Raw genomic sequence first — 109495 nt, forward strand, 5'->3', positions numbered from 1 at the left:
AGCGGGCGTGCGCGCGAGCGCCGATATCGGCCGGCCAGAGCTTCTTGTCGGGAAACAGGTCGGCAAGATATTCAAGGATGGCAAGGGTTTCCCAGACGATCCGGATCTCGCCATTCGGCAGCCGATGGTTCAGCACCGGCACCTGGCCGGTCGGCGATATCCTGGCCAGATTGGCGGCGGTCTCGGGCGTGCGCAGGCGCACAAAACCTTCCTCGAACGGTATCTCCAGATGCTTCATCGCCAGCCATGGCCTCAGTGACCAGGACGAGAAGCATTTGTTGCCGATGAAGAGCGTGAATTCAGCCAAGATGGTCTCTCCGTGTCGAGCCCAGCGGCTCAGTTTGCTTGTGCCGCGGCCAATTGTGCCCCCGGCGTGACGCCGGCGCGAGCGCGGATGGCGGCGACCGCCTTGGTGATATCCGTATTGACCAGCAGCGCCTCGCGACCGGCCGCGATGGTGAGGTCGACCTGATCGACCGGCAATTTCAGCCGCGTCGGGACAGCGTTCAGCTTGGCCTGTGTCGCCTGGTCGAGGTCGGCAAAGGACAGATATTGGACCACGAGTTCAACATCGCGGCAATCCCAGCCGGCAGTCGAGCCGCGATAGGCAGCCACGGTCGAGGTCGGCAAAGCACAGCGGTAGCGGACCAATTCACCGCGCCATTGCGAGACGGCCAGCTTCAGTGCGTCGGCTTCGTCGCGCACCGCGGCCGCCATGGTGGTGCTCGTCACGGCGTCGAGCAACTCGCTAAGCCGCGGTCCGTGGATAGACTTGGCCCAGCTCACGTCGTTGTCGGCGCCGGCGTCGGCAACGATGAAAAGCAGCGTCCTCAACCGGACAGCGGCGGCCGGCGACAGCGGACCATAGGGGGTGCCGGCGGCGGAGCGCTCCAGGGTAAAGCCGGTGACGCCGAGATTATCGGTCAGACCACCGTCCAGCAATTTCACATAGTCGAGGGGATCGGCGTTTTGATAGGAATCGAGCGCGCTGGCATAGGCCTTGAGCCTGATCGAGGCATTGTGATCGGCCAGTGCCCGGCTCAACCATTGCGGCCTGCGGTAGCCGCAATCCGGGCTGGTGGCGGAAACCACGATCGGCGCGAAGACCACCGGCACGGCAGCGGAAGCCGCGACCGCATCAGCCAACCGCATCTTGTCGAGATCGCTACAAAGCGCCGCGAAAGTGTCGTAGCTGAACAGAAATGGCGTGCGGTTATAGATATCGGACGCGTTGATCCAGATGATGGGCCGGTCCGGCTTGGCGAACGCCTCGAATGTCGCATCGTCGAAGAGATTGTCGTTCAGCCATTTGGCAAAACCGCTGCGGTCATTGACGCCGCCATAGTAGGCGCGGACAAGGTTGAACGGCGACAACCTTGTTCGAAGGTCGGCCTCAGCATTCTGGATCAGGAACCGTTCGCGAAAGTCGCGGTAGCCGTCCTCGCCCTTGTAGGCGAAATAGGCGGCAGTCACCGCGCCGCCTGATGCACCGGAAATCATCCTGATGTCATCGACCAGCGTGCGCCGCCGCGGCTGCTCGTCGATGACGATGTCGTCCAGCGCCCGCAGAACGCCGTAGGAGAAGGCCGCGGCCCGGGTGCCGCCACCGGAGAAGGCGAGGCCGAGCACAGTCGAGCCGTCGTCGCCCGGATCTGGAATGAAAGCCGGCGACGGCCTGCCGGCTTCGGGCGTAAAGACGTTGATCGGCCCGACATCATCGGCGACGCAGCCTGCCAAAAGCATGGACGTCGCAACGGCACAGGCAAGGCGAAAACGCATCGAAATCCCCCCGGGGCAGAGCCTAGCCGCATTACCGCGCCGGGTGCAACCGGTTGTCCGGCGATGCATGGAACCGAAGCGGTGCCTGACCGTTTGCCTCGCAAATAAAACTCCCGAACTCCAGGAGATGCGCGATGGTGAACAAGGATCAGGTGGCAGGCGTTGCCAAGCAAGCCAAGGGCTCGGTCAAGCAGGCCGCCGGCAAGGCCACCGGCAACAGGCGCACCGAGGCCGAAGGCGACGTCGACAAGGCGACCGGCAAGATGCAGAAGGCTTACGGCGACGTGAAGGACAAGGTGAAGAAGGCGCTTTGACACTGGCCCCCTTCGCGAACCAGGAAAAAGGTGGCTCGGCCGCCTTTTTTGCGCCCTCTCTTACCGTAAGAAAGTCAGGCTTTTGCTGTATGCATTGGTGAAGGTGACCTCGCCATGATTTCCGGCGGCTTCGCCCAGCACCACATCCATGCTGTTTCCGGTCACCCGCGCCAAGGCAAAGCCGCCCATGAAGGCGGCCTTCGGTTTGAACAAGTCGAGCCCGTCACGGCGGTAGATCATCGGCGTTGCGTGCTGGTGGCCATGGAAGATGCCGACGACATTGTAGCCTTTCAGCACGGCCAGCAGCGCCTGCCTGTCGACTTCGCTCCACCAATGCGGCGGACCCGTGCCGCTGTCGTCGAAGGTTCTCTCGGCGGCGTCCCATCTTTCGATCGAAAAAGTATCCCAGCCATAATGCTGGAACAGGATGACCGGGCGGCCGTCGCCGGCATAGGTCGCCAGATCCTGCTTCAGCCATGGCAGGCTGTTGGCGGCGCCGTGGCCGGTATCGCCGGCAAAACGGTGCGTCTGGACAAGATGCAGACCGCCCCAATCCCATGAATAGCAGTCGGTCTCGACGTCGTAGTCGGTCGCCGGCGCAGGCGGCTTGAAGAACACGCCGGGGCGGTGGTTGACCTCGACATAGTCGCGCATTTCGCGGCGGTACCAGTCGACATGCGAGCGCGGGCCGTTCTGGTCGAGGTCGTGGTTGCCGAGGCCGACATAGACGGGCATGTGCACACGGTCGGGGCCGACGCCCTGCTGGTAGCGCTGGCTGAACTGAAGCAGCTGCGTGCCCTCGCTGGGCTGGGTGATCTGGCCGCCGCCGTCATCGGTGATGTCGCCGCCGACGACGAGGCCGAGCGGCGTGCCGATGTTGCCCGTCGAGCGCAGGCCGGTGGCAACGCCTTCGATTTCAGCCGGCCATTGTCTGTCACCGACGCCGTTGAGTGCGGCGACGTTGCGCAGCAAGGCAGCGTCGGTCTTGCCCTCCTGCTCGCAATGCGGGCTCAATCCGTTCGCCATTCGGCAGGCATGGACATCAGCGATAAACAGGAAGGTGGCGTCGATCGGCGGGATGCGCTGCCCGGTCTGGCCGAAGGCCGGGCGCGAAACGGCGCCGGCCGCGGCAACGGCCGCTGCCTGCATCAGGAAGCTGCGCCGAGAAACCGGTAGGGCGGGAATGCGATGCATCATGCGCTAAAATTCAGCACGACGCGGATCGGCAGTCCAGTTGCTCGCAAAGTATGTCGACACGTTCTCCCAGGTCTGGCATTGCTTTCGGCATTCAACTTGCGCGGGCAGAGGAGGACGGCATGAAAACTGCATCCATCGGCATGACAATGGCCATTCTGGCGGTGACGAGCGCAGCGCATGGCGCCGAGTGCATCGACGTCAAATCGGCCAAGGCCGGCTTCATTCTCGAAAGGCCTGGCATCCACAGCGAATTTCGACCGGCAGCGGGCGGAATGGTGGCCGTTGCCAACAAATACCAGTCGCAATCGCCGCAGTCGCAGTACCTGTTCGGCGGACTGATCGAGGTGTTTCGCGACAGCAGCACGGGGCAGCTGGCGATGATCCCGTTTTCCGATCTCAGGAAGGTGTTCCCGCTGAAGGCGGGGGCTAAGAACAAGATCGTGTTTGCCCGCCTCGCACCGAACAAGCCGCCGAAGGGCACCGAGACGCTGGAGATCAACGTCAAGGGCAAGGAGACGTTCAGCCTGGGTGAATGCAAATACTCCGTGCTCGCGGTCAAGCAGACGATCAGGAGCGAGGCCGGCGAGACGCGGGACGAGTTTACCGCGCTTTACGCACCCGACTTGCAGGCAGTTGTGGCCAGGCGCTATGACGAGGGCACCAGCGCCGAAAGCGTGGTCGGCTACGAGCTGATCAAGCCGCTGCCGAATTAAGAGCTCGGCCTCCCCACCTCGGTCATAGTGAGCGACGGCGGCGCCTCTGTCCTGCCGGCGTCAAGGGGCTTTGTGGAGTATCCTGCGACGTCGCCTCGTGACTCCCTGTTCCAAGGCCATCAGGCAGTCGCGCAGCACTCTTGTGTCCTGTGCGGTCTTGGCCATCGACATGGCGCCGGAATAGGTGGCGACGGCGAGCGCTGCGAAGCGCTGCGGATCGGTGCCCTGCTCCCGGCCCGCCTGCTGGTCGGCCCTGATCTTGTCGGCAATCGCCTGACGCCAGGCCGAAAAAATGTCGGCAAGGGCAATGCGGAAATCCGGATCGGCAAGCGACAGTTCGTGCGCCAGATTGTTGAGCGGGCAGCCGCGCACGAATCCCTGCTGCTCCAGCTCCGCCGCGACGGCCGCGAACACGGCGCGCACGCCCTCCCGCGCCGAGCCGGCCCTCCGCACTGGCGCGATCCAGGTCTCCTCGACGGCGGCGGCGACCCGCTCTTCGATGACTGCTAGCGCCAGCGCCTTCTTGGTCGCGAAATGGTGGTGCAGCGCGCCGCCGGTGACGCCCGCCGTCGCCATCAAGTCGCCCATGCTGGAGGCGTGATAGCCGCGTGCCTGAAACGCCTCTTCGGCGACATCGAGCACCTTTTTGCGCATGCCTTCGGGGTCATTGGTGCGTTTTTTAGCCCGCGCCTTTGGGCGGGCTGTGGTCTCTGCTGACATTTCCACACGATAGCAGATTGACAAAACAGGACAACCGGTCTGTTTTATAAAACAGGATGACTATCCTGTTTTTGAGATCGAGCGATGAACCTGCCTTTGAATGCCGCGCCTAAATCCGATCTGCTCGCCTCGCCCGTCGTCGAACTTCGGCAATACACGCTGAAACCTGGCCGACGCGAGACGCTGATCGGCATCTTCGACAATCATTTGATCGAGGGCCAGGAAACCGCGGGGATGACCATCATCGGCCAGTTCCGCGACCTCGACCGGCCAGATATGTTCGTCTGGTTGCGCGGCTTCGACGGCATGATCGCGCGGAAGCATGCGCTGGCCGCCTTCTATGACGGGCCGGTCTGGGCGGCCTGGCGCAACGCCGCCAACGCCACGATGATCGATTCCGACGACGTGCTGCTGCTGAAACCGGCTTGGCCGGGCGCCGGCTTCGACCTCTCGGGATCGCAACGAGTACCCCAGACGGATCTCGAAGAACCAAGCACAAGCAGTGCTTTGCAGGCAATTGTTGTCATCAGGATTCATCATTTGCGACCGGGCCTCGAAGCCGGCTTCGCCAGGGATTTCCAGACCGGGGCTCTTCCGGTTCTTGCCGCACTTGGCGGACAACCGCTCGCCGCCTTCGTCACCGAGCATGCCGAAAACAGCTTTCCGCGGCTGCCGGTGCGGGCCAGCGAAAACGTCTTCATCAGCGTCACGGGTTTCGACAGCGCCGAGGCGCATACCCGCCACGAGGCGGCCTTGGCCGCCTCCCCAGACTGGCAGGCGCTTCAGCAGACCGTACAACGGGAATTCGCCAGGCCCGCGGAGGTTTTGCGTCTGTTACCGACGGCGCGATCGCTGCTCGGGCAGCACCCAATTTCGGTATGAACCAACATCGTCGACGCCTCCTACGTCGCCGGAGCCTCCTGGTTCATGCCTGAAAGTGTCTGGCATGGATCGCCTGGTAACGCGCCGTCCATGCGGTTGCCTGCTCCAGGTCAAGGGAAACGCGCAGCAGACGGTGATCCTCGTTCTTGCGGCCAATGAGCTGGATGCCAATCGGCAGGCCGCCTTTCGACTGGAACAGCGGCAGGCTGGCGGCCGGTTGGCCGGTGACGTTGAAGATTTCCGTGAAAGGCGCAAAGCCGTAAGCCCGGCTCGCCCAAGCCTCGTAATCAAAGAGAGCACCATCGCCATGGATGGCGCCAAGCCGGGGCGGCAGGCCGGCCGTGGTCGGCGTCATGATCAGGTCGAACGCATCGAACGCCCTCGCCATCGCCAGCGAAGCGCTGTGCACATGGTCCTGCGCCCTGAGATAGTCGGCGGCCGAGGACCGTCGAAAACAGTCGAGCGCGTGACGACTGAGGCTTTCGATTTCGCCGGCCCCCGGCATCCGCCCGATCTCGTCGGCGCGCTCGTCAACCAGCCGCGCGACCTCCGACATCCAGAAGATGCTCCAGTCCGCTTCGGCGCTGCCTTCCCGCGGGAAACGCGCCTGTGTGACCTCGTGCCCCATATCCTCGAGGAGGACCATGGCTTGACGTAATTTTTCCTCGATCTCGGGCGCGACCGGCGCGCCATCCGGCCGGTGCGCCAGGCACGCGACGCGCAGATGCTCGCCGGGCGAAGACAGCCAGTCCAGGTAGGACGGCACCGATTTTGACACGGAGTAAGGCGCTCCTTGTTCTGGACCGGCAGTTATGTCCAGCATGGCGGCGCTGTCGCGAACGGTGCGGGACAGGACGTTGTCGGCGTAGAGCCCGGCGCCGACCTGACCTCGACAGGGGCCGACAGGCGTGAGTCCGCGCGACGGCTTCATGCCGAACACGCCGCAACAGGCAGCCGGCACCCGGATCGAGCCGCCGATATCGGAACCGTGGGCGACCGCCACCATGCCGCTTGCCACCGCGGCAGCAGCTCCACCGCTTGAGCCGCCCGCCGTCAGCGAAAGATCCCAAGGGTTCAAGGTGGGGCCGCGAAAGCTGGGTTCGGTGACGAAGTCATTGGCGAATTCAGGCGTGTTTGTCTTGCCCAGCAAGATCAGACCGGCGGCCCGCCATCGCCGGACGATCTCGCTGTCGGGTTTCGGCGCGGCATCCTTGAAGTAGAGCGACGAGTGCGTCGTCGGCCACTCCCGCACATTCACGCCGGTGTCCTTGACCAGGAAAGGAATGCCGGCGAGTGCGGCGTGCCGGTTGCAGCTTGCCGCCGCGGAAAGCGCCCGGTCCGCATCGATCAGTGTCACGGCATTGATGGCGGGATTGATGCTTTGGATTGCTTCGATAGCCGCCTCGACGACCTCGACAACGGACAGTTCGCCCGAACGAACGTGCCCGGCCAGGGCGACGGCATCCAACGCCACATATTCGGAAAGGTTCATGACTGCTCTCAGCCCGGACTGCCGGTCGCGTCGGCCGTCGACTGGGATCCAGCTTTACTCCGGACCTTGAAATATCGGGCGATGGCTGCCGCGACCAATGCCGGATCCTCCCAGTGCGGGTTATGCCCGCACCGCGCCGCGCCCACGAACTCCGCGGCAGGGATTTCTTCGAGGAGCCGCTGTTGGTGCGTTTCGTCGAAGAGCAGGTCGCGCCCGCCAGCAATGACAAGCGCCGGCAGGCGCAGCGTACGCGCCTTGTCGGTAAGATCGACGCGCCGAACCTGCTCCAGGATTGCTCGCCAAAGTGCCGCCGGCATGGCTGACGCCTCCTTTGCAACCATGGTCAGGAAGTCCGCTGGAACCTCGGCCTCGCAGGCATGCCAATAGTCATAGAACGGATCGGCCGGCGATATCGGGTCTCGAAGTGCCCGCACACCAATGGTCATCGGGTGATCCTCACCGATCTGCGGCCGCACCGTTCCGGCCATCAGCACCAGGCCGCCAATCATCTCGGGATAGCGCGCTGCTGCCTCGATCGCCACCATACTGCCCAAGGAATGCCCGACCAGAACCGGCCGCTCGAGGCGCAACCGCTCGATCAAACTCACCACATCTTCCGCGAAATCCGCTGACGCGAAGCCGCGTGTCCCGGCCGGCGAGGCGCCATGCCCGCGCAGGTCTGGGATGATAAGCCGGCGCCCGGCGAGATGCGGCGCCAGCAAGGAGAAGCTGCGGCTCGTGTCGGAGAAGCCGTGCACCAGCACCAGCGCGGGCTCCTGCCCGGCGATTTCGACGCAGGCCGTTTCAGTGCAGCCGGCACCGACCTTGCGCTTGCGGCCGTTCCAGCCAGCCTGATCGACCGATATCAAAGGCCGAGCTGCTGCTTGACCGCGTCGAGCGCGGGCTTGCCATCGAATGTGGTGACACCGGCAAGCCAAGCGCCGAGCCTATCCGGATTCCCTTTGATGGCCTTCAGGCCGGCTTCCTCAGGCTTCAGGCCGTCATTGATGAGATAGCCCATGCCGAGATTTTCGAAATCGATGTCGAAGGCGAGGTTCTTCAGCAACTGCCCGACATTCGGGCATTGCTGCAGATAGCCCTTGCGCACCTGCGTCGTCACCGTCGCGGCGCCGAAGTTCGGGCCATAGAACTTGTCGCCGCCGCTCAGATATTTGAAGTCGTACATCGTGTTCATTGGATGCGGCGCCCAACCCTGGAAGACGATGAAGCGCTTTTCCTTGATCTCGTAGCCGACCTCGGAAAGCATGCCGGCTTCACTCGATTCGACGACCTGCCAGCCATCGAGGCCCAGCGACTTATCGGCGATGGCGTCCATCATCAGCTGGTTCGAGCCCGGCTCGATGCCATACATCTTCCTGCCGAACTTGTCGGCGAACTTTTGCAGGTCGGCAAAATCCTTGACGCCGGCCTCCCAGACGTAAGTCGGCACGGCAAAGGTGTATTTGGCGCCGACGAGATTGACGCGCACATCGTCTACCGAGCCGTCCTTCTTATAGGGCTCGTAATAGGTGATCATCGCCGGATCCCAATAGCCAAGGAACACGTCCAAATCATTGTTCTTCAAGGATTCATAGATGACGTTGATGCCCAGAAGCGAGCTTGCTGGTTTGTAGCCGAGCGCATCGAGCAAGACGCTGGTGACGCCGGTGGTGAAGGCAAGGTCGTTCCATCCAGGCTCGGCCATGCGCACGACCTTGCATTGTTCAGGTTCAGCCGCAAAGACCGGCTGGGTCGCCAGCAGGACCCAGAGCGAGGCGCCTATTCCAAGGCTACGAAGCATTTCGGTTCTCCTCATTTCACCAACGGTGTTGACCATTCGGTCCTTATATTGTCCCACCGGTCAATTCTTGATCTCGGCGGACGAAAATGTCAACGTCGGTTTTCGATGCATGGATCCGGCCCGTGAAACTCAAGCGCCTCAGCGACATACGCCGCAAAGAGCTGCGGCAAGCCGCCTTTGCCGTGCTTCAGCGCGAAGGCATAGCTGGCGCCACCATAGAAAAAGTGGCGGCACAGGCCGGCGCGTCGAAGGGCATCGTGCTGCATTATTTCAACAGCAAGCGGGAACTGTTCGAGCACGCCATGCGCGAGTCGAACCTGGTGCTGCGTCATGCAGTGGTCGAGCGGCTGAAGCAGGCGCGCACCCCAATGCAACGGATAGATGCCATCATCGAAGGCAATTTCGAGCCGCATCTTTTCCAGCCGTCCCTCTGCCATGCCTGGCTTTCGCTTTGCGCGGAGGTGCCGCGCGACGAAAAGCTGGCCCGCATCCAGAAGGTGATCCATGCGCGCATGCGCTCCAACCTGCTGTCCGGCCTGCGCGGTCTGATGCCGGCGCCCGATGCTGACGAGATCGCCTTCGGCGTCACCGCCCTGATCGACGGGCTATGGTTGCGGCTTGGCCTGCAGCCCGGCAGCGTCACGCGTGAACAGGCCATTCATCACGTCAAGGAGTTTGTCGCTACCCGCCTGGCTGTTCGGCGCGATGCAGCCGCTGCCGAATAGACCATCGTGCCCGACAGCCGAAGTTCATACTGTAGGATAGGCTGGCGGCTTGACCACAGTTGCCAACGGCGCTGCTCTCCTTGTCAGACAAGACGGCATTGCGCGGGAGTGTTGGATGAGACTGGGCGGCAAACGGGCACTGGTCACCGGCGGCTCGGACGGGATCGGGCTGGCAATCGCCGAGGCGTTTTTGCGCGAAGGCGCGGACGTGCTGATCGTCGGCCGCGACGGCAAAAAACTCGACGCCGCCCGCAAGCAGCTCGGGGACGGCGTCGAAACGCTGTCGGCAGACCTGTCGGCCAGCGCCGGCATCGACGCCGTGGTCGAGCATGCCAGGTGCGGCCCACCTCTCGACATCCTCGTCAACAATGCCGGCGTGGCGTTCCTGGCGCCGTTCGAGACCGTCAGCGAGGACCAGTTCCAGCAGTCGTTCGCGCTCAACGTCACGGCTGTATTCTTCCTCACCCAGCGACTGTTGCCGCATCTCGCGCCGGGCGGGGCATCGGTCATCAACATCTCATCCTATTTTGCGCACAAGATGATCCCGAAGCGGCCGTCCAGCCTCTATTCGCTGTCGAAGGGCGCGCTCAATTCGCTGACCAAGTCGCTCGCCTTCGAGCTCGGGCCGCGCGGCATAAGGGTCAATGCCATCGCGCCCGGCACGGTCGACACCGCAATGCGGCGCAGGTCGATCGAAAACCTGCCGGAAGCCGCGCAGGCCGAGCTCAAGGCCTATGTCGAGCGCAGCTACCCGCTCGGCCGCATCGGCCGAACCAGCGATCTTGCCGGCATCGCGGTCTATCTCGCCAGCGACGAAGCGGCGTGGACCAGCGGCGGCATCTTTGCAGTGGATGGAGGGTACACGGCGGGGTGAGGAGCGCGCGCTCTCCCTTCTCCCCTTGCGAGAAGGAAAAGGCGCTGCTTCAACCGATTTGCATCCCCATCGTCCGCAATCTCCGCTTGAAGGCATTTGTGCAACGCGATACGCCGTTTGCAAATTTGCAACCCGGAGAGACTTCGTGAGCGCGCCAGAGACCAGAACCGAAACCGACACGTTCGGTCCCATCGAGGTCGCCGCCGACCGTTACTGGGGCGCGCAGGCGCAGCGTTCACTTGCCAATTTCAAGATCGGCTGGGAGAAACAGCCGGCGTCGATCGTGCGGGCGCTGGGCATCGTCAAGCGGGCCGCCGCCGAAGCCAATATGGAGCTGAAGCGACTCGATCCGGCGATCGGCAAGGCCATCATCGAAGCCTCCCAGGAGGTCATCGACGGCAAGCTCAACGAGCATTTCCCGCTGGTCGTCTGGCAGACCGGCTCGGGCACCCAGTCCAACATGAACGCCAATGAGGTGATCTCCAACCGGGCGATCGAGCTTTTGGGCGGCATCATGGGCTCGAAGAAGCCGGTGCACCCAAACGACCACGTCAATATGAGCCAGTCGTCGAACGACACCTATCCGACGGCCATGCACATCGCCTGCGCCGAGCGCATCATCCACGACCTGCTGCCGGCGCTGAGACATTTGCATGCGGCACTCGAGGCCAAGACCAGGGCTTTCGCCCACATCGTCAAGATCGGCCGCACCCACACCCAGGACGCGACGCCGCTGACGCTCGGCCAGGAGTTCTCCGGCTATGCGGCGCAGGTCGCCTCGTCGATCAAGCGCATCGAAATGACCCTGCCCGGCCTGCAGGAATTGGCGCAAGGCGGCACCGCGGTCGGCACCGGTCTCAACGCGCCGGTCGGTTTTGCCGAAAAGGTGGCGGCGCGCATCGCCGCGATCACCGGCATCGATTTCGTCACTGCGCCGAACAAGTTCGAGGCGCTGGCCGCCCATGATTCCATGGTGTTCTCGCACGGCGCCATCAATGCCTGCGCGGCGGCGCTGTTCAAGATCGCCAACGACATCCGCCTGCTCGGCTCCGGCCCGCGTTCGGGCCTCGGCGAATTGTCGCTGCCGGAAAACGAACCGGGCTCGTCGATCATGCCTGGCAAGGTCAATCCGACCCAATGCGAGGCGATGACACAGGTTTGCGTGCAGGTGTTCGGCAACAATGCGGCGATCAGCTTCGCCGGCAGTCAGGGCCATTTCGAGCTCAACGTCTACAATCCGCTGATGGCCTATTGTTTCCTGCAATCGGTACAACTGCTGGCCGACGCTTCGGTGTCCTTCACCGACAATTGCGTCGTCGGCATCGAGGCCCGCGAAGACAACATCAAGGCGGCGCTCGACCGTTCGCTGATGCTGGTGACGGCGCTTGCGCCGACGATCGGCTACGACAACGCCGCCAAGATCGCCAAAGCGGCGCATAAGAACGGCACCACGCTGCGCGAGGAAGCGCTGGCCACCGGGCTGGTCAGCGAAGCCGACTATGAGCGGCTGGTGCGGCCGGAGGACATGACGCATCCAGGGTAAGGTGATCGCGAAAACGTTACCTCGGTGAACAATCCGTAACCAATCTGACGTCTTTGGTGAACAGTCGGCATGCGCTAACTGGACGTCTATCCCAAGTCGTTTGGCCAAACCCTTCTGGAGAGTTACGCATGTCCACCAACACGTCCACCAACACTTCGTTTGCCGGTTCCGGCAGCACCTCCAGCGCCTCGGGCACGATCCTGCTCGGCCGCATCCTGCTTTCTGTCATCTTCCTGCTTTCCGGTTTCGGTAAGCTGACGGCGATTGCCGGCACCGCCGGCTATTTCGGCAGCCTAGGCCTGCCGCTGCCGATGGTGACCGCCATTGTCGTCGGCCTGATCGAACTGCTTGGCGGCCTCGCCATCCTCGTCGGCTTCCAGACCCGGATCATCGGCTGGGTGATGGCGATCTTCACCGTCGCCACCGCATTGGTCGCCCACACCGGCTGGGCCGATCAGATGCAGATGATCAATTTCATGAAGAACCTCGGTATTGCCGGCGGCTTCCTCGTGCTCGCCTCCGCGGGTCCAGGCGCCTATTCGATCGACGCCAAGCGGGGCTGAACCAGATCCGGCATTTCCTGAACAAAGGGGCACGGAATTTTCCGCGCCCCTTTTTCGTTGTCGGTTTATATCTGCTGGCTGGAACTCTGCTAGGATCGGCCGCCGATATCGGAGGAGACCATGCCTCGCAATGCGCTGCTCTTGCTTTCCCGGCTGCTGCTCGCCGCGCTGTTCGTGCCATCCGGCTTCCACGCGCTTGCCGACATCGCCGGCACATCAGGCTATTTCGCCGGCCTCGGCCTGCCGCTGCCGACGCTCGCTGCCTGGGGCACGGGGCTGTTCGAGCTGATCGGCGGGCTGCTCATCCTCGTCGGCTTCAAGACGCCGATCGTGGCGCTGCTGCTTGCCGCCTTCTGCATCGCGACCGCCTTCATCGGTCATTACGGCCAAGGCGGCGGCGATCCGACGCTGACCTTCATGCATTCGCAGATGCTGATGAAGGACATCGCGATATCAGGCGGTTTTCTGGCGCTGGCGATGGCTGGCGCGGGTGCATGGTCGGCCGACGGCCGGATGGCTGCAGGGACTGGCTAAGGTGCCGCCCGGCTCGGCTCATTTGCTGTCGAGAAAGACGAACTCCGCAAGCCTGGTTATGTTTATGGGCTGAGAGAGAAAGGCGCCATGCCCCATTCGACCGACGCTGATGGTCAGGCAAACCTGTCTGCTTTCCACCGCGATCGGCAGCCATTCATATCCATATTGATCTGCGCCCTTGGGGGAGTAGCTCCGAAGATTGCTGTCAATCGCGACATACAGGTAGTTGCGCAATTGGATCAGGCTTGCCCTCTTAACGTATGGCAACAGGTCGGTTCGGCCCACGATAGGCTCAAGAAAGTTGCCGAGGGGCTGATGAACGGACACGGTTCGATCGACAGCGGTAGGACAGAGATTAACGTCCGCATAAAACGTGTTCATCGAAATCGATCTTTGAAATTTGATCATTTCGTCGGTTATTCTAAATACAAAATAATTTATCTTTTGCCCATTTTTAGGTTCTAAAAAACCTTTGAGCAAATTGAACGGTGTTTTTCCGTCTGCGGCTTTTGGATAACTCTTCTCAAACTCAAACGCGCCTTTTGCAGCAACGGAAACCTTGGAAACCGTCTGAGCTCTGGCCGCGTCGAAAATCAACAATGGCAGGATGGAAAGCAGCAGCAGCAGGATTTGACTGGATTTCACGATCTTCTCCCAAGCGTGGAGCTCGCAGCGAATTGCCACATGCAATTGGCGTCGTGCCTGAAACTACTTCACTGAAATACTGGAGCCGCCCTCGACCCCCAGCACCAGCCGACGATTGGTGACCCTTGCCAGCTGTGCCAGCCGGCCGGCCGGCCGCTCGCCGTAAAGATCGGCCAGCGCTGCCGGCAGCACCAGCGCCAGCACGCCATTGCCGCGGTTTTCCCATTTCAGTCGCGGCATGACGCCGGGCATTGCCGCGCTCAGCAAATAGACGACGCGCAGCAGCGCCGCCAATACCCTGGCGCGTTCGAGATAGCGCGGTGTCGCCAGCCCGCGGATTTCCGGAGCGGCTTCATTGAACACGCCCTCGTGGCGAAACAGGCTGACAAGCGCCAGGAAGGCGCGGCCGGGATGGTCGACGCCGATGAACGAGGCGTGGGCGATGATGTTGAGCGATTGCTTGCCGCGATATTCGGGATGGGCGCGCCAGCCGATATCGGCAAGCAGGCAGGCGGCGTGGCGGTAGCGCGCCTCATCCCTGGTTTCGTCGATGCCGAAGGCAGCGAAGGCCTTACCGGTCCATTCGACAAGCTCATGCGCGTGGTCGACCGATCGCGAGCGCAGGCGGGCAAGCTCTTCCGCCGCCGAGATCAGCGGATCGGCTTTCTGTTCGGCCTTGTCGAGCAGCGAATAGAGAAAGCCCTCGCGCACGCCCAGCGCCGACACGATGATCTTCGACGGCTGCATCGCCGCCATGATCTCCTGCAGCACGATGGCGCCGTAGGGCAGCAGCGAGCGGCGGTTCTTGGAGACGCCCTCGATGCCCTTGACCTTATCGATCTCGGCTTTGGCGACCTGCCGGAGGAAGCTCGCGGCGCTTTCGATGCCGATCTCGTAATGGTGCATGACGCCGAGCGGGTAGTTGGTCATTTCCATGTGCAGACGGGCGAGGTTTCGCCAGGTGCCGCCGACCGTGTAGAAGGCCCTGCCCTGTCCGCCCTTCAGCAATTTCGCCCGCGCCAGTTGCTCGCGCGTGATCTTTGCCGCCTGGGTCAGCGAGTTCTTCGCCATGTCCTGCAGGCGCAAGCCGCCCAACGGCAGGGTGATGCCGTCACCGATCGCCTCGCCGTCGATATCGATCAGTTCGAGGCTGCCGCCGCCAAGATCGCCGGCGATGCCGTTGGCCGGGTGGAAACCGGAGATGACGCCGAGCGCCGAATAATGGGCTTCCTCGCGGCCGCTCAGCACCTGGATCTCGGTCTTGAGTACATCCTCGGCGCGGTGGATGAAGTCGGGGCCGTTGACCGCCTCACGGGCGGCGGCGGTCGCCAACACATACATGCGCTCGGCGCCGGCCTGGTCGGAGAGCGCGCGGAAACGGCGGAACTCTTCCATCGAGCGCGTCACCGCCTCGGGATCGAGCTTTCCGGTCGAAACGATGCCGCGGCCGAGGCCGGCGAGCATCTTTTCGTTGAACAGCAAGGTCGGCGAGCGCGCCAGCCCTTCATAGATGACAAGACGGATCGAGTTCGACCCGATATCGATGATGGACAGCGGTCGGCGGTCCTGAAGCCGGCCCTGGGACGCTGAAATCATCAGCCCGTCGCTGCGTTCTGTTTCTTGCGGCGCTTAAACTGCGCGATGCGCTTGGGCGCATGCGACTTCAACGCATCGCCCCGTCCGGACAGGCTCGGATTGGTCATGAAATATTCCTGCGCGTTGAACGGTTCCTCGCCCTCCTCCAGCACAACGCGCCGGGAGGTTCCGTCAGCCAATACGTCGAAACTTTGCTGGTTGTCCATGATGTTGCCGAGCATGATCTGGCCGAGCACCTGTTCATGCACAGTTGGATTGGTGATCGGCACCATGGTCTCGACGCGGCGGTCGAGATTGCGCGGCATCAAATCGGCCGAGGAGATGTAGACGATCGCCCCGTCCGAGGGCAGGCCGTGGCCGTTGCCGAAGCAGTAGATGCGGCTGTGCTCGAGGAAGCGGCCGACGATCGACTTCACCCTTATGTTCTCCGACAGGCCCGGCACCTGCGGTCTCAGGCAGCAGATGCCGCGCACGACGAGATCGATCTCGACGCCGGCGCGGCTGGCATCGTAGAGCGCATCGATGATGATCGGATCGACCAGCGCATTCATCTTCATCCAGATGCGAGCCGGCCTGCCATCCAGCGCGTGGCCGATCTCGTCCGAAATATGCTTGAGGATGCGGTTGCGCAGCGTGAACGGCGATATGGCCAGCCGCATCTGCTCGGCCGGCTCGGCATAGCCGGTGATGAAATTGAACAATTGCGCGACATCGCGCGCGATCGTCGGATCGGTGGTGAAGAAGGACAGGTCGGTGTAGATGCGCGCGGTGACCGGGTGGTAATTGCCGGTGCCGAGATGCACGTAATTGCGTAGCCTGCCATCCTCGCGCCGCACCACCAGCGACATTTTCGCGTGGGTCTTCAGCTCGAGAAAGCCGAAGACGACCTGGACTCCGGCGCGCTCGAGGTCGCGCGCCCAGCGGATGTTGGCCTCCTCGTCGAAGCGCGCCTTGAGCTCGACCAGCGCCGTCACCGACTTGCCGGCCTCGGCGGCGTCGACCAAAGCCCGCACGATCGGGCTGTCGTTGGAGGTGCGGTAGAGCGTCTGCTTGATCGCCACCACTTCCTGATCGGCCATCGCCTGGCGCAGGAACTGCACCACCACGTCGAAGGATTCGTAGGGGTGGTGGACGATGATGTCCTTCTCGCGGATGGCGGCAAAGCAATCGCCACCATGCTCGCGGATGCGCTCCGGGAAGCGCGGATTGTAGGGCGTGAACTTCAGATCGTCGCGAGCGACGGCGACGATCTCCGAGATCTGGCTAAGCGCCAGCGGCCCGGTAAGCACGCTGATGCGGCTGGCCGAGACGCCAAGCTCGCCGGCGACGAAGTCGCGCAATTCGGACGGCATCAGCCTGTCGAACTCGATCCGGATGACCGAGCCGCGGCGGCGACGCTTCAGCGCCGTCTCGAACAGCCGCACCAGATCTTCGGATTCTTCCTCGACCTCGATATCGCTGTCGCGGATGATGCGGAACGTGCCGGAGCCCTTGACCTCATAGCCGGGGAACAGCTTGCCGATGTAGAGACTGACCGCCTCTTCGAGCGGAACGAAGCGGACGTGATGCTTGCGATCCGGCAAGCGGATGAAGCGCCTCAGCGCTACCGGCAGGCGCAAAAGCGCGCTCATTTCCTCGCCGTTCTTGCGGTGGCGCAATTGCAGCGCCATCGAGAAACCGAGATTGGGAATGAACGGAAACGGATGCGCTGGGTCGATCGACAGCGGCGTCAGGACCGGAAACACCTGCTCCTGGAAATGGTCCTCGAGCCAGGTCTTCTCGTCCTTGGTCAGCGCATCGCGGGTGATGCTCTCGATGCCTTCCTTGTTGAGCTGCAGCATCAGCGCCGAAAGGCTGTTCTGCTGGTCCTCCTGCAGGCGCTCGACCTCGCGCAGCAATTGTTCGAGCTGCTGCTCGGGGGTGCGCCCGTCCGGGCTCTTCAGCACGATGCCCTCGCGCACCTGGCCGGCAAGACCGGCGACGCGGACCATGAAGAACTCGTCGAGATTGGCCGCCGATATCGACAGGAAGCGAACGCGCTCGAGCAGCGGATGATTGGCGTTCAGCGATTCCTCGAGCACGCGCCGATTGAATTGCAGCCAGGAAAACTCGCGGTTGACGAAGCGGTCAGGATTGCCGCCTTCGCGGCTCGCAGCCTCGATGGTGATGAATTCGTTCTGGACCGGCTTCAGTTCGTTCATAGTTCCTGCTCTTCTCACACCCGTCCGCGGATTACGGTGTTAACCGGCTTAACTTATCCTCTGACAGGCTTTTGCGACAGTTTCATTTCATCGATCTTGCAAAGAGACGGGTTATGATCCAGATGCAATCGACAAGATCAGGAGACGACGATGGCAGGCGGTTCCATTCCCCATTTCCAGAACGATGCGGGCTATCCGGCAATCGACATCGGCGTCAAGGAATTCATGTGCACCGGCGCCAATCCGCCTTTCGACCATCCGCATGTATTTCTCGACATGGGCGACGACAATGAAAAGGTCTGCCCCTACTGCTCGACGCTCTATCGCTATTCGCCGAAGCTGAAGGCATTGGAAACGGTGCCGCCGGGCTGCCTTTATATCGACCAGGCCGCCTGATTCTCCTGCGACAAGCCTGATGCAGGAAACGCAGTCCCGGCAGGTCGTCATCGCCGGGGCGGGCGTTGCCGGGCTGACCGTGGCACTGGCCTTCGCCGAGCGCGGCTATCGGATAAAACTGTTCGAACAGGCGCAGCACCTCGAGGCTGCCGGCGCCGGCATCCAGTTGTCGCCCAACGCGACACGCATTCTTCGACAACTCGGCGTACTCGATCGGCTGCTGCCGACGGCGGTGCGGCCGGAGGCGGTTGTGCTCAAGGATGCCGCCACGCTGGGCGAGCTGGCGCGCGTACCGCTTGGCCCGGCCGCCGAAACGCGCTGGGGGGCACCCTATCTCGTCGCCCACCGCGCCGATCTGCAGTCAGCGCTGATGCAGCGGGTTTCGGAGCAGCCCGGGATCGAACTGGTCGCTGGCGCGCGGGTGACCGACATCGCAGCCGGACCGAAAGCTGTTGCCGTCACTGCATCGGCTGATGGCGAAACGGTCGAGGCTGGCTGTCTGCTGATCGGCGCGGATGGCGTCTGGTCGTCGGTGCGAGAACAACTGGCCCGCAAAGCGGCCGAATTCGGTAGTAGCCGGTTTTCAGGTGAGCTGGCGTGGCGCGCCACCGTCGGTGCCGACAGCCCTGCTGGCCAAGCCTTTGCAGCGATCGGTGCGCCCGATTGCGTTACCGCATTCCTCTATCCCGGCTTCCATATGGTCGCCTATCCGGTCAGCCGTGGCACTGCCTTCAACCTCGCCGCCTTCACCAGGGGCGAGCGCATCGCCGAGGGCTGGTCGGGGCATGCCAACCCCGCCATCCTCGTCAGCGCCATGCGCGGTACCGCGCCGGCGCTGGTCCGTCTGGCGAGCGAGGCGGCGCCGTGGACGGCATGGCCGATCCACACCGTCGAGCAGCGGCGGTGGACGACACCGGAAGGCGTCGCGCTGATCGGCGATGCGGCGCATGCGATGACGCCCTTTGCCGCACAGGGCGCGGCGATGGCGATCGAGGACGCGGCGACGCTTGCCGGCTTCGTTGCCACCTCGCCTGCCGATCTCAGCGGCGCGCTTGCCGCTTGGGAACAGGCGCGGCGGCCGCGCGTCGCCCAGGTCGCCCGCCGCGGCGCGGTCAACCGCCTCGCCTGGCACGCGGCCGGGCCGGTGGCGATGGCCCGCAACCTGTTCCTGGCGATGCGCTCACCCGAAAAGCTCGCCGCCGATCTTGATTGGCTTTATGGCTAGCGGGCGCGCGAGTCTGGGGATCGGCGATAAAAGCTCGATAGGCCGGCGGGACAGCGCCCCCCTCTGTCCTGCCGGACATCTCCCCCACAAGGAGGGAGATTGGCAGTTTCGGCGCCTTGCTAGGTCCTGCAACGTTAGAGATTGGCGAAAGGAGGGCTCGAAGGATCGCGGCGTTGATCAGCCGGAACCCTCTTCAATTGTGAAGCCGCATCGACAGGCCGAGCGAGGCTGGCAGCGGGTTCCACCAGCCGGTGCGCAGCCCGGCCGTGCGCAGTGCCGCCGCCGTCCAGGTGTTGCAGCCGATCAGCGCGTTGAAATGGCCATTGGCTTCGAAGAAACGATCGAAGCGGGAATAGGCCGCATTCTCGATCGGAATGGCCCCGTTCGGCCCCCGCTGGAAGCTTGCCGCAATGTAATCGAGCAGCGCCGCAAAGCGTTCGTCGCCGATGTCGAAGCCGGCGACGTCGGGATGCGGCTCGGCGATGTCGCCGGAAATGTCGACATGCATCACCGAGGCATCGACGGTCAGCGCCTTCATCACCGGCATCGGCTTCAGCTCCGACCAGGTCGGCGTCTCCAGATAGAAGGCGCGGCCGCCCCAGCCGAAGACGATGTAGCGGACCTCCGCCATGTCGGCAGGAATGCCGGCATCGACCAGGAAATGGAAGCGCCGGCGCATATCGTCGTCGACCGGGATGGCGATGTCGGTGTGGATCGGATTTTGCAGCACCAAGATGCGGTGGCTTGCGCCGATCGGATCGGCAACTGCCGCCGGCCAGAGCGGGCGCGGCAGCAGCGTGCCCAGCGCTGCGGCAAGCACTGTTGCAACGACCAGCAGGCCAAGAAAACGGGCAAGCTTCTTCATGGGAAAGGCTTAGAGCAAGCCATGCTCAAGGTGAAGCGTCTCTGGAGTTGCACGGCTGACAAAGCGCTTGACGCGTATCCTCCCCGGGAGGATATGCTCAAGCATGTCAGATCACCTCCACGCCTCGCATCCTTCCATCATAAAGCGCCTGAAGCGCGCGCAAGGTCACCTTGCGGCTGTGCTGGCCATGATCGAGGCGCATCGCCCTTGCGTTGATCTGGCGCAGCAGCTTCATGCCGTCGAAAGGGCCATCAGCAGCGCCAAGCGCGAGCTGATCAACGATCACATCGAGCATTGCCTCACGGACAGCGTGGAAACCGGCGGCAACTCGCTGGCGGAACTCAAGCAGCTGGCGAAGTATCTATGAATGCCATCGTAGCCCGCATTCTGGACTGGCTCGGGTTCGGCTCGCACGCCGCACATCATCACGGCGATCACGGTTCGCACGGTCACACCCACGGCGTCATCGATGCGACAATTGCTACCACCGACCGGGGCATCTGGGCAATCAAATGGTCGTTCGTAATCCTGGCCATCACCGCGGCGTTGCAGATGGTCGTGGTTGTGCTGTCGGGGAGCGTGGCATTGCTGGCCGACACGATCCATAACATCGGCGATGCGACAACGGCGATCCCGCTATGGATTGCGTTCGTGCTGGCGCGGCGCAAGCCGTCGCGGACCTTTACCTATGGCTTGGGCCGGGTCGAGGATCTGGCCGGCATCATCATCGTGCTCATCATCCTGTTCAGCGCTGTTGTCGCCGCCTACCAAGCCATCGACAGGCTGATCAATCCACAAGTAGTGACACACCTCGGCTGGCTGACGGCGGCGGGCATTGTCGGCTTCCTCGGCAACGAGGCGGTTGCCGTGTTCCGTATCCGCGTCGGCCGCGAAATCAACAGCGCGGCACTCATTGCCGACGGCTACCACGCCCGCACCGACGGACTTACCAGCCTTGCCGTGGTCATCGGAGCCATCGGCGTCTGGCTCGGCTTTTCCTTGGCCGACCCGATCGTCGGCCTGCTGATCACGATTGCGATCTTCGGTATCGTGTGGCAATCGGCCCGTTCGGTGCTGACCCGCATGCTGGACGGAATCGAACCCGGTGTGATGGATGAAATCCGACATGCCGCCGAGCATGTTGCGGGCGCGCATATTGTCGATGCTAAGGCGCGCTGGGTCGGTCATAGATTGCACGCCGACATCGCAATTGCCGCGGACGAAACCTTACCGCTGTCGGCGGCGAACAAGATCGCGGCAGCGCTGAAAGACGAACTGTCCCAGCATATGCCAGCCCTGGCTGAGGCGAATGTCCGGTTTTCAACGGAACGTGGAGAGAACGACCATCCGCACCCTCACGAGCACACGCATGACCACGGCCACATGCACTGACGCTCGCCGATTTTCTGCTAGTCTCGTCCGATGTTCCAGACGCTCGTCGAATTTCAGCGCACGATCTATCTGACGCTCGGCGAGCAGATCAAGCTGCTTGCGGCCGGAGGCAATTGGCTGGCATTCATGGCCTTCCTGCCGATGGGCGTCGTGTTCGGGGCTGCCCATGCGCTGACGCCGGGTCATAGCAAGGCGGTCCTGGCGACCTATCTTGCCGGTTCGGATGCGAAGGTCTCGCGCGGCCTGCTCGTGTCTATCACGCTATCGTTCACGCATGTGACGATTGCCGTTCTGATTGCGGCTCTCTCGCTGCCACTGGTCTCCATAGCATTGGGCAGCGTTGGCCGCGCTCCGCTCCTGGAGCATATCAGTCGTGGGCTGCTCGGCCTCATTGGCGTCTGGATGCTCTGGCGCGCTTTGAGCCACAGCCATAACCACAGGCACGAAGGCGAGGCTGTCGGCGTGATGGCAGGCCTGATCCCCTGCCCGCTGACGCTTTTCGCGATGACTTTCGCGATCTCCAGGGGTGTTCCGGCAGCCGGCGTCCTGTTTGCCATCACCATGATGGTCGGCGTGGCGCTGACGCTGTCCTGCGTCGCGGTATTGTCGATCGTGTTTCGGGAACGGCTTGTACAGTTTTTCGCGCGCCAGCCACGGCTGTTCGAAACCATCTCCCGGGCCATCGAGGGCGCTGCCGGTCTCGCCCTTGCCGGCGTCGCTGTCTGGCAGATCACATCAGCTTAAGAGAAAACATGGTTTCAGCCACTGCATGGCGTCCGGGCCGGTGCAGCAGTTGGAACGAGCCAAGCCGACGCCGGTCATGTCACATCGATCACGACCATCAGCCCGCCGCCGCCCTTCTCCTCGACATTGTTGTTCGTGGTGTGATGCGGGATGTGGCAATGGATCAGCCATTTGCCCGGACGCTGCGCCTTCCAGATCACGTCGTAGCGCTGACCCGGCCCGACATTGACCGTATCGGCAAGGAAACGACCCGAGGCAGGGATCGTCTCGCCGTCGCGGGCAACGACCTCGAACGGTCCGCCATGGATATGCATCGGATGGATGAAGCCGTTGTTGGTGCCGATGAACCGCACCTTGAGCGTCTCGCCGACCTTCATCGGAATCGTCTCGGTCGAGGGATAGGCCTTGCCGTTGATGGTGAAGAAATTCGGCATGCCGCCGTCCATCGGCATCGACGGGTAGGTCAGCCCTTCCCGCACCAGCCATTCGTGAAGCTCGATGACGTAATCATGGTCGGCCGCGACCTCATCGGCGGGATTGGCGGGATCGATGATCAGCGCACCGTAGAGGCCGAGCGCTTGGGTCCGGTCCGGCTTGGCATGGGGGTGGTAGAAATAGGTTCCGTGCTGGGTTGCGGTGAATTCGTATGAATAGGATTGGCCGGGCTCGATCGGCGCCTGCGTGATTTCGGCCGGCCCATCCATCTGGTTCGGCAGGATCAGGCCATGCCAATGCACCGTCGTTTCTTCAGGCAGGCCGTTGGTGACGTTGATCCTGACCCGATCGGCCTGGCGAATGTGAATTCGCGGGCCGGGAATCTGGCCATTATAGGCATAGGCGTCTACCGCAACGTCCGGCAGGATCTGCCAGCGGACCACCGAAGGCCTGAGCTCGAACACTTTGACGCCGTTCTCCATTCGAAACGGCAGGTCCTGGTCGCCCTTTGCCGGCAGACCATAAGAGGCGGTCACGAGGCGCGGATCGGTGGCGGCCATGTCGCGCATTGCGTCGGCGGGCGTGTCGCGATCCATGATCATGCCTTGCGGCATGATCACCCCGCCGACATCGCGCGCCGACAAGGTTAGGTTCAGCCAGTTCGCCGGCGCGATCATGCCGATGGCGAGGGCCAGCAGGGAGACCATGCTGAGGGCGGCGACTTGCGGGGTCGTGGCATCCGTCTCCATGTGATGACCGGCGCCGCCTTTGCCTTTGTGGGAAGCCATATCGTGGTGCTGCCCGTGATGGCCGCTGGCGTCGGCCTGCTGCATTTGCATCTGCGCGTGTTGCCCTTGGTGGGGCCGCTCTCGACCGTCGGTGCCGGCCGCCTGTTGGCGCTGTGTCATCAGCCCATGTTTCAAGCCGCGGGCGACCAGCCAGACATTGGCCGGGTAGGCAAGCGCAAAGCCGGCGATGACGCCGATCGACATCACGCCCCAGAACAAAAGCTCCGTCGGTTCCATCGCGCGCATGTCGCGGCCCATCATCAGAAAACTCATGACCGGCGCCATGCCGGCCATCATGAAGTTCATGGAGATGAACTCGGGCAGAAAGCTCTTGCGCACGTTCTCCCAATAGGTGCCGCCCATCATCGATTTCATGAACAGCGACTGGAAGATGAACAGGCCGAAGGCAAAGCCGGCGAGATATTCGACGATCAGGTCGATCCACATCGGCAGGCCGAGCGCCGCCGTGACGGCGGCGGCAAGAATGATGCCGGTGGCATCGCCGGCGACGCAGTGGATGGTGGAGCCGACGCCCTGCTTCCAGAGCGGCCGGGTGAAGAGTTCATGCTCGCCCGGCCGGGGCTCCTTGTCGGCGAGCACGTAGAGCAGCAAGCCGAGCGGCCCCATATAGAGGGTGACCAGGATGAAGCCCCATTTCATCACCACCGGCTCGGGATTGTTGCGGTATTGGTCGAAGCCGACATAAAGCGTCGAAGCCAGCGCCAGCGCGAACCAGACGACGAGAAAATAATCGATCGGTTGGATGAGCATCAGGATGAGCCCTTGACCTGCCGCCGCACGCGCCCACTCGGCTTGTTATACAACTCCTAATGGCAATGAACGCAGCCGGCGCGCTTATGATCCGTGCCGGCCTTAGTTACCAGGTTGCAAGGTGACCACTCGAGCGGCCTGAAGCACGCTTGCTATCTTCTCGCGCCGCGCACGGTCAGCGCTCGTCGAATACGCGTAAGGCCCTGAGCAAGGCAGCGAGCCCGGTCCGCCGGCCTTGTCACGAACCGGCGTACAGGATCAGTGCAGGATCTGCGACAGGAACAGTTTCGTGCGTTCGTGGCGCGGGTGGTCGAAGAACTCGGCCGGCGTGTTCTGCTCGACGATCTGGCCCTGATCCATGAAAATCACCCGATTGGCGACTTTGCGCGCAAAGCCCATCTCATGAGTGACGCAGAGCATGGTCATGCCCTCCTCGGCGAGCCCGACCATCGTCTCCAGCACTTCCTTGATCATTTCCGGGTCGAGCGCCGAGGTCGGCTCGTCGAACAGCATGATGCGCGGGTTCATGCACAGCGAGCGGGCGATAGCCACGCGCTGTTGCTGGCCGCCGGAAAGCTGACCGGGATATTTGTTGGCCTGTTCCGGAATCTTGACACGCGTGAGGAAATGCATGGCGATTTCCTCGGCCTGCTTCCGCGGCATCTTGCGCACCCAGATCGGCGCCAGCGTGCAGTTTTCGAGAATGGTCAGATGCGGAAACAGGTTGAAGTGCTGGAACACCATGCCGACCTCGCGGCGGACCTCGTCGATCTTCTTCAGATCGTTGGTCAGTTCCTTGCCGTCGACTATGATCTTGCCCTTCTGGTGTTCCTCCAGCCGGTTGATGCAGCGGATCATCGTCGATTTGCCGGAGCCCGACGGGCCGCAGATGACGATGCGCTCGCCGCGCATCACCTTCAGATTGATGTCCTTCAGCACATGGAATTCGCCGTACCATTTGTGCATGGCGATGATGTCGATGGCGACATCGGTGGTGGAAATATGCATCTTGGCGGCATTGACCTTGATCTCTTCCGCGCTGACGGCGTTTTCTATGGCCATGACAAGGTCCCCTTTTTAGCGTTTGTGGCCGGTGTCGAGACGGCGTTCCGTGTACATTGAATAGCGCGACATGCCGAAGCAGAACAGCCAGAAGATGAAGGCCGCGAACACCAGGCCGGACCTGGCCGTCTGCGGCGTTGCCCAGCTGGCGTCGGAGAAGTTCTGCTTGACGATGCCGAGGAGGTCGAACATCGAGATGACGATGACCAGGCTGGTGTCCTTGAACATGCCGATGAAGGTGTTGACGATGCCGGGAATGACCAGCTTCAGCGCCTGCGGCATGACGACCAGACCCATCTTCTGCCAGTAGCTGAGGCCGAGCGAATCGGCGCCCTCATACTGGCCTTTGGGGATCGCCTGCAGGCCGCCGCGCACCACTTCGGCCATGTAGGCGGCGGCAAACAGCGACACACCGATCAGCGCGCGCAGGAACTTGTCGAAGCTGACGCCGGCCGGCAGGAACAGCGGCAGCATCACGCTGGCAAAGAACAGCACCGTAATCAGCGGGATGCCGCGTACCGTCTCGATGAAGATCACGCACAGCAGCTTGACGATCGGCATGTTCGAGCGCCGGCCGAGCGCCAGCACGATGCCGACCGGCAGCGACACAGCGATGCCGACGAAGGACAGGCTGAGTGTCACCAGCAGTCCACCCCAAAGCGGGGTTTCGACATAGGGCAGGCCGAACATGCCGCCGAGCAGCAGAACGAAGGCGACGACCGGCAGTGCAAAAAAGAGAAGGATGGCATTCAGCCCCTTGCGCGGTACGCGCGGAATGAGCAGCGGCACCAGCAGCGCCACGAACAGGATGGCGACCAGGATCGGGCGCCAACGCTCTTCCAGGGGATAGCGGCCGAACATGAACTGGCCGAACTTGGCGTTGACGAAGGCCCAGCAGGCGCCGGTCCAGCCGTCCGGCTGGATGCCGCCCTGCGCCACGGTGGCGCAGACCGTGCGGTCCGGTCCCGTCCACTGGGCGTTGATGAAAGCCCAATTGACGATCTGCGGCAGGATCATGGCAACCAGCACGATGCCGATGATGGTCAGGATGGTGTCGCCGGTCGACGCGATCAGATTCTTGCGGACCCAGGCGCCGAGGCCGCGCTCGCTCGACGGCGCCGGCTGCGCCAGCGCCATCTCCGTCCGCACCCAGGACATATCGTGCTCTTGCATGGCCTTATCTCTCCACCAGCGCCATCCTGGCGTTCACCACGTTCATAACCGCCGACGTGATCAGGCTGAGCGCCAGGTACACCGCCATCATGATCACCACGCCTTCGACTGCCTGCCCGGTCTGGTTCAAGACCGTGCCAGCCGTCGCCGTCAGGTCCGGATAGCCGATGGCGATGGCGAGCGAGGAATTCTTGGTCAGGTTGAGGTACTGGCTGGTCAGCGGCGGAATAACGATGCGCATCGCCTGCGGCACGACGACAAGCCTGAGGATCGATCCCGAGCGCAGCCCGAGTGCAGCGGCCGCCTCGGTCTGGCCTGCGCTGACGCCCCTGATGCCGGCGCGCACGATCTCGGCGATAAAGGCGGCCGTATAGCAGGACAACGCCAGATAGAGTGACAGGAACTCGGGCCTGACCTGAAAGCCACCGACGAGATTGAAGGTTGACTGCTTTGGAAATTCAAAGCTCAGCGGAAAGCCGCTCAGCGCGTAGGCCAGCAGCGGCAGGCCGACGATCAACGCTATGGATGTCCAGAACACCGGGAATGGCTGCCCCGTCGCCATCTGCCGCTGTCGCGCCTTGCGGGCGACGAACCAGGCCATGGCGATGCCGAGGAGCAGTGCGACCAGGATCAGCCAGGATCCCTCGCCCCACATAGCGCGGGGAAAATAGAAGCCGCGCTGGTTGAGAAAGGAGCCGAATGGCAAATTGATGCTGTCGCGCGGCGGCGGCAGCACGGCGAGCACGCCGGAATACCAGAAGAAGATGACCAGCAGCGGTGGGATGTTGCGGAACACCTCGACATAAACGGTGCAGATCTTCCTGATCAGCCAGTTATGCGACAGCCGGCCTATGCCGACGATGAAACCGATGATGGTGGCGGTGATGATGCCGACGACAGCAACGATCACGGTGTTGATAAAGCCAACCAGGATGGCACGGAAATAGGTCGAATCCGATGAATAAGCGATGGCGCTTTCGCTGATGTCGAAGCCGGCGCGGCCCTTGAGAAAGCCGAAGCCGGAAGCGATGTGCAGCCGCGTCAAATTGGCGATGACGTTGTGGGTGACCCACCAGACACCCGCTACCAGCAGGACGAGGACCAGTGCTTGAAAGAATATGCCGCGGACGCGAGGATCATTGATGAAGGAACCGCGGCTTGGCTCCTCGCGAAGAATTTCCTGCGATGCCATTAAACCACCACCCTTCTGGCGACCATCCCCTGGAAAGAGAAACCGGAAGGCAGGAAGCTGCCTTCCGGATCACATTTCGATCAGCGGATCGGCGGAGCGTATTGCAGGCCACCCTTGGTCCACAACGCGTTGATGCCGCGCGCGATCTTCAGCGGGCTGCCCGAACCGACATTGCGTTCGAACATTTCGCCGTAGTTGCCAACTGCTTTGACGATGTTGACGACCCAGTCGTTGGAGACGCCGAGATCGGTGCCGATCTTGGTGTCGGCTTCCTGGCCGAGCACGCGCTTGATCTCAGGATTGTCCGAGTTCTTCATCTCGTCGACATTAGCCTGGGTGATGCCCAGTTCCTCGGCCTGCAACAGCGCAAAGTAGGTCCACTTGACGATGTGGTACCACTGGTCGTCACCCTGGCGCACGGCCGGGCCGAGCGGTTCCTTGGAGATGATCTCGGGCAGCACGACATGGTCGGCCGGCGCGCTGAGCGTCAGGCGGATGCCGTAGAGACCCGACTGGTCGGTGGTGTAGACGTCGCAGCGGCCGGCGTCATAGGCGGCGTTGACCTCATCCAGCTTTTCGAAGACGACGGGGTTGTATTCCATCTTGTTCGCCTTGAAGTAGTCGGCGAGATTGAGCTCGGTCGTGGTGCCGCTCTGCACGCAGACCGCCGCGCCCGAAAGCTGCAGCGCCGAATTGACGCCCGGCAGTTTCTTGGCGTTGATCATGAAGCCCTGACCGTCATAATAGGTGACGCCGACGAAGTTCAGGCCAAGTGCCGTATCGCGGTTGATGGTCCAGGTGGTGTTGCGCGACAGGATGTCGACCTCGCCCGACTGCAGCGCGGTGAACCGCTCCTTGGCGCTGAGCGGCGTGAATTTGACTTTGGTGCCATCGCCGAAGACGGCGGCCGCCACGGCGCGGCAGAAATCCACATCGATGCCTTTCCATTCACCCTTGTCGTCCGGCGCCGCGAAGCCAGCAAGACCTGTGTTGGTGCCGCACTGGATGAAGCCTTTCGCCTTGACGTCGTCGAGCGTGCTCGCGGATGCGGCCGAAGCCGCGAATCCAAACGCGGCGGCGCCCAAAACGCCGATTGCAATGTGTTTCATGACCCACAGACCCTTTTCTGTTTTTTCCAGGCGAACCTGACTTTTTCCCGTGTGAACGCAGCTTCGTATCCCGGCCCATTACCGGAATCCCGCATCGTAACCGACGCGCTGTCTCCCATTCACGAACAACATCGAAGGCGATTATTCCTGTGAGGTCAAGGGAAATGACCAAATCCGAAAGACTTTGAAAACCAACTGGCTGAAATGCCTGAATCGCAGACAAACGCGCCCGCAAATCGGTCAACGCGCCGATAAAGCCGGCAAAATCCGATCGCGCCTTCCCGACCGCGACTTCCCGACCGCGCCGGGCGCCCTGCGGATCTACGGCGCATTGCTGAATTGGCATATTCAAGACCTTTGCCTGGCGAGTGCGGTGCGGTTGCGCGGCCAATGCCGCCGCACTATGGCTAACGACCTACTCACGGGACGAAATGCAATGGCAAAAGACGGCAGCGAGATGGGCATCAACACGCGGCTCGCCCATTCCGGCAACAACCCGCATGACTATTTCGGCTTCGTCAACCCGCCGGTGGTGCATGCCTCGACCGTGCTTTATCCCAACGCGGCGGCGATGGCTTCACGCAGCCAGAAATACACCTACGGAACGCGGGGCACGCCGACCACCGATGCGCTGAACAGCGCGATCGATGCGCTGGAAGGCTCTGCGGGCACGGTCGCGGTTCCATCGGGCCTGGCGGCGGTGACGCTGCCGCTGCTCGCCTTCCTGTCGGCCGGCGATCATCTGCTGATCGTCGATTCCGTCTATCACCCGACCCGCAATTTCGCCGACACGATGCTGAAGCGGCTGGGCATCGAGGTCGAGTATTACGAACCGCGCATCGGCGCCGGCATCGCGGCGCTGATCAAGCCCAACACCAGGGTGGTGTTCACCGAATCGCCGGCCTCCAACACTTTCGAGGTGCAGGACATACCGGCCATCGCCAAGGCAGCGCATGCCGCCGGCGCCATCGTCATGATGGACAACACATGGGCGACGCCGCTCTACTTCCGCCCGCTCGACCATGGCGTCGACATCTCGATCCATGCGGCGACGAAATACCCGGCCGGCCATTCCGACGTGCTGCTCGGCACGGTCTCGGCCAACGCAGCCTGCTGGAAGCAGCTTTGCGAGACGTTCAACACGATGGGATGCTGCGCCGGGCCGGATGACGTCTACCAGGTGCTGCGCGGCCTGCGCACAATGGGCGTGCGGCTGGAGCACCATCAAAAGAGCGCGCTTGCCCTCGCCGGCTGGCTGGAGGGCCAGCCGGGCGTGGCGCAGGTGCTGCATCCGGGGCTGCCCAGCCATCCCGACCACGTTTTGTGGAAGCGCGATTTTTGCGGATCGAGCGGCATCTTCTCTATCGTCCTTGCAGGCGGCGGACAGAAGCAGCAGCACGCCTTCCTCGACGCGTTGAAGTTTTTTGGCCTCGGCTATTCCTGGGGCGGCTATGAGAGCCTTGCCGTGCCGGTATTCCTGGGCGACCGTACCGTCGCCAAGGGCCCGTATGACGGACCGCTGGTGCGCCTGCAGATCGGGCTCGAGGATGTCGAGGATTTGAAGGCCGACCTGGCGCGCGGGCTGGCGGCGGCCGCAGAGGCCTGAGCCAGCACCTTGCCAGACTGAGTCAGGAATCGGCGTAACAGCCTGGAAACACTGCGATCCTGAGCGGTGTCATGGCGACCGATCAGCCGATGAAGCGGCGTCTACAAAATAGAGACGCCGGCGTGGCGGAAGCGATAGAATAGCTTCTGCCGGCGCTTGATGCGGATCGAGGCTGGCCGGCGGATCGGTCGGGAACCTTTTGTCGGCCGATGCATCCAATATCCCGATGAGAAGCCTATCAGGAGATCGCCAATGCCGGCTGTGTTGACGGCAACGTCCGCCGCTTCCGGCGACATGCAGCTTGTCGGCCGCGCGCTGGCACGCGATGGCGATGCATTCCGCACCATCATCAAGACGCACAACCAGAGGCTCTACCGCATCGCCCGCGGCGTTGTGCGCAACGACAGCGAGGCCGAGGACATCGTCCAGGAGGCCTATGTCAGGGCGTTTGCCCACCTCGAGGCCTTTCGTGGCGATGCCTCGCTCGCCACGTGGCTGTCGCGTATCGTCATCAACGAAGCGCTCGGCCGCTTGCGCAAAAGGCGGCGAATGGTGGCGATACCTGAAAATCCGCAAGCCGAAATCATCCGGTTTCCCCTCAACCCGAGCGACGATCCGGAGCGGACGATGGCGCAACGGCAGATCCTTGAGCTTGTCGAACGGGCAACCGACAGTCTTCCCGATGTCTACCGGCTGGTGTTCGTGGCGCGAGTCATCGAGGGGCTGAGCATCGAGGAGACCGGCGAACTGCTTGGCGTGCGACCAGAAACCATCAAGACCCGGCTGCACCGCGCTCGTGCGCTGGTGCGCAAGGCGCTGGACGACCAGATCGGCCCGGTGCTGCTCGACGCGTTTCCGTTCGCGGGCCGGCGCTGTGAACGGCTGACCAATGCCGTGATGCAGCGGCTTGGTCTTTCCGGATAGGTCGCGTCGATTTTCGCGGGAACGTTTTCCGGCGACCTGCATCCAATGAGCATCACTGAAAACGAAGCCCGATGCAGCTCGGCGTCGGGGCGAAGGAGAGCATCATGTTTATTCGATCGACCACGGCACTGGCCGCATTTTTCCTGCTTAGCGCAGCGCCCTTGTCGCAAGCTGCCGACAAGCCGACCGATCCGCAGATCGCACATATCGCCTACACAGCGGGCGTGCTTGACGTCGAGGCGGCCAAGCAGGCGCTGCAGAAATCGAAAAACAAAGAGGTCGTAGATTTCGCCAAGGACATGGTGCGGGATCACGAGGCCGTCAACAAACAGGCTCTCGACCTGGTCAAGAAGCTCAAGGTCACGCCTGAGGACAATCCGACCAGCAAAGCGCTGACCAAGGCGGCGGCCGAGGAACGTGCCAAGCTTGCCAAGCTCAAGGGCGCGGCGTTCGACAAGGCCTATGTCGCCAGCGAGGTGGCCTACCACAAGCAGGTCAATGGCGCGCTCGAAACTCTGCTGATCCCGTCGGCCGGCAATGCCGAGCTGAAGAGCCTGCTGGAAACCGGCCTGAAAATATTCCAGGGCCACGAACAGCACGCCGAACACGTCGCCGGTATGCTGAAGTGAGGATCGGGCCAATGGTGTCGAGGCGGCATCTGTGGGTTGCGCTGGCGCTGACCATCGGCGCCGCACCTGCCAAGGCCGAAACCATTGAGGTGACGATCGACAAGGTTGTGTTTTCGCCCGGAAACATCGAGGCGAAGGTCGGCGACACGATCAAGTGGGTGAACAAGGACGTGTTCGCCCACACGGCAACCGTCAACGGCGGCTGGGAAGTGATGATCCCGCCGAAGCAGGCAGCAAGCCTGATGGTGAAGAAGGCCGAATCGGTCGATTATTTCTGCCGCTTCCATCCCAATATGAAGGGCCATGTGACGGTGACATCGCCCTGACTGGCTAATGCCTGTCGCGCAAAAGTGTGCAGCGGTTTTGCGATAACGACATGCATAAAACAAGAGCCTAAAGCGCGTCGCATGAGGCCGGTCGAACGCGACGTGCTTTTAGGCCGCCAGCCATGCCGTCCCGACAAGAAGCGTGACCAGCGTCAATGGCAGGCCAACCTTGAAGAAGGCGATGAAGCCCAGCGGCTTGCCGGAGACCCGCGCGTGCTCGGCAACGATCAGATTGGCGACCGAGCCGAGCAGCGTGAAATTGCCGGCCAGGGTCGAGCTCATGGCGACGACCAGCCAGGCACGCTCTGGATTCTCCAGGCCGGGTATGAACGGCCGCAGCGCCAGCACGGCCGGAACGTTGCTCATGATGTTGGACAGCACTGCGGTGAAGCCGGACAGCCGCCAGACATCATTCAGCCCAAGGTCCTTTGCCGAAGCGACGATGTCGGGCGTCAGCAATGTCTTTTCGGCACCGGCGACGACGATGAACAGCCCGGCGAACATGAACAGCAGCGGCCCGTCGATCTCGCGATAGATGCGCTCAGGCTTGATGGCGCGGGTCAGCAACAGAATCGCACCGCCAATCAGCGCCGCCTTGGCTACGGGAACGCCGGCAAAGAAAGCGACCGCCAAACCGATACAGACGACCACCGCCTTGAGCACCTGCCCCGGCAGCATGCGGCCGCGATAGACTTCGGGGCTGAGCTCGGCCTTGCGCGAAAATTCGGCGCGGTAGACGATGCGGATGATGACGATGACGGCGAAGAGGCCGAACGCCGCGACCGGTGCAAGTGCCGCCGAGAAGGCCGGATAGGAAATCCCCGACAGGGCGCCGATGACCATGTTCTGCGGATTGCCGGTGATGGTGGCGACACTGCCGCAATTCGAGGCCGTGGCGGTGGCGATCAGATAGGGAACCGGGTTGCGGTTGATGACGCGGGTGACATGGACGACGATCGGCGCCATGACCAGGCAGATGGCGTCGTTGACCAGGAATGCCGACAGGACGCCGGTCAACAGCGTCACCATCACCAGCAGCATGAATGGCGCATGCGCATGCTCAATGGCGAACCCGCCGAGCGCGCGAAAAGCGCCGGACACTTTCAGATGCGCCACGACGATCATCATGCCGAGCAAAAGCGTGATGGTGTCGAAGCTGATGGCGCGGTAGGCGTCCTCCATGCTGAGCGCGCCGATGGCGATCATCGCCGCACCGCCGAGCAGCGCGATGCCTGCCCGGTCGAGGCGTAGCCCTGGTATCGTGCCGATGGCGACGCCGGCATAGGTCAGGACCAGGATCAGCAATGCCGCCGCGCCCATCGCTGTCATGTGTTGGAAATCCTGTTCGCGACTGGCGAGTGAACCTGTCCGGAATGGACGCTGAAATATTGGCGATCCCGACAGGATTCGAACCTGTGACCATCGGCTTAGAAGGCCGGTGCTCTATCCAGCTGAGCTACGGGACCGCTGGCCGGCCGCATGACCGGCTGATTGTTGGCGCCGGCAGGGCCGGTATGAGATCAATGCGTCCAGGGCGTCCTGCGGTCATAGCGGAAATTCTCCGCATAGGAAATCTGGCGGCGTTTGATTTCCTTCGGCTCCTCGACGCGGAAAGACAGCCCTTCCTTCTCGGCATAGGCGACCGCCTCTTCCCTGGTGTCAAAGGTCAGCCTGATCTGGCTTCGCATGTCGCCGGACGTGGTGTAGCCCATCAGCGGATCGATCTTCTTGCGCTGCTCCGGATCGAATTCCAGCACCCAATAGCCGGTCTTGGCCTTGCCGGACTGCATCGCGGTTTTGGCTGGGCTGAAAATGCGGGCTGACATGACCACCTCATTGCTGGTTGCAAGCACACGACCTCGAAACCAGATTACTATTCTCTGGCCATGCACTAGCCCGTCATTACTGCGCAATGGCGCCGGCAGCAAGGCCGATGGCTTTTTACGCTTGCTTTGGCGGGCCGAAATCAATAGGCAACAGACCGTTCGGAGTGTAGCGCAGCCTGGTAGCGCATCTGGTTTGGGACCAGAGGGTCGGGAGTTCGAATCTCTCCACTCCGACCATTCATCAAGCAAATCTCGTCGGCAGCGCAAGCTGATCACGCTCGAGCGTGATCCGTCGCCGTATCATGCTCAGGCAACGGACGGACAGCACGAGCCTGCGCTGCCCGTCCGATATGGAAGATGTCAGCCCTGGATGAAGGCCAGCAGATCCGGATTGATGATCTCCGGATGGGTGGTGCACATGCCGTGCGGCAGGCCCTTGTAGATCTTGAGCGTGCCGTGCTTCACCAGCTTGGCCGCAAGCAGCGCGGAATCGGCGATCGGCACGATCTGGTCGTCGTCGCCATGCATGATCAGGACGGGAACCTCGATCTTTTTGAGATCGTCGGTGAAATCGGTCTCCGAGAATGCCTTGATGCAGTCGTAATGGGCCTTGGCTCCGCCCATCATGCCCTGGCGCCACCAATTGTCGACGGCGCCTTGCGAGATCTTGGCGCCGTCGCGGTTGAAGCCATAGAACGGGCCGGCCGGCACATCCCTGTAGAACTGGGCGCGATTAGCGGCCAGAGCCGCGCGAAAGCCGTCGAAGACTTCGATCGGCAAGCCGCCGGGGTTGCTGTCGGTCTTGACCATAATCGGCGGCACGGCGCCGATCAGCACCGCCTTGGCAACACGGCCTCCGCCGCCATAAAGCGCGACGTAACGCGCCACCTCGCCGCCACCGGTCGAGTGGCCGATGTGGATCGCATCCCTGAGATCGAGATGCGCCGCGAGCGCCGCAACATCGGCGGCGTAGGTGTCCATCTCATTGCCGGTCGCGGTCTGCGACGAGCGGCCGTGGCCGCGGCGGTCATGGGCGATGACGCGGTAGCCCTTTTCGACGAAGAACAGCATCTGGTTGTCCCAGTCGTCTGAGCTCAGCGGCCAGCCGTGATGGAACACGATCGGCTGGCCCTTGCCCCAATCCTTATAGAAAATCTCGGTGCCGTCATGGGTGGTGAATGTGCTCATCGTCCTACTCCTTGATGGAAAGCTGGGAGGTAACAGGGAAGCTTTTAGCCCCTTCAGCTGGACAAATTATAACAGTGCGGTCAGGGTGAGCATTGGCAAAACGGACATTCAACGTGGCAAAACTGACAAATGACGGCTGCGCGTGATCTGATCGAAATCGGCCTTGTCTTGTATCCCGGCGTGCAGGAAGCAGCCGTGCTCGGCCTGACCGATCTTTTCATGCTGGCAAACCGGCTGGCTGTCGAGCGGTCGCCGGAGGCGGCGAGGCTTCGCGTCAGCCATTGGCAATTGGACGCGGGCAATACCGTAATCCGCACCTTCGACAGCGACCCCGGCGCCGACAATGAACCGGCCATGGTCATCCTGCCGCCGACCCTGCTGCAGCCGATCCCTCGCGAGGCGGCCGCGCCCTATGCCGGCTGGCTCAGGGACCGTCATGCGGCAGGCGCGACGCTCGGTTCGGTCTGTGCCGGCGCCTTCGTGCTTGCCGAGACCGGCCTGTTGTCCGGTCGCGCCGCGACAACGCACTGGGCCTATCGCGACGCGCTGGCGCTACGCTTTCCAGACATCTTGCTCGACGCCGACAGGCTGGTCATCGACGATGGCGACATCATCACCGCGGGCGGCTACATGGCCTGGACCGACCTCGGCCTCAAGCTCGTGGACAGGGTGCTCGGGTCAACCGTCATGATGGACACGGCGCGTTTCATGCTGGTCGATCCGCCGGGCCGCGAGCAACGTTTTTACAGCCCGTTTGCGCCGCGATTGACCCATGACGACGAAGCGATCCTCAAGGTGCAGCATTGGCTGCAGGCGAACGGCGCGCGCGACGTGACGCTCGGCGCCATGGCCGAGCATGCGGGGCTGGAGGAGCGGACCTTTCTGCGACGCTTCCGAAACGCCACTGGCCTCAGGCCGACCGAATATTGTCAGCACCTGCGGGTCGGCAAGGCGCGCGAGATGCTGGAAACCACGATACGATCGATCGACCAGATCGCCTGGGAGGTCGGCTATGACGATCCCGGCTCCTTCCGCAAGGTATTCGCCAGGATAACCGGCCTGGTGCCCGGCGATTATCGCCGGCGCTTTGGCGTGGAATGAGCTGTGATTGCGGGTGGAGAGAGCTGAGGCCCGGCCGCCGCGCAATGGCGCTATCGATTCGATGCTGCCAAAGGCAAGCTCGCCGGGAAGAGAACCCCAACCACCCCATCTCCCGGCGAGCCTACTTACCTGATTGATACGCAATCAGGACCGGGATCAGCCGGCAAGCTCTTTGTTGCAAGACAGATGCCAGTCTTTCTTCTCGAAATGGGACACAGACGGGAATGAGCTCCCTGATGTTCACGCCGAGGCTTTTTGCCTGATGTGCCGGATCAGTCGAATTCCTGAAATTAGCAGCAATGCGCCTCCGACTTCCACGACCAGGATCACGGCCGAGCCCCAGGGAATAGCTGGCCAAAACTCCGAAAAGGCTTGCCTGAGCCAGGTGCTATGAGCAGGCTCCTCGCCGTAGGTCCTGAGCATCAAGTCCGCGTAATCGAAGATCTCTTGGACCACGATCGCCGACCAGAACAGCGATGAGACAAGCCATATCAGTGCGATTCGTCTGACGATCGGGCTCATTCCAATACCTACTGTCAAAAAGATCGACTTGATTAGCACACCCGCCAAACGAGATCATCCCGCTATATCTCGAACTCGCCCTGCCCTTCATCCATGGCGCTGACCGTCTCGGCTGCGAGCGCTCGCGTTATCGGCGTCTTGCGCTCGAGCGCGGTGCGGTCGAGCCGTTCGACCACCCGCATGGCGGTGGCCAGCGAGCGTTCGATGCGGCGCACCAGGTATTGCACGACATGCGGCTCGACCTCGACCTGGCGGTCGGCGAACAGTTTTGTGATGACGCCGGCCAGCAAGAGATCGTCGGGCTCGTGGATCTCGACGGTAGCCGCCGCCTTGAGCCGCGACGCCAGGTCGGGCAGCCTGACGCCCCAGGCGGAGGGAAAGCGGCGCGCCGTCAACAGTAAGGTCGAGCCGGCGCCGCGCACCGCATTGATCAGGTGGAACAGGCCGTGCTCGTCGACCGGGCCGGCGTCGACATCGTCGATCAGGGCCGGATGCGCGCCGAGATTTTCGATACAGTCGCCGATGCGGGCGGCCTCCACTTTCACCGCGTCGGCGCGGGTCCGCCAGATCGAGGCCAGATGGGTTTTTCCCGAGCCGGCCGGCCCAGCCAGCACGACAACCGGCGACGGCCAGTCCGGCCAGCGGTCGACAAGCGCCGCGGCCTGGCTGTTGGTGGCGGAGACGACGAGCTCGTCACGCGAATAGCCGGTGCCGTGGCCTAGATCGAGCGGCAATTGGCGCGGCGGATCGATCTTGTTGTCCGGCATCTGGCTCAACCGCGCGCGCCCCCGCGGCGCCGAACCGGCAGCGGCGGCACCGGCTCGTCGGCATGGCCCTTGTAGAGCGGCGATTCGAGATAGCGCGCGATGGCGAAACGCACCAGAACGGCAACGGCGGCGGAAGCCGGAACGGCGATCAGCAGGCCGACGAAGCCGAACAGCGCGCCGAAGGCAAACAGCGCAAACATCAGCCATACCGGATGCAGGCCGACGCTTTTGCCGACTAACCGCGGCTGCAGGATGTTGCCCTCGATGAACTGGCCGACGAAGAACACGCCTGCCACTGCCGCGATCATGGTCCAGTCCGGCCAGAACTGGACGAAGGCAACGCCGACAGCCAGCACCAGCCCGGTCAGCGAGCCGACATAGGGGATGAACGAGATCAGCCCGGCGAACAGGCCGATGAGGATGCCGAAATTCAGGCCCGTCAGCGTCAGGCCGGTGGCATACATGGCGCCGAGCACCAGGCAGAGCGTACCCTGGCCGCGCACGAAGCCGGCGGTCGCGGTGTTGATGTCCCTGGCGATCGCCCGGACCGTCTTGACATAGTCGCGCGGCACCCAGCCGTCGACGATTGCCACCATGCGGTCCCAGTCGAGCAGCATGTAGAAGGCGACGACCGGCGTCACCACGAACAGGCTGACAACCGAGACCAGCGCCACGCCGGAGCTCCAGATCGAGGTGAAGACCGTAGTCAGGAGACCGAAGCCGGAGGTCAGCAGCGAGTTCAGCCCTTCGCGCAGGCCATTGGCGTCGACGCCGAATTTCTCTTCCAGCCATTTCGGGTCGAAACTGGTGATCAGGCTCTGCAGCCGGGTCAGATAGTCCGGCAGCTTGCTGGCGAAATCAGCCATCTGCGAGGCGAGCACCGGAACCAGGATGACGACGGCCAGCACCAGGACGACGATAAAGGCGATGAGGATGACCACCGTCGCCATCAGCCTGGACAGGCCGAGACGCTCCAGCCGGTCGGCGACAGGGTCGAGGAAATAGGCGAGCACCATGCCGGCGACGAAGGGCAGAAGGATGCCGCTGAAGACATAGAGGAAGACGGCGAGGATGATGGCGCTGACCAGCCAGAAGCGGATCTGGCGGCGAAACGACGCCGATGCCGCAGCCTCCGCTGCCGCGGCTTCGGCCTCGGCGTCGATCGACCGTTCGTCGGGTCCCTGGTGTTCAGGTGCCCCGCGTTCAGGTGCCGGGTGTGGAGCCTTCGCCATAGCCGCTCATATGCCTCAGCCAAGCCACGAGATAGGCCGCGGCCGAAGCCACGGTCAAGACCCCGGACAGCAATATGAGGGCCGGCCTCAGCGGATCGAGACGGATGTCGAAGGCGAGTTCGCCCAACACCACTGCCGCCAGCACGATCTGGATCGCGGTGTTGGCCTTCGACACCAGGAGCGGCTTCATCTCGACGGGATGCGCCATCACGGTGGATAAAAGCACGGCGCAGACGATCAGCGCGTCGCGCGACACCATGGTGATGACCAGCCATAGCGGCAACTCGCCGCTGATGCCCATAACCACGAAGACGGAGACCAGCAGCAGCTTGTCGGCCATCGGGTCGAGATAGGCGCCGAGCCTGGAAAACTGATTGAAATGGCGGGCAATGAAGCCGTCGACGCCGTCGGAAATGCCGGCAATGAGGAAGCCGGCAAAGGCCCAGTCCCAGCGTTCCTGCAGCATGGCCAGCACCACGGCCGGCACCAGCACGAAGCGCATGATCGTGATCATGTTGGGGATGGTCAAACGCATTATCCCGTCGCTCTTGTTTGTCGATACATGATGGAGATGGAGGGTCACGGCAAGTGAGAAGCGACAAAAGTTGGGCCGTGCACGGGTTTGTCGAGAGCGCACTGGCCGCGAAGCTATTTTGGAACAAGCGGCGCAGTGGCTGGACTCTTCGGCAACCATCAAGGCACCATGGCGCAACAAAGAGGGAGTGGAACCTTGTCTTTGGCCGTTGGCGAAGCGCGTAAGTATCTCGATACGTTCATGATGGGACATGGCTTTCGCCGCATCCGGAAAGGCGTCTTCGAAGTCGACCGGAGCGACGATATCAGCCTGATTCTCGAAGAAGCCTTTACTGCAAGCTCTGGCGATGTTCATGTGAACATGCTCGTTTACCTGGACTTTCTTACCGTCAGGCCGTTGCTTGAAAGGCTGTACGGCAAAAAATGGATCTGGCCCGGACTGTCGCAGTTTCATCCCGAAACGATATTTAACAATGAGCTGAAAGCTTATGCTCGTTACTTCGAGAACCTTGACCAGACGAGCATAGATAGGTTGCTGGGGAAATATGTCGAGCTGGCGCGACGGATCAGGGCTCAGAATCCGGACCTCGCCAGTTACGTCGCCGGACATAGCGAGTTGCTCGACAAACCTTACGAATTCACACAGCCCTTCGCAGTTCGGATCCTCGCGCTGATTGCCTGCGAAATCGAACTTGGGCACTACGAGCGGGTGAGGCAGGCTGTGCACTGGATTCGAACGAACAATAGCGGAATAGCGCTGAGCGGCTACGCCAAGGCACAACTCGACCGCGTCGACATGGTTCTGGCGGAACGAGAGGGACGTCCATAAGGGCGGCAGCTTGGGCGACTGTCCACTCTTTTGTCGAGCCAAGACAGTCTGATCCCGCCGTCATCCTTGCGAGGTGCGGCCGTTCATGCGAAGAGCCCGGGAAAGCAATAGCTTATTTTCCCTACTGCTGAATGACGATGGCGCAGAGAATCACAATCGCTTGGCGAGTAACGCTTTGCTATCTGGCCGGACTGACAGAAAGTCTGCTGGCTTTCGCATCTTTCGGAGCCCCGCACCGCAACATAGCGACGCAAGATCTTCTGTGGGCCTTCGCTCTTGAGCTGGCCGTGGGCGTGGTCGTCTCTTGGCCCCTCTGGCTGACGGCTGCGGTCGTGGCGTTTCTGTTCGCGAGGTCGGTCGTTGCAAATCCAGGTCTGTGGGCTGCCGCGGCGGCTTTGGTCGCCGCCGGCTTCTCGTATGGAATCCTGCCCTTCGACGGTGAAATCAGGTCTCTTGCCACCGTCGGTGGCCTCGCCGCAATTCTGGCGGGGATTTCTTTTTACTGTTGGAGTATATCGCGCCCGGTTCCGCCGGTATCCAACTGAAAACACCATCATCGCGCGCTTGCCTTGCGGGGCAAAACCGTTCATGCGAAGAGCCCGCAAGCGAATGAAACCAGCGACAGGCAAGCGCAACAGATGAGCAGGCGCCGGAAATGAGCAAGCGCAAGAACGGGCTCACCTATGCCGAAGCGGGCGTCGACATCGATGCCGGCAATCTCATGGTCGAGAAGATCAAGCCGCTGGTGCGTGCGACCCGCCGGCCGGGCGCCGATGGCGAGATCGGCGGCTTCGGCGGCCTGTTCGACCTAAAGGCCGCCGGCTTCACCGATCCGGTGCTGGTCGCCGCCAATGACGGCGTCGGCACCAAGCTGAAGATCGCCATCGACGCCGGCAAGCACGATACGATCGGCATCGACCTCGTCGCCATGTGCGTCAACGACATCGTCGTGCAAGGCGCCGAGCCGCTGTTCTTCCTCGACTATTTCGCCACCGGCAAGCTCGATCCCGACCAGGGTGCTTCGATCGTCGGTGGTATCGCCGCCGGCTGCCGGCAGGCCGGCTGCGCGCTGATCGGTGGCGAGACGGCGGAAATGCCGGGCATGTATCACGACAAGGACTACGACCTTGCCGGCTTTGCAGTTGGTGCCGCCGAACGCGGCCAGCTGTTGCCGACCGACGACATCGTCGAGGGCGACGTGCTGCTCGGCCTTGCCTCGTCGGGCCTGCATTCGAACGGCTTTTCGCTGGTCCGCCGCATCGTCGCGATAAGCGGCCTTGGCTGGGGCGATCCGGCGCCTTTCAATGACGAGGCGACACTGGCCGAGGCGCTGCTCGAGCCGACGCGCATCTACGTCAAGTCGATCCTCAAGGCGATCCGCAACACGCATGGCATCAAGGCGCTGGCCCATATCACCGGCGGCGGCTTTCCCGAAAACATCCCGCGCGTTCTGCCCAAGGATTTTTCGGCCGAGCTCGATCTCGGCGCCATCGAGGTGCCACCGGTGTTTTCGTGGCTGGCCAAGACCGGCGGCGTCGCGCCGGAAGAGATGATGCGCACCTTCAATTGCGGCATCGGCATGATCCTGGTCGTCGCCTCCGGTCAGGCGGCGCAGGTCGCCGCCGTTCTGCAGGAGGCCGGCGAGACGGTGACGCCGATCGGCCAGATCGTGCCGCGCCGCGATGCCGGCGTCATCTATCGGGGCTCGATCGGCCTATGACCAGAAAACGCACCGTAGTGCTTATTTCGGGGCGCGGCTCCAACATGACGGCGCTGATCGCGGCCGCCGGCAGCCCGGCCTATCCGGCCGAGATCGTCGGCGTCATCTCCGATCGCGCCAATGCCGCCGGCCTCGGCATCGCCGCGGCTCGCGGCATCGCCACCAAGGTGATTTCGCGCTCCGACTATGCCAGCAAGGAAGCGCATGACGGGGCGATCGATGCGGCCCTCTTGTCGTTCGGCGCCGAAATCGTCGCGCTGGCCGGCTATATGCGCATCCTCGGCGCGCGTTTCGTCGAGAAGTGGCAGGGCCGGATGGTCAATATCCACCCTGCCCTGCTGCCTGCCTTCAAGGGGCTGGATACGCACGCGCGAGCCATCCGCGCAGGCATGCGCATCCATGGCTGCACAGTGCATTTCGTCACGCTCGACATGGATGACGGGCCGATCATCGCCCAGGCCGCAGTGCCGGTGATGGTCGGCGACAATGAGGACACGCTGGCCGCTCGCGTGCTCAAGGCCGAGCACCAGCTCTATCCGCTGGCGCTGGGCCTGGTCGCCGAAGGCAAGGCGCGGATGGAAGCCGGCCGCACGGTGTTTTCGCGCTTCGCCGACGATGCCGACAACGCCACGTCGGTGGTGATCGCGCCCGACCCGCTGCGTGAAGAGACCGATCTTGAGCACCTGGCGCGGATAACGCCGTGATTGCTTTTCAATCGGCTGGGTCGTGAACCCCACAAATTAGCCGTGCGGTGGGCTGCGAAAGCCTGCTGTGTCTCGATAGCGGCCAGATTTTCGGCAGCACAGCGCAAGGACGCGATGTGCCAAAGGCAGACGCCAGTGATATTGATTTCGGGTATAACGAGGTATGACGTCCGTGCCCGAAACGACAGACTATGACACCATCGCCGGGCGTTACTCGGCGATGATCGATGAGCGGCCCTGGAATGCTCTCTACGAGCGCCCGACGACCTTGCATCTCCTGCCACCGGTCGACAATATCGATGTTCTTGATGCCGGTTGCGGTCACGGCTGGTACGCCGATTGGCTGATGTGCCACGGTGCTCGCGTGGTTGCTGTCGACCGTAGCGCCGCAATGGTTGCTCTCGCGCAAAAGCGCGTCGCAGGTCGCGCCCGCGTGATCCAGGGCGACGTGAGCAATCTGCAAGGTATCCTCGGCGACGAGACTTTTGACCTCGTGCTATCTTCGCTCGTCCTCCATTACCTAGCGGACCTACCAGCCGTTTTTTCTGAATATGCGCGGCTGCTTCGACCAACTGGCACGCTGGTATTTTCGACGCATCACCCAGTTCACGATCAGGTCAGCATTCTCGATCCTGGATATTTGAATGCCGAACTGATCGAGGAGGAATGGGGATGGCTCGGGCAGAAAATGCGCTACTATCGAAGGCCGCTACGCGATCTGACTGACCCTCTTGCGGATGCTGGATTTGTCATTGAGCGGATGTGCGAGCCGACGCCAAGTGAGGAACTGAGACTGAAGGACCCAAAGGGATATGATCGACTTTGCCGCCTCCCGGCGTTCATTTTCGTGCGCGCCCGGAAGGGCAGCTCATAGACGATGCGACGTCGCCGACAGCACAGGTAAGTCATAGGAGACAGCTTGATGGCGACCGTCGAAAAAGTCAGCGAGGTGCTACCCGAATGCGGGCTTGGCCAGCCCTTGCGCATAGCCGAAGCGGAGCGATTACGGAAAGCCTGGGCGGAGGGGCTGGAGAGTGGTCCGTCCGCCCCGTTCGACATCGAGGATATAAAACAAAAAGCCCGCAGCAGGTTCGGCAACGCCATCAAAAACCAGCGGAATGGCTGACATCCGGATCGTTGACGGCAAATTATCTCGTGCTTTATTGACTGGCCGAACAATGCGTCGAGATTGTCCGCGTCGTGCATGGCGCACGCGATGTTTCGGCCTTATTTTGAAACCATGATGCAATTGCTGCTCCTGCGTCACGCTAAGTCGAGCTGGGACGATCCTGGCCTCATCGATTTCGACCGGCCGCTGTCCGGGCGCGGGCGGAAAGCAGCGCCGCTGGTCGGGCGCGAACTGACCCGGCGCGGCTGGCTGCCGGAGCTGGCGCTGGTGTCGCCGGCGCTGCGCACCCGCGACACATGGCGGCTGGTTTCGGCGGAATTGCCGGCGAAGGTGCAGGCCAAATTTGCCCAGGCGCTCTACGAGGCAGCGGCGGCGGACATCCTCGCCAAGGTGCGGCAAGTAAAGGCGGAGACCGGAACGCTGCTGGTGCTTGGCCACAATCCCGGGTTGGAGGAGTTCGCGCGCGGGCTTGCCGGGGCTGGATCGGATGAAGCGGCGCTGAAAAAGCTGGCGGAAAAATTCCCGACCGCGGCCCTGGCTCGGTTCGACGTCGATGGCGATTGGGCCGGTCTCACCTTCGGCAGCGCCCGACTGACGCACTGCATTTGGCCGAAGGATCTGCGTTAGGGATTTACCAACAGGCCGGGGGAAAAACCGCCGATCCCTCGACCGACCGAGCTTCGCACAAACAAGAGCGGCGGGCCAAGCCCGCCGTTCTTTGTGCTCCCGGGGTTTGAGGAACTAGCGGCCCCAGTTGCCCCGGCCAGATTGGGGCACTACGGGCTGATCCGTGCCGAACCGGGTCGTCGCCCCGGTGTCGACGGCGTTGTGCTCAGCCGTCAGCGGCTTGCGGATGGAACCGGTAAACCCGCTGTCGATAGCGCCGACAGGCGCATTGCCAACAGGCGCGGCCGGCTGGTTGGCACCGTCCGAACCATAGTGGTCGCTGCCGGCAAAGGCGCTGCCCGTGGCGGTGAGGACGATAGCGGCGATGGTAAGAGCAATCTTGGTCATTTCGGGTACTCCAGTGTGCTGGTCATTCGTGAGTTGTCGTTGCTTTCGACGCATTCGAGATGAGAGCGCTGCCCGCACCGACGAATACGCATCGGCTTTTTCCGACGTGCACGTTGCTGGACGATTTCAGCAACCGAGATTGTGGCTACAGATGAAACCTGCAATTCAAAGTATTCGATTGGCGCAGGATTCGATCCAGCGCTCGTCCCGGCTGATACGCGAAAGCAAGAGTAGCGGGCCGAGCCCGCCGTCTTTGTGTTCCGGGGCTGTGATAATCAGCGGCCCCAGATGCCTTGGCCGGATTCAGGCGCCACCGACTCGGAAGTCGTCTTGGCACCGGTATGCTCGGAAGTAACCGGCTTGCGGATCGAGCCGGTGAACGTGTTGTCAACGTTGGCAGCAGGAGCGGCCGGCTGGTTGACGTTGTCTGAGCCATAATGGTCGCTGCCGGCAAAAGCAATGCCGGTGGCAACGAGGATGGCGCCGGCGGTAAGAGCGATCTTGGTCATTTCAGGTACTCCGGTAGTTCTTTGGTCTGTCCGTCAAGTGGCGTGCCTTGGGAAGAATTCGCGTCGCTCGGACCGCCCCGAGATGGGTCCGCAAGCTTGTCGTTTCCAATCACAAAAATTTTGTACAGGTGCGCCAAATTGGCCGCTTGAAATTCGACATGCGGCTCCTCTCGCCACACTGTTCTTATTTCTTTTCAATTGGTTATGCGGTTATTGGTGATTTTCAGCGCGAACATTCTGTGAGCCGGCGTTCAGCCATTCCTGTATTCCTGTACCCTCTGTCAACAGAACCGAACCGTTCGGTTCGAACTATTTTACGTTTGGCTGGATCAGCGCTTCAGAGCCTCGATCGACATGCCTGCCGACCGATCAATGCCCAGTAAAAATCACGCTGCCAGCTCAGCGCCAGCGGTGTCATGCTTGGGCCGCGCGCTGGCCAGAAGCACGACGGGGCAGTTGCAGGCGGCTAAAACAGCGCTGGCGGTTTCGCCGAAGAACAGGTCCTCACCCGGACGTTGGGTGACACCCATCACGACGATCGCCGCGCCTTTGGCCGCCTCCCTAGTGATCGCCTTGTCGGGTGTGACGCGGGTATGGAACGCGGTGTCGATATGCAGGCCGTAGCGGCCCGCCAAGTCGGCGATGTCTTTCAGCACGGCCTCTTCGCGGCTATGCGACACGGATGTCGACCTGCGCCCCTTGGCTGCTTTTTGCGAGACGTAGAGAACCTTGATCCGCGCCCGGTTTGGACGGGCCAGCGCCAGCGCCAAGTCGGCGGCGCGGCGCGCCACCTGGGTACCGTTGACGGGGACGAGAATGCTGGTGCCGGCCTTCAGCGTTGGCATCTTTTCGGCAGCATTGCCGCCGTTCAGGACCAGGCAAAGCGGGCCGTCAAATCCTGCGGCAATGTCGTTGAGGGCCGGCGCGAAGGCGCCATCGGCGGTCAGCACATTGTCGAGGCCGACCAGCAACAGGCCGTATCCCTTGCGGGCCTCTTCGGCGATCGTCTCACCGGTGGCTTCCAACTCGGTGCGGGCCGTCAGGTGGACTTTGCCGACAAGCGTATCTTCGATCCGTTTTACCGCCTGGGCGCTTTTCTTTGCACCCTTCTTGATTTCCTGCAGGGCGCGCTCCTGTCCCTTGCTGTCGCTCGGCCTGTCAATTCGGCCGTCTTTCGGCTGAAGCAAGGTGGTGGGCAGGCGAAGCAAGGTAGTGGGCATGCCGCTGCCTCCGCCGACCAGTCCGGCGAGATGGGCAGTGAACTTGCCAATCCTGCTGTCGTCGACCAGCACCAGCAGCCGCTCCAGCCTGGAAATGAAGCCGTATTCGTCCAAGGCCTCGCGCTCGACACGCTGCTGCTCGTCGTGACCGACCGGCAGCCGGCCGAGCGCCCAGCGCAGCATCGGCGGCATGGCCAGCGTGGTGACCACGGCCATGGTGACGATCATGGTGAAGAGATTGTGCGACAGGATGTTCATCGACAGGCCGATGCTGGCGACGATCACCTCGGTCGAGCCGCGCGCGTTCATGGCGCTGCCCACGGCGATTGCTTCCTTGAACGACATGGCGGCGAGCCTAGCGCCGATGAACGCGCCGCCAAACTTGCCGATGCTGGCGATAACCACCAGAGCGCCCGTCAGCATGGCAAGCGTCGGATCGGCAAGCACTGTGAGGTCGGCGGAAAGCCCCGCCATGCCGAAGAAGATCGGCATGAACAGCGCGGTGATGACGCCGCGCAGCTGGCCTTCGATATGGCTGGAGAGGATGGGCGATTCACCGACAAGAATGCCGGCGACGAACGCACCCAGGACGGTATGCACGCCTATCATATTGGTGATCAGCGCCATCACGCCCATGATGATGAGGATCATGGTGATCACCGCGAAGTCGCTGTGGAATTGATCGTTGGTCCAGCGGATCAAGGTGAAGACAAGACGGCGGCCAATGGTGAAGGAGAACACCATGAATAGTGCCACCGCGGCGATGGTGGTCACCAGCGGCGCGAACTGCAGCCTGCCATTGGTGGCGATGCCGAAGGTTACGGCGATGATAAGCCAGCCGATCGTGTCCTCGATGATCGCCGAGGAAATAATCACCTGTCCGAGGTTGCGGCGCATGAAGTTCATCTCGCGCACCACCATGGCGACGATCTTGACCGACGAGATCGACAGCGCGGTGCCCAGGAACAGCCCGGCGACGGTGCGTTGCGTGGCGTCAGACAGCAATGCGCCCGGCAGGAACTGCGCCAGCGCGAAACCGCAGATGAAAGGCACCACGACGCCGGTCGCCGAAATGGAAAAACAGGCCGCGCCAACCCGGCGCACCAGCCGCAGGTCCGTCTCCATGCCGGTCAGCAAAAGCAGCATCAGGATGCCGAGCTGTGAGACGGCGTCGATCATGCCCTTTTGCGCAGGATCGCTGGGAAAGATCAGGTGCTGGGCCGATGGCCATAGCCAGCCGAACAGCGAAGGACCGAGCAGGATGCCGCCGATCAGTTGGCCCATGATTGCCGGCTGGCCATAGCGCTGCAGCACTTCGCCCAGGCCGCGCCCGACAAGCAGCAGCAGGACGATCTCGGCAACGAAAGCGCCTTCGCCCGAACCGCCCATTCCCGAAGCCTTGGTTCCGGCAACAAGCGTCTCCGCCGCCCGGGCCGCTCCTGCGGGGACGAATGCACAAACCAACAGCGCCAGGCTGGAACGTGTCGGAGCCTGCCAAGCCATGAAACCCCCATCGCCCAATGCACCTGCCCCACAACGCGCGACAGGCCGTTGCGTTGCTAGACAGGGCATTGCTAGACGTGGACGTCACCGAAGGAGAGTTCGCCGTCGTCGCTCTCCGTCAGGTAGGCTGCCATCAGCAGGCCGGCATAGAGGACGGCGACCAGCACGACGATGGCGCCACCAGGAACTGGACCCAGCGCAGCACTGGCGACGGCCTCACGCATCGACCCGACGAAGCCGATGCGGACGCCTTCGTTTAAGAGGCTGGGGGTCGACAGTTTGAGGATCCAGGCCAGCAGCAGGATCAGCAGCATATAGACGTAATTCCGACGCAGGCGGCGCGCCAAAGCCACGCGTTGCGAAATCAGGAATTTTGGTGCGCGCAGGCTCTCGCCGACGATCAACAGCCAATCGGACGCAAAATCCGGCTGCGGTGAGAATACCTGTGCGAAATAGTGCCGTTCGAACTGGCGCACGCGAGCCCGATAGAAGTCGAAGAAGCGGTATCGCCGCGCCTCGATCCACAGCAGCAGCAGAACAAGCAGCATGGCAAACAGCAGCACGCCATGGTGAGCGCTGGCTGTCGAAAGCGAGACGGACAGCATCGCCGCGACAACCGTTATCGCCCAATTGCTCGTCCGGTCCAGGCGGTCGCGCCACCCAGCCATGCGCGCAATCTCGGCGCGATGGAAGTGGGACATCGTGGTTACGAGTTCGCCGGACGAAAGCGTTCGCCCGATGGGGTCCGGCGCCGCCAACGCTTCTGCCATGACCATGCCTCCACCCGCCATGCGAAAACGGCCGGAGGAACATATCGTTCCGAACGCTTCAAGTTGCCGGGCGCAGCCAGACCTTGTTGTCGTGGAAGGCGGCGCCGCCATAGGGCGCCGGCGCATCGGCGCCAGTCAGCACGTTGATGCCCTCGCCGCGCTCATGGGCGCTGTTCGGCCAGATGCCTTCGGCGATGACCACGCCGCGCTTGATGCCGTCGAACAGTTTTGCGTGCAGCACCACTTCGCCACGCTGGTTGCCGACTTCGATGCGGCCGCCGTCGGCGACGCCGAGTGCCGCCGCATCATCGGGATGCAAGAGCAGCTCCGGCCGGCGCTCTTTTGCCTGCGACACCGGCGTTTCGGTGAAAGTCGAATTGAGGAAATTGCGCGCCGGCGAGGTGGTCAGCCGGAACGGGTGCGCCTCGTCCGCCACCTCGATCAGATCGACATGGTCGGGGAATTCCGGCAGGCTCGCCACCGGCCCGAACAGGCCCATGCTTTTCGGTGGCCGATTGGGCGACGCCTGGCCCGTCCAGTCGGCGCGAAAATGAAACTTCTTGTCGGCATGGCCGAAGCCGTCGAGGTAATGCGCGGCATCGAAATCCGGCTGCAAATCGACCCATTTCTGCTCTTTCAGGCTCGAAAAGCTGCCCAGCCCGCGCTTGCCCAGAATGACGTCGATATGCTGCTGCTCGGTCATGCCGAAGCCCGGGCGATCGGCGACACCGAGTCTTTTGCCGAGTTCCTCGATGACGAAATGGTTGGTGCGCGGACCTTCCGGCGGGTCGATCAGCTTCGGCCCGAGCGTGATGTGCTGGTTGCCGCCGCCCTTGTAGACGTCGTCATGCTCGAGAAACATCGTCGCCGGCAGCACCACATCGGCGAGCTTGGCGGTGTCGGTCATGAACTGCTCGTGCACGCAGGAGAACAGATCGTCGCGCAAAAAACCCTGCTTCACCAGCCGCTGCTCCGGCGCGACATTGACCGGATTGGTGTTCTGGATCAGCAGCGCCGTCACCGGCGGGCCGCCATAGAGCGCATCCTCAGCCCCGGTCAGCACCGGGCCGATGCGCGAATGGTCGAGATGACGGATCGCGGGGTCGCGCATCCGCGTGCCTTCGAGCAGTTCCTGATTGAGCTTGAAGATGCCCGAATTGGTATGGAAGGCGCCGCCGCCTTCATATTGCCAGCAGCCGGTGACCGCGGCGATCGAGGCTGCGGCGTGCATGTTGACCGAACCGTTGCGCTGGCGCGAAAACCCGTAGCCGAGGCGGAAGTAGGTCTTGTTCGTCGTGCCGACGAGACGGGCGAAGGTCTCGATTTCGTCGACAGAAAGCCCGGTGATATCAGCGGCCCATTGCGGCGTCCTCGTTTGAAGATGCGCTTCCAGACCATGCGGGTCGTCGGTGTATTTTTCCAAATAAGCGCGGTCGGCCATGCCGTCACGGAACAGCACGTGCATCACCGCGCAGGCCAGCGCGCCGTCGGTGCCGGGCTTCAGCACTAGGCCGAGATCGGCCTGCTTCATCGTCGCGTTCTCGTAAACATCGATGACGACGATCTTGGCTGCGCGTTCCTTGCGCGCCTTGATGGCGTGGGTCATGACGTTGACCTGCGTGACCACGGCGTTGGTGCCCCAGATCACCACGCAGTCGGATTTGCCCATCTCGCGCGGATCGGGGCCGCGCAGTGCGCCTGCCCCCATCATCCAGCCGGTCCAGGCCAGATTGGTGCAGATCGAACCGAAGAAGCCGGAGTATTTCTTGGCATGCCTGAGCCGCTCGATGCCGTCGCGCTGCACCAGACCCATCGTGCCGGCATAGTAATAGGGCCAGACCGTCTCCGAGCCGAATTTTGCCTCCGCCGCGATGAACTTTTCGGCGACAAGGTCGAGTGCGGCCTCCCAGCTCGCTTCCTTCCAGGCGCCCTCGCCCTTGGCGCCCGCCCGGATCAGCGGTTTCAGCAGGCGGTCGGGATGATGGACGCGGTCGGCGTAGCGGGCGACCTTGGCGCAGATGACGCCGGCCGTGTAGCTGTTGGCCTTGGCGCCATGGACGCGGCCGATACGCCTGGCGTCAAGCAACTCGACCTCGAGCGCGCAGGTTGAGGGACAATCATGCGGACAGGCCGAATGGCCGATTTTGAGCTTGGCGTGCTGATTCATGGGAGCAAACTAGCCGGTTGTGATAGCGGCGTGTAGGGCCAGTTACACGCCATCAATGCGCTTGAACAAGGCGTTGTAGGCACCGCATTTCGGGCAATGTATGTGGCGCTCGACATGCGATGATCCGGCTCCGGCGTCGATGACCAGCAGATTGCCGTCTCCACACTCAGGACATTTTACGACAGCTCCGGAATTGACGGCCAAAACCTTGGCAGCTTCGATCCACAGTTTTGCCGACATCGTCCTACTCCGCCGTGCCTTCCTCGTACTCCGCCGACATCGACAGCCATTTCTCCTCGTGGCCGGCCAGCTGTTGCGCGAGTTGTGAGCGTTCCTTGGCCAGCCTTGTCGCGGTCGAGGGGTCCTTTTCGTAGACGGCCGGATTGGCGAGTTCGTCCTCGATCAGGTCGATGCGCTTGCGGAGGCGGTCCATCAGCGCTTCGGTGGCGCGGATTTCCTTGGCCAGCGGCTCGAAAGCGGCGCGGCGCGCGGCTGCATCGCGGCGGCGGTCGGCCTTCGAGGCTTTGTCCGCCTCGCGCTTGCCGCGGCGGTCGCCGGAGACGCCGGTGACCAGCGTCTTGTAGTCCTCGAGGTCGCCGTCATACGGGTTAACCGCGCCCTCCTTGACCAGCCACAGCCGGTCGGCGGTCGCTTCGAGCAGATGGCGGTCGTGCGAGATCAGGATGACGGCGCCGGGAAAATCGTTCAGCGCATGGATCAGCGATTCACGGCTGTCGATGTCGAGATGGTTGGTCGGCTCGTCGAGGATGAACAGGTTCGGCCCCTCGAAGGCCGACAGGCCCATCAGGAGCCGCGCCTTTTCGCCGCCGGACAGGTCTTTGGCGGCGGTGTTCATCTTTTCGGTGGTCAGGCCGAACTGCGCGACGCGGCCGCGCACCTTGGATTCCGGCGCGTCCGGCATCAGCCGGCGGACATGCTCATAGGCGTTTTCGTCGGGCCTGAGGTCGTCGAGCTGGTGCTGGGCGAAGATTGCCACCTTCAGCCCGGGCGCCACGGTCATGCCGCCGGTCTCCGGCTTCAGCCGGCCGGCCAACAGCTTGGCGAAGGTCGACTTGCCGTTGCCGTTGGCGCCGAGCAGCGCGATGCGGTCGTCGGCATCGACGCGCAGCGTCATCTTCTTCAGGATCGGCGCACCCTCGGTATAGCCGACATTGACGTTGTTCAGCGCGATGATCGGCGAGGCCACCGTCTTCACCGGCTCCGGAAAGGAGAACGGCCGAACCGTGTCGTTCACAATCGCGGCGATCGGCTTCATCTTCTCCAGCGCCTTGATGCGCGACTGCGCCTGCCTCGCCTTCGACGCCTTGGCGCGGAAGCGCTCGACGAAGGATTCCATGTGCTTGCGCGCGGCTTCCTGCTTCACGCGGCCCTTCTCCTGCAATTCGCGCTGCTCGGTATATTGGCGCTCGAACTGATCGTAGCCGCCGCGCCAGAACGTCAGCTTCTTCTGGTCGAGATGGACGATCGAATTGACGGCTCGGTTGAGCAGGTCGCGGTCGTGCGAAATCAGCAGCACAGTGTGCGGGTATTTCGACACGTAGTTTTCCAGCCACAGCGTGCCTTCGAGATCAAGATAATTGGTCGGCTCGTCGAGCAGCAGCAGATCGGGCTCGGCAAACAGCACCGCGGCCAGCGCGACGCGCATGCGCCAGCCGCCGGAGAAGGACGAGGCCGGGCGCCGTTGTGCGGCGTCGTCGAAGCCGAGGCCGGCGAGAATGGTGGCGGCGCGTGACTCGGCCGAGTGCGCATCGATATCGGCCAGCCGCATATGGATATCGGCGATGCGGTGCGGATCGGTCGCCGTCTTTTCCTCTTCGAGCAGCGCACTCCGTTCAAGGTCGGCCTTGAGCACGATCTCGATCAGCGGCTCCTCGGTGCCCGGCGCTTCCTGAGCGACCTGGCCGATGCGTGTGTTCTTGGGCAGACTGATCGAGCCGGTCTCGGAGGCGAGGTCGCCGGTGATCGCCTTGAACAAGGTCGTCTTGCCGGTGCCGTTGCGGCCGACAAGGCCAGCCTTGCTGCCGGCCGGCAAGGTCAGCGAGGCATGGTCGAGAAGCAGGCGTCCGGCCATGCGGAGCGAAAGGTCGTTGATGATCAGCATGGCCGCGCTTTTGCACGGGACAACCATGCTTCGCAAGGGCTTGAGCCCCGGTTCGCCGCATAAGGCGCGAAAACCGGCAAGCAGGTGACGTCGACCCCCGCGCACCGCGACTTCCCGCAAAACGCAAAAAGAACCCGCTATCCTGAGGGGGGACAAGGAAAGCGGGTTCTTTCGTGAACGGCGGCCTTGGGAGCGTCCGATCGACACCCAAACACGCAGCAGCCGGGTTTGTTCCATGGGATAGACAAACCATGTGATGAACAAACGCCGGCGTGGCGGCAGGTTTGTCCACAGGGCGTGCCGTTTGTACGCTATCGGACCATGACGCTGCGGAAAGACTCGGCTATTCTTGGATGTGCGGCGGGCCTGATCTCCGCCTGGCCGGCGTCATCAGCTTCCTCCCAAGCGGCGCCGGCCACCCTTTTTTGACCGGCGCCGACGCCATTTGAAGCGGTCATTGTTTCGGCGGCGTGCCGGGCTGATCGCCGCCGGTCGTCGACTTCGGCACCGGATTCTTGTCGACCTGCGGATTCTGCTCGACCGTATCGCCAGGGGCCTTGGTCGGCTGGATGTTGTTGTCGCAACCCGCAACGGTCAGCGCTGCCACAAGCAGCAGGATTGAGCGCTTTTTCATCGCAGTCTCCTCTCGCCCGACAACGAGGCGTCGGCGATTTGGTTGCGCGATCGGTGTCGTTCCCGCATTCGCCGAGCAGTCGGGGAACAAAATGCCGCGTCTCCGGTTGCTCCAGAATCAATGGAGGAAGCCATGATCCGTCTGCTTATCGCCGGGGCAATCGTCTATGTTGCCTATCGCGTCGCCAAGAAAGTGATCGACGAGGTGCCCGACGATTTCGATCCGCTGCTGCTGCCGCCACCAGAAGACGATCGCGAGGCGCTGCGGCGGCAATCGGCAAGGATGGGCGTCGAGCCCGGGCGTTAGTCAACGGGCCTGCCCGCAAGGCTTCTTCGTTCACGAGCCCCATTCCGGCTCCGCAAACCGTTGCGAACAAAGCGGAAACGATGCTTGATGGGCGATGAACCTCGCCGCCCGTGATTCGTCCTTCCAGCCGGCCTATCTGGCAAAGCTCAACGCCGAGCAGCGGCTTGCCGTCGAACACGGCGACGGCAAGATCGCGGGGCCATTGCTGGTGATTGCCGGCGCCGGCTCCGGCAAGACCAACACGCTGGCGCACCGGGTCGCGCATCTGATCGTTAGGGGTGCCGATCCGCGCCGCATCCTTTTGATGACATTTTCGCGCCGTGCCGCGGCGGAAATGGCCAAGCGGGTCGAGCGCATCGCCGGCGAGGTGCTGGGCCGCGATGCTTCCGTCATCACCGATGCGCTGAGCTGGGCCGGCACGTTCCACGGTATCGGCGCCAGGCTGCTGCGTGATTATGCGCTGGAGATCGGTCTCGATCCCGCCTTCACCATCCATGACCGCGAGGATTCCGCCGACCTGATGAACCTCGCCCGCCACGAGCTTGGGTTTTCGAAGACCGAAGCCCGCTTCCCGACCAAGGGCACCTGCCTTGCGATCTATTCGCGTGCCGTCAATGCACAGGCGCCGCTCGGCGAGGTGCTGGGTTCGGTGTTCCCGTGGTGCGCCGGCTGGGCCGAACAGCTGAAACAATTATTCGCCAGATATGTCGAGGCCAAGCAGGCGCAGAACGTGCTCGATTACGACGATCTGCTGCTCTACTGGGCGCAGATGGCCGGCGAGCCGGAAATCGCCGCGCATCTGGGTGCACGTTTCGACCATGTGCTGGTCGATGAATACCAGGACACCAACCGGCTGCAGGCCTCGATCCTGACGGCCCTCAAGCCCGACGGATCGGGGCTGACGGTGGTCGGCGACGACGCGCAGTCGATCTATTCGTTCCGCGCCGCGGAAGTGCGCAATATCCTGGATTTTCCCAAGCAGTTCGCGCAGCCGGCCGAGGTCGTCATGCTGGAGCGCAACTACCGCTCGACCGAGACGATCCTGGCGGCGGCCAATGCGGTGATCGGCGAAGCGTCGGAACGTTTCACCAAAAATCTCTGGTCGGAGCGCAAATCGGCGGAAAAGCCGAAGCTGGTGAGCGTGCGCGACGAGATCGAGCAGGCGAGCTATGTCTGCCAGGCGATACTCACCGAGCGCGAGGCCGGTACCGTTCTCAAAGCGCAGGCCGTGCTGTTTCGCGCCTCGCACCATAGCGGCCCGCTGGAGATCGAACTGACGCGCCGCAACATCCCCTTCGTCAAATTCGGCGGGCTGAAATTCCTCGATGCCGCCCACGTCAAGGACGTGCTGGCCGTGCTGCGCTTTGCCGAAAACCCGCGCGACCGCGTCGCCGGCTTTCGCGTGCTGCAACTTCTGCCCGGCATCGGCCCTTCGGCCGCCAATGCGATCGTCGAGACCATGGCGACGTCGCTCGACGAGACGATGGGGCTTGCGCGCTACCGGCCGCCGCAGCGGGCCGCCGACGACTGGCCGGGCTTTGTCGCGCTCTATTGCGGCCTGCGCGCCGGCGCAAAGAAATGGCCGGCCGACATCGAGCAGGTCAGGCTCTGGTACGAGCCGCATCTGGAACGCATCCACGAGGATGCGACGACGCGCCGGGCCGATCTCCTGCAGCTCGAGCAGATCGCCTCCGGCTATGGATCGCGCGAGCGCTTCCTCACCGAGCTGACGCTCGATCCGCCGGACGCGACCAGCGACGAAGCCGGACCTCCGCACCGCGACGAGGATTATCTGATCCTGTCGACCATCCATTCGGCCAAGGGCCAGGAGTGGAAGAACGTCTTCGTGCTCAACACCGTCGACGGCTGCATCCCGATCGACCTAGGGGTCGGCAGCAAGGAGGACGTCGACGAGGAGCGGCGGCTGCTCTACGTGGCCATGACGCGGGCCAAGGATAGCCTGCATTTGGTGATGCCGCAGCGTTTTTTCGTCCACGGCCAGGCGGCGCGCGGCGACCGCCATGTCTATGCCTCGCGCACGCGCTTCATCCCGCGCCCGATCCTTGGTGCCTTCGAGCAGGTGGCGTGGGCCAGCGTCCAGGCCAGGGACGATCCGCGCCGCCAGCCGCAGGTGCGCGTCGATCTCGGCGCCCGCATGCGCGGCATGTGGAAATAGGCACCCGCCTCGGCGCGCTGCTCACCCGGGCGAGCGAAAAAAACAAATCACGGCTACATGGAACCTCGCGCCGTGATCCGCGTTTCTGCCCGACCCCCAGACCGGAGAACGGCGTCCGCCGTGACCTCCGCCCATTCGAGAGGCCAGAATGCACGACAGGACGTTTTCCACACCGGTCGCCCTAACCGTTGGCGCCGGCTACAAGCGGACGATCGCTTCGTTCTCCGAGATGCACGAGTTCCTGACCGAGTTCCCGCCTTCGCGCCGGCGGCTGAGCTATGGCGCCGCGGTAAAGGCCTGCGAGGCGGCACGCGCCGGCGAGATCTCGGCCGAAGCGGCACGCGACGCCCTGATCACCTTCGCCGTGACGGCCGGCATCCTCTGGCCGGCCGCCCAGCCGGCAGTCTCGGTCAAGCCGGTCGTCCGGGGCCTCGGCGGCTACGCCGCCTGACGCAACCTCTTCGTCATCATGGCCGGCCGGAGATGCGGTCCGTTGTCGGTGGTTTTAGGTCGGCAGATCCTAAATCAGCTGCCTTCTGATGCTCATCCGGGTCACCGCAGTCACAAGAATGGCGCCGATCATGAAATAGATGGTCGCGACAATGTCGCCCTGGTGGAAATAATAACCGGAGTTGAGAAGCGCCAGGACCACGGCGAAGAACGCCACAAGGCGCAAGGGTTCATTGGGCATGCGTGCCAATTCTCGCTGTTGCTGCTGAATGCTGCTGAAGCGGCCGCCCTCACGACCATGCGCTCCATAAAATGTTTTGGCGCTTTTTGCAATCTCGGCAGATCGTCCGCTATCGACCATCCGCTCCGCCAGCCGCCCCAGGTTCAGGCGAATGCCCTGCCCTCCTCGCTGCGCTGGAACATCGTCAGGTCCAGTCCGAGGCTTGGCTTGCCCAGAACGGTCAGGATCGCATGCGCCTGGCCGCGGTGGTGGGTCTGGTGGTTGAAGAAGTGGTCGAGCGCCGGCGCCAACCGCTGCGAGACGGTGCGCATATCCGAGACGGTCATGTAGGAGAAGCGGCCCGACAGCGCCTTGTCGCTCAGGCCGGCAACCCAGTCGATGATCCGTTTGTCCTCGGCCTCGCGCGCCAGCCGCAAGCCTGGCAAGGCGCGGTGCAGGATCGTGTCGAGCCTTGCCGGCGCGTCGCCCTCGCCGGTGAAGCGTTTCATCCAGATACGGTCGGCTGCCAGGAGGTGGTTGAGCGTTCCCATCATCGAGCCGAAGAAGACGCCGACATTGCGGTCGAACTCTTCCTCGTCGAGATCGGCGGCGGCATCGTAGATGCGGCCATTGGCCCATTGATTGTAGGCCGCAAACATCCTGAAATGCTGTTTCATTCTTCTCTCGACCTGCGAGACCCTGTTTCGCGCGGGTCTGTTTCGGGCATAGTTAGACTGCAAGGACGCTGCCGCCAATGACCATTCTGCTCTATGACCTTGTCGGACGCGACGCCGCCCGCCCGTTCAGCCCACATTGCTGGAAGGCGGCGATGGCGCTGGCCCATAAAGGGCTCGACATCACCAGCGTGCCGACCCGTTTCCTCGAAGTGCCGAAGGTGGAAGGCGGCGTCTCGAAGCTCGTTCCGGTGATCCGCGACGGCGAGACGGTGGTCGCCGATTCCTTCGCCATCGCGCTCTATCTCGAGCAGACCTATCCCGAGCGGCCGACATTGTTTTCCGGCGACGGTGGCAAGGCGATGGCGCGCTTCATCGAACGCTGGTCGCAGCTGACCATCCATCCCTACGTCACCACCGCGGCGATACTGGACCTGCATGCCATGCAGGACGAGACGAACGCCGCCTATTTCCGGCAGAACCGCGAGCAGCGCTTCGGCAAGCGCCTGGAGGCGGTATACGCCACCCGCGACGCTGGGCTCGCCAGCTTCCGCGCCGCGCTGGAGCCGCTCCGCTCGATGCTTGGCTATCAGCCCTTCATCGGCGGCCCGTCTCCGCTGTTTGCCGACTACATCGTTTTCGGCGCGCTGCAATGGGCGCGCATCGCCACGCCCTACCGGCTGCTCGACGACAGCGATGTCGTGGCGCAATGGTTCGAACGATGCCTCGATCTGCATGGCGGCCTCGGCCGCACGGTCGCGGCGGCGGCGATCGCCCCGCTCGATAGTTGAAATCGGCAGTTTCATCGGCAACGCCACATTTTGTTCTTGCTTTGTGCCGGCAGCTATGCTACTAATTTGGGTATGGTGCTGATTCGTACCGACGACCCGCCCGGCTTGCCGAGGCGGGTTTTGTTTTGCCGGTCGAGGTCCAACTGCATTGCCGGCAGGGACGTTGTCCGGCCTTAACTGAAAGTTGCCAGCCGGCGAAATGCGACAATGCGGGTAGACGAAGTGTCGCTCGAAGCGCCTCATCCGTGCCTGGATCGAAGCAAACAAGACGAACATCCGGCGAACCGGGCAATCACAACAAAGGCAGCGCGCCATGACCGCAAACCCAGAGTTCCCGGCCGACTTTCGCGCCGGGCTCGCCAATCTCTTCCTGTGGCGGCGCGACGTCAGGCGGTTCAAGCCGACGCCGCTCCCCGAAGGGGCGCTGGAGCGGCTGCTCGAGCTTGCCAGCGCCGCGCCTTCCGTCGGGCTGAGCCAGCCCTGGCGCTTCGTCGTCGTCGAGAGCGAAGCATGCCGCGCTGCCGTCAGGGCCTGCTTCGAGCGCTGCAACGCGGAGGCACTCGCAAATTTTTGCGGCGAACGCGCCGCGCTCTATGGGCGCCTGAAGCTTGCCGGCCTGAATGAGGCGCCCTGCCAGCTTGCGGTTTTCGCCGACCGCGCAACCGAGCAAGGGCATGGGCTCGGCCGCCTGACCATGCCAGCCACCATAGACTATTCCGCTGTCATGGCAGTCCACACGATGTGGCTGGCGGCGCGCGCCGAAGGAATAGGCATGGGCTGGGTCTCGATCCTCGATCCGGCCGAGGTGGCGACGATCCTGGACGTGCCGGCGGAGTGGACGCTGATCGGCTATTTCTGTGTCGGCTATCCAAGCGAGGAAAACAGCGTGCCGGAACTGGAACGGCAAGGTTGGGAAGTCCGGCGCGCTTCGATCGTGATAAAACGGTAGTGCAACGGCGGCGCTGCCATTCTTTTTGCAGGAAAGCCATTCTCTTTGCAGGGGAGAATGACTCCTCCGCTGCAGGGCAGAATGGATATCATGGATGTTTCGCCGATCGTCAGCATCGCCAACAAGAGACCAAGGCAAAGCCAGTCGTGACGGCCTTGATCTGAGGAAGGGCATAGAATGTTTCGCTGCGAGGTGCAGGCCGAGATCTGGGTCTATCCGGGCAAGGGCGGCTGGCATTTCGTGACGCTACCGCCGGAACCTGGAGCATGGATCAAGACGGCGATGGTGGGGATGGCAAGGCCCTGGGGCTCGCTTGGCGTGGAAGCCGTCATCGGCCAGACCAGATGGCGGACATCGCTGTTTCCCGACAAGAAATCCGGCAGCCTGCTCTTGCCGATCAAGACGGCGGTGCGGGTCCGCGAAGGCCTTAGGGCTGGCGACACGGCCAACCTGACGATCGAGATAGAGCTATGACACATTGGGTCTGGCTGACGGCGACGCGCTGTGCGCCCACCTCCCCTTGGCAAGCCGGCGGGCGGCTTGTATAGAGCCCGCCACCCTCAATTCCACTCTCCATCACAAGGACGATCCCATGGCGCTCGAACGCACCTTTTCCATGATCAAGCCGGACGCGACCCGTCGCAATCTCACCGGCGCCATCACCAAGATACTGGAAGATGCCGGCCTGCGCGTCGTCGCTTCGCGCCGGGTGTGGATGAGCCGCCGCGAGGCAGAAGGTTTCTATGCCGTCCACAAGGAGCGTCCGTTCTTCGGCGAGCTGGTCGAGTCCATGTCGTCGGGCCCGACCATCGTGCAGGTGCTGGAAGGCGAGAACGCCATTGCCAAGAACCGCGAAGTGATGGGCGCCACCAATCCGGCAAGCGCCGCCGAAGGCACCATCCGCAAGCTGCACGCGCTGTCGATCGGCGAGAATTCCGTGCATGGTTCCGATGCGCCGGAAACCGCCGCGCAGGAGATCAAATACTGGTTCTCGGACACCGAGATCGTCGGCTAAGCCGGCATCCCGAACCCATCAAAGAGGCCGGCGCAACGCCGGCCTTTTTCGTTAGCAGACATTTCAGGTTCAGGCTCCTCGACGGGTCATGGGTGCGTTAAGCTCGAGGGCACGGATCAAACGCGGTCGCGACAACGGAGCCGACCAGGCCATGACCAGCACCATTCCCGGCTTGTTTCAGGGCACCGAGATGCCGACCGGCGGCTGGTGGGAGGCGTTGTGGCCCGACCCTGCCGGGGTGTTGACGGCGGTGGGAATGAAGCACGGCATGGATGTGGTCGATCTCTGCTGCGGCGACGGCTGGTTCACGCTGCCAATGGCCAGGGTCGTTCGTCAGGTCATCGCCATCGACATCGATGCCGATCTGCTCGAAGTCGCCCGGCGGCGGCTGGCCGACGGAGGCGCGAGCAATTGCGAGTTTGTGGCGGGCGACGCCTATGAGCTTGCCAGGCTGGTGCCCCGGCCCGTCGACTTCGTCTTCATGGCCAACGCTTTCCATGGCGTTCCGGACCGGCCGCGCCTTGCCCGCGCCGTGCGGGCGACGCTTGGCAGGGCCGGTCGTTTTGCCATCGTCAACTGGCACCAGCAGCCGCGCGAGCAGACCACGGTTCTGGGCGAGCCACGCGGACCGAAGACCGAGCTGAGGCTGTCACCCGGACAGACCACCGCGGCGGCGGAAGCAAGCGGGTTCAAGCTCGCCGAACTGATGGATATACCGCCCTACCACTACGGCGCGGTATTCAAACTCGCGACAAATTGAGAATGCCTGGTGTATGCGGTCGTCGCCCGATAGATCTCGCCCGCCGCCCCCTAGCGGCGGGTTCTGCCAGTCTATTTCGCCTGGCGTTCCTTCACGTTCGCATGTTCGTTCGCCGCTTCCGTGTCGGTGGCCGGCGTCTGTGTATCGTGACCTGTGAACGGGCTACCCTGCCCGGGCGCGAGATCGCCGCTATGACCAGCCTTGTTGGTCTGGAAAGGCTGGCTGTCAGGACTGAGACCATGTTGAAGGGCATCGAACAGATGGTCGTCCGCCTTGGCAAGGCCGGTGAAGGCAAGGAGCGATGCACCGGTGGCGGCAAGGATAAGCGCGTGCGTTTTCATGTCTGGACTCCTTTGAGTTAAGGCCAGAACGAGCCGCAGCCATTCTGGCGGCATCAACGAAGGGACAAACATCCCTTTTGCCTTACCCGCCATCGTATGAGGACGTAACGCGCGCTCTGTCCGGTTTATTCCGGCTGAAACACAACGTGATCGACATGCGGCCGATCAGGCGACCGAATAGCCGCCATCGGCGAGCAGGCCGTGGCCGGAGACGAACGAGGCGTCATCGGAAGCAAGGAAGGCCACGACCGTCGCTATCTCTTCCGGCGAGCCAGCCTTTGATGCGCCGCTTCGGCCTGACGTCTGCGCCGCCACCACAGGTGTGATCGTTTCGGAACGGTCCAAGGCCTGTTGAGAATCAGGGCAGGCCGAGCCGGTGCAGGCCTCACCTGAATATCGACAAGTCTCAACTCGCAGCATTGAACCGCAGGATGACGCGGTCATCCTTGTCGGCGATGATGAGCTTGCCGGCGTCGATATGGTACGACGCTGCCTTGGCTAGCGCCTCGAACAGCGCCTTTTCCTCGGCCATGACCTGAGGCGCGCAGGCCTTGAAGGTCGAGCCGATGTCGCTGATGGCGATCGTCGAGCCGTCTACCCTGGCGGTGGCGAAGTAGACGTTGCAAGGGCCGCTGCCGCCGGCCTTGCCGGCTTCGCTGATCCGGAATGTCGCCCGCGGCTCGGCAATCACGCCGATGCCATCGATATATTCGACCAGCCAGCTTTGGCCGAACACGGAGGCTGCCGCCGGCTCATCGCTCGGCGCCGCCATTTTCAGCGTGATGGTCTGTAGCGCGTCGCTGAGCGGATCGACCTGGTGGCGCGTGTCGGTGACGAACAGCAGCCGGTCGTCGACAGTGATGCGCGCCTGCAGAGCGTAGGTCATATCAGGCCGGATCACCTGCGGATCGAAGCTGATCTCGAACTTGATCGGCACCTGGCCGGCCGGCACCACCTTGCGCTCACCGATGATTGCGGCCGGCGCATCGGCCAGCGACACGTCGGCAAGCTGCACGGAAAGCACGGCATTGGGCGGCAGCGCGATGCGCTCGCGATACATCACCTCGCCCTTGAGGGACCTTTCGGCAGCCACGGAACGATCCGGAACGGCAAGTATGCCGACGGCTAGCGGCACCAGTCCGAAGATGAAGAACTCGGCGATCCTGTCCAGCATGATCCTGCTCCCCTTCCGGCAAAGGGTTTCGCAGGATTGCGGTCAATGAATGGCCGGCGGCGTATGGGCATGGCTGTCCCAGGGATTTATTTGGACGGCGGGCGCTTCCAACGGTCCGCCGCCTTGTCGTCGGCATCCTTGGCGTCGACCCAGTTGCCCTCGGAACCGTCGCTATGGTGTTCCTTTTTCCAGAACGGCGCCCGTGATTTCAAATAATCCATCAGGAAATTCGCGGCGTCGAACGCCGCCTGCCGGTGGGCGGAAGCGGCCACTACCAGCACGATGTTTTCGCCCGGCGCGATCTTGCCGTGGCGATGGATGACGGTGAGCCCCTGCAGCGGCCAGCGCTCGATTGCCTCGCAGGCGATGCGGGATATCTCGGCTTCCGCCATGCCGGGATAATGTTCGAGCTCGAGCGCGGAGAGCCTGCCTTGCTCGTCGCGGCAGAGGCCGGAGAAGGTCACCACAGCGCCGATGTCGTTGCGACCCCTGGTCAGCCTGGCGATCTCGGCGGCGACGTCAAAATCCTCCGCCTGGATGCGCACGACAGGCACCACCGCGGACATGGTTCAGCCACCGGTCATCGGCGGGAACAGCGCGATCTCGCGCGCGCCGGCAATCTTCTCGTGGTGCTCGACATGTTCCTGGTTGATGGCGACGCGGATCACGTCAGGATATTGCAGCGCGTTCTCGTACTCCTCGCCGCGCGATTTCAGCCAGCGCAACAGGTCGGCGACCGTTTCGATGCCGGCCGGCAGTTCGACCTCTTCCTCCGGTCTGCCGATCCGCTCGCGCACCCAGGCGAAATAGATGAGCTTCGTCGACATTTTATTCATCCATGATGTGCTTGAGGCCGGCGCGGAAATAGTCGTAGCCGGTGTAGAGCGTCACCAGGGCTGCGATCCACAGCAGCACCAGCCCGGTCTGGGTGGTCAGCGGGAAGATCTTGTCGCCGGCGGGACCTGCAAGCAGGAAGGCGATGGCGATCATCTGGATGGTGGTCTTCCATTTGGCGAGCTGCGTCACCGGCACCGAGACCTTCAAGGCCGCCAGATATTCGCGCAGGCCCGAGACCAGGATCTCGCGGCACAGAATGATGATCGCCGCCCATAGCGACCAGCCGGCGATGCCGGCATGGCGGTCGGTGTCGGCGGCAAGCAGCAGCAGGCAAGTGGCGACCAGCAGCTTGTCGGCGATCGGGTCGAGCATCTTGCCGATGTTGGAGGTCTGCTGCCAGGCGCGCGCCAGATAGCCGTCGAAGTAATCGGTGATCGAGGCGAGCAGGAAAATGATGAGCGCCGACCAGCGCGCGAAGTCGCTCGATTTCAGATGGCCTTCCAGGAAGAAGCACAGCACCACCAGCGGCACCGCCAGGATGCGGGCGTAAGTGAGCATGTTGGGCAGGTTGAACGCGCGCTGGGACATGTTTTGGGAACTCTTTCTGCCTGCTTAGTCAAATCAGAAGCGAATGTGGGGGGTCAACAGGCCAGAATCGATTAGCCAGCCGAAATATCGGCAATAGGGGCTTAGCTCTCGTGAAATAATTATTCGGGACAAACCGCGCAACGTTGCAACCACATGCTCCGATGTCGCGAATCGCCTGTCCCCGCAGCGAACCGCGTAATGCAGGACGCAACCCCCTAAAACATGGGGACAGGAAGACGCTTCTCAACGTACCCTGCGGCAATCAACCGCTCAACATGTAGCATTTTGCGGTCCTCAAGCTTGCACGATCGCGAGCAATACCATCTCACCAGGCGACGTTCAAACGTAAACCCGGTTCGGCACCTTTAGCATTGATGGCCACGCGCGATACGGAACGGCGCTATGTCGGTTCGGCAAACTTCGCCCTGACCAAGGCTATGCGCGAACGCCTTTGGCAACGTGTTCAAGCCGGCAAAGGCACACCACCAAAGGGCGCCGACAAGAACGAGGCCGAATGGATCAAGCCGGACCTTGTCGGCCGGGTCAAAACCCTCAAACGCGAAGACAAGCTACCCCATGCGACCTTGCGAGCTATCCGCGAGGAATAGTGGTTCCAGTACCAATGATGGCGCATGAAGATTGACAGGAGAGCCTCCAACAACGACTGATGTCCTGTTGGGGGAGCGAGATGAAACGTTTTGATTTGCTGGGGCTTGCTGTTCTTGTCGCAACCGTAGCGGCAGTAAGTTATTTCACGACCGGGTCTATCGCCGGCGGGTTTGCCTATGTCGCCGGCGAGGCAGTCGGTATCTTTCTGATGCTTAGCCTAGTTTACTACGCCCTCATAAAGTCCGCGCGCACTAATTTTCGCCACGATATTCTCTTTTTGATGACTGCTGCAGTTCTGGTTCTATCAAACCAAGCAAGGATAAGCGGCTATATCGACGTAAAGCGCTTCCAACGCGACATTCAGGCGGGGGGCGCGGAGAACTTTGAGAAGGCGTTAAGCACATCGCAGACTGTGATAGGGTCTGTAGGTCGCGACAGCCGAGAGGTAACTGACCAGACGAACAATAGTGTTGGACAACTTTTCACTCAATTTGATGACCACACCCTTGATGGGTTTCTAGAAACTGCGAAGGTCAAGGACCGCAGTGTACTATTGGCCTCGTATCAAGCGGCCAACGCCAAGCTGGTACAAGTCCGGCTTGTTATGCCCGCGGTCGATGCATTGCTGGCCGACGAGCGCACGAAAATTGTCGTTATAGCAAGCCGTTTGCCTGAAGGGTCACGAGATCCATTTCTTGGAGGGTTGTCCCAAGAACGGGCCGCAGAGCGCAATTTCGTGGAGCGTAGGGCTACGAATTACCAGCGCATGTTTGAGATCGCCGCGTCAGCGACAAAGCTTCTCTTGGATATGGGAGAGATTTCCATAAATGAGAGTGGCCAAATCCTATTTCCTGACCAGAATGCCCTTAAAAACTACAACGATCTCGTGGACGCTCTCCGACAAGTTGCGCTAGAGGATGAAAAAATCACCGTTGAAGCAGCCGCGTACGACAAAGCGCGCCTAGCCAGTGGCTGGAAGAAGATGATCGGCAACTAATCGCCGGTCACCTAGTCGCGCGTCAACCGATCGACAGTCTCAATGATCGCCTTCTACCCTGTGGCAAATGTTGCAGGGATAAAGCGCCAATGTCCCTCAATCCGAATGCTACAAACCCGGGTGCCGCATGGGACGGAATCATTTCGCGAACAAATGAACGGCGTACGCGAGGGCGCGCGGTCATCTCGGTATGGTGTAAGTAACGCAGATGTGATCGCCCCGTTTCGCGTAAGTTCGTTCCACTCAATGCACGTTGGTTCCACTCTATTCCTGTTCGTGCCACTTGTTCCCCAAACGTCTCGGGTATCACGGCATTTTGCCCGTTGACATCGCGCCGCCTGCCTGCGTCTATCTTAGCAGTTCCTTTTAGAACTTTTCTCAATGGCGAGATCTGTCTTGAAAGGAACGCCCCCATGATAGTTACTCTCGACCTCGGGCAGGTGCTCACCCTGACCGCGAGCCTATTTGGCGTCGTCGCCGGTCTGATCGCGATTGCTCGCTTCATCAAATGGTGGTGGCACAAACCCCAGGAACCGGGCGAATGATCGCGACCGCATACCGATCACCTACCCCCTGCCCTGACACACAGCGCGGTGTGACGGGTTTGGCGACCTCGACGCACTATGATCACCCCCGATATGAAACGCGCGCTGACCGCCCCTACAAAACGAATCTGCCATAAATATCCGGTAGTTATGGCAGATATGAAAGCATCCGGCGATCAATGCGCCAAGGCATTTTCATTTCTCGTGAAAATGATTGTAGACCAATTTCGCCACCTGCTCGGAAATGCCGTCGATCTTGACCAGGTCCTCGACGGCGGCGCGGCTGACGGCCTTGGCCGTACCAAAATGCATCAGCAGCGCGCGCTTGCGGCCGGGTCCGATGCCGCTGATCTCGTCGAGCGGGCTCTTGACCATCTCCTTCTTGCGGCGGGCGCGGTGCGAACCGATTGCGAAGCGATGGACCTCGTCGCGCAGCCGCTGGACGAAATAGAGCACCGGATCGCGAACGGGCAGCGAGAATGAGTCCCTGCCCTTGACGAAGAAGCGTTCGCGGCCGGCGTCACGGTCCTGACCCTTGGCGATGCCGATGGCCACGACGCGGTTCTCGATGCCGAGATCGGACAGGATCTTGCGCACCGCCGTCATCTGGCCTTGGCCGCCGTCGATGAGGATGACGTCGGGCCAGGCCGGAAAGCCGCCGGCGTCCTCGACATCGTCGCCCGGTCCGGTAGCGCCCGCCTCGTCCGCGCTCTCGGTTTGCGGGGCATCGCCATGTTCCTTCAACAGCCGCGAGAAGCGCCGCTGCATCACCTCGCGCATCATGCCGAAATCGTCGCCCGGCGTGATCTCGGTCGAGCGGATGTTGAACTTTCGATACTGGTTCTTCACAAACCCTTCCGGCCCGGCGACGACCATCGCGCCGACGGCGTTGGTGCCCATGATGTGCGAGTTATCATAGACCTCGATGCGCACCGGCGGCTTTTCCAGGCCGAAGGTCTCGGCAAAGCCGGTGAGCAGCCGCGCCTGGGTCGAGGTCTCGGCGAGCCGCCGGCCGAGCGCTTCGCGCGCGTTCTGCAGCGCGTTGTCGGTCAGGTCCTTCTTCTCGCCGCGCTGCGGCACCGAGATCGACACCTTGCGGCCGGCGCGGGTGGAGAGGGCCTCCGCCAGCAATTCCTGGTCCTCGACGCCATACGACAACAGGATGGTGCGTGGCGTCGGCTTGTCGTCGTAGAACTGCGCCAGGAACGAACCCAGCACCTCGCCAGCTTCGAGCGCCGGATCGGCCTTGGGAAAATAGGCGCGGTTGCCCCAGTTCTGGCGGGTGCGGAAGAAGAACACCTGGATGCAGACCTGGCCGCCCTCCTGATGAATGGCGAAGACATCGGCCTCGTCGACGGTCTGCGGATTGATACCTTGATGGCTCTGCACATGCGACAGCGCCGCCAGCCGGTCGCGATAGATGGCGGCGCGTTCGAAATCGAGGTTCTCCGAAGCCTGCTGCATGGCGGCGGAGATCTCCGTCTTCACCTTCTGGCTGCGGCCGGAGAGAAAATCCTTCGCCTCGGCGACAAGCCTTGCATAGTCGCCATGCGAGATCTCGCCGGTGCACGGGCCGGCACAGCGCTTGATCTGGAACAAAAGGCAAGGCCGGGTGCGGTTCTCGTAGAAGGAGTTGGTGCAGCTCCTGAGCAGGAAGGCGCGCTGCAGCGAATTGATGGTGCGGCCGACGGCGCCGGCTGAGGCAAAGGGGCCGAAATAGTCGCCCTTGCGCGAGCGCGCGCCGCGATGCTTGTAGATGCCGGGGGAGACATGGTCGCCGGTCAACAGGATATAGGGAAACGACTTGTCGTCGCGCATCAGCACGTTGAAGCGCGGCCGCAAGCGCTTGATGAGGTTGGCTTCAAGCAGCAGCGCTTCGATCTCGGTGCGGGTGACGACGAACTCCATCGTCGACGTCTCGCGCACCATGCGGCCGATGCGGCTGGTGTGGAACCGACCTTGCGCGTAGTTGGTGACCCGCTTCTTCAGGCTGCGTGCCTTGCCGACATAGAGCACGTCGCCGGCGGCATTCATCATGCGGTAGACGCCGGGCGCGTTGGGCAGCCGCTTGACCAGCGTCTGGATCACCTCGGCGCCGACCATGCCGTCGGCATCGCCGGCATGCGGCGTCCAGTCGATGGCGGTGAAGGTGACGTCCGGACCAGCGGCTGCAGGCTCGACGACCTCCTCGGCTGCCTCGTCCTCGAGGTCGATTTCGGGCGGCAGGTCGTCGGCGCCGCCGCGCGTTTTTTGTTTCTGGTCCATGGGGCTCATTCCGTCATGCCTGTCACATCGGGCGTCTGCCATGCAAGATGCTGGCCGCCGTCAAGCGCGATCATCTGGCCGGTGACCGAGCGTGCCGCCCAGAGGTAACGGATGGTGTCACCGAATTCGGGCAATTCCGGGCCGCGCTTCAGGATCAGGCCGGCAATCTGCGCGTCGAAATCGCTGTCGTGCTGGCGCGTGTTCTTCAAGGTCGGGCCCGGACCGATGGCGTTGACGCGGATGCGGGGACCCAGCGCCTGCGCCATCATCTCGGTCGCTGCCCACAAGGTCGACTTCGACAGCGCATAGGAGAAATAACGCGGCGTCGGCCGCCAGACGCGCTGGTCGATCATGTTGACGATCAACCCCTCACTGCTCTGCGGCAAGGCCCGGGCGAAAGTCTGCGCCAACAGAGCCGGCGCCTTGACATGCACGGCGAAATGGCGATCCCAGGCCGGCCAGTCGAAATCGTCAACACTGTCGTGCTCGAACAGCGAGGCGTTGTTGACCAGCAGCGACACCGGTCCGAGCGCCGCCGCCGCGCGGCCGACAAGGTTGCCGACGGCGTCCATGTCGGTCAGGTCGGCAGCAACCACAGCGGCCCTGCCGTCTCGACCAAAATGACCACTGTTGATCCCGGCCGCCAGTGCCTCCGCCTCGGCCAGCGAGCGATTACAGTGAATGGCGACGGCAAAACCGTGCGCAGCAAGATCCTCGACGATCGCCCTGCCGATCCGCTTCGCCCCGCCTGTCACCAGTGCCGTCGCAGCGACCTTGCTCATCTGTCAATCCTCAATCTGATGCCGATTCCGACCTGCCGGGACCGGGCCGGCAAAATATGGCCTGCCAAGTGTTAAATCCCATTTCCACCTGGGGCAGGATTGTGGCAAAGTGGCCCGGTCGGCATTCTGGCTCGACCGGAATCCGGGCCAGCCCGACCGCAATATAGGGCGCGGGAGCCCTTGCACCAAGCCGTGTGCAGTGCAGCACGGCGAACCTGCTGACATCTCGCTGTTGCGAAGATGCAACGTCAAGGTTCTGCCTCATTCGTGCCAGGGAATGACCCAAGTTCAGGTTCGCTTCAGCCGCATTTCGACACGACATTTGGAACCGTTGAACGCCGGATCCGTTTCACCCCCCGGACGGGTTGAGGGCGCTCATGAAAAAACAAGCCTGTGTCCTGTGGCTTAAGGAGTAAAGAACAATGCAAGCCAATCTTAAATTTGCGCGACCGCTCGCGGTGGCGTTTGGGCTGTTCGCCCTCGGCGGAACCGCCTATGCCGCGGACGTGGTTCAGGAAGAGCCGCCGGCACCTGCCCCGATCGCCGAACTTCCGGTCGCATCCTGGGCCGGCCCCTATGCCGGTGTGAGCGTCGGCTACGGCTTCGCCGGCCATGCCGATGCCAAAACCGTTGGTGTCGACATCGATACCAAGGGCTTCGTCGGCGGCGTCTTCGGCGGCTACAACTGGCAGCAGGAGAACTTCGTCTACGGTGCCGAAGCCGATATCGGCTATAACGGCGTCAAGGGCGACGATGCCGGCATCGAGGCCAAGGGCGGCGTCGAAGGCTCGCTGCGCGCTCGCCTGGGCTACGCTGTTACCCCGGAAATCCTGCTCTACGGCACCGCCGGTGGCGCGCTGAAGAACCAGAAGGTGGAAGCCGCCGGCTTCAGCGACACCAACACCATGCTCGGCTGGACGGCCGGCGTCGGCACCGACATCAAGATCACCGACAATGTGTTCGGCCGTGTCGAGTACCGCTACACCGATTTCGGCGACAAGAACTTCGACGGTATCGGCAAGGTCAAGTCGACCGACAATCGCGTCACTTTCGGCGTCGGTATGAAGTTCTAAGTCGTCCAAGCCACGACACGAAAAAGCCGGGCCTCGCGCCCGGCTTTTTTTGTGCCCGGTGCCCATCCTGTCGGCATGGGCACGCGTGATCTCGAGGTCAGCGTTGAGCCAGCATCCGGTCGACCAGGACCAGAACTTCGGCTGCTGCGATGAAACCGAGGGCGATAGTGGCGGCATTCGACATGACTGCGACCCAGCCATTGGCGGACACATCTATGAACGGGTAAGCGTATTTCCCTTCAGCGACACCACGAGCCAGGGCATAAGCGAGATAGGCCAGGGGATAGAGCGCCCATAGAAGCGGATCGCGCCACGAGAGCCTCCCCTTTCGCGTGAATAGAAGCCAGAACAATAAGACAAGGACAGGATTGAGTTGGTGGAGCAGAAAGTTTGCTTCGGCGGTCGCGCCAGCCAAAGTGCGCAGCCCTTGGAGCAACACCGCGAAAATCACCGCGACCAGGGCCATCACGGCAGCCGTCCACGCCACCAGCGTTGGATGGTCGAAACGCTCCCCGAGGAGCGCCATGGCTGCGAATACAATGGCGACAAGACCGTTGGTCAGGATCGTGAAATATCCCACCAACACCCACAGCGAGCCAAGCATCGAAGCACCGCTCTTGATCAAGGTGCTGAGTTCAAGGCCAATGCCAGTGCACGCGGATAGACAAATGATCAGGGCAAACAAGCGCTGGATCAAATCGCCCTCCCCCATCGGCTTACGTTTGAGAAAGCGACGATAAGACTGGGCGGAACGTCTGTCGACCAAAATGCCCCCAGGACCAACGCTTCCAGCCTCGCCGGCCCGGCTCACTCCCAGCATGTCGAAATTGGCCGTTGCGCCTCCCCCGCCAGGAATCCGCTAAAGCGCGTCGCGTTCGACCGGCGGCATGCGATGCGCCTTAGGTTCCTGTTTTATGCATGTCGTTATCACAAAACCGCTGCACACTTTTGCGCGACATGCATTAGGGGAAAATCGGTAGCTTCGCCATCCCCGCCCTCAAGCCGGAATGCCGGGCTTCAGCTCCGGGAATTTCTCGTCGAAGCGTGCCGCCCAGCGCGTCAGCCGGCCGCGGCCCTTTTCCCATTTTCCGGCGAAGCGCAGCGAGAGATAGCCGAGGCAAGCGCGCAGCGCGATCTGGCCGACAGTGATTTTCTTCGGCAGCTTCGGCGGGTTGGCGTTGAGCAGATCGAGCGCGGCCGAAATCTTGCTCCACTGGCGCTCGAGCCAAGGCTGGTAGACCATCTGTTCGGGCCGCGTGCGCCGCTCATAGACCATCGACAGCGCGCAGTCGCAGATGCCGTCGGCCAACGCCTCCAGCACCTCCGCCTCGAGGCGCTTGTCGGGATTGCGCGGAAACAATGCGTTCTTCGACATCCGGTTGAGATGCTGGGTAATGGCGCGGCTGTCGTGGACCGAGCGGCCGTCGTCCAGCACCAGCACCGGGATCTTGCCGAGCGGATTGGCGCCGATCAGCGCGGCCGGCTTTTCCTCGGTCTTTATCGGCACGAGATCGACCGCAATGCCGGCATGAAGTGCTGCCATGCGCACCTTGGAACTGTAGGGAGAAGTAGACGCGTAGAGCAGTCTGGGCATTGTCGATTCCTGTTTACCGGCTACAGCTCCATATGTCCTGTTGGACGCGCAAGAGGACGCGGTAGCATTGTGACTTCGCGCATGACCCCCACCGAAAATCGATTCCGATTGGGGCTCGTGCGTGGGCACCGTTGACCGATCATGCTGGCTTCATCAACGGCCAGAGGCGGAAAACCGCGCCGCCAGCACGCAGCCATTGTCTCGACTTCAATCTGGATGCGATGAGCCGGAGGTGCGGCGGCAGAAGCGAGCAGGTCGGACAATCCAAATCCGATCAGCTACCAACTCGGCCTTGCACCGAAGGTTGGTCTTTGGCAGCCACGAAATCCCACCGGACTTCGCCGCGTGGCGAAGTCCTGGGAGCTGCGAAAAGACATCTTCCTCCCGCCTCTTTCTCGTCCTGCCCGACCGTCAGCTAGCAAGCGAGGCGCCTGTCCGGCATCCCGCCCTGGCTGTCTTGAGTACTGTCCCCGGCGATCGGAGAGCGGCGACTACTTCTTGGCCTTCGCCTTTGCGGGCGCTGCCTTCGGCTTGGCCGCGGGCGCTGCTTTCTTCACTGCTGCGGAAGATTTTGCAGCGGCGGCCTTTGCCGGTGCTGCCTTCTTCGCAGCGGGTTTCGCAGCGGCCTTTGCAGCCGGCTTCTTGGCCGGTGCCGCCTTCTTTGCCGGTGCAGCCTTGGCCTTGGCCGGTGCTGCTTTTGCCTTGGCAGGTGCTGCTTTCTTCACGGCTGGTTTTGCTGCCGCCTTGGCGGCCGGCTTTTTCGCCGGCGCTGCTTTTGCCTTAGGCGCGGCGGCCTTCGCTTTGGCAGCGGGTGCTGCTTTCTTCACAGCAGTTGCGGCCTTTGCCGCCGCTGCTTTTACTGGTGCTTTCTTTGCCGGTGCCTTGGATGCCGGCGCTTTGGATGACTGCTTAGCCATATCATGCCCCTTCCGTTGTGCCGACGGCCGTTATTGACCCGGCGCGCAATGCATATCTGACTCGCGGCTTGCTAGCCAGCGAAGCATTAGAATGATTTCTGCAGCTTAAGTTTCGGTTACGGCGAGCGCGCGACCATTTTACCGGTGCAAAAATCGGCTGCGAATCTTTGTGTCGCGCAGCGAAGTTCTGCGACAGAAATTCTGCTCGCTCTATCTCGACCGGTCTTCGCGTCAAGCTCAGGACCTTTTCGACCAGCTCTGCGCTTCAACGTCCGACGCTCAGCGCGAACATTGTCAAGAGCGAAGGCGGTCGCCCGCCTCGTCTTGTCCGAAACGATAAACTACAGGTAAGTACGAAGCAACGCGACGAGCACGCCGCTGCACTATCTTGCACGACGCGATGAAAGTAAGCAGATAGCTCGCATTTCTGAAAGACAGGATATCGCTCGATAGATCCGGTCGAGCCGATCTCCTAATCGAAAACGCTCGGCCGTTCAGGCGCCGAGCGGCTCGCGCTGCTTCTGCAGCCGGCGCGAAGGCTCGGCCCTGTGGAGATGGACGGCGAAGGTATCCCATGGCGGCGTGACGGAAATCTGCGCCAGGATGCGCCCCGCTTCACCGCGATGATAGACGCCGTGCAGTACGACGTGGGTCAGCATTTCCTGTCGCGACATCAATGCCTTATCCCCGTCGGTGAACACGAATGCGACGGGCTCGGAGAGCTGTTGCGACGAAACGGTTTCGAGATAATCGAGATACCACCGATCGGTCGCCGCGACTGCGGCACGAAGTTCGTCGAGGGCCGGCGTGTCCTCGCTGGCGTCGGCGGAGTAGCCATGGCTTGCACCAACCAGGTGGGCTGAGAATATCGGCGACACCACATGGCTGTGATCGATGAGCCGTATCACGGCCTGCCGTTCCTTGCCGTGAACGGGCGGGTCGAGACTGACGAGCCTTTCCAGCAGTTCGTCATTTGCCCAGGCCTGATAGGCAAACAGGCTGCGAAGCAGGGCGTGCGCACTCATGGTCGGTGTCCTTTTCTGGAAATGCGAGTATGTTGTTCATATTTTCAGGAGAATGGGCGGGCGTGTCTACTCGCATTGCAAAACCGTATCCGCGCATGCGCAAGCAGCCGCGCCAGGCGCGTTCCAGGGCGACCGTAGAGGCGATCGTCGAGGCAGGGGCTCATGTTCTGAGCGGGCTGGGCTGGGCCGGCTTCACCACCAACAAGGTGGCCGAGACTGCGGGCGTGAGCATCGGCACGCTCTACCAGTATTTTCCCGACAAGCTTTCCCTGCTCGAAGCCGTCCGGCGCCGTCATTTCGATCATGTGCTGTCGGTCATTCGCGATTCGGCGGAAGGCCAAAAGCCGCTCAGGAAATTCGCGCAGGAGCTGGTGCGCGGCATGATCGCGGCGCACAGCATTCACCCGACACTGCATCAGGTGCTGCTCGACGAGGCGCCGGGCGATCGCGGCTCCAGGGCCGCCCACGCTTCGTTCCAGACACAATATCTCAACCACTACGCGACCGCCGTCGCCGCCTATCGCAAGCCAAGGAAAGGCGCCGACATGGAGACCGTCGCGCGCGTGCTGTCGTCGGCGATCGAAGGTGTGATCCATAACGCGGCACGCCGGAACATGCTCGCCGCGCCGGAGCTGCAAAAGCAACTCGTCGAACTGATCTGCGCCTACCTATCGGGCGCGGGCCGCATCGGTCGATAGCGCAGGGCACGGCGGAAGTCGGGGATTTCTGTACGTCGGATTCAAACCCGGCTCATGAGATGCGGCAAGGCCGATGCCAGCAATGCCGCACCTGATGCGGCCAAGAGCGTGAGGACGATCTTTCGAAACGTTGCTTCGCTGATGCCGATGTAGAGTCTCGCGCCAAGGAGTGTCGGTATCAACATCGCCGGCGCGACGATGGCAAACATCGGCAGCATTTCGAGCTTGATCTTTCCGGTCGCAAGATAGGCGGCCATCGTCATGGAGAGGGTCACAAGGTTGAAATTCTGGATGACAATGCGCTGCCTGTCCTTTTCCCATTGCCGCAGCACGCACCACAACGTTGGAACCGGGCCGGTGAAGCCGCCAAGCCCGCCCATGATGCCGCCAACCAGACCTATTGCACCGTCTGCAACAGGACCCCCGAACGTGATGGGAGGGAGGCGACGGGCAAAAAGCATCAAGGGACACCAAACGACCAGCAGCGCGCCGAAGATCAACTTGAACAAGTGCACATCCAGCAGGGGCAGGATGGCGACACCGACCGGAATTCCTATGGTCCCGCCGATCAGGAATGGCAGCAGAAGCTTGAGGTCGAAACCCCGGCGGACGGTGACGGCGGCGATGATTTGGCCGGTGAGCGCCCCAAAGACCGCCATGGCAGCAGCAAGCTGGGGCTCCACGGTCCAAACCCAAAACGACATGGCAACCAGGCTGAAAGCGAACCCGGACAGCCCTTGGACGAAACCTGCAACGACCGCCCCAATTGCAACAATATAAACAAGCGAATCCATGTAGTGCTGTTTCCCCGCAAAGTGATCGATGTGGCCGGTTGGCGTTGACCTGCATGGAAATCTACGATTTTCGCAACCTCCGTCCGACCTTGAGCGCCGGACAGTCCACACACCAAAAGAGGTATGAATGCCCCCCTTGCCGAGCTTGGCATTTGTCACATGGTTTTCGGCTGACCCCAGATCAGCCGCGGCTTTCTATGCGAATTTCGGAATTGTCTTCAGGCAAGAGCAGCACGGCTCCGGTCCGATACATTTCGCGTTCCAAGGTCAAGGGCTCGCGATCGAACTCTATCCGGCAAACGAAGGAACGACGGCGGAAGGAGCGGGAACGATGATCGGCTTCGAGGTCACCGACGCGGACGAAGCGGCTTCTGCCGCGAAGGCCAATGGTTTTGGAATCATTGCGGATGTCAAGGCGACGGCTATGGGCAGGCGTGTGATCGTCCGCGATCCTGACGGCCGTCAGGTGTTTCTTTTCTCGACCACCTAAGTGACGCAACAATCCATCGGGAATCGGAAGGCACTGGTTCAGCGCAGGACGCGGCAGCGGCCGTTGTAGACCATCCAGCGGTCGAAGCCCGAGACGCAGAATTCGACATTGTCGCCTATCGAGGCAAAGCCTTGGCCTTCCTCGATCAGATACCAGATGGTGCGGGCGTGGCCGTCGGAGAGGCTGACGGTGGCGCCGCAATAACGGCGGCCGATCGGCCAGGTGTCGTCGGCCGGCAGATAGCGATGCTGGTGGATGCGCTGGAAATCGACGATCTGCACATCCGGCAGATGCGGCACGTGATGCACCTGATACGAGAAGCGGTCGGTGATTTTGTTCAGCACCCAGGCCTCGCCGCAGACGCCGCTGTCCTCATCGGTATAGATTGCAAGGTCGGCGGCCTGCACCGCCTGAGTAACGCCGAGAGGCGCAGCCAGCGGCGTGCAAACGGCGAGCAGTGCGGCAAGGGCGGATTGGGCGAAGCGAGTCATGGCAGCCTCTCAAGGTCGACTGCGCGCACTGTGCGGATTCGCTGACGCGCGGTCAAGCGGTTGTAGTGACGATGGTTACGGTGACGAAGGTTGCGCTGAGGGAACGGCAAGGACCGCACCTCAAACTACTCTCCCGCCAGCCAGTCCAGCGTCCAATGCGATGGCTGCTCGACAGCAAGCAGCCGGTGCAGCGCCGGCAGCAGCGTCCGCAACTCGCCCTCCAGGGTGAAGGGCGGATTGACCATCACCATGCCGCAGCCGTCGAGGCTCGGCTCGACCGAGGCCGGCCTAATCTCAAAGCCGACGTCGAGCAGCCTGGGAATGCCCGTTTGCTTCAGCGCCTTTCGGAAGGCGGCGACCGCCTTGCGGTCCTTGAGCGGATACCACAGCGCGTAAATGCCGCCTGGCCAGCGCCGATGGGCTCTTTGCAGCCCGTCGACCAAGCGACCGAACTCGCCCTCTTCCTCGAAAGGCGGATCGATGAGCACGAGGCCGCGCTTCTCCTTTGGCGGCAGATGCGCGCCGAGCGCCAGCCAGCCGTCGAGCTCGATCACCCGGGTCTGGAAGTCACCGTCGAACAGCGCCTTCAGCCTGGCAGCATCCTTAGGGTGCAGCTCGACCGCCGACAGCCGGTCCTGCTTGCGCAGCAGGTGCCGGGCGATCAGCGGCGAACCCGGGTATTTTTTCACGCCGCCGTCCGGATTGAGCGAACGGACGGCTCCAAGATACGGTGCCAGCAATGCCGCCCTGCCATTCGCCCGTCTTTTGCGCTTCGGTTGAGGACAGATCGTAGCGGCCGATGCCGGCATGGGTGTCGATGACCCGAAACGCCTTGTCCTTCTGCTTCAGATATTCGATCAGCCGGCTGAGCACGGCATGCTTGACGACGTCGGCGAAGTTCCCGGCATGGTAGGCGTGGCGATAGTTCAATTGGAGCCCCTGCCCCAGCGCGGCGGTGGCGGCTGCGAGTTCGGATTTTCCGGCCGGCGGCCGCCGAAACGGAATGCCAGCGCCAGCCCGGCCAGGCCGGCCGCCATCAGGGAAAAACCGACCGGCCGCGCCCGGCGGTCGACCTCGCCGGCAGCCGAGCGCAGGACGAGGTCGACGGCCCGCATCGGAATGCCCTCGGCGTCGCCCGGACCGACGGTGAAGATGTAGGAACCGGGGGTAACGCTCGGGATCAGGCCGGCCTCGTCGCGAAAGATCCTGTCCGGCAGCTGTGGGCTGACCTGGCGCGGATTGTCGGAGTGATTGAACTGCAGCGTCGAGGCGAGCACCGTCCTGCCGCCGGTGGCGGCGGTCAGGGTCAGCACGGTGCGCTGCTGCGAGACGATGCGCTCGGCTCTTGCAGTGAGATCGACCAGCACGCGTAGCGGCCCGTCGCGTGCGCTCAGGGCCACCGTCACCGGCTTGAACCGGCCCTGGTCGTAAACCCGCCAGGTGCCGATCTCACGGCCGGAGAAATTGGTCATCGCCCAGGGATAGACGACGCCGATGCCGGTACCGATGAGCAGGATCAGAAGAAACAAAAAGCGCATGCGGACAATGCCCCGTTGATGCAACTACCTCGCATTGGCACCGTCGCGGATACGCTCCATCTCGTCCAGCAACATGTCGAGGCCTATATCGAAGGTCTTGTCAAAACCGGCTGTGCCGAAATATGCCCCGGCAGCCATGACGCCGGGGAAATCCCGCGCTAGCGCTTCATCGCTCACCGTGGTGACCGCCGAAGGCCCTTTGGCGTAGCCGGCCGTCTCGTCAAGGATCGCGCCCATCAGATAGTAGCTCGTGGCTCGGAACAACCGGGCGCTGAGTTCCAAACCGAAACCGCCGGCTTCGAACAGGCCGATCACGTCGTTCAGCTTGGCGAGACATGCCGGCGAATTCATGCGGTAGACCACAATGAACGGCGCAAAGGCCGGATGTTCGGTGGCGACCCGGCGGTATTCCTTCACGGCGACGTGGATCCGCTGGCGCCAACGCATGCCGTCGTCAGGAATCTTGATCGAGCTGATCTGTCGATCGACCAGTGCCTCGTAAAGATGCGCCTGGGAGGGGAAATGATGGTAGATGCTCATCGCTTCGCAGCCGAGTTCTGCCGCCAGCTTGCGCATCGAAAAGCCGGAAAGCCCCTCCCTCTCGATTACCTCGAAAGCCGCATCCTCGATCATCTCGCGAGACAGCCGGCCGCGCGTTCGCTTTTTTTTGACTGATATGTCCATGGTGCCGCTTGACAACTTACGCTGTAAGGTTAATTTTCGACATTACCTTACATCGTAAGGCCAACCAAAACCAGAGGAGAACGCCATGAACAGCTTCCATATCGTTTTCATTCCACGCCCTCTTCGCTTCATCATGCATCCTTGCTCGCCTCCACGGTCCACGCGCTGACCCTGACGCTGGCCTCCGCACCGGCCCGTGCCGACGACTATGACGCAACCATCAAGGACATCCAGTCGACCATGGGCGCTTGGAGCTCTATCTTCAACGGCATGCAGGTCGATTTCGATCTTCAACGGCATGCAGGTCGATTTCGATACGTTCAGGAGGGAGACGGGCGGTCAGTAATGCTTTCGTTTTTGGAGCGGGATGCGTTCAAACTGAATTCTCCATCCCGCTCTAACTGTTTGTGTGATCCGCCAGCACCTCATTGATAACCCGCCACGATTTTTCCGCCTCGCGCTGGTTGCCGTCATGTCCCGAAGCGACGATCAGCGCCTTCCAGAGCGCCCAGCCCCGAGCGCGCGCCCAGCTGTGCTCGTCAAGGGAAATGGCGTCGCGGAACGCCTGGCGGCTCTCGCCGTAAAATTCCGTCCATGCGATCACCAGGTCACAGGCAGGATCGCCGATAGCCGAACTGCCGAAATCGACGACCGCGCAGAGCTTGCCATCTTCGACGAGCAGATTGCCTGAGGCAACGTCGCCATGGACCCAGACCGGCGGCCCTTGCCATCGCGAGCCGAGCGCGGTCGCCCACACCGCCTCGGCGGTTGCCTTGTCGATGCGGCCGCCGAGCGCCGAAAGCGCGGCTCGGGTCTGGGCGTCGTAGACTGAAAGCTGGCCACCGCGGTGGCCATGGATAGCCTTCACCGGGCGCGCCTCTGGCCAGTGGCACCGGTATCGGCAGAGGCAAGTGAGGCGCGAGGCGAGGCAGCCAGCGATGCTCCTTCTCGACCTGGGCAACATAGGCGGCAGCGCTGGGCAGCCGCACCGACATTCGATCGCCCAGCCGGAAGGTGCGGTTGTCCCAGCCGCCAGGCTCGACCGGCTCTACCGGCAGGTCCGCCCATTCAGGGAACTGCGCGGCAATCAAGCGGCGAACAAGTGCGGCATCTATCGATATGCTTGGTGTTTGATCATCAGGCGGCATCGGGCTTGCTCAGGTCTTCTAAGCCTTGCGTTCCCAGCGCCGGTCCGGTGTTTGCTGCCAGTAGGTCACGGTGTGGCCGGCCTCCTTCATTGTCTTCCAGTGCGTGCGTGCCGCCTCTAGCTGGGCTGCATCGTGGCCGTCGAACAGGAACACGGCGCGCTGGTAGCCGCCAAGCTCCGGCGGCACCGCGCCATCGACCAGGAAGCGTATCTGCGCCTGGTTCGGATTGTCAGGTCCGACGGTCAGAAGCACCGGCTGCTCGGCGGGATGGGCTTCGCGGTCCGTTGCATGGGCCAGGAACGAATCGTCCCGGAAAGTCCACAGATGCTGGTCCAGCGCGTCGCGCCGTTCCTCGGTGCCGGTCTGCACCACGGCGCGCCAGCCGCGATCGATGCTGCGCTCCAGGAGGCCGGGCAGCGCGTCCTCCAGGGTCGATTCGGTCAGGTGATAGAACAGGATTTCGGCCATGACTTCAGTCTAAATCATTTAGCGCGCCGCTCATTGCTCGTAATGATCGCGCACCAATCGGTCGAGCAATCTGACGCCGAATCCGGAAGCCCATGACTGGTTGATCTCGTTGGAGGGCGAGCCCATCGCGGTGCCGGCAATGTCGAGATGCGCCCAGGGCGTGTCCTTGACGAAGCGCTGCAGGAACTGCGCGGCGATGATGGCGCCGCCATAACGGCCGCCAATATTCTTCATGTCGGCATTCTTGGACTCGATCAGCTTGTCGTATTCGGCGCCGAGCGGCATGCGCCACAACCGCTCCTGCGTCGCCTGACCGGCCGCCGTCAGCCGGTCCGCCAGCTCGTCATTATTAGAGAACAGGCCGGCATAATGCTGGCCGAGCGCGACCATGATGGCGCCGGTCAGCGTCGCCAGATTGATCATGAATTTCGGCTGGAAGCGGTCGTTGCAGTACCACAGCGCATCGGCCAGCACGAGGCGGCCCTCGGCGTCGGTGTTGAGCACTTCGATGGTCTGGCCAGACATCGAGGTGACGATGTCGCCCGGTCGTTGAGCGTGGCCGTCGACGGCGTTTTCGACCAGCCCGACAATGCCCACGACATTGACCTTCGCCTTGCGCGCGGCCAGCGCGTGCATCAGCCCGGTGACGGCAGCAGCGCCGCCCATGTCGCCCTTCATGTCCTCCATACCGGAGGCCGGTTTGATCGAATTGCCGCCGGTGTCGAAGGTGACTCCCTTGCCGACGAAGGCGACCGGGCTTTCCTTGGCCTTGCCGCCGTCCCACCGCATGACGGCGATGCGGGCGCCACGCGGCGAGCCCTGCGCTACGCCCAGCAGCGAACCCATGCCGAGCTTCTTCATCTCCTTCTCGGCCAGGATCTCGACCGTGACGCCGAGCGCCTCCAGTTGGGCGATGCGGGCGGCGAATTCCACCGGTCCCAACACATTGGCCGGTTCATTGACCAAATCGCGCGCCAGCAAGACGCCGTCGATCACCGCCGCTTCATCGGCAAAGGCCTTCTTTGCGGCCGCCGGATCGGCCGTGTGAATGGTCACCTTTACCGGCTTTTTTGGCTCACGCTTGCCGTCACCATTGTCCTTTTTGGTCTTGTACTTGTCGAAGGAATAGCTGCGCAGCAGGATGCCCGCGGCAAGCTGAACGGCTTGCCTGCCGCTGACGGCGGCGCCGGGAAGATCGAGCACGACGGCCACTTCGGTTGCCTTGCGAAAGGATGCGGCAATCGTGCCGCCGAGCTTCAGCCAGGCGTAGTCATCGAGATTGGAGCCCTTGCCGGCGCCGACCGCCACCAGCCGCTCGAGCGACGTCCCTTCCGGTGCCAGCACTTCGACCTGGCTGGCGAATTTGCCGGTGAAGTCGGCGACGGGAAAGGCCCGCTCGAGGGTCTTTGCCGGATCGCAGGCCCTGACGGCATCACCGAGGCCGCCCTCGTCGGCCGCCAGAACGAAAACGCTGCCCTTTTTGGGCGCGGCGAATTTGGCGAAGGCGATCGAGGGTCTCGAATTCATCATGTCCTGCTTTCGGGGAAATGCGTTGGATTGTCGGGAGAGGCGTTCGATTGGGCAGATCGGACCTAAGATGCCGTGTTGTTGCGTCAGTGAGCGGCGGGTTGAAACAGCTCGATGACATTGCCGGATGGGTCTTCGAGCAGGGTCTGGGAACCGCCGACGCCCGTTATGATATCGTTGCGAAAGACAAGTCCAGCACTCTTGAGACGCGCAACCTCTTCTTTCAGGTCCGGCACCACCAGCAGGATGCGGTTCCAGCCTCCCGGCACCGGCTGCCGGCCGTCGGGCATCGCCCGTGCACCCGAACTGCCGGGTCCGCTTAGAAGGAGCCGTAACGCGCCGCGCGTGACGGAGGCAAAAGCCGGTCGCGCGTCCTGTTGGACGGTGAAGCCCAGATGTCCGCAATAAAAGTCGATCGAGGCGGCGACATCATCGACCATGTAGCGAATGCTGACTGGCGTCATGATCATTGACCTTTCGGTTCGAGAACGTTCCAACAAGGCGTATCTATTGCGGGGCGGACAGTCGGCATAGTCCTGCTCATTATCGCTGCTTGACAATCCGCGCCGCTATCGCCCTAGCCTGAATGCGGGCATTGGCGAAACAACCGCGAATGCTCGGCCGCATGCCGGTAAACCACAGACCGGGCAATCGCGGGTCGGCTTCGCCGCCGTTGAAAAGCGGAACGCCCTTGCCGTCGAGAACGCCGAGCTTGCCGACCATCTGCTCCAGCCCGGTCCGGTAGCCGGTCGCTGAGATGACGATATCGGGCGTGATAAACCTGCCGTCGTTCAATATGATGCCGTCGCGAGTAAATTCTCGCAATGGCGGCACCACCACGATCATGCCTGCCTTGATGGCGCGAACCGCGCCGTCATCGGCTGCGATCGCGGTGTAGTCGGCGCTCAGACGGCTCGCACCTCCTATGGAGGCCGGCGGAAGCCCGAATTTCGTCAGGTCGCCGAAAACCAGGCGCTGGGTTGTCGCCATCACCGCATCGGCAATCCGTACCGGCAAGCGCGCCATGAAAGGCGAAAGCCTGTGGACGGCGATCTTGCAGATGCGTTTCGGCAGCAATGACGGACCATTGCGGGCCGACAGCCAGATGCTTTCGGCGTCTGCATCCGCAAGATGATTGAGGACGTCGAAACCCGAATTGCCGGCACCGACCACCAGCACCTTTTTGCCGGCATAGTCTTTCGCCTCGCCAAAATCTGCCGAATGGACGATCCGGCCGGCAAAATCCTTCATGCCTTTCCATGCGGGAATAAACGGCTGCCGGTCGCGCCCGGTGGCGACGACGACATGGCGCGCCGGACGGGATCCGGAATTGGTCTGTACGGTCCAGTGATCGCCATCGAACGTGATCTCTTCGACGGCAACGCCGAATGTGACAGGCAGCCGGTGCACTTGGCTGAAATCGTTCAGATGGCGAATGACGGCGGTTCTGTGCGGGAAGGCCGGGGTGCCTGCGGGATAGCCGATGCCGGGCAGCGTCGAGAGATCGCGATGCGTGTTGAGGTGCAGACGTTGGTGCCGCCGATGCCAGGGCTCGGCAAGCCGGCTCTCCTTTTCCAGGACGAGCGTCGGTACGCCGGCCTTCATCAGGGCGTGGGCGGCGGCAAGGCCGGCCGCGCCGGCGCCGATCACAATCGCGCCATCAAAGACCGCTTCCCAACCGGTTTGACTGCGCAATTTTTCCGCTTCCATGCTGGGGCTCAACAGATCCTGACCCGTCTTATCACGCCGCCGCGGCGGCGATCGGCGCGACATTTGGTCGTTTTGCCGCATTTGACAAGACTTTGGCCGAAATCGCTCCCATATGCGACATTGAACCATCCACGATTCGTCGCGGCACGGCCCCGCTTCCCGCCGCAACCTGTTGTTAACCAACAATGTTCGCCCTTTCTTATCCATTGCCGCCGACACTCCGGCCCAGCGGAATTTGCGATACGGGACAGAACCCAGATCGAACCGCCAAACTGAGCCAGTTGTGCAGCCGGCGCCGGACGACTACCTTATTCCAAGGCATGATGCCGTTCGAAACCGCCGAGAAAAGCCTTCATGAAGGTCGTTGAACGTTACATCATGCGCCGTGCTTTCGCGGTATTCGCGCTGGCGCTCGTTTGGACGCTGGCGATCGTCTGGACGACTCAGGTGCTCGCCCGCATCGACCTCGTCACCGATAGCGGTCAGTCGGCCCTCACCTTCTTCGAAGTCGCAGCGCTGATCGTCCCGTCGATCGTTCCGATCGTCGTGCCGTTCGCCCTAGTCGTCGCGGTCGCGCAGATCCTCAGCGTGATGAATTCGGATTCGGAGCTGGCCGTCATCAATGCCGCCGGCGCTTCACGCTGGACCATCGTCAGGCCGATCATGCTTCTGGCACTCGCAGCCAGCGTTTTTTCGTTTGCTGTCGACAATGGCGTCGACCCTTACGCACGCCAGAAGAACCGCGAGTTGATTGCTTCGTCGCGTGCCGATCTGTTGTCGTTGATCATCCAGGAAGGCACCTTCCGCAAGATCGATGATGGCCTGTTCCTGCAGGTTGGCGAACGGCTTCCCGACAATCGCCTCGGCGGCATCTTCGTCGCCGACTCGCGCGAAGAAGGCGTCAATCTCATCTATTATGCCAAGACCGGCAGCATCATCGAACGCGGCGACGAGAAGGTGCTGATGATGAATGACGGCGTCATCCATCGCAAAACCATGACCGGCGACCTCTCGGTAATCCGGTTCACCTCCTACGCCTTCGACTTGTCCGCTTTCTTGTCGGCGTCATCTGACATTCTGCTTTTGCCGAAGGACCGGACGACCCAGTACCTGCTCAATCCCAGTCCGAACGACAAGATGTACCAGCAAAAGCCGAACAGGTACCTGGCCGAGCTCAACCAGCGTTTTTCCGAGTGGTCCTATTCGCTCGTCTTTGCGCTGATCGCGCTTGCGGTCGCCGGAGATGCGCGCTCGCATCGCGAGGCGCGCGTGCACCCGCTGATCACGGCAATCGCGATCGCGCTGTTCGTGCGCTGGCTCGGGTTCTTTGCCGCCGGCAAGGCCGACAAGGTGCCGCAATATGCCTATATGGTCTACGGCGTCCCGATCGTGGCATCGGCGATCGCTATCTGGTTCATCGTTTCCAACCGGACGATGGAACTGCCGGTTGCTTGGGCCGATTGGATAACCAATCTTGCCGGCCGCTTCAATGACGGCTGGAGCGCCGTCAAGCTCCGCTTTGCCCGGCGTGGCGCATCCGGACAGGGAGCCGGCTGATGGGCTGGACTCTGGGTCGGTACTTCTTCTTTCGCTATGTGACGATCACCATCTGGTTCTTCATCGGCCTTTTGGCGCTGGTGTTCCTGATCGATTTCACCGAGCTTTCCGGCCGCACGACCGGCGTGCCGGGCTTCACCTACGCAACTGCGTTCGCCATTTCGGGGCTCCGGATGCCGATGATCATGCTGCAGACGGTGCCGTTCGTCGGCCTGTTCTCGGCGATGGCGACCCTGGTGTCGCTCAACCGCAAATATGAATTGGTCATCGCCCGTTCCGCCGGGGTTTCCGCATGGCAGTTCCTGCTGCCGTGCTGCATCGGGGCGCTGCTGTTTGGGGCCTTGTCGGTTGGCGTCATCAATCCGATAGCCGCGCACGCCTATTCCTGGTCCGAGCAGATCGAGACCCAGCTCCGTTCGGGCAAGTCGAACACCGTCTCGGCCGACGCCGCGCCCTGGATCAGGCAGAAAACCAGCTCCGGCGATACCATCATCGGCGCGCGCGCCATTCTCAATCAAGGCCTGGAGATGGCCGACGCGGTCTTCTTCAGTTTCAGCCCGCAAGGCGACATCATCGAGCGCAAGGATGCCGCGCACGCCTTTTTGCGGGACGGCTACTGGGAATTGCGGGACGTCAAGGTGTTCCGGGACGGCACCATCCAGTCGTTACCCAGCGATCGGCTGCCGACCGATCTCAAGCCGGAATTCGTGCAAGAGCGGTTGGCGCGCCCTGAGACCATCCCCTTCTACGATCTGCCCGGCAAGATCGAGGTGGCCCGCTCCTTCGGCCTCAAGGCAAATGCCTTCGCCATGCAGTTCGATTCCCTGATTGCGCTGCCCTTCCTGCTCGTCGCGATGACGCTGATTGCGGCAACGGTATCAATGCGATTTGCGAGGATGGGGCAGTCGGCGACGATGATTCTGGGTGGCATCGTGGCCGGCTTTCTGCTTTATGTCGTTTCGGTGCTGGTCAAGGCATTCGGCGTAGCGGGATTCGTACCCACTGCCGTAGCGGCTTGGGTCCCGGTTGTCGTGGCTATGTTCTTCGGGGTGACATTCCTGCTATACAAGGAAGACGGCTAGTGAGGGAGGCGGTTTTGCGCAGCCATAGGCACGCCGGTTTGGCACGCCTCTCTGCGGCGAGCGCCTTGGCATGCCTGCTTGCCGGCGCTGCCCCGGTTGCTCCGGTTTTCGCCCAGGACGTCAGTGAGCTGGCAACGAAGGTTCCGAGCGGCACACAGATGCTGCTGGCAGCCGATACGCTGGTCTACGACAACGACAAGCAGACTGTGACGGCCGTCGGCGGCGTCCAGATCGACTATGGCGGCAACCGTCTCGTCGCCCAGCGGGTCGAATACAACCGCAACACCAAACGCCTCGTCGCCAGCGGCAATGTCGAGCTCGTCAACAGCGACGGCACCAAAATCTATTCGCAGCATGCCGACATCACCGACGATTTCGCCGACGGCTTCGTCAACGCGCTGCGTGTCGAGACCGTCGACAAGGCGTATTTCGCCGCCGAAAGCGCGGAGCGCATGGGCGGCGTGCTGACGACGTTCCACAATGGCGTCTACACCGCCTGCGAGCCGTGCGAGGACAAGCCCGACAAAGCGCCGACCTGGCGTATCAAGGCCAGGAAGATCATCTGGAACGGCGAGAAGAAGACGGTTCGCTTCGAGAATTCGAATTTCGAGTTCTTCGGCTTTCCACTGGCCTATCTGCCGGCTTTCGAGATCGCCGACCCGACGGTCAAGCGCAAGAGCGGCTTCCTGATCCCCGGCGTCGCCTACAAGAGCGATCTCGGCGTCGGTGTTAGAGTTCCCTATTATTTCGCGCTCTCGCCGACCTACGATCTAACTGTCACCGGCAGCGGCTATACCAGACAGGGTTTCCTCGGTGAGGCCGAGTGGAGGCAGCGCTTCAACAACGGTCAGTACAGCCTGAAGATTGCGGGCATCCGTCAAGAGAATCCCGACGCCTTCATCGACGACAATGGCCACAACGTCAGTTCGGGTACCGAGGGCGATCCGAACAGGTTCCGCGGCATGATGGGCACCCAAGGCCAGTTCGCCATCAACCCGCGCTGGGACTTCGGCTGGGACATCCTGCTGCAGAGCGACAAGAGTTTCTCGCGCACCTACGATATCGACGGCTTCAACGATAGCGTACACCGCTCCGAGGTGTACCTGACGGGGCTCAACGATCGCAATTATTTCGATGTGCGCGCCATGCACTTCGACGTTCAAGAAGACACCCTCGCTAGCGATCCGACCGCCCGCGCCGCCAAGCAGCCCTGGGTGCTGCCCTCGCTCGACTACGCCTATATCCCCGACATGCCGGTGGCCGGCGGGCAGCTGTCGTTCGACGTCAACGCGCGGATCATAGACCGCGACAGGCTCGATACGGCTCTTGCAGATTCGGGCATCCCTTCGTCCGTCAACAACGTCCGCGGCATCGACGGTCAATCCGGCCGCGTTACCGCTGAGGCCGAATGGAAGCGCACCTTCACCACCGATGGCGGGCTGCTGCTGACGCCGCTGCTGGCGCTGCGCGGCGACGCCGGCTATGTCAACGCCTCCTCGGCCTCGCTCGACGCCGTCAACCAGATGGCGACCAATCTCGGCGTTGACGACGACATGCGTTCGTCGCTTGCCCGCTACATGGCGACCGCCGGCCTTGAGATGCGCTGGCCGGTACTGTTCTCGATGACCAGTTCCAGCCATGTCTTCGAACCGATGGCACAAGTGTTCATGCGTCCGAACGAGCAATATGTCGGCGGGCTGGCGGTCCCCAACGAGGACGCCCAGAGCTTCGTCTTCGACGCCACGACGCTGTTCGAGCGCGACAAATTCTCCGGCTATGACCGCATGGAAGGCGGCACGCGCGCCAATGTCGGGCTGCGCTATTCCGGCGCGTACGACAATGGCTGGAGCACCAATGCGGTGTTCGGCCAATCCTACCAACTCGGCGGCCAGAACTCGTTCGGCACGCCGGATCTGGTCAATGTCGGCGCCTATTCGGGTCTTGAAACCGCAACCTCCGACTATGTCGGCCTTGTCGGCTTCAATAGCCCCAGCGGATTTTCCGGCTCGGTCAGCGGCCGTTTCGACGAGCAAAGCTTCGAGGTCCGCCGCGCTGAGGTAAAGGCCGCCTTTTCAGGCCTGCCCGTATCGCTGAGCGCCAAATACGCCTTCATCCAGGCGCAGCCGCTCTATGGCTTCTCCACGGATCGCCATGAGATTACGCTCGGCGCCTCGACGCATCTTGCTGAGAATTGGCGCGTCTTTGGCACCGGCACGTATGATCTGGAGCAGAGCATCCTGGTCAAGGACGGGGTCGGCTTTGCCTATAGCGATTCGTGCTTTACCTATTTGATGACGTTTTCGGAAAGACGTGACCTGAACACCAAGGAAGTATCGCAGAACGTCGGCTTCAACCTGTCGTTCCGCACGCTCGGCGATTTCGGCTCGTCGCAACGCTCCATCGACACCATCCAATAACGGGAGCAGCAGTCGGCAACGGGGCGGCTGGCGGACGACATTGTTTCGCCGCATAGAGCAGGCACGAATTTCCGCGGCCTGAACTGGGACAGGTTGGGCCGAATCGAGATGGAATTGGGATGCTTTCGATGAGGAAATACCTCTTTTCGGCAGGCTTCGCGCTGCTGGTGGCGGTCTCGATCACCGCAGTGACGCGGCCGGTTTTCGCCAGCGAGATCAAATACGTCGTCAACAATATACCGATCACCACCGGCGACATCCAGCATCGCGCGGCTTTCCTGCGCCTGCAGCACAAAAAGGGCGATGCCGGCCAGGAAATGATCGACCAGACGCTGCGCATGGCCGAAGCCAGGCGGCTCGGCATCCGCATCAGCGACGCGCAGGTCGATGCCGCTTATCAGCGTTTCGCCACGAGCAACAAAATGCCGCTCAAGCAGCTTGACGGCGCCATGGCGCAATCCGGCGTCTCCAAGGAGCATTTCAAGGAGTTTATCCGGGCGCAGATGGCCTGGAACCAGGCGCTGACCGCGCGTCACCGTTCTAGCGACGGCGGCGGCGCCATAAGCGAGCAGGACCTCGTCAAGCGCATGCTCGAGAAAGGCGGTAGCAAACCGAGTGCCACCGAGTACATGCTGCAGCAGGTCATTTTCGTGGTGCCGGCCGCCGAGCGAAGCGCGACGCTGGCCAAGCGCAAACGCGAAGCCGACGCCATGCGCGCCCGCTTCAACGGCTGCAACACCACGCGCGAATTCGCCAAGGGCCTGATGGATGTCACCGTTCGCGATCTCGGCCGGGTGCTGGCGCCGCAATTGCCGCTGGACTGGGCCGAGCAGATAAAAGCTACAAAGGTTGGCGGCGCCACCACGACGCGCGAAACCGACCGCGGCGTCGAATTCATCGGCATCTGCTCGTCGCGCGAGGTGTCAGACGACAAAGTCGCGCAGATGGTGTTCCAGAATGAAGGTTCGAGCGACAAGAACGCCGACGAGCTCTCGAAGAAATATGTCGAGGAGTTGCGGAAGAAAGCCCGCATCATCGAGCGCTGAAGTCGCGATAGCCGTGCCTCACGCAGAGCTTCCGCTGGCGCTGAGCGTCGGCGATCCGTCCGGTGTGGGGCCGGACATCGCCATCGCCGCTTGGCAGGCCCGCGATACCGCCGGCGTTCCGTCTTTCTATCTTCTTGCCGATCCGGCACTGATTGCCGCGCGGGCGCACAGGCTCGGCGCCGATATTGCGATGGCCGAGACAACGCCGGCGCTAGCGCCGGAGATGTTTTCGCGCGCGCTGCCGGTGGTGGCGCTTGCCGCCCGTTTCATCGACAGTCCCGGCCGCCCTGATCCAGCCAACGCCGCCGGCATCGTCGAGGCGATCGACCGCGCCGTCGCCGACTGCCTGGCCGGCCGCGCTGCCGCGGTCGTCACCTGCCCCATTGCCAAGAAGCCGCTCTACGATGCCGGCTTTCGCTTTCCCGGCCACACCGAATATCTGGCGCATCTGGCATCGCTTCATACCGGTACCGAGGTGACGCCGGTGATGCTGCTTGCCGGACCGGACCTGCGCACCGTGCCGGTCACCATCCACATCGCGCTGGCCGAGGTGCCGAAGGCGCTGACGACCGACCTGATCGTCACCACCGGCCGCATCACCGCCGCCGACCTTGCAAACCGCTTCGGAATTGCCAAGCCGCGGCTCGCCATTACCGGCCTCAACCCGCACGCCGGCGAAGGCGGCGCGATGGGCACCGAAGATGAGCGCATCGTACGCCCGGCGGTCGACAGGCTGAGGCAGGAAGGGATCGACGCCTTCGGGCCATTGCCCGCCGACACGCTGTTTCATGCTCGCGCCCGCGCCGGCTACGACGTGGCGCTCTGCATGTATCACGACCAGGCGCTGATCCCGGCCAAGGCGCTGGCGTTTGACGAGGCTGTCAACGTCACGCTCGGCCTGCCCTTCATCCGCACCTCGCCCGACCATGGCACCGCCTTCGACATCGCCGGCAAGGGCATCGCCCGCGCCGACAGTCTGATTGGCGCACTGAAGCTCGCTCGCCTACTTGCCGATACTGGGACAAAAACTGCAGGCCAATGAGCCCAATCCGATGATCCTAACCCAATGAGCCCAGCCCGATGAGCCCAGCCCGATGAGCATAGACGGGCTGCCGCCGCTGCGTGAGGTGATCGAGCGCCATGGGCTGCAGGCGAAAAAGGCGCTCGGCCAGAATTTTCTGCTCGACCTTAACCTGACAAGCAAGATTGCGCGGACCGCCGGCGACCTGAGCGACGTTACGGTTATCGAGGTCGGTCCCGGTCCGGGCGGGCTGACTAGGGCCCTGCTCCTCAACGGCGCCCGGCGGGTCGTCGCGATCGAGCGCGACGAGCGCTGCCTGGCGGCCTTGGCCGAGATCGCGAACCACTATCCGGGTCGGCTCGAGATCGTGGCCGGCGATGCGCTGAAAACTGATTTTGCAGCGCTTGCCAAAGGAGTGCCGGGAAGCAGCGGGTCGGCGAAAATCGTCGCCAACCTGCCTTACAATATCGGCACCGAATTGCTGATCCGTTGGCTGACCGTCACCGAGTGGCCGCCTTTCTACACATCGATGACGCTGATGTTCCAGCGCGAGGTCGCCGAACGCATTGCAGCCAGCCCCGGCAGCGAGGCCTATGGCCGGCTCGGCGTGCTGGCAGGGTGGCGGACGGAGGCGAGGATTGCCTTCGACGTGCCGCCGCAGGCGTTCACGCCGCCACCCAAGGTGACGTCCTCGGTTGTGCATCTGGTGCCACGCGCCAGCCCCTTGCCGGCAGAGGTGAAACGGCTCAGCCGCGTCACCGAAGCGGCGTTCGGCCAGCGCCGGAAAATGCTGCGGCAGAGCGTGAAAAGCCTTGGCGGCGAGGCGCTGCTCACCCGCGCCGGCATCGATCCGACCAGGCGTGCGGAGACGCTCAGCGTCGAGGAATTCGTGCGGCTGACGAATGCGGTGTGAGGCTGTGATGCAGGAACTTGGAGTGGTCGCTCGGCTTTTCCCACTTATCGAGGCAGGCGAGAAAATATCCACCATACGCTGGCGCGAAATATCGATTTTGCCGGGCTATATGCGCTATGTTTGTGACGGCGATGCCAGCAGGATCGCGATTGTGTGGGTCACGCGCTGCACCGATCTGCGCCTGTCCGAGGCGGCAGCGTTCCTTGGAGAGAATCGGAATGGCCCCAAGAGGTCACGGGGATGCGAGAGCACTATCCGCAGATCGGACGGACCGACATTGTACAGATCATTGAACACTTGACACCCGCCCAGACAAAGCGTCGCCCCGACTACCCGCCTGAAGTCCGATAAAAGTGTGCTATCTGGTAAACTTCGATCGCACAGAGGAATGCCAGTCGTGACGCTGCAGGAGCCGACCAACACCCGCACGCTAGGTGGATCATGCCAGTGCGGTGCAGTCACCTATAAGGTGACGGACGAGTTCATATTTGCCGTGAATTGCCATTGCTCGATCTGCCGTCGCGCAACCGGCGCAGCGTTCAAGCCACTCGCAGGCATAGAGCGTGTCAAATTGCGCATCACGAGTGGGGAGGACAAAATCCAGATCGTCGACGGCAATAGCTGGCATGACGAGCGATGCAAGCTATGCGGGTCGTTCCTTTTTGCGGTTGGTCGTGACGGCGCGTTCGCCCACATCGCTATGGGGACCCTCGTCGACGACCCAAACATTCGCCCAAGCGCGCACATTTTCGTCGGCTCCAAGGCACCTTGGTTCACCATTACAGACGACCTGCCGCAATATGACGAAAATATTGTCGAAGACAGGAGCGAATTCACGGAAGCGTCGAGCTTCGTGTCGTTCCATCAGGAGAGCGATACCGCAAAGCCGCGTTGAACCCCCGGCCGTGCCATCATAGTCCCATACCAGCGCTCAACATTCGGAAATTCGGCAAGATCGACTTGATGCCGCTCGTGCCGCCATGCCCAGCCGAGAATAGCAAAATCGGCGATCGACAGCTCGCCCGAGAAATACTCGACCTCCGCCAGCCTCCGATCGGCGACTCCGTACAGGCGTCGGGTCTCTGCGCTATAGCGTGCCAGTCCGTAGCGGCGGTCCTGGTCGTCGGTCACGCCAAGAAAGTGGTGCACCTGGCCCGGCATCGGACCGAAACCACCCACCTGCCACATCAGCCATTCCAACACAGGGACTTGCGCGCTGAGTCTGGACGGCCAAAAGTGGCCGGTCTTCTGGCCTAGGTAAATTAGGATGGCACCCGACTCGAACACGCTGATCGGTCTACCCGTCCGGTCCGGCGGGATCGACGATGGCGGGGATGCGATTGTTGGGGCTAATACGCAGAAACCCAGAGGCATGCTGTTCGCCCTTCGTGATGTCGACCACCTTCACCGTGTAGGGCAGCCATCGCCTCGAGCGCGACGCTGATCTTTCGGCCATTCGGTGTGTCAAAAGCCCATAATTCAATCGGCATGCCAACTCTCTATCGCGTTTTATCCCGACGTTGATCGCTGGTACGAGGGCGTCTCTCTCGTCAACAAACATCGGCAAATGTCAATTATCCCGACAAGTGGACACTATCTTCGTGTGATCGCCACCGTCCCGAAAGACGCCGCAGGCCGGACGCTTACGATAAAGGTGCTCAATCCGTCTTCTCATCGAGCAGCCCCGAGACGAAATCGAACAGGCCCGGCCGGCGATCGCGTCTGAGCCGTTCGGCCGTGACGATGCCGCGCACCTCGGCGAAAGCGCGGTCAAGATCGTCGTTGACGATGACGAAATCATATTCCTTCCAGTGCTCGATCTCATTACGGGCGTTCTTGAGCCGCGTCTCGATTACCGCTTCCTGGTCCTCGGCGCGACGCTTCAGCCGCGCCTTCAATTCCTTCATCGACGGCGGCAGGATGAAGATCGAGACGATGTCGGCGCGCATCTTCTCCTTGAGCTGCTGAGCGCCTTGCCAATCGATGTCGAACAGCATGTCGCGGCCTTCTGCCAGCGCCTGTTCGGCCGGCTCGCGCGGCGTCGCGTAGCAATTGCCGTGCACCTCCGCCCATTCGAGCAGCGCATCGGAATCGCGCAGCCGCTCGAACTCGCGCATCGTGCGGAAGTGGTAATGGACACCCTCGATCTCGCTGCCGCGGCGTGGCCGCGTGGTGACCGAGACCGACAATTCCAGGCTGGAATCGCTCTCCAGCAGGTTGCGCGCGATCGTCGACTTGCCGGCGCCTGAGGGCGACGACAACACCAGCATCAGCCCGCGGCGCCGAATGCGGGAACCCACATCCCTAGTGGTCATGGGGCTTGGCAGTCATGTGGCTTGGCATCGGGATCATTCCAGATTCTGGACCTGTTCGCGAAACTGGTCGACGACCGCCTTCAGTTCCAGTCCGATGGCGGTGACCGCGGCAGCATTCGACTTGGAACACAGCGTATTCGATTCGCGGTTGAATTCCTGCGCCAGGAAATCGAGCTTGCGGCCGACGGCGCCACCGCCGGCGAGCAGCGCCCGGCCCGACGCCACGTGCGTCTTCAGCCGGTCGATCTCCTCGCGTATGTCGGCCTTGGTGGCCAGGAACGCCGCTTCCATATGCAGCCGGCTGGCATCCAGATTGGCTGATGCGTCCATCAGCAGCCGGATCTGCTCTGCAAGCCTTTCGCGGATCGTGGCCGGCTCGCGTGATGGATCGGCCTCGGCCCGCAGTGTCAGCGCCTCGATGGCATCGATATGGCCGGACAGCAGGGAACGAAGCGCCGCACCTTCGCCTTGGCGCGCCTGCTGCAGCCCGTCCAGTGCTGCTTCCAGCGCCGACAATATCGCGGTATCGAGCGCACTGCGCGCCTCTTCGGTTTCGATGGCTTCGGGAATGTCGAGCACGCCGCGCAGCGCAAGCAGTCCGTCGGCCGCCGCAGGCGCTACTCCGAACTGCTCCTGCAGCCGCTTGGCCAACCCCGCCAGATCCTTCAGGAAAGCCTCGTTGACCACGGGTTGCGCTTGCGCGCCGGCGGCGCGGCCAATGGTCAGCGTCATCTGGAAATTACCGCGCCCAAAACGCTTTTGCACCGTCTGCCTGACTGCCGGCTCCAGCCGGTCGAAACCTTGCGGCAGCCGCAGCCTGACCTCGACGCTCTTGCCGTTGACGGACTTGGCTTCCCAGGCAATCGAAGTGCCTTCGTGTTCGGCGACACTGCGCGCAAAACCGGTCATACTCTGCAAGTTCATGTTGCCGTGCGTCCCCTTGCCGAATGCCCCTCAAGCCGGAACGATTGCTCCGGACAGGATCATGTGAATTTCAATGCCATAGCAGCCCTTGCACATCCACCCGGACATGCACAGGGCCGACCTGATGGCGTCTGGCCCTACTGGGCGGCGGTAGCCCCCGCATCGTCAACGATGGCTCCCGCCGGCGTGTCGGCTCCGGTATTGGTTGCCCCGGCCTTGGCGGCGTCCTGCGCCTGCTTTTTCAGCAGTGCCCGGTAGCGAGCGACATTCTCGTTATGCTCATCGAGCGTCGCGGCAAAGACGTGGCCGCCGCTGCCGTCGGCGACGAAGTAAAGATCGCTGGTCTTCGACGGATTGGCGACTGCCTCCAGCGCCGCACGGCCGGGATTGGCGATCGGCGTCGGCGGCAAGCCGTTGATCAGATAGGTGTTGTAGGGCGTCGGCTTCTGGATGTCCGACTGATAGATCGGGCGGTCGATGGGTTTGCCCTTGCCGCCGAACAGGCCGTAGATGATGGTCGGGTCCGACTGCAGCCGCATACCCTTGGCCAGCCGGTTGAGGAAGACGGCCGCTACCCGCGAGCGTTCATCGCCCTTACCTGTCTCCTTCTCGACGATCGAGGCCAGGGTGACAAAATCCTCAATGTTGGCGATCGGCAGATCCGGCGCTCGGCGCTGCCAGACTTCGTCGACCAGTCTTTTCTGGTCGGCCAGAAGCTTGTCGACCATCTGCTGGCGTGTTGCGCCGCGGGTGAAGCGCAGCGTGTCGGTGGCGAGGCTGCCCTCGGGTGGAGTGGTCGACGGCATATCGCCGGCCAGTGCGTCCTGCTCAGCGATCCGTTGCAGTGCCTGCTCGACCGTCAGCCCCTCGGGGATGGTCAGCGAATACATCACCGACTTGCCGCTCTTCAGCAGTTCCATGATATCGTGCATCGAAGCCTGCGGCTTGATCTCGTATTCGCCAGCCTTCAGGGCGGAATCATTGCCGAAGGCGCGTACGCCAAGGCGGAAGATGCGGGCGTCGCTGATCAGCCCTCGCCGCTCAAGCTGGTCGGCGATCTCCTGGACGCCGCTATTCGGCTTGACCAGGAAAGTGTCGCCATTGGCCGACGGGCCCGGCTCGTTGAATTCCTGCTTGCCGAAATACAGCGCAACGCCTGCCGCCAGAACCATCAGCATCACCGAAGAGATGACGAAGTTCATGAACACGACGAACTGGCTGCGCGAGGCACGCGAGCGCTTCGGCGGCGGCGTGCCGGCCTCGGGCCGCAACGCCTCGCTGGCCGTCTTCGGCACGATCGGGCCGGGGGTTGCTGCCCGTTGCCCGAATTCCCCGTTATCGGCCGGATTTGTGTTCATAGTGCCCTACCAATTGATCTTGCGACGAATCCCCTCGGGCAGAGTAGGGGCGAATATGGCAAAATTGACGGCAGACGCAAACCGGCGGAGCGGTCAGCCATTGTAGCGCTGGAAGACGAGCGAGGCGTTGGTGCCACCGAAGCCGAAGGAGTTGGACAGCGCCACGTCGATCTGCCGGGCTCGCGGCTTGTGCGGCACAAGGTCAATCGCCGTTTCGCGCTCCGGATTGTCGAGATTGATGGTCGGCGGCGCGATGTTGTCGCGAATGGCGAGGATCGAAAAGATCGCCTCGGCAGCACCAGCCGCGCCCAGCAGGTGGCCAATCGACGATTTCGTCGACGACATCGATATCTTCGAGGCGGCGTTGCCGACCAGCCGCTCGACGGCGCCGAGTTCGATCGTATCGGCCATGGTCGAGGTGCCGTGGGCGTTGATGTAGTCGACATCGGCGGGCGTCAGCTTCGCCCGGTTCAGCGCCGCCGTCATGCAACGGAAAGCGCCGTCGCCGTCCTCGGCTGGCGCGGTGATGTGATAGGCGTCACCGGTCAGGCCGTAGCCGGTGACCTCGGCATAGATCTTGGCGCCGCGGGCCTTGGCGTGTTCGAGCTCCTCGAGCACGACAACACCGGCGCCCTCGCCCATGACGAAACCGTCGCGATCGCGATCATAGGGGCGCGAGGCCGTTTGCGGCGCGTCGTTGCGGTCGGTGGAGAGCGCGCGGCAAGCCGCGAACCCAGCGATCGAAAGCCTCGTCACCGGCGCTTCGGCGCCGCCTGCGACCATAACGTCGGCATCGCCCCATATGATCAGCCGGGCGGCATCGCCGATGGCGTGCGCACCGGTCGAGCAAGCGGTGACGACGGCATGGTTGGGGCCTTTCAGCCCATGCCGGATCGAGACCTGGCCGGACACGAGGTTGATGATTTGGCCGGGGATGAAGAACGGGCTGATGCGGCGCGGACCGCGTTCCTTGAGGATCATCGCATTCTCGGCGATGCCTTCGATGCCGCCGATGCCGGAACCGATCAGCACGCCGGTGGCGCACTGTTCCTCATGCGTCTTCGGCTGCCAGCCGGAATCCTTGAGCGCCTCGTCGGCGGCCGCGATCCCGTACAGGATGAAGTCGCCGATCTTGCGCAGTTCCTTCGGCTCGAGAACGGCTTCAGGATTGAAAGTGGCATTGGAGCCGTCACCGCGCGGAATGACGTGGGCGACCTTGCAGGCAAGGTCTTCCACCTCGAATTCGGTGATGCGCTTGGCTGCACTGCGGCCGGTCAGAAGCTCATTCCAGCTGTGCTCGAAGCCCATGCCGAACGGCGAAAGCAGCCCAAGGCCCGTGACGACGACACGCCTCATCGCAGGTCCTCCCCGGTGATGACTGCAAATAGCGTCAGGCGGAGGCCTTGTCGATGTATTTCACCGCATCGCCAACAGTCAGGATGGTCTCGGCCGCATCGTCGGGGATTTCGACGCCGAACTCTTCTTCGAACGCCATGACAAGTTCGACCGTGTCGAGGCTGTCCGCGCCCAGATCATCGATGAAGCTCGCCTGCTCCGTCACCTTGTCGGCATCGACGCCAAGGTGCTCGATGACAATCTTCTTGACGCGCTCTGCGGTGTCACTCATTTGGGCATCCTCGTCTTTTGGTTGTCTGTCTTCGTTAGCGGGCAGAATGCCGCTAATCAAGCTGAAAGATGGTCCTGCCGGAAACGCAGCGGAACAGGACCGGTTTTTGCCCGAACCGCCGGGTTGCGGGCGGCATTACACGAAAAATCCCGTGCATCCAAGACGGAATGAAGCGTTTTCCCAAGTGTTAGATCATTGCCATGCCGCCATTGACATGAACGGTCTGGCCGGTGACGTAGGCCGCCTCATTGGAAGCGAGGTAGGCGACGGCAGAGGCGACTTCGGCGCCCGTGCCCATGCGCCGCGTCGGGATCGCCGCCATGATCGCCTCTTTCTGCTTGTCGTTGAGCTTGTCGGTCATCGCCGATTCGATGAAGCCCGGGGCGACGCAGTTGACGGTTATATTGCGGGTGGCGATCTCCTGCGCCAGCGATTTGGAAAAGCCGATCATTCCGGCTTTGGAGGCGCAATAATTGGCCTGGCCGGGATTGCCGGTGACGCCGACCACTGAAGTGATGTTGATGATGCGGCCATGGCGGCGCCGCATCATCGGATGGGTAAGCTCGCGGGTCAGCCGGAACACGGCGGTCAAGTTGACCTCGATCACGCTATCCCAGTCGGCATCAGCCATGCGTACGAACAACCCGTCCTTCGTGATGCCGGCATTGTTGACGAGGATGTCGACGCCTTCGAGATCGGCCTCCGCCTTCTGGCCAAGCGCCTTGACCTCGTCGCGATTGGAAAGATTGGCCGGAAACAGCTTGACCCGGTCGCCCAGTTCGGCGGCCAGCGCCTCCAGTTTCTCGATACGCGTGCCGTGCAGGCCGACGATGGCGCCCTGGCCATGCAGCACGCGGGCGATCGCCTCGCCGATGCCCCCCGATGCGCCGGTGACGAGCGCCTTGCGGCCGGTCAATTCGAACATTTTTGTCTCCTGATCTGAGCGAACACCCTTCGCACGGAGCGGGGTCAAATCGCCAGTTGATTATGCAAGCGCCGCCAGCGCCGCCTCGACATCCGCCGCGGATCCGATTGCACTGGTGGCAATATCGCGGTTAATGCGCCGCGCCAGCCCCGACAGAACCTTGCCGGCGCCTACTTCATATAGCGTCGCAACGCCATTCGCGCCGAACCACTCCACCGTTTCGCGCCAGCGCACGCGCCCGATCACCTGTTCGACGAGGCGGCGGGCGATCTCGTCGGGATCGCTCGTCGGGGTCACCGTAACATTGGAGACCAGCGGCACGGCCGGTGCACTCTTCGTCACGGCGGCCAGTGCCTCCCGCATGATCTCGGCCGCCGGCTTCATCAATGCCGAATGGAAGGGCGCCGAAACCTGCAGCATGAGCGCCCGCTTGGCGCCCTTCTCCGTGCATAGCTTCGCCGCCAGTTCGACCGCCGACCTGGCGCCGGAGATTACCAGCTGGCCGCCGCCATTATCATTGGCGATCTGGCAAACCAAGGCTTGCGCGGGATCTTTGGCCGCGCCTTGGGCAGCCTCTGCGCAGGCGGCTTCGACGTCGGCTTGTTCCAGCCCGATGATCGCCGCCATGGCGCCCTCGCCGGCCGGTACCGCCGCCTGCATGGCGTTACCCCGGATGCGCAACAGTCGGGCGGCGTCGGCGACCGAAACGAAACCGGCGGCCGCAAGTGCCGAATATTCGCCAAGCGAGTGGCCGGCGACATAGGTGACCTTGCCTTTCAGGGAGAAGCCGCGCGCCTCCAACGCCCGGATTGCGGCAAGCGACACCGCCATCAGCGCCGGCTGGGCATTGGCGGTCAGCGTCAGCGTCTCTTCCGGGCCTTCCCAGATAAGCTTCGATAGATTTTCGCCGAGCGCATCATCGACTTCCTCGAAGATCCGCCGCGATTCAACAAAGGTATCGGCAAGGTCCTTGCCCATGCCGACAGCCTGGCTGCCCTGCCCCGGAAAGGTGAATGCGATGGCCATCGGCGGCTCCCAGCTGCTGGTTCTCGTTGCCTGTGACGCAAGGCGTGCGGCCAAGTCAAGTCCAACCTTGACCGCGCAACGTCGGCCGAGTGCCTGTTTCGGCAGGCTTTTTGGCGATCACTCATGATGAAAACCGCTCACGATTTGTTTGCTGGCTCTTCTTATTTCCGCCACAGGCGCTAGCTTTGCGTGACAGTTCGATGACAGTCGAGTGACGCTTTTGTTGCGGGCCGGGGAACTATCGCAGTGGCAAAGACCAAGAAGAGCGCAGCCGAGGCCGCGCCACAGTTTCTCGAAGGCGATCCGGCCACCGGCTATCTGCCAGGGCGCAAATGGCCTGTCATCCGCTATGGCTTCATCAGCCTGTTGGCCGCGGCCATCCTGGTGTTCGCTATCGAATTGATCGTGCGCGGCAACTTTGCCGGCACCATCGACTTCTTTCTGCAGCCCTTCAAACCCGGCTGGACCACAATCATCATTTTTGCGTTGATCCTCATAGGGCTCGACGCCGTGCTCGGCCGCAGCCATCAGAGCCTGATGATCCTCGCGCCGCTGACGTTGTCGCTGGCGTTCGTCGGCCACCAGAAGTCGCTCTATCTCGGCGATCCGCTCTATCCGACTGATTTCCTCTATTCTCGGCAGATCGTGGCGCTGATGCCGCTCCTGGTACGCGATCGCCCGGGAACCGCCATTGCCCTGGCGATCGGCGTCGTCGGCGGGCTGTCGCTTCTCGTCTATGGCTGGCGGCTATGGCGCCGCCGCGTTCCGGCGCTCAGCCACAAGGGCCGCCTTGCCCGACTGACGCTGACAGTGCCGCTGATCGCCTTCTTCGTCTCCATCATGGACTATGCCACTTTCTCATGGACGCGCGACCGGCTGCAGATCATCCCGATCATGTGGGACCAGAAGGAAAACTATGCCTCGAACGGTTTTGCGCTCGCATTCGCGCTGAACGTCCCGATGGCCCATGTCTCGGCGCCGCCCGGCTATTCCGGCAAGGCGATCGAAGCGATCGGCAAACCGCAGGTGACGGCCTCGGTACCCGCCGAGAAGCCCGACATCATCGTCGTCATGAGCGAATCCTTCTGGGATCCGACCAAGCTGCCCGGCGTCACCATCACGCCCGACCCTATCCCCAATGTGCGGGCACTGCGCACGGGCTACATGTTCTCGCCCGAATTCGGCGGCATGACGGCCAACATCGAGTTCGAGGCCCTGACCGGCTTTTCCAACGCCTTCCTGCCGGCGGGCAGTATTCCCTACCAGCAATATGTGCGGACACCTACCCCGTCGCTGGCGACCTTCCTGAAAAGTCAGGGCTACCGGGCGCGCGCCATCCATCCCGGCACCAACTGGTTCTGGAACCGGGGAGCCGTCTATGCCGATTTCGGCTTCAACGACTTCAAGTCCGAGGAGACGTTGCCGCCCATGCAAAAACGCGGACCGCTCGCGTCGGACGCAGCGATGACCGACGAGATCATCCACGAGGCCGATACCAGCGCCGAGCCGGTCTTCTTTTTCGCCGTCAGCCTGCAGAACCACGGGCCGTATGAGCCCTATCGCTATAACAATCCGACCCATAAGGTGCAGGCGCCGATCAGCCAATGGGCACGTGAATCGCTGTTGAGCTACGCCGAAGGCTCTTCCGACGCGGACCGTGGCCTCGAGCGGCTGATCGAATGGGCGAAGAAACGCCAGCGGCCGACGGTCATCGCCTTCTTCGGCGACCATCTGCCGCCGCTTGGGCCGGTCTACGTCGAGACCGGTTTCCTGAAGGACAATGTCGCGCCGCGCAAGGAGGCGGCCGACCTGATGCTGCTGCACCACCAGACGCCGCTGATCGTCTGGTCAAACCGCAGCGGCCCGGCCGAGGATCTCGGCGCCGTCAGCCCAGCCTTCCTGCCCTATCATATCCTGAAGACTGCCGGCATCAGTCATCCCTATTACACCGGCTTCCTCGGCCAGTTGCGGGAGCACTACCGCGTCATCGACCGCAATTTGCTGTTGGCACCGGCGGGCGACGCCACCCCCGATTGGTCGCGTCAGAAAGAGATCGACCCGGCAATCCGCGACTTCCGTCTGCTGCAGTACGACATGATGTTCGGCAAGCGCCATGCGGCGCCCGATTTCTTCCCCGAAACCACACGCAAAGTGGCTGCGCACACGAGTTGAGCAGCGGCGGCGGAACGGCCGTTGGGCGACTGACGTCGTTCAGTTCGTCAAGTGCAGGTGCGAAATCGAGCTTCCGATTTTCAGGAACACGCTTTCGAGCTGGGTGACGTCGTTGGTCGGGTAATAATCCGACGGCGACGACGCGCAGGCCTCGTAGAGCTTGCGGTTGGCTGCGGTGTCGGCCTGCAGCAGTACTGTGAAGATCTGCACGTCCTGTTTCTTCAACGTGTTGCAGACATTGGTTGTCCAGTCGTCGACATTGCGCGCGGCCGCGGTCTGGTCGCTGGATCCGAACCGACCCGAGGCCAGGAACCCGTAAGAACCATAGTCCGACTTCTGTGGCGTATCCTTCGCGCCATAGACAACATTTTCGCCGTCGGTGAGCAGCAGCACCGTTTTGGTCGTGCCTGACGCCCTGAACGGCGCGCCGTCACTGTAGGGCGGTTCCGGCGAGAGTACCCGCATCCCCCATGACAACCCTTCCGAAACATTGGTCCCCGAGCCGTTCCATTCGATCATCTCACTGACGGCCTTACGCAATTTGTCGAAATCGTCGGTCAGCGGCACTATCGGCGTCGGACAGGCCCGGTTTGGGCCGATGGTCAGGGGGCATTTCTTGTCGTTGATCAGCTTCATCGTCGAAACACTGTACTTCGCGATGTCGCCGGTGAGGCCGGGGAGCAGGGTGATAACCGTATCGTCGAGATAGGAATTATTGTAGCCGGTCGCCGAATTGCCATAGGAGCTGTTCGGATTTTTGGCGTTACCTGGATCGTCCGGCGCGAAATAGGGTACGAACAGGGTGTCCGGTTTGTTTTGGTCGGGCGAAATGTCGGAAACATTGTTGGTTCCGGGCCGCGCCTCGACGCAGCCTCTCCATTCGACGCCCAATTGCTTGAACAGGTCCATATGGTTGACGCGCTTGCCGCCGACCAAGGGGAAATTGGCGCCATTGTTCGGCGATTTGCCGGCCATGTCGATCCAGGCCGGATCGTAGTCCTCGCCCTTGACATTGACCGCGGTGACGAACGGCACCACTGCGACACGTACGCTGCGCGTCGGCGACTTCGCGGCTTGGAGCATATCGATCAAGCCCGTCGCCGCCGTCCGCAATGCGCCGATGCGGTCGTTGCTGGCCATCGACCCGGTATTGTCGAGCACCAGCACGACTTCGAGCTGATTGGTCGATTCGACGGCGCCGGCATCGACGGTGATGCGCTTGTCGTTGCCGAACAGGAAGGCGAAGTTCAAGTTGACATCGGCCGCGGCGACAGCCTTTGTCTGGATGTAATTGAGGCCCCTTTCGACGGTAAGCGTCGCTTCGGCGTTCCTCAACTCGCTGTGGCCGGCGACATTGGTCTGGAAGTAGCGGTCGAAGACGTCCTTGCGCGTGGCCTCGATGTCGCCGAGATGCGAAGATGCAAGGTTCGCGGCATCGAGCGCGTTCTGCAAGCTGACCTTGGCCCTCATCAAGGTGGACACGTCCACGGCAAAGGCGACGGCCGTCAGAACCGCAGGCAACCCGAACGCCAGCATCAGGGCAAAGTTGCCGCTCTTCGAACGGCAGAACTTGTCGAACAGCATTTTACCCCCAAACCGCCTTGCTGGCGGCCGCGCGCGAACTGTTTCGTTTTGCATTCGCATGATGAACGGCGGGTTGCCACCACGCCCGCCGGCACGGGGAACTTCGCATGATGGTTAAGGTCAGGTTTCAGGAAATCCGTAAAACCTTGCCATCGAGGTCCGTTGTGCTCTGGAAGGTAGGGCGCTAGTCGAGCCGTTTGGCCTGTCGTTTGGCCTTGCTTTGCGGTCAAATTCCTGTATAGACGCCCGCAATCTGCCGGTCCTTGCTGGGGGCTGAACGGAGGGCCGGAGGTTTTCGAAACCTTCGCGTGGAGCCAGAAGCGCTTCCGCCTCCCGTGTCTCCGCTCTCGACCGTCTCGTCATGCTCCTTTCTTCCCCGTCTTCGCAAGGATTGCGGGTCAGAGAAGTTGCAGAGGCTTTTGCCGCCGGGAACCGGGAGAGAAACGAAGAAAGGCACGAACACTATGGCTCTATACGAACATGTGTTTCTTGCCCGGCAGGACCTCTCGCAGCAGCAGGTCGATGCACTTGTCGAACAGTACAAGGGCGTCCTCACCGCGAATGGCGGGTCCGTCGGCCGGGTCGAGAACTGGGGACTGAAGTCCCTCACCTACCGGGTCAACAAGAACCGGAAGGCATATTATACACTCATGGACATCACCTGCCCGCCGGCCGCGCTCAATGAGATGGAGCGCCAGATGGGCCTGTCCGAGGACGTGCTGCGTTTCCTGACCATCAAGGTCGATGCGCATGAGGAAGGCCCGTCGGCAATGATGCAGAAGCGCGAAGAGCGCTCGGAACGCGGCGGCTTCGGCGACCGCGACCGTGGCGATCGTGGCCCGCGCTCATTCGGCGACCGCGATCGCGGTGACCGTGGTGATCGTCCGCCGCGCAGCTTCGGCGATGGGGGTGCCGATCGTGGCCCGCGCCGTCCGCGCGAAGGCTTTGAAGGAGCCGCAGAATAATGGTCGACATCAACCAGATCCCAACCCGGCGCCCCTTCCACCGTCGCCGCAAGACTTGCCCGTTCTCCGGCGCCAACGCGCCGAAGATCGACTACAAGGACGTGCGGCTTCTGCAGCGCTACATTTCCGAGCGCGGCAAGATCGTGCCGTCGCGCATTACCGCCGTCAGCCAGAAGAAGCAGCGCGAACTCGCCAAGGCGATCAAGCGCGCCCGCTTCCTCGGCCTGCTGCCCTACGTGGTCCGCTAAGACTGATTAGTTGACCATGATCTTATCCGAAAACCGGTTTTCACTTTTCGGGATCATGGTCTAGCCAGCGGGCGGTTCGCCGCCTGCTTTTTTCACCGGCCACGACGGGCGTAGCTGGATCGAACACCAAATCCCGGGTTGGATTTCGACAAGAGATCCTAACTGCCGCGACAGGCAGGACAGCGACACAGGCGGCGACGCCCCAGCTTCCTGACCTGTTCCAGACAATTCGGCGCCGATCCTGAGGATAGGCGCCCAACCGAAGGAACAAAACCATGGAAGTCATTCTTCTCGAACGCGTTTCCCGGCTCGGCCAGATGGGCGACACCGTCAGGGTCAAGGACGGGTTCGCCCGAAATTTCCTGCTGCCGCAGGGCAAGGCGCTGCGCGCCAACGAAGGTAACAAGAAGAAGTTCGAGGGACAGCGCGCCCAGCTCGAAGCTCGGAACCTGGAGCGCAAGTCCGAGGCCGCGCAGATTGCTGAAAAGCTCGACGGCAAGAGCTTCATCGCCGTGCGCTCGGCCGGCGAGACCGGTCAGCTCTATGGTTCGGTGTCGACGCGCGACATCGCCGAGCTGTTGACGGCGGAAGGTTTTTCGGTGAACCGCAACCAGATCCTTCTCAATCAGCCGATCAAGACCATCGGCGTCACCAACGTGGCGATCGCGCTGCACCCGGAAGTCGAGGTCACCATCACGCTCAACATTGCCCGCACGGCCGACGAAGCCGAGCGCCAGGCCAAGGGCGAAACGCTGACCACCGCCGAAGCCATCTACGGCGAAGACATCAACGACAATGCGCGGCCGGAAAATTTCTTCGATCCGAACGCGGAGTTCGAGGGCGGCGAAGACAACGGCTGATCGTTGTTCGCCGGCATTCGTCGGCTAATACCTATCTGGACCAATGCCCGGGCCTCGCACCCGGGCATTTTTATGCCAAATGGAACTTTTCGGACCCCTATATCTTGATGCAGAATAGGACAGCATGTCTGGCCGAGAGGGGACAATTGGTCATGAATATTCTGCTGAAGCGCGTTCTCGACCGCCTGGTCCGCACAGGCAATCTCAAGGTGACAGGGCCGCAAGGCTCGATGGTGACTTTTGGTGACGGCAGCGGCGAGCCGGTGCACATGCACATCAAGACAAGGCATGCCGAGCGCGCCATCGCTTTTGATCCGATGCTGGCGGTGCCGGAAGCCTACATGGACGGTGAACTCGACATTATCGAGGGCGGCGTGCTGGGGGTGATGCGCATTGCGTTCCAGAACATGGGCAGCGGCGGCATCGATGCCACCTGGTCGAAGGCGATCGAGGGTCTGCGCCACGCCTTCCGGCGCCTGCAGCAGATCAACACGGCGTCGCGGGCGCGCCGCAACGTGCAGCGCCACTACGATCTGTCGGGCGACCTCTATCGCCTCTTCCTCGATGAAGACATGCAGTATTCCTGCGCCTATTTCGAGCAGCCGGACATGACGCTCGATGAGGCCCAGGCAGCCAAGAAGCGCCACATCGCCGCCAAGCTCAGGTTGAAAGCGGGCCAGACGGTACTCGACATCGGCTCCGGCTGGGGCGGGCTTGGCCTCTATCTCGCCAAGGCGTTCGACGTCGACGTGCAAGGCGTGACGCTGTCGACCGAGCAGCACGGCGTCGCCACCGACCGCGCGCACGCGCAAGGCCTGCAAAACCGGGTGCATTTCGACCTCAAGGACTATCGCGAGCTCAATGAGCGTTTCGACCGCATCGTCTCGGTCGGCATGTTCGAGCATGTCGGCGTCAATCATTTCCGTACCTTCTTCGACAAGTCGGCGACGCTGCTGAAGCCGGACGGTGTCATGCTGCTGCACACGATCGGCCGTTCCGGTGTGCCGTGGGCGACCAGCGCCTTCATTCGCAAATACATCTTCCCGGGCGGCTATATCCCGTCGCTCTCCGAAGTGATGCCGGCTATCGAAAAGTCGGGGCTCGTCGTCACCGACATCGAGGTTCTGCGGCTGCATTATGCCGAGACGCTGAAGCATTGGGGCGAGCGCTTTGCCGCCAACCGCGACAAGGCCAAGGCGATCTATGACGAGCGCTTCTGCCGCATGTGGGAGTTCTATCTTGCCGCCTCGGAAGCTGCCTTCCGATGGCAGGATCTGGTGATCTTCCAGATCCAGATCGCCAAGAAGAACGACACGCTGCCGGTGACGCGCGACTACATGGCCAGTTGCGAGAAGGCGCTGGAGATGCGCGATCTTGGACGTCGTGAAAAGGCTCCTGCCGCCAAGCCCACTCGCCGCCGCAAGGTGGCGGATCCGGAGTAGACTGCCGGCGATCGCGCCATTGCCGCTTGCCATTGCCGGCTGGCACGCTGAAAAAGGTCTCGTCAACGCGGGACCTTTTTTCATGACCTACCTCCTCTACGTCGCCGCCGCACTTGCCGAGATCGCCGGCTGCTTCTCGTTCTGGGCGTGGTGGCGGCTGGATAAGTCGCCGCTGTGGTTGGCGCCCGGTCTCGTCTCACTGGTGCTATTCGCGTGGCTGCTGGCGCTTGTCGACACCAGTGCGGCGGGCCGGGCCTATGCCGCCTATGGCGGCATCTACATTGCCGCCTCGCTGGTCTGGCTATGGTTGGCGGAAGGCGTGCACCCCGACAGTTGGGATCTTGCCGGTGCCACGATCTGCATCATTGGCGCCTCGGTCATCGTGCTCGCACCTCGGGCTGCGTAGACCATGGAACTGCCCGCCCCGCTTAGACAAGGCGTCGACCGCCTTCTCGAACAGGTGCCGTTGCCGATGATCAAGCAAGCGGCCAAGACGCTGTCGGACCGCTACCGCGCCGAGTTGCGCGATGGCCGCCTGCACATGGCCGAAGAAATGGCGGTTAAGGCCTATCTGGCAACGCGGCTGCCGGCGACCTATGCGGCCGTCCGCGCCAGTCTCGATGCGGTGGGCGAGTCTCGGCCCGACTATGCTCCGAAGACCTTGCTCGATGTCGGCGCCGGCCCTGGCACGGTGCTTTGGGCCACAATCGATCTCTGGCCCGATCTCGAACAGGCAGTGCTGCTCGAGGCCGGTGCCGCGGTGCGGCGGGTCGGCGAGGCGCTTGCCGCCGAGGCAATCCATGCCAAGACCGCCTGGCTGACCGGTGACGTCACCATCGACCTGGTCGATCTGGAGCCCGCCGAGCTGGTGACTTCAGCCTATGTGCTGGATGAGATCGCGCCGGCATCGCTGGCAAAACTAATCGACCGGCTCTGGCAGCTGACCGCCGACACGCTGCTGGTCGTCGAGCCAGGCACGCCGGCCGGCTGGCAGCGCATCCTTGCCGTGCGGCGGCAGCTGATCGAGGCGGGGGCGCACGTGCTCGCGCCCTGCCCGCATGAGGCGCCCTGCCCACTTGTCGCTCCCGACTGGTGCCATTTCGCCCGCCGCGTCGCCCGCTCGCGCCTGCACCGTCTGGCCAAGGATGCCGAGGTGCCGTGGGAGGACGAAAAGTTCATCTTTGTCGCCGCTTCCCGTCATCCGGCCGCTCCGCCCCGCGCGCGGGTGATCGCACCGCCGAAATCGGGCTCCGGCAAGGTCTTGCTGAAGCTTTGCCAACAGGATGGTCATGCTGCCGAGCGACTGTTCACCAAGCGCGACGGCGAGACGTTCAAGGCCGCGCGGCGACTGGACTGGGGTGACGCCTTGCCGGAATGACCGGCAGCTATTTTCCTGTTTTGTTCTCGCTCAAGAACGGCTAGGCTCGCCATCTTGATTCGAGTCAATCGAGATTCTTTCCACCGAAGTATCTTGGCTGTGAATCGCGGGCATCAAAGTTGGTTGGTTGGGGACTGATGCAGATAAGTCATCACCGACTTGTCTCGTTCTGATATCGAGAGACCGGGATCAGGACCGGGGACATCATGGCAGAGGCAGCACGAAAATTCGGCGTGGCGGAAACACCGCTCTATCGCGAGGCGCCGAACAACATCGAGGCCGAGCAGGCGCTGCTCGGCGCCATACTGGTCAACAACGATGCGTTCTACCGCGTCTCCGACTTTCTGAAGCCTGGCCATTTCTACGAGCCGCTGCACAGGAAGATCTTCGAGGTCGCGGCCGAGCTCATCCGCATGGGCAAGATCGCGACGCCGATCACGCTGAAGACCTTCCTGCCGGCCGACGAGAAGGTCGGCGACATGACGGTGGCGCAATATGTCGTGCGGCTGGCGGTCGAGGCCGTCACCGTCGTCAACGCCACCGACTATGGCCGCGCCATCTACGATCTGGCCACGCGCCGCGCGCTGATCACCGTCGGCGAGGACATGGTCAACATCGCCTATGACGCGCCGGTCGACATGTCGCCCTCCGACCAGATCGAGGACGCCGAGCGGCGGCTGTTCGAGCTGGCCGAGACCGGCCGCTACGACGGCGGCTTCGAGAGCTTCACCGACGCTGTCAAGACGGCGGTCGACATGGCCAATGCCGCCTATATGCGCGACGGGCATTTGTCGGGCGTCGCCACCGGCTTGCGCGACCTCGACCGTCGCATGGGCGGCCTGCAGTCGTCCGACTTGATCATCATTGCCGGCCGCCCCGGCATGGGTAAAACCTCGCTCGCCACCAACATCGCCTTCAATATCGCGGAGGCGTATGTCCCGGCGCAGCAGGCCGACGGCTCGTTCAAGGCGGCCAATGGCGGCGTCGTCGGCTTCTTTTCGCTCGAAATGTCATCCGAACAGCTCGCCACCCGCATTATTTCCGAACAGACCGAAATCCCGTCGTCGAAAATCCGCCGCGGCGAGATCAGCGAGATGGATTTCGAAAAGCTCGTTGCCTGTTCGCAGACCATGCAGAAAATCCCGCTGTTCATCGACCAGACCGGCGGTATTTCCATCGCTCAGCTGTCCGCCCGCGCGCGTCGCCTGAAGCGCCAGCGCGGTCTCGACGTCATCGTCATCGACTATATCCAGCTGATGCAGGGATCGAGCGCGAAATCATCGCAAAACCGC

117 protein-coding genes, 2 tRNA genes and 2 pseudogenes (2 of these 121 running past the window's edge) are annotated in these 109495 nt (G+C 62.4%); 55 read left to right on the top strand and 66 right to left on the bottom strand.

Going from position 1 to position 109495, the window contains the following annotated elements:
* Both NKH29_RS22380 and NKH29_RS22385 read right to left on the bottom strand, forming a co-directional pair.
* Positions 1–307, bottom strand: the 5' end (the start) of a protein-coding gene (locus NKH29_RS22380) for a glutathione S-transferase family protein (RefSeq protein ID WP_023722744.1). Its footprint begins 362 nt before the window's first position; 307 of the gene's 669 nt are visible here — the first part of the coding sequence; it begins with the start codon at positions 305–307; the stop codon falls past the left edge of the window.
* Between the two features lie 29 nt (positions 308–336).
* Positions 337–1779 carry a patatin-like phospholipase family protein gene (locus NKH29_RS22385; protein WP_353000596.1) on the bottom strand — a complete coding sequence of 481 codons (1443 nt, stop codon included), beginning with the start codon at positions 1777–1779 and terminating at the stop codon, positions 337–339.
* A 134-nt stretch (positions 1780–1913) separates the two neighbouring features.
* Between NKH29_RS22385 and NKH29_RS22390 the strand changes: the two genes are divergently transcribed.
* On the top strand, positions 1914–2093 hold the full coding sequence (locus NKH29_RS22390) for a CsbD family protein (protein ID WP_352481754.1): 180 nt from the start codon (positions 1914–1916) through the stop codon (positions 2091–2093).
* A gap of 60 nt (positions 2094–2153) precedes the next feature.
* Here NKH29_RS22390 and NKH29_RS22395 read toward each other — a convergent pair whose 3' ends face one another.
* Complete coding sequence (locus tag NKH29_RS22395; protein WP_352481755.1) at positions 2154–3290, bottom strand: metallophosphoesterase; 1137 nt, start codon at positions 3288–3290, stop codon at positions 2154–2156.
* Positions 3291–3409: 119 nt separating this feature from the next.
* Between NKH29_RS22395 and NKH29_RS22400 the strand changes: the two genes are divergently transcribed.
* Entirely contained in the window at positions 3410–4003 is a 594-nt protein-coding gene (locus tag NKH29_RS22400; protein ID WP_023722740.1) for a hypothetical protein, read from the top strand.
* Between the two features lie 60 nt (positions 4004–4063).
* Here the strand turns inward: NKH29_RS22400 and NKH29_RS22405 are convergent, their stop codons facing one another.
* Positions 4064–4657, bottom strand: coding sequence for an LmrA/YxaF family transcription factor (locus tag NKH29_RS22405; RefSeq protein WP_023722739.1), 594 nt, complete (start codon positions 4655–4657; stop codon positions 4064–4066).
* 150 nt (positions 4658–4807) lie between these two features.
* Here NKH29_RS22405 and NKH29_RS22410 point away from each other — a divergent pair, with 150 nt between their 5' ends.
* Entirely contained in the window at positions 4808–5605 is a 798-nt protein-coding gene (locus NKH29_RS22410; RefSeq protein ID WP_352481757.1) for an NIPSNAP family protein, read from the top strand.
* Positions 5606–5648: 43 nt separating this feature from the next.
* On the opposite strand, the gene NKH29_RS22415 is transcribed toward NKH29_RS22410, so the two are convergent.
* From NKH29_RS22415 to choX, 3 genes are read right to left on the bottom strand one after another with little or no spacing between them, the layout of a single operon-like run.
* A complete protein-coding gene (locus tag NKH29_RS22415; protein ID WP_352481758.1) occupies positions 5649–7097 on the bottom strand; it encodes an amidase in 1449 nt (482 codons plus the stop codon).
* A gap of 8 nt (positions 7098–7105) precedes the next feature.
* Positions 7106–7966, bottom strand: coding sequence for an alpha/beta fold hydrolase (locus NKH29_RS22420; protein WP_023722736.1), 861 nt, complete (start codon positions 7964–7966; stop codon positions 7106–7108).
* Positions 7963–8898, bottom strand: coding sequence for a choline ABC transporter substrate-binding protein (gene choX / locus NKH29_RS22425; protein WP_031195251.1), 936 nt, complete (start codon positions 8896–8898; stop codon positions 7963–7965). The genes NKH29_RS22420 and choX overlap by 4 nt, the downstream gene beginning before the upstream one ends.
* 122 nt (positions 8899–9020) lie before the next feature.
* Here choX and betI point away from each other — a divergent pair, with 122 nt between their 5' ends.
* From betI to NKH29_RS22450, 5 genes are all read left to right on the top strand, one after another.
* Positions 9021–9623 (top strand): choline-binding transcriptional repressor BetI, encoded by a 603-nt coding sequence (gene betI / locus NKH29_RS22430; protein WP_031195249.1) that lies wholly within the window; start codon positions 9021–9023, stop codon positions 9621–9623.
* 115 nt (positions 9624–9738) lie between these two features.
* Positions 9739–10497 (top strand): SDR family NAD(P)-dependent oxidoreductase, encoded by a 759-nt coding sequence (locus NKH29_RS22435; protein ID WP_352481760.1) that lies wholly within the window; start codon positions 9739–9741, stop codon positions 10495–10497.
* Between the two features lie 145 nt (positions 10498–10642).
* Positions 10643–12040, top strand: coding sequence for a class II fumarate hydratase (gene fumC / locus NKH29_RS22440; protein ID WP_023722732.1), 1398 nt, complete (start codon positions 10643–10645; stop codon positions 12038–12040).
* 128 nt (positions 12041–12168) lie between these two features.
* Positions 12169–12603: a DoxX family protein gene (locus tag NKH29_RS22445; RefSeq protein WP_353000598.1), complete on the top strand. Its 435-nt coding sequence runs from the start codon at positions 12169–12171 to the stop codon at positions 12601–12603.
* Positions 12604–12723: 120 nt separating this feature from the next.
* The gene (locus NKH29_RS22450) at positions 12724–13137 is read left to right on the top strand and encodes a DoxX family protein (RefSeq protein WP_353000600.1); all 414 of its coding nucleotides are present in this window, start codon (positions 12724–12726) and stop codon (positions 13135–13137) included.
* A gap of 18 nt (positions 13138–13155) precedes the next feature.
* Here NKH29_RS22450 and NKH29_RS22455 read toward each other — a convergent pair whose 3' ends face one another.
* The 3 genes from NKH29_RS22455 to NKH29_RS22465 all read right to left on the bottom strand — a co-directional run bounded on the left by NKH29_RS22455 (position 13156) and on the right by NKH29_RS22465 (position 17579).
* Positions 13156–13782: a hypothetical protein gene (locus tag NKH29_RS22455; protein WP_353000601.1), complete on the bottom strand. Its 627-nt coding sequence runs from the start codon at positions 13780–13782 to the stop codon at positions 13156–13158.
* A gap of 63 nt (positions 13783–13845) precedes the next feature.
* Positions 13846–15378 carry an exopolyphosphatase gene (ppx, locus tag NKH29_RS22460; RefSeq protein ID WP_353000603.1) on the bottom strand — a complete coding sequence of 511 codons (1533 nt, stop codon included), beginning with the start codon at positions 15376–15378 and terminating at the stop codon, positions 13846–13848.
* On the bottom strand, positions 15378–17579 hold the full coding sequence (locus NKH29_RS22465; RefSeq protein ID WP_352495566.1) for an RNA degradosome polyphosphate kinase: 2202 nt from the start codon (positions 17577–17579) through the stop codon (positions 15378–15380). The genes ppx and NKH29_RS22465 overlap by 1 nt, the downstream gene beginning before the upstream one ends.
* A gap of 150 nt (positions 17580–17729) precedes the next feature.
* Here NKH29_RS22465 and NKH29_RS22470 point away from each other — a divergent pair, with 150 nt between their 5' ends.
* Both NKH29_RS22470 and NKH29_RS22475 read left to right on the top strand, forming a co-directional pair.
* Positions 17730–17975, top strand: coding sequence for a zinc-finger domain-containing protein (locus NKH29_RS22470; RefSeq protein ID WP_023722726.1), 246 nt, complete (start codon positions 17730–17732; stop codon positions 17973–17975).
* Between the two features lie 19 nt (positions 17976–17994).
* The gene (locus NKH29_RS22475; RefSeq protein ID WP_353000605.1) at positions 17995–19200 is read left to right on the top strand and encodes an FAD-dependent monooxygenase; all 1206 of its coding nucleotides are present in this window, start codon (positions 17995–17997) and stop codon (positions 19198–19200) included.
* Positions 19201–19393: 193 nt separating this feature from the next.
* Here NKH29_RS22475 and NKH29_RS22480 read toward each other — a convergent pair whose 3' ends face one another.
* Positions 19394–20065 (bottom strand): TIGR02117 family protein, encoded by a 672-nt coding sequence (locus tag NKH29_RS22480; protein WP_352481908.1) that lies wholly within the window; start codon positions 20063–20065, stop codon positions 19394–19396.
* A gap of 103 nt (positions 20066–20168) precedes the next feature.
* Between NKH29_RS22480 and NKH29_RS22485 the strand changes: the two genes are divergently transcribed.
* From NKH29_RS22485 to NKH29_RS22495, 3 genes are read left to right on the top strand one after another with little or no spacing between them, the layout of a single operon-like run.
* Complete coding sequence (locus NKH29_RS22485) at positions 20169–20432, top strand: metal-sensing transcriptional repressor (protein WP_023719742.1); 264 nt, start codon at positions 20169–20171, stop codon at positions 20430–20432.
* Complete coding sequence (locus tag NKH29_RS22490) at positions 20429–21457, top strand: cation diffusion facilitator family transporter (RefSeq protein WP_502895887.1); 1029 nt, start codon at positions 20429–20431, stop codon at positions 21455–21457. The genes NKH29_RS22485 and NKH29_RS22490 overlap by 4 nt, the downstream gene beginning before the upstream one ends.
* A gap of 30 nt (positions 21458–21487) precedes the next feature.
* The gene (locus tag NKH29_RS22495; protein ID WP_353000607.1) at positions 21488–22201 is read left to right on the top strand and encodes a HoxN/HupN/NixA family nickel/cobalt transporter; all 714 of its coding nucleotides are present in this window, start codon (positions 21488–21490) and stop codon (positions 22199–22201) included.
* A gap of 74 nt (positions 22202–22275) precedes the next feature.
* Here the strand turns inward: NKH29_RS22495 and NKH29_RS22500 are convergent, their stop codons facing one another.
* From NKH29_RS22500 to NKH29_RS22520, 5 genes are all read right to left on the bottom strand, one after another.
* Positions 22276–24195, bottom strand: coding sequence for a multicopper oxidase domain-containing protein (locus NKH29_RS22500; RefSeq protein ID WP_353000609.1), 1920 nt, complete (start codon positions 24193–24195; stop codon positions 22276–22278).
* A 258-nt stretch (positions 24196–24453) separates the two neighbouring features.
* Positions 24454–25203 (bottom strand): amino acid ABC transporter ATP-binding protein, encoded by a 750-nt coding sequence (locus NKH29_RS22505; protein ID WP_031194215.1) that lies wholly within the window; start codon positions 25201–25203, stop codon positions 24454–24456.
* Positions 25204–25272: 69 nt separating this feature from the next.
* On the bottom strand, positions 25273–26430 hold the full coding sequence (locus NKH29_RS22510) for an amino acid ABC transporter permease (protein WP_352481769.1): 1158 nt from the start codon (positions 26428–26430) through the stop codon (positions 25273–25275).
* A 4-nt stretch (positions 26431–26434) separates the two neighbouring features.
* Positions 26435–27622: an amino acid ABC transporter permease gene (locus NKH29_RS22515; RefSeq protein WP_023719748.1), complete on the bottom strand. Its 1188-nt coding sequence runs from the start codon at positions 27620–27622 to the stop codon at positions 26435–26437.
* Between the two features lie 80 nt (positions 27623–27702).
* Entirely contained in the window at positions 27703–28731 is a 1029-nt protein-coding gene (locus tag NKH29_RS22520) for an amino acid ABC transporter substrate-binding protein (RefSeq protein ID WP_023719749.1), read from the bottom strand.
* Between the two features lie 436 nt (positions 28732–29167).
* Here NKH29_RS22520 and NKH29_RS22525 point away from each other — a divergent pair, with 436 nt between their 5' ends.
* The 4 genes from NKH29_RS22525 to NKH29_RS22540 all read left to right on the top strand — a co-directional run bounded on the left by NKH29_RS22525 (position 29168) and on the right by NKH29_RS22540 (position 32216).
* A complete protein-coding gene (locus NKH29_RS22525) occupies positions 29168–30337 on the top strand; it encodes a cystathionine beta-lyase (protein ID WP_352481770.1) in 1170 nt (389 codons plus the stop codon).
* 252 nt (positions 30338–30589) lie between these two features.
* Positions 30590–31261: an RNA polymerase sigma factor gene (locus tag NKH29_RS22530; RefSeq protein WP_023719752.1), complete on the top strand. Its 672-nt coding sequence runs from the start codon at positions 30590–30592 to the stop codon at positions 31259–31261.
* A gap of 104 nt (positions 31262–31365) precedes the next feature.
* Entirely contained in the window at positions 31366–31890 is a 525-nt protein-coding gene (locus NKH29_RS22535) for a DUF4142 domain-containing protein (RefSeq protein WP_023719753.1), read from the top strand.
* Positions 31891–31901: 11 nt separating this feature from the next.
* On the top strand, positions 31902–32216 hold the full coding sequence (locus NKH29_RS22540; protein WP_352481771.1) for a cupredoxin domain-containing protein: 315 nt from the start codon (positions 31902–31904) through the stop codon (positions 32214–32216).
* A 108-nt stretch (positions 32217–32324) separates the two neighbouring features.
* Here the strand turns inward: NKH29_RS22540 and NKH29_RS22545 are convergent, their stop codons facing one another.
* The 3 genes from NKH29_RS22545 to NKH29_RS22555 form a co-directional block, all read right to left on the bottom strand.
* Positions 32325–33545 carry an anion transporter gene (locus tag NKH29_RS22545; protein ID WP_352495570.1) on the bottom strand — a complete coding sequence of 407 codons (1221 nt, stop codon included), beginning with the start codon at positions 33543–33545 and terminating at the stop codon, positions 32325–32327.
* Positions 33546–33605: 60 nt separating this feature from the next.
* Positions 33606–33682: transfer RNA gene (locus NKH29_RS22550), tRNA-Arg, on the bottom strand.
* A 54-nt stretch (positions 33683–33736) separates the two neighbouring features.
* Complete coding sequence (locus NKH29_RS22555; protein WP_352515784.1) at positions 33737–34042, bottom strand: ETC complex I subunit; 306 nt, start codon at positions 34040–34042, stop codon at positions 33737–33739.
* Positions 34043–34202: 160 nt separating this feature from the next.
* On the opposite strand from NKH29_RS22555, the gene NKH29_RS22560 reads away from it, so the two are divergent.
* Positions 34203–34279, top strand: a tRNA-Pro gene (locus tag NKH29_RS22560).
* A gap of 123 nt (positions 34280–34402) precedes the next feature.
* Here the strand turns inward: NKH29_RS22560 and NKH29_RS22565 are convergent.
* A complete protein-coding gene (locus NKH29_RS22565) occupies positions 34403–35230 on the bottom strand; it encodes an alpha/beta fold hydrolase (RefSeq protein ID WP_352495572.1) in 828 nt (275 codons plus the stop codon).
* A 129-nt stretch (positions 35231–35359) separates the two neighbouring features.
* On the opposite strand from NKH29_RS22565, the gene NKH29_RS22570 reads away from it, so the two are divergent.
* A complete protein-coding gene (locus NKH29_RS22570) occupies positions 35360–36331 on the top strand; it encodes a GlxA family transcriptional regulator (RefSeq protein WP_352495573.1) in 972 nt (323 codons plus the stop codon).
* A gap of 240 nt (positions 36332–36571) precedes the next feature.
* Here NKH29_RS22570 and NKH29_RS22575 read toward each other — a convergent pair whose 3' ends face one another.
* The 4 genes from NKH29_RS22575 to NKH29_RS22590 all read right to left on the bottom strand — a co-directional run bounded on the left by NKH29_RS22575 (position 36572) and on the right by NKH29_RS22590 (position 39381).
* On the bottom strand, positions 36572–36853 hold the full coding sequence (locus NKH29_RS22575) for a hypothetical protein (protein ID WP_352495574.1): 282 nt from the start codon (positions 36851–36853) through the stop codon (positions 36572–36574).
* Positions 36854–36915: 62 nt separating this feature from the next.
* A complete protein-coding gene (hdaA, locus tag NKH29_RS22580) occupies positions 36916–37620 on the bottom strand; it encodes a DnaA regulatory inactivator HdaA (RefSeq protein ID WP_023719758.1) in 705 nt (234 codons plus the stop codon).
* Between the two features lie 5 nt (positions 37621–37625).
* Complete coding sequence (locus NKH29_RS22585) at positions 37626–38852, bottom strand: AI-2E family transporter (RefSeq protein ID WP_023719759.1); 1227 nt, start codon at positions 38850–38852, stop codon at positions 37626–37628.
* Complete coding sequence (locus NKH29_RS22590; protein WP_023719760.1) at positions 38824–39381, bottom strand: CDP-alcohol phosphatidyltransferase family protein; 558 nt, start codon at positions 39379–39381, stop codon at positions 38824–38826. The genes NKH29_RS22585 and NKH29_RS22590 overlap by 29 nt, the downstream gene beginning before the upstream one ends.
* 141 nt (positions 39382–39522) lie before the next feature.
* Between NKH29_RS22590 and NKH29_RS22595 the strand changes: the two genes are divergently transcribed.
* The gene (locus tag NKH29_RS22595) at positions 39523–40215 is read left to right on the top strand and encodes a hypothetical protein (protein ID WP_352481774.1); all 693 of its coding nucleotides are present in this window, start codon (positions 39523–39525) and stop codon (positions 40213–40215) included.
* 83 nt (positions 40216–40298) lie between these two features.
* Here the strand turns inward: NKH29_RS22595 and NKH29_RS22600 are convergent, their stop codons facing one another.
* A complete protein-coding gene (locus NKH29_RS22600) occupies positions 40299–40805 on the bottom strand; it encodes a hypothetical protein (protein ID WP_156948088.1) in 507 nt (168 codons plus the stop codon).
* Positions 40806–40870: 65 nt separating this feature from the next.
* On the opposite strand from NKH29_RS22600, the gene purM reads away from it, so the two are divergent.
* The 5 genes from purM (at position 40871) to NKH29_RS22625 (ending at position 44395) form a co-directional block, all read left to right on the top strand.
* Positions 40871–41935, top strand: a complete 1065-nt coding sequence (gene purM / locus NKH29_RS22605; protein ID WP_023719763.1) for a phosphoribosylformylglycinamidine cyclo-ligase — start codon at positions 40871–40873, stop codon at positions 41933–41935.
* Positions 41932–42639, top strand: a complete 708-nt coding sequence (gene purN, locus NKH29_RS22610; RefSeq protein ID WP_353000612.1) for a phosphoribosylglycinamide formyltransferase — start codon at positions 41932–41934, stop codon at positions 42637–42639. Before purM ends, purN begins: the two co-directional genes overlap by 4 nt.
* A gap of 172 nt (positions 42640–42811) precedes the next feature.
* Positions 42812–43513, top strand: a complete 702-nt coding sequence (locus NKH29_RS22615; protein WP_198030504.1) for a class I SAM-dependent methyltransferase — start codon at positions 42812–42814, stop codon at positions 43511–43513.
* A gap of 48 nt (positions 43514–43561) precedes the next feature.
* Positions 43562–43765: a hypothetical protein gene (locus NKH29_RS22620; protein WP_352495577.1), complete on the top strand. Its 204-nt coding sequence runs from the start codon at positions 43562–43564 to the stop codon at positions 43763–43765.
* A gap of 114 nt (positions 43766–43879) precedes the next feature.
* Positions 43880–44395, top strand: a complete 516-nt coding sequence (locus NKH29_RS22625) for a SixA phosphatase family protein (RefSeq protein WP_023719766.1) — start codon at positions 43880–43882, stop codon at positions 44393–44395.
* 114 nt (positions 44396–44509) lie between these two features.
* Here the strand turns inward: NKH29_RS22625 and NKH29_RS22630 are convergent, their stop codons facing one another.
* From NKH29_RS22630 to NKH29_RS22665, 8 genes are all read right to left on the bottom strand, one after another.
* Positions 44510–44782: a DUF680 domain-containing protein gene (locus NKH29_RS22630; protein WP_352481779.1), complete on the bottom strand. Its 273-nt coding sequence runs from the start codon at positions 44780–44782 to the stop codon at positions 44510–44512.
* 275 nt (positions 44783–45057) lie between these two features.
* Positions 45058–45291, bottom strand: a complete 234-nt coding sequence (locus NKH29_RS22635) for a DUF680 domain-containing protein (RefSeq protein ID WP_352791879.1) — start codon at positions 45289–45291, stop codon at positions 45058–45060.
* A gap of 386 nt (positions 45292–45677) precedes the next feature.
* Positions 45678–47900 carry a cation:proton antiporter domain-containing protein gene (locus tag NKH29_RS22640; RefSeq protein WP_502907189.1) on the bottom strand — a complete coding sequence of 741 codons (2223 nt, stop codon included), beginning with the start codon at positions 47898–47900 and terminating at the stop codon, positions 45678–45680.
* Between the two features lie 185 nt (positions 47901–48085).
* Complete coding sequence (locus NKH29_RS22645; protein ID WP_353000614.1) at positions 48086–48784, bottom strand: DUF2270 domain-containing protein; 699 nt, start codon at positions 48782–48784, stop codon at positions 48086–48088.
* 58 nt (positions 48785–48842) lie between these two features.
* Complete coding sequence (locus tag NKH29_RS22650; protein WP_352791881.1) at positions 48843–50951, bottom strand: molybdopterin-containing oxidoreductase family protein; 2109 nt, start codon at positions 50949–50951, stop codon at positions 48843–48845.
* A gap of 42 nt (positions 50952–50993) precedes the next feature.
* Positions 50994–51191 carry a hypothetical protein gene (locus NKH29_RS22655; protein ID WP_023719772.1) on the bottom strand — a complete coding sequence of 66 codons (198 nt, stop codon included), beginning with the start codon at positions 51189–51191 and terminating at the stop codon, positions 50994–50996.
* Positions 51192–51195: 4 nt separating this feature from the next.
* A complete protein-coding gene (locus tag NKH29_RS22660) occupies positions 51196–53073 on the bottom strand; it encodes an ABC-F family ATP-binding cassette domain-containing protein (RefSeq protein WP_023719773.1) in 1878 nt (625 codons plus the stop codon).
* 454 nt (positions 53074–53527) lie between these two features.
* A complete protein-coding gene (locus tag NKH29_RS22665) occupies positions 53528–53707 on the bottom strand; it encodes a membrane lipoprotein lipid attachment site-containing protein (RefSeq protein WP_023719775.1) in 180 nt (59 codons plus the stop codon).
* 132 nt (positions 53708–53839) lie between these two features.
* On the opposite strand from NKH29_RS22665, the gene NKH29_RS22670 reads away from it, so the two are divergent.
* From NKH29_RS22670 to NKH29_RS22680, 3 genes are all read left to right on the top strand, one after another.
* Positions 53840–54013, top strand: coding sequence for a hypothetical protein (locus NKH29_RS22670; RefSeq protein ID WP_023719776.1), 174 nt, complete (start codon positions 53840–53842; stop codon positions 54011–54013).
* A 94-nt stretch (positions 54014–54107) separates the two neighbouring features.
* A complete protein-coding gene (locus NKH29_RS22675) occupies positions 54108–56189 on the top strand; it encodes an ATP-dependent helicase (RefSeq protein WP_023719777.1) in 2082 nt (693 codons plus the stop codon).
* Between the two features lie 148 nt (positions 56190–56337).
* A complete protein-coding gene (locus NKH29_RS22680) occupies positions 56338–56640 on the top strand; it encodes a DUF982 domain-containing protein (RefSeq protein ID WP_023719778.1) in 303 nt (100 codons plus the stop codon).
* Positions 56641–56709: 69 nt separating this feature from the next.
* Here NKH29_RS22680 and NKH29_RS22685 read toward each other — a convergent pair whose 3' ends face one another.
* Together NKH29_RS22685 and NKH29_RS22690 are read right to left on the bottom strand one after the other, a co-directional pair.
* The gene (locus NKH29_RS22685) at positions 56710–57000 is read right to left on the bottom strand and encodes a hypothetical protein (protein WP_353000616.1); all 291 of its coding nucleotides are present in this window, start codon (positions 56998–57000) and stop codon (positions 56710–56712) included.
* 23 nt (positions 57001–57023) lie between these two features.
* Complete coding sequence (locus NKH29_RS22690; protein ID WP_352495582.1) at positions 57024–57536, bottom strand: DinB family protein; 513 nt, start codon at positions 57534–57536, stop codon at positions 57024–57026.
* 77 nt (positions 57537–57613) lie between these two features.
* On the opposite strand from NKH29_RS22690, the gene NKH29_RS22695 reads away from it, so the two are divergent.
* The 5 genes from NKH29_RS22695 to NKH29_RS22715 all read left to right on the top strand — a co-directional run bounded on the left by NKH29_RS22695 (position 57614) and on the right by NKH29_RS22715 (position 61048).
* Complete coding sequence (locus tag NKH29_RS22695; RefSeq protein WP_352859428.1) at positions 57614–58324, top strand: glutathione S-transferase family protein; 711 nt, start codon at positions 57614–57616, stop codon at positions 58322–58324.
* 313 nt (positions 58325–58637) lie between these two features.
* Positions 58638–59273: a 5,6-dimethylbenzimidazole synthase gene (bluB, locus tag NKH29_RS22700; protein WP_353000618.1), complete on the top strand. Its 636-nt coding sequence runs from the start codon at positions 58638–58640 to the stop codon at positions 59271–59273.
* A gap of 177 nt (positions 59274–59450) precedes the next feature.
* The gene (locus tag NKH29_RS22705; RefSeq protein WP_352588611.1) at positions 59451–59747 is read left to right on the top strand and encodes a DUF1905 domain-containing protein; all 297 of its coding nucleotides are present in this window, start codon (positions 59451–59453) and stop codon (positions 59745–59747) included.
* 118 nt (positions 59748–59865) lie between these two features.
* A complete protein-coding gene (gene ndk, locus NKH29_RS22710) occupies positions 59866–60288 on the top strand; it encodes a nucleoside-diphosphate kinase (RefSeq protein ID WP_023719783.1) in 423 nt (140 codons plus the stop codon).
* Between the two features lie 151 nt (positions 60289–60439).
* On the top strand, positions 60440–61048 hold the full coding sequence (locus NKH29_RS22715; RefSeq protein WP_352495586.1) for a class I SAM-dependent methyltransferase: 609 nt from the start codon (positions 60440–60442) through the stop codon (positions 61046–61048).
* A 71-nt stretch (positions 61049–61119) separates the two neighbouring features.
* Here the strand turns inward: NKH29_RS22715 and NKH29_RS22720 are convergent, their stop codons facing one another.
* From NKH29_RS22720 to pgsA, 6 genes are all read right to left on the bottom strand, one after another.
* On the bottom strand, positions 61120–61389 hold the full coding sequence (locus NKH29_RS22720) for a hypothetical protein (protein WP_023719785.1): 270 nt from the start codon (positions 61387–61389) through the stop codon (positions 61120–61122).
* Positions 61390–61554: 165 nt separating this feature from the next.
* On the bottom strand, positions 61555–61734 hold the full coding sequence (locus NKH29_RS32690) for an SDR family oxidoreductase (protein ID WP_023719786.1): 180 nt from the start codon (positions 61732–61734) through the stop codon (positions 61555–61557).
* Between the two features lie 61 nt (positions 61735–61795).
* Entirely contained in the window at positions 61796–62563 is a 768-nt protein-coding gene (locus NKH29_RS22730) for a YbaY family lipoprotein (RefSeq protein WP_023719787.1), read from the bottom strand.
* 86 nt (positions 62564–62649) lie between these two features.
* On the bottom strand, positions 62650–63129 hold the full coding sequence (locus tag NKH29_RS22735) for a molybdenum cofactor biosynthesis protein MoaE (RefSeq protein ID WP_023719788.1): 480 nt from the start codon (positions 63127–63129) through the stop codon (positions 62650–62652).
* A 3-nt stretch (positions 63130–63132) separates the two neighbouring features.
* Complete coding sequence (moaD, locus tag NKH29_RS22740; RefSeq protein WP_023719789.1) at positions 63133–63390, bottom strand: molybdopterin converting factor subunit 1; 258 nt, start codon at positions 63388–63390, stop codon at positions 63133–63135.
* Between the two features lies 1 nt (position 63391).
* Positions 63392–63988: a CDP-diacylglycerol--glycerol-3-phosphate 3-phosphatidyltransferase gene (pgsA, locus tag NKH29_RS22745; protein WP_023719790.1), complete on the bottom strand. Its 597-nt coding sequence runs from the start codon at positions 63986–63988 to the stop codon at positions 63392–63394.
* 374 nt (positions 63989–64362) lie between these two features.
* On the opposite strand from pgsA, the gene NKH29_RS22750 reads away from it, so the two are divergent.
* The 3 genes from NKH29_RS22750 (at position 64363) to NKH29_RS22760 (ending at position 66139) form a co-directional block, all read left to right on the top strand.
* Complete coding sequence (locus NKH29_RS22750) at positions 64363–64596, top strand: ATP-dependent DNA ligase (RefSeq protein WP_023719791.1); 234 nt, start codon at positions 64363–64365, stop codon at positions 64594–64596.
* 80 nt (positions 64597–64676) lie between these two features.
* Positions 64677–65594, top strand: a complete 918-nt coding sequence (locus NKH29_RS22755) for a hypothetical protein (protein WP_352859436.1) — start codon at positions 64677–64679, stop codon at positions 65592–65594.
* Positions 65595–66007: 413 nt separating this feature from the next.
* Entirely contained in the window at positions 66008–66139 is a 132-nt protein-coding gene (locus tag NKH29_RS22760) for a hypothetical protein (protein WP_023719794.1), read from the top strand.
* 195 nt (positions 66140–66334) lie between these two features.
* Here NKH29_RS22760 and uvrC read toward each other — a convergent pair whose 3' ends face one another.
* On the bottom strand, positions 66335–68413 hold the full coding sequence (uvrC, locus tag NKH29_RS22765; protein WP_353000620.1) for an excinuclease ABC subunit UvrC: 2079 nt from the start codon (positions 68411–68413) through the stop codon (positions 66335–66337).
* Positions 68410–69186, bottom strand: a complete 777-nt coding sequence (locus NKH29_RS22770; protein WP_023719796.1) for an SDR family oxidoreductase — start codon at positions 69184–69186, stop codon at positions 68410–68412. Before NKH29_RS22770 ends, uvrC begins: the two co-directional genes overlap by 4 nt.
* A gap of 422 nt (positions 69187–69608) precedes the next feature.
* On the opposite strand from NKH29_RS22770, the gene NKH29_RS22775 reads away from it, so the two are divergent.
* Entirely contained in the window at positions 69609–70259 is a 651-nt protein-coding gene (locus NKH29_RS22775; protein WP_023719797.1) for an outer membrane protein, read from the top strand.
* A gap of 97 nt (positions 70260–70356) precedes the next feature.
* Here NKH29_RS22775 and NKH29_RS22780 read toward each other — a convergent pair whose 3' ends face one another.
* Together NKH29_RS22780 and NKH29_RS22785 are read right to left on the bottom strand one after the other, a co-directional pair.
* Positions 70357–70956 (bottom strand): Pr6Pr family membrane protein, encoded by a 600-nt coding sequence (locus NKH29_RS22780; protein ID WP_353000622.1) that lies wholly within the window; start codon positions 70954–70956, stop codon positions 70357–70359.
* 300 nt (positions 70957–71256) lie between these two features.
* Positions 71257–71853 carry a glutathione S-transferase family protein gene (locus NKH29_RS22785; protein ID WP_352481789.1) on the bottom strand — a complete coding sequence of 199 codons (597 nt, stop codon included), beginning with the start codon at positions 71851–71853 and terminating at the stop codon, positions 71257–71259.
* Between the two features lie 531 nt (positions 71854–72384).
* Here NKH29_RS22785 and NKH29_RS22790 point away from each other — a divergent pair.
* Positions 72385–72807 (top strand): hypothetical protein, encoded by a 423-nt coding sequence (locus NKH29_RS22790; RefSeq protein ID WP_210164499.1) that lies wholly within the window; start codon positions 72385–72387, stop codon positions 72805–72807.
* A gap of 457 nt (positions 72808–73264) precedes the next feature.
* Here NKH29_RS22790 and NKH29_RS22795 read toward each other — a convergent pair whose 3' ends face one another.
* On the bottom strand, positions 73265–73795 hold the full coding sequence (locus NKH29_RS22795; RefSeq protein ID WP_031194232.1) for a DinB family protein: 531 nt from the start codon (positions 73793–73795) through the stop codon (positions 73265–73267).
* A 62-nt stretch (positions 73796–73857) separates the two neighbouring features.
* Between NKH29_RS22795 and NKH29_RS22800 the strand changes: the two genes are divergently transcribed.
* Complete coding sequence (locus tag NKH29_RS22800; RefSeq protein WP_502895886.1) at positions 73858–74493, top strand: TetR/AcrR family transcriptional regulator; 636 nt, start codon at positions 73858–73860, stop codon at positions 74491–74493.
* Between the two features lie 41 nt (positions 74494–74534).
* Here the strand turns inward: NKH29_RS22800 and NKH29_RS22805 are convergent, their stop codons facing one another.
* Entirely contained in the window at positions 74535–75287 is a 753-nt protein-coding gene (locus tag NKH29_RS22805) for a sulfite exporter TauE/SafE family protein (protein WP_023719803.1), read from the bottom strand.
* A 127-nt stretch (positions 75288–75414) separates the two neighbouring features.
* Between NKH29_RS22805 and NKH29_RS22810 the strand changes: the two genes are divergently transcribed.
* Entirely contained in the window at positions 75415–75777 is a 363-nt protein-coding gene (locus tag NKH29_RS22810) for a VOC family protein (protein WP_352481792.1), read from the top strand.
* A gap of 38 nt (positions 75778–75815) precedes the next feature.
* Here NKH29_RS22810 and NKH29_RS22815 read toward each other — a convergent pair whose 3' ends face one another.
* From NKH29_RS22815 to NKH29_RS22860, 10 genes and pseudogenes are all read right to left on the bottom strand, one after another.
* Entirely contained in the window at positions 75816–76268 is a 453-nt protein-coding gene (locus NKH29_RS22815; RefSeq protein ID WP_352515785.1) for a hypothetical protein, read from the bottom strand.
* Positions 76269–76393: 125 nt separating this feature from the next.
* Positions 76394–77198: pseudogene (locus NKH29_RS22820) on the bottom strand (23S rRNA (adenine(2030)-N(6))-methyltransferase RlmJ).
* Positions 77195–77806, bottom strand: a complete 612-nt coding sequence (locus tag NKH29_RS22825; protein WP_023719807.1) for a hypothetical protein — start codon at positions 77804–77806, stop codon at positions 77195–77197. Before NKH29_RS22825 ends, NKH29_RS22820 begins: the two are co-directional and overlap by 4 nt.
* A 24-nt stretch (positions 77807–77830) precedes the next feature.
* Positions 77831–78490 (bottom strand): TetR/AcrR family transcriptional regulator, encoded by a 660-nt coding sequence (locus NKH29_RS22830; protein ID WP_352548988.1) that lies wholly within the window; start codon positions 78488–78490, stop codon positions 77831–77833.
* 397 nt (positions 78491–78887) lie between these two features.
* A complete protein-coding gene (locus tag NKH29_RS22835; protein ID WP_353000637.1) occupies positions 78888–79172 on the bottom strand; it encodes a phosphotransferase in 285 nt (94 codons plus the stop codon).
* Positions 79099–79638 carry a phosphotransferase gene (locus tag NKH29_RS22840; protein WP_353000624.1) on the bottom strand — a complete coding sequence of 180 codons (540 nt, stop codon included), beginning with the start codon at positions 79636–79638 and terminating at the stop codon, positions 79099–79101. Before NKH29_RS22840 ends, NKH29_RS22835 begins: the two co-directional genes overlap by 74 nt.
* 18 nt (positions 79639–79656) lie before the next feature.
* Positions 79657–80106, bottom strand: a complete 450-nt coding sequence (locus NKH29_RS22845; protein ID WP_023719810.1) for a DNA polymerase III subunit chi — start codon at positions 80104–80106, stop codon at positions 79657–79659.
* A gap of 30 nt (positions 80107–80136) precedes the next feature.
* Positions 80137–81633, bottom strand: coding sequence for a leucyl aminopeptidase (locus NKH29_RS22850; RefSeq protein WP_023719811.1), 1497 nt, complete (start codon positions 81631–81633; stop codon positions 80137–80139).
* Between the two features lie 86 nt (positions 81634–81719).
* Positions 81720–82103: a VOC family protein gene (locus NKH29_RS22855; protein WP_031194238.1), complete on the bottom strand. Its 384-nt coding sequence runs from the start codon at positions 82101–82103 to the stop codon at positions 81720–81722.
* Between the two features lie 73 nt (positions 82104–82176).
* Positions 82177–83343, bottom strand: coding sequence for a flavin-containing monooxygenase (locus tag NKH29_RS22860; protein ID WP_023719813.1), 1167 nt, complete (start codon positions 83341–83343; stop codon positions 82177–82179).
* 354 nt (positions 83344–83697) lie between these two features.
* Here NKH29_RS22860 and lptF point away from each other — a divergent pair, with 354 nt between their 5' ends.
* The 7 genes from lptF to NKH29_RS22895 all read left to right on the top strand — a co-directional run bounded on the left by lptF (position 83698) and on the right by NKH29_RS22895 (position 92274).
* On the top strand, positions 83698–84900 hold the full coding sequence (gene lptF, locus NKH29_RS22865) for an LPS export ABC transporter permease LptF (protein ID WP_352494877.1): 1203 nt from the start codon (positions 83698–83700) through the stop codon (positions 84898–84900).
* Complete coding sequence (gene lptG / locus NKH29_RS22870; RefSeq protein WP_023719815.1) at positions 84897–85982, top strand: LPS export ABC transporter permease LptG; 1086 nt, start codon at positions 84897–84899, stop codon at positions 85980–85982. Before lptF ends, lptG begins: the two co-directional genes overlap by 4 nt.
* Positions 85982–88399, top strand: coding sequence for an LPS-assembly protein LptD (locus NKH29_RS22875; RefSeq protein ID WP_352494876.1), 2418 nt, complete (start codon positions 85982–85984; stop codon positions 88397–88399). The genes lptG and NKH29_RS22875 overlap by 1 nt, the downstream gene beginning before the upstream one ends.
* Before the next feature lie 119 nt (positions 88400–88518).
* Positions 88519–89445 (top strand): peptidylprolyl isomerase, encoded by a 927-nt coding sequence (locus tag NKH29_RS22880; RefSeq protein WP_023719817.1) that lies wholly within the window; start codon positions 88519–88521, stop codon positions 89443–89445.
* 13 nt (positions 89446–89458) lie between these two features.
* The gene (gene pdxA, locus NKH29_RS22885) at positions 89459–90487 is read left to right on the top strand and encodes a 4-hydroxythreonine-4-phosphate dehydrogenase PdxA (protein ID WP_352494875.1); all 1029 of its coding nucleotides are present in this window, start codon (positions 89459–89461) and stop codon (positions 90485–90487) included.
* Positions 90488–90539: 52 nt separating this feature from the next.
* On the top strand, positions 90540–91379 hold the full coding sequence (gene rsmA / locus NKH29_RS22890; protein WP_023719819.1) for a 16S rRNA (adenine(1518)-N(6)/adenine(1519)-N(6))-dimethyltransferase RsmA: 840 nt from the start codon (positions 90540–90542) through the stop codon (positions 91377–91379).
* A 397-nt stretch (positions 91380–91776) separates the two neighbouring features.
* A complete protein-coding gene (locus tag NKH29_RS22895) occupies positions 91777–92274 on the top strand; it encodes a GFA family protein (protein WP_353000626.1) in 498 nt (165 codons plus the stop codon).
* Here NKH29_RS22895 and NKH29_RS22900 read toward each other — a convergent pair.
* The 8 genes and pseudogenes from NKH29_RS22900 to fabD form a co-directional block, all read right to left on the bottom strand.
* Positions 92244–92869, bottom strand: a pseudogene (locus tag NKH29_RS22900) (glutathione S-transferase family protein). The gene NKH29_RS22895 and the pseudogene NKH29_RS22900 sit on opposite strands and share 31 nt — an antisense overlap.
* Before the next feature lie 168 nt (positions 92870–93037).
* Positions 93038–93694, bottom strand: coding sequence for a guanylate kinase (gene gmk, locus NKH29_RS22905; RefSeq protein ID WP_023719822.1), 657 nt, complete (start codon positions 93692–93694; stop codon positions 93038–93040).
* A 33-nt stretch (positions 93695–93727) separates the two neighbouring features.
* Positions 93728–94618: a YicC/YloC family endoribonuclease gene (locus tag NKH29_RS22910; protein ID WP_023719823.1), complete on the bottom strand. Its 891-nt coding sequence runs from the start codon at positions 94616–94618 to the stop codon at positions 93728–93730.
* A gap of 137 nt (positions 94619–94755) precedes the next feature.
* Positions 94756–95976, bottom strand: coding sequence for an endolytic transglycosylase MltG (mltG, locus tag NKH29_RS22915; protein WP_023719824.1), 1221 nt, complete (start codon positions 95974–95976; stop codon positions 94756–94758).
* A gap of 93 nt (positions 95977–96069) precedes the next feature.
* Positions 96070–97332 (bottom strand): beta-ketoacyl-ACP synthase II, encoded by a 1263-nt coding sequence (fabF, locus tag NKH29_RS22920; RefSeq protein ID WP_023719825.1) that lies wholly within the window; start codon positions 97330–97332, stop codon positions 96070–96072.
* Between the two features lie 34 nt (positions 97333–97366).
* Positions 97367–97603 (bottom strand): acyl carrier protein, encoded by a 237-nt coding sequence (locus NKH29_RS22925; protein ID WP_006203723.1) that lies wholly within the window; start codon positions 97601–97603, stop codon positions 97367–97369.
* Positions 97604–97790: 187 nt separating this feature from the next.
* Positions 97791–98528 carry a 3-oxoacyl-[acyl-carrier-protein] reductase gene (fabG, locus tag NKH29_RS22930; RefSeq protein ID WP_023719826.1) on the bottom strand — a complete coding sequence of 246 codons (738 nt, stop codon included), beginning with the start codon at positions 98526–98528 and terminating at the stop codon, positions 97791–97793.
* Positions 98529–98588: 60 nt separating this feature from the next.
* Complete coding sequence (fabD, locus tag NKH29_RS22935) at positions 98589–99554, bottom strand: ACP S-malonyltransferase (RefSeq protein ID WP_352814843.1); 966 nt, start codon at positions 99552–99554, stop codon at positions 98589–98591.
* 246 nt (positions 99555–99800) lie between these two features.
* On the opposite strand from fabD, the gene NKH29_RS22940 reads away from it, so the two are divergent.
* Complete coding sequence (locus NKH29_RS22940; protein WP_353000627.1) at positions 99801–101726, top strand: LTA synthase family protein; 1926 nt, start codon at positions 99801–99803, stop codon at positions 101724–101726.
* Between the two features lie 39 nt (positions 101727–101765).
* Here the strand turns inward: NKH29_RS22940 and NKH29_RS22945 are convergent, their stop codons facing one another.
* Positions 101766–103310, bottom strand: a complete 1545-nt coding sequence (locus tag NKH29_RS22945) for a pilus assembly protein TadG-related protein (RefSeq protein WP_353000629.1) — start codon at positions 103308–103310, stop codon at positions 101766–101768.
* Positions 103311–103774: 464 nt separating this feature from the next.
* On the opposite strand from NKH29_RS22945, the gene rpsF reads away from it, so the two are divergent.
* The 7 genes from rpsF to NKH29_RS22980 all read left to right on the top strand — a co-directional run.
* Positions 103775–104275, top strand: coding sequence for a 30S ribosomal protein S6 (gene rpsF / locus NKH29_RS22950; RefSeq protein ID WP_352481813.1), 501 nt, complete (start codon positions 103775–103777; stop codon positions 104273–104275).
* Complete coding sequence (gene rpsR / locus NKH29_RS22955) at positions 104275–104523, top strand: 30S ribosomal protein S18 (RefSeq protein WP_006203718.1); 249 nt, start codon at positions 104275–104277, stop codon at positions 104521–104523. The genes rpsF and rpsR overlap by 1 nt, the downstream gene beginning before the upstream one ends.
* A gap of 275 nt (positions 104524–104798) precedes the next feature.
* Positions 104799–105383: a 50S ribosomal protein L9 gene (rplI, locus tag NKH29_RS22960; RefSeq protein WP_352481815.1), complete on the top strand. Its 585-nt coding sequence runs from the start codon at positions 104799–104801 to the stop codon at positions 105381–105383.
* A 152-nt stretch (positions 105384–105535) separates the two neighbouring features.
* On the top strand, positions 105536–106825 hold the full coding sequence (locus NKH29_RS22965) for a cyclopropane fatty acid synthase (RefSeq protein ID WP_353000631.1): 1290 nt from the start codon (positions 105536–105538) through the stop codon (positions 106823–106825).
* Positions 106826–106907: 82 nt separating this feature from the next.
* Positions 106908–107231, top strand: a complete 324-nt coding sequence (locus tag NKH29_RS22970) for a YnfA family protein (RefSeq protein WP_352849223.1) — start codon at positions 106908–106910, stop codon at positions 107229–107231.
* Positions 107232–107234: 3 nt separating this feature from the next.
* Positions 107235–108203, top strand: a complete 969-nt coding sequence (locus NKH29_RS22975) for a small ribosomal subunit Rsm22 family protein (protein WP_352849220.1) — start codon at positions 107235–107237, stop codon at positions 108201–108203.
* A 206-nt stretch (positions 108204–108409) separates the two neighbouring features.
* Positions 108410–109495 carry the 5' portion of a replicative DNA helicase gene (locus NKH29_RS22980; protein WP_023677714.1) on the top strand. The gene runs 405 nt beyond the window's last position, so the window shows 1086 of its 1491 coding nt (coding positions 1–1086); its start codon is at positions 108410–108412; the stop codon falls past the right edge of the window.

Origin of the sequence: Mesorhizobium sp. M1295 (genome assembly GCF_040318135.1) — a bacterium.
GTDB lineage: Bacteria > Pseudomonadota > Alphaproteobacteria > Rhizobiales > Rhizobiaceae > Mesorhizobium.

What these genes read in the sequence shown, in the direction of transcription:
- NKH29_RS22510 (WP_352481769.1), bottom strand. Translation starts at nt 26,430, where the DNA reads ATGCAAGAGCACGATATGTCCTGGGTGCGGACGGAGATGGCGCTGGCG.
- NKH29_RS22760 (WP_023719794.1), top strand. Translation starts at nt 66,008, where the DNA reads ATGATAGTTACTCTCGACCTCGGGCAGGTGCTCACCCTGACCGCGAGC.
- NKH29_RS22695 (WP_352859428.1), top strand. Translation starts at nt 57,614, where the DNA reads ATGACCATTCTGCTCTATGACCTTGTCGGACGCGACGCCGCCCGCCCG.
- NKH29_RS22585 (WP_023719759.1), bottom strand. Translation starts at nt 38,852, where the DNA reads ATGGCGAAGGCTCCACACCCGGCACCTGAACGCGGGGCACCTGAACAC.
- mltG (WP_023719824.1), bottom strand. Translation starts at nt 95,976, where the DNA reads ATGAACACAAATCCGGCCGATAACGGGGAATTCGGGCAACGGGCAGCA.
- NKH29_RS22805 (WP_023719803.1), bottom strand. Translation starts at nt 75,287, where the DNA reads ATGGATTCGCTTGTTTATATTGTTGCAATTGGGGCGGTCGTTGCAGGT.
- NKH29_RS22390 (WP_352481754.1), top strand. Translation starts at nt 1,914, where the DNA reads ATGGTGAACAAGGATCAGGTGGCAGGCGTTGCCAAGCAAGCCAAGGGC.
- NKH29_RS22910 (WP_023719823.1), bottom strand. Translation starts at nt 94,618, where the DNA reads ATGAACTTGCAGAGTATGACCGGTTTTGCGCGCAGTGTCGCCGAACAC.
- NKH29_RS22855 (WP_031194238.1), bottom strand. Translation starts at nt 82,103, where the DNA reads ATGATCATGACGCCAGTCAGCATTCGCTACATGGTCGATGATGTCGCC.
- NKH29_RS22625 (WP_023719766.1), top strand. Translation starts at nt 43,880, where the DNA reads ATGATGCAATTGCTGCTCCTGCGTCACGCTAAGTCGAGCTGGGACGAT.
- NKH29_RS22925 (WP_006203723.1), bottom strand. Translation starts at nt 97,603, where the DNA reads ATGAGTGACACCGCAGAGCGCGTCAAGAAGATTGTCATCGAGCACCTT.
- NKH29_RS22750 (WP_023719791.1), top strand. Translation starts at nt 64,363, where the DNA reads ATGGCCACGCGCGATACGGAACGGCGCTATGTCGGTTCGGCAAACTTC.
- NKH29_RS22540 (WP_352481771.1), top strand. Translation starts at nt 31,902, where the DNA reads ATGGTGTCGAGGCGGCATCTGTGGGTTGCGCTGGCGCTGACCATCGGC.
- fabF (WP_023719825.1), bottom strand. Translation starts at nt 97,332, where the DNA reads ATGAGGCGTGTCGTCGTCACGGGCCTTGGGCTGCTTTCGCCGTTCGGC.
- NKH29_RS22755 (WP_352859436.1), top strand. Translation starts at nt 64,677, where the DNA reads ATGAAACGTTTTGATTTGCTGGGGCTTGCTGTTCTTGTCGCAACCGTA.
- NKH29_RS22495 (WP_353000607.1), top strand. Translation starts at nt 21,488, where the DNA reads ATGTTCCAGACGCTCGTCGAATTTCAGCGCACGATCTATCTGACGCTC.
- NKH29_RS22845 (WP_023719810.1), bottom strand. Translation starts at nt 80,106, where the DNA reads ATGGCCGAAATCCTGTTCTATCACCTGACCGAATCGACCCTGGAGGAC.
- NKH29_RS22720 (WP_023719785.1), bottom strand. Translation starts at nt 61,389, where the DNA reads ATGAAAACGCACGCGCTTATCCTTGCCGCCACCGGTGCATCGCTCCTT.
- NKH29_RS22660 (WP_023719773.1), bottom strand. Translation starts at nt 53,073, where the DNA reads ATGCTGATCATCAACGACCTTTCGCTCCGCATGGCCGGACGCCTGCTT.
- NKH29_RS22975 (WP_352849220.1), top strand. Translation starts at nt 107,235, where the DNA reads ATGGAACTGCCCGCCCCGCTTAGACAAGGCGTCGACCGCCTTCTCGAA.
- rplI (WP_352481815.1), top strand. Translation starts at nt 104,799, where the DNA reads ATGGAAGTCATTCTTCTCGAACGCGTTTCCCGGCTCGGCCAGATGGGC.
- NKH29_RS22640 (WP_502907189.1), bottom strand. Translation starts at nt 47,900, where the DNA reads ATGGGCGGTTCGGGCGAAGGCGCTTTCGTTGCCGAGATCGTCCTGCTG.
- NKH29_RS22470 (WP_023722726.1), top strand. Translation starts at nt 17,730, where the DNA reads ATGGCAGGCGGTTCCATTCCCCATTTCCAGAACGATGCGGGCTATCCG.
- NKH29_RS22385 (WP_353000596.1), bottom strand. Translation starts at nt 1,779, where the DNA reads ATGCGTTTTCGCCTTGCCTGTGCCGTTGCGACGTCCATGCTTTTGGCA.
- NKH29_RS22515 (WP_023719748.1), bottom strand. Translation starts at nt 27,622, where the DNA reads ATGGCATCGCAGGAAATTCTTCGCGAGGAGCCAAGCCGCGGTTCCTTC.
- rpsF (WP_352481813.1), top strand. Translation starts at nt 103,775, where the DNA reads ATGGCTCTATACGAACATGTGTTTCTTGCCCGGCAGGACCTCTCGCAG.
- bluB (WP_353000618.1), top strand. Translation starts at nt 58,638, where the DNA reads ATGACCGCAAACCCAGAGTTCCCGGCCGACTTTCGCGCCGGGCTCGCC.
- NKH29_RS22735 (WP_023719788.1), bottom strand. Translation starts at nt 63,129, where the DNA reads ATGTCCGCGGTGGTGCCTGTCGTGCGCATCCAGGCGGAGGATTTTGAC.
- rsmA (WP_023719819.1), top strand. Translation starts at nt 90,540, where the DNA reads ATGAGCATAGACGGGCTGCCGCCGCTGCGTGAGGTGATCGAGCGCCAT.
- NKH29_RS22860 (WP_023719813.1), bottom strand. Translation starts at nt 83,343, where the DNA reads ATGGAAGCGGAAAAATTGCGCAGTCAAACCGGTTGGGAAGCGGTCTTT.
- NKH29_RS22450 (WP_353000600.1), top strand. Translation starts at nt 12,724, where the DNA reads ATGCCTCGCAATGCGCTGCTCTTGCTTTCCCGGCTGCTGCTCGCCGCG.
- NKH29_RS22665 (WP_023719775.1), bottom strand. Translation starts at nt 53,707, where the DNA reads ATGAAAAAGCGCTCAATCCTGCTGCTTGTGGCAGCGCTGACCGTTGCG.
- NKH29_RS22575 (WP_352495574.1), bottom strand. Translation starts at nt 36,853, where the DNA reads ATGAGCCCGATCGTCAGACGAATCGCACTGATATGGCTTGTCTCATCG.
- NKH29_RS22410 (WP_352481757.1), top strand. Translation starts at nt 4,808, where the DNA reads ATGAACCTGCCTTTGAATGCCGCGCCTAAATCCGATCTGCTCGCCTCG.
- NKH29_RS22620 (WP_352495577.1), top strand. Translation starts at nt 43,562, where the DNA reads ATGGCGACCGTCGAAAAAGTCAGCGAGGTGCTACCCGAATGCGGGCTT.
- NKH29_RS22530 (WP_023719752.1), top strand. Translation starts at nt 30,590, where the DNA reads ATGCCGGCTGTGTTGACGGCAACGTCCGCCGCTTCCGGCGACATGCAG.
- NKH29_RS22535 (WP_023719753.1), top strand. Translation starts at nt 31,366, where the DNA reads ATGTTTATTCGATCGACCACGGCACTGGCCGCATTTTTCCTGCTTAGC.
- NKH29_RS22655 (WP_023719772.1), bottom strand. Translation starts at nt 51,191, where the DNA reads ATGTCGGCAAAACTGTGGATCGAAGCTGCCAAGGTTTTGGCCGTCAAT.
- NKH29_RS22415 (WP_352481758.1), bottom strand. Translation starts at nt 7,097, where the DNA reads ATGAACCTTTCCGAATATGTGGCGTTGGATGCCGTCGCCCTGGCCGGG.
- NKH29_RS22730 (WP_023719787.1), bottom strand. Translation starts at nt 62,563, where the DNA reads ATGCTGGACAGGATCGCCGAGTTCTTCATCTTCGGACTGGTGCCGCTA.
- NKH29_RS22945 (WP_353000629.1), bottom strand. Translation starts at nt 103,310, where the DNA reads ATGCTGTTCGACAAGTTCTGCCGTTCGAAGAGCGGCAACTTTGCCCTG.
- uvrC (WP_353000620.1), bottom strand. Translation starts at nt 68,413, where the DNA reads ATGAGCCCCATGGACCAGAAACAAAAAACGCGCGGCGGCGCCGACGAC.
- NKH29_RS22965 (WP_353000631.1), top strand. Translation starts at nt 105,536, where the DNA reads ATGAATATTCTGCTGAAGCGCGTTCTCGACCGCCTGGTCCGCACAGGC.
- NKH29_RS22465 (WP_352495566.1), bottom strand. Translation starts at nt 17,579, where the DNA reads ATGAACGAACTGAAGCCGGTCCAGAACGAATTCATCACCATCGAGGCT.
- NKH29_RS22475 (WP_353000605.1), top strand. Translation starts at nt 17,995, where the DNA reads ATGCAGGAAACGCAGTCCCGGCAGGTCGTCATCGCCGGGGCGGGCGTT.
- NKH29_RS22830 (WP_352548988.1), bottom strand. Translation starts at nt 78,490, where the DNA reads ATGGACATATCAGTCAAAAAAAAGCGAACGCGCGGCCGGCTGTCTCGC.
- NKH29_RS22970 (WP_352849223.1), top strand. Translation starts at nt 106,908, where the DNA reads ATGACCTACCTCCTCTACGTCGCCGCCGCACTTGCCGAGATCGCCGGC.
- NKH29_RS22705 (WP_352588611.1), top strand. Translation starts at nt 59,451, where the DNA reads ATGTTTCGCTGCGAGGTGCAGGCCGAGATCTGGGTCTATCCGGGCAAG.
- NKH29_RS22685 (WP_353000616.1), bottom strand. Translation starts at nt 57,000, where the DNA reads ATGGTCGATAGCGGACGATCTGCCGAGATTGCAAAAAGCGCCAAAACA.
- NKH29_RS22690 (WP_352495582.1), bottom strand. Translation starts at nt 57,536, where the DNA reads ATGAAACAGCATTTCAGGATGTTTGCGGCCTACAATCAATGGGCCAAT.
- NKH29_RS22670 (WP_023719776.1), top strand. Translation starts at nt 53,840, where the DNA reads ATGATCCGTCTGCTTATCGCCGGGGCAATCGTCTATGTTGCCTATCGC.
- NKH29_RS22445 (WP_353000598.1), top strand. Translation starts at nt 12,169, where the DNA reads ATGTCCACCAACACGTCCACCAACACTTCGTTTGCCGGTTCCGGCAGC.
- NKH29_RS22635 (WP_352791879.1), bottom strand. Translation starts at nt 45,291, where the DNA reads ATGACCAAGATCGCTCTTACCGCCGGCGCCATCCTCGTTGCCACCGGC.
- gmk (WP_023719822.1), bottom strand. Translation starts at nt 93,694, where the DNA reads ATGACCACTAGGGATGTGGGTTCCCGCATTCGGCGCCGCGGGCTGATG.
- NKH29_RS22840 (WP_353000624.1), bottom strand. Translation starts at nt 79,638, where the DNA reads ATGCCGCCTGATGATCAAACACCAAGCATATCGATAGATGCCGCACTT.
- NKH29_RS22675 (WP_023719777.1), top strand. Translation starts at nt 54,108, where the DNA reads ATGAACCTCGCCGCCCGTGATTCGTCCTTCCAGCCGGCCTATCTGGCA.
- NKH29_RS22850 (WP_023719811.1), bottom strand. Translation starts at nt 81,633, where the DNA reads ATGAATTCGAGACCCTCGATCGCCTTCGCCAAATTCGCCGCGCCCAAA.
- NKH29_RS22480 (WP_352481908.1), bottom strand. Translation starts at nt 20,065, where the DNA reads ATGAAGAAGCTTGCCCGTTTTCTTGGCCTGCTGGTCGTTGCAACAGTG.
- purM (WP_023719763.1), top strand. Translation starts at nt 40,871, where the DNA reads ATGAGCAAGCGCAAGAACGGGCTCACCTATGCCGAAGCGGGCGTCGAC.
- NKH29_RS22435 (WP_352481760.1), top strand. Translation starts at nt 9,739, where the DNA reads ATGAGACTGGGCGGCAAACGGGCACTGGTCACCGGCGGCTCGGACGGG.
- NKH29_RS22770 (WP_023719796.1), bottom strand. Translation starts at nt 69,186, where the DNA reads ATGAGCAAGGTCGCTGCGACGGCACTGGTGACAGGCGGGGCGAAGCGG.
- NKH29_RS22400 (WP_023722740.1), top strand. Translation starts at nt 3,410, where the DNA reads ATGAAAACTGCATCCATCGGCATGACAATGGCCATTCTGGCGGTGACG.
- ndk (WP_023719783.1), top strand. Translation starts at nt 59,866, where the DNA reads ATGGCGCTCGAACGCACCTTTTCCATGATCAAGCCGGACGCGACCCGT.
- rpsR (WP_006203718.1), top strand. Translation starts at nt 104,275, where the DNA reads ATGGTCGACATCAACCAGATCCCAACCCGGCGCCCCTTCCACCGTCGC.
- fabD (WP_352814843.1), bottom strand. Translation starts at nt 99,554, where the DNA reads ATGGCCATCGCATTCACCTTTCCGGGGCAGGGCAGCCAGGCTGTCGGC.
- hdaA (WP_023719758.1), bottom strand. Translation starts at nt 37,620, where the DNA reads ATGCCGGACAACAAGATCGATCCGCCGCGCCAATTGCCGCTCGATCTA.
- NKH29_RS22490 (WP_502895887.1), top strand. Translation starts at nt 20,429, where the DNA reads ATGAATGCCATCGTAGCCCGCATTCTGGACTGGCTCGGGTTCGGCTCG.
- NKH29_RS22520 (WP_023719749.1), bottom strand. Translation starts at nt 28,731, where the DNA reads ATGAAACACATTGCAATCGGCGTTTTGGGCGCCGCCGCGTTTGGATTC.
- NKH29_RS22555 (WP_352515784.1), bottom strand. Translation starts at nt 34,042, where the DNA reads ATGTCAGCCCGCATTTTCAGCCCAGCCAAAACCGCGATGCAGTCCGGC.
- NKH29_RS22645 (WP_353000614.1), bottom strand. Translation starts at nt 48,784, where the DNA reads ATGGCAGAAGCGTTGGCGGCGCCGGACCCCATCGGGCGAACGCTTTCG.
- NKH29_RS22525 (WP_352481770.1), top strand. Translation starts at nt 29,168, where the DNA reads ATGGCAAAAGACGGCAGCGAGATGGGCATCAACACGCGGCTCGCCCAT.
- NKH29_RS22500 (WP_353000609.1), bottom strand. Translation starts at nt 24,195, where the DNA reads ATGCTCATCCAACCGATCGATTATTTTCTCGTCGTCTGGTTCGCGCTG.
- NKH29_RS22505 (WP_031194215.1), bottom strand. Translation starts at nt 25,203, where the DNA reads ATGCATATTTCCACCACCGATGTCGCCATCGACATCATCGCCATGCAC.
- NKH29_RS22630 (WP_352481779.1), bottom strand. Translation starts at nt 44,782, where the DNA reads ATGACCAAGATTGCTCTTACCATCGCCGCTATCGTCCTCACCGCCACG.
- NKH29_RS22810 (WP_352481792.1), top strand. Translation starts at nt 75,415, where the DNA reads ATGCCCCCCTTGCCGAGCTTGGCATTTGTCACATGGTTTTCGGCTGAC.
- NKH29_RS22395 (WP_352481755.1), bottom strand. Translation starts at nt 3,290, where the DNA reads ATGATGCATCGCATTCCCGCCCTACCGGTTTCTCGGCGCAGCTTCCTG.
- lptF (WP_352494877.1), top strand. Translation starts at nt 83,698, where the DNA reads ATGAAGGTCGTTGAACGTTACATCATGCGCCGTGCTTTCGCGGTATTC.
- NKH29_RS22815 (WP_352515785.1), bottom strand. Translation starts at nt 76,268, where the DNA reads ATGACTCGCTTCGCCCAATCCGCCCTTGCCGCACTGCTCGCCGTTTGC.
- NKH29_RS22545 (WP_352495570.1), bottom strand. Translation starts at nt 33,545, where the DNA reads ATGACAGCGATGGGCGCGGCGGCATTGCTGATCCTGGTCCTGACCTAT.
- NKH29_RS22880 (WP_023719817.1), top strand. Translation starts at nt 88,519, where the DNA reads ATGCTTTCGATGAGGAAATACCTCTTTTCGGCAGGCTTCGCGCTGCTG.
- pgsA (WP_023719790.1), bottom strand. Translation starts at nt 63,988, where the DNA reads ATGTCCCAGCGCGCGTTCAACCTGCCCAACATGCTCACTTACGCCCGC.
- ppx (WP_353000603.1), bottom strand. Translation starts at nt 15,378, where the DNA reads ATGATTTCAGCGTCCCAGGGCCGGCTTCAGGACCGCCGACCGCTGTCC.
- NKH29_RS22600 (WP_156948088.1), bottom strand. Translation starts at nt 40,805, where the DNA reads ATGAACGGTTTTGCCCCGCAAGGCAAGCGCGCGATGATGGTGTTTTCA.
- NKH29_RS22715 (WP_352495586.1), top strand. Translation starts at nt 60,440, where the DNA reads ATGACCAGCACCATTCCCGGCTTGTTTCAGGGCACCGAGATGCCGACC.
- NKH29_RS22795 (WP_031194232.1), bottom strand. Translation starts at nt 73,795, where the DNA reads ATGAGTGCGCACGCCCTGCTTCGCAGCCTGTTTGCCTATCAGGCCTGG.
- NKH29_RS22825 (WP_023719807.1), bottom strand. Translation starts at nt 77,806, where the DNA reads ATGCGCTTTTTGTTTCTTCTGATCCTGCTCATCGGTACCGGCATCGGC.
- NKH29_RS22775 (WP_023719797.1), top strand. Translation starts at nt 69,609, where the DNA reads ATGCAAGCCAATCTTAAATTTGCGCGACCGCTCGCGGTGGCGTTTGGG.
- NKH29_RS22680 (WP_023719778.1), top strand. Translation starts at nt 56,338, where the DNA reads ATGCACGACAGGACGTTTTCCACACCGGTCGCCCTAACCGTTGGCGCC.
- moaD (WP_023719789.1), bottom strand. Translation starts at nt 63,390, where the DNA reads ATGTCGACGAAGCTCATCTATTTCGCCTGGGTGCGCGAGCGGATCGGC.
- NKH29_RS22405 (WP_023722739.1), bottom strand. Translation starts at nt 4,657, where the DNA reads ATGCGCAAAAAGGTGCTCGATGTCGCCGAAGAGGCGTTTCAGGCACGC.
- NKH29_RS22565 (WP_352495572.1), bottom strand. Translation starts at nt 35,230, where the DNA reads ATGAGCACATTCACCACCCATGACGGCACCGAGATTTTCTATAAGGAT.
- NKH29_RS22785 (WP_352481789.1), bottom strand. Translation starts at nt 71,853, where the DNA reads ATGCCCAGACTGCTCTACGCGTCTACTTCTCCCTACAGTTCCAAGGTG.
- choX (WP_031195251.1), bottom strand. Translation starts at nt 8,898, where the DNA reads ATGCTTCGTAGCCTTGGAATAGGCGCCTCGCTCTGGGTCCTGCTGGCG.
- purN (WP_353000612.1), top strand. Translation starts at nt 41,932, where the DNA reads ATGACCAGAAAACGCACCGTAGTGCTTATTTCGGGGCGCGGCTCCAAC.
- NKH29_RS22485 (WP_023719742.1), top strand. Translation starts at nt 20,169, where the DNA reads ATGTCAGATCACCTCCACGCCTCGCATCCTTCCATCATAAAGCGCCTG.
- NKH29_RS22650 (WP_352791881.1), bottom strand. Translation starts at nt 50,951, where the DNA reads ATGAATCAGCACGCCAAGCTCAAAATCGGCCATTCGGCCTGTCCGCAT.
- NKH29_RS22570 (WP_352495573.1), top strand. Translation starts at nt 35,360, where the DNA reads ATGACGGCTGCGCGTGATCTGATCGAAATCGGCCTTGTCTTGTATCCC.
- fabG (WP_023719826.1), bottom strand. Translation starts at nt 98,528, where the DNA reads ATGTTCGAATTGACCGGCCGCAAGGCGCTCGTCACCGGCGCATCGGGG.